We start from the raw sequence: 112,716 nt of genomic DNA, 5'->3' as shown, positions 1-112,716 counted from the left end.
ACGTCGTGTCCTGGTTCGTGGGGCCGGCGATGGTGCCGAGCCCGCAACCTGTCAGCAGCACTGCCGAGGCCAGCAGCCCGCCCGCGATCGCAATCGTCTTCATGCTTTGAATCCTGTCGCGGTGAGGCCGCCGATCCCATCAGGTATGCCCCCGAAGAACCCCCGAGGCATACCCCACCTTTGACCCGGGAAGCAGGAGGGGAGTAGCTTCACTTCCACATTCCAGAAGTGATTTTCCACAGAGCGGAAAAGAGGTCCCATGGAGATCACCGGCCCGATCCTCGACCGGTTCGACGAGATCCTCACGCCGGAGGCGCTCGATTTCGTGGCGGCTCTCCAGCGGGAGTTCGGCGCCACGCGGCTGGAGCTGCTGGAGGCACGGCAGACGCGGCAGGCGGAGCTGTCGAATGGCGGCATGCTCGACTTCCTCCCCGAGACCAAGGAGGTCAGGGAGGCCGACTGGCAGGTCACGCCACCGGCGCCCGGCCTGGAGGACCGCCGGGTCGAGATCACCGGGCCCGTCGACAAGAAGATGACCATCAACGCGCTCAACTCCGGCGCCAAGGTGTGGCTGGCCGACTTCGAGGACGCCAACTCCCCGCTCTGGGAGAACTGCGTGGCCGGCCATCTCAATCTGCGGGACGCACTCGACCGCACTATCGACTTCGAGACCGGCGGCAAGGCGTACGCGCTCAAGCCCGACGACGAGCTGGCCACGGTCGTGGTGCGGCCGCGGGGCTGGCACCTGGACGAGAAGCACGCCCAGGTGGACGGGCAACCGGTGTCGGGGTCACTGTTCGACTTCGGGCTCTACTTCTTCCACTGCGCCCAGCGGCAGATCGACAAGGGCAAGGGCCCGTACTTCTACCTGCCCAAGATCGAGTCGTACCTGGAGGCGCGGCTCTGGAACGACGTGTTCACCAGGGCGCAGGAGCTGCTCGGCATCCCGTACGGCACCATCAGGGCCACCGTGCTCATCGAGACCTATCCCGCGGCGTTCGAGATGGAGGAGATCCTCTACGAGCTGCGCGACCACTCGGCGGGGCTCAACGCGGGCCGCTGGGACTACCTGTTCAGCGTGATCAAGAAGTTCCGCACCAGGGGCCGCGAGTTCCTGCTGCCCGAGCGGAACGCGGTCACGATGACGGCCCCGTTCATGCGCGCGTACACCGAGTTGCTGGTGCGCACCTGTCACAAGCGCGGCGCGCACGCCATCGGCGGGATGGCCGCGTTCATCCCCTCGCGCAGGGACCCCGAGGTCAACGCCGTGGCGCTGGAGAAGGTGCGGGCGGACAAGACGCGCGAGTCGGGTGACGGGTTCGACGGGTCGTGGGTGGCGCACCCGGACCTGGTGCCGATCTGCCGCGAGGTGTTCGACGGGGTGCTGGGCTCGCGACCCAACCAGCTCGACCGGCTGCGCGAGGACGTCAGCGTGACGGCGGCCGACCTGCTGGCCGTCTCGGAGACGCCCGGCGAGATCACCGAGACGGGGCTGCGTAGCAACGTGGACGTGGCGCTGCGTTACCTGGCCGCCTGGATGGGCGGGCTGGGCGCGGTGGCGATCCACAACCTCATGGAGGACGCGGCCACGGCCGAGATCTCGCGTTCGCAGATCTGGCAGTGGATCCATAACGACATCACGCTCGCGGACACGGGCGCGCAGGTGACCAAGGAGCTGGTCGAGCAGATCATCTCCGATGAGCTCGCCAAGATCGCCGGTGAGCCGGGTTACGACGAGAAATTGTTCGACCAGGCCACCGCGTTGTTCAAGGAAGTGGCGCTGGACGACGACTTTGCCGAGTTCCTGACTCTTCCCGCATACGCCCGCATGCCGTGAATAATCGGAAACGGAGGTGATCGAGTGCTGGACACGCTGGTGGCGGCACTGCGTTCGCTGCTGCCCCCTGACTCCGTGATCACCGATCCGGTACGCCTGCGCACCTACGAGTGCGACGGCCTGACCTACCACCGGGCGACCCCGGCCGTGGTCGTGTTGCCGGACACGGCCGAGCAGGTCGCCCGCGTGGTACGCCTGTGCAACGACTTCGGCGTGCCGTTCGTGGCCAGGGGCTCGGGCACGGGTCTGTCGGGCGGCGCGCTCCCGCGGGAGGACGGCGTGCTCATCGTCACCTCCAAGATGCGCGCGATCCTGGAGATCGACCTGGACAATCGCCGGGCGGTCGTGGAGCCCGGCGTGACCAATCTGGCCATCACCGAAGCCGTGCGCGACCGGGGCTATTACTACGCCCCTGACCCCTCCAGCCAGCAGGTCTGCTCGATCGGCGGCAACGTGGCGGAGAACTCCGGCGGCGCCCACTGCCTCAAATACGGCTTCACCGTCAACCACGTCGAGGCCTGCGAGATCGTCACGCCGGACGGCGACCTGGTCACGCTCGACCGCATGGACCCCGGCTACGACCTGCTGGGCGCGTTCATCGGCTCAGAGGGCACGCTGGGCATCGCCACCAAGATCACGGTACGGCTCAGCCGCGCGCCGCAGGCCGTGACCACGGTGCTGGCCGCGTTCGAGAGCATCGAGCAGGGCGGCCAGGCGGTGTCGGCGATCATCGGGGCCGGCATCGTGCCGGCCGCGATCGAGATGATGGACGCGCTGGCCATCGAGGCGGCCGAGGCGGCGGTGGCCTGCCGCTACCCGGAGGGCGCGGGAGCCGTGCTGATCGTCGAGCTGGACGGGCCCGAGGCGGAGGTCGAGCGGCAGTTCGCGCAGCTCACCGAGATCTGCTCAGGGGCGTTCGAGCTGCGCGTGGCGGCCGATCCCGCCGAGCGGGCGGCGATCTGGAAGGGGCGCAAGTCCGCGTTCGCGGCGGTGGGCCGCATCAGCCCGGCGTACATCGTGCAGGACGGCGTGGTGCCGCGCACGTCCCTGCCCAGCGTGCTGGCCGCCATCGACCGGCTGTCGGCCGAGCACGGGATCAGGGTCGCCAACGTCTTCCACGCCGGCGACGGCAACCTGCACCCGCTGGTGTTGTTCGACGACGCCGAGCCGGGCGCGGGCGAGCGGGCCGAGGTCGTCTCCGGCGCGATCCTGGACCTGTGCATCGAGCACGGCGGCTCGATCACCGGCGAGCACGGGGTCGGCGTGGACAAGAGCCGTTACATGCCGCGGATGTTCAGCGAGGCCGACCTGGACACGATGCAGTTGGTCCGGTGCGCGTTCGACCCCCGCGGGCTGTCCAACCCGGGCAAGGTGTTCCCCACGCCGCGGCTGTGCGGGGAGGCGCCGGGCCTGCGCAAGGGTGTGCATCCGCTGGTGGAATCCGGGAAGGCGGAGCAGTTCTGATGCTTGGGTCTGACGCTGGGGTTTCTGACGCTGGGGTGGCGGTCAGGGAGGCGGGCGCGGACGACGCCGTCAGCGGGGTCAAGCCGCGCTGGGTGGCGTTGCCGGAGACGGTCGAGGAGATCGCGGCCGTGCTGCGTGCCTGCGCGGAACGGGACCTCGCGGTGGTCCCTGCCGGTGGCGGCACGAAGCTGCACTGGGGCCCGCCGCCGGAGCGGTGTGACGTCCTGCTCGACATGTGTTGCATGAACGAGATCCTGGAGCACGCGGCCGGCGACCTCGTGGTGCGGGCGCAGGCCGGGGTGACGACGGACGCCCTGGCCGCCGCGCTCGCGGACAAGGGGCAGGAGCTCGCGCTGGACGTGCCGTTCGCCGAGGACACGACGGTCGGCGGCACGCTGGCCACCGCGACCGCGGGGCCGCGCGCGTTCCGCTACGGCACCGCTCGCGACCTGCTCATCGGCATCACGGTCGTGCTGCCCGACGGGACGGTCGCGCGTTCCGGCGGCAAGGTGGTCAAGAACGTCGCGGGCTATGACCTCGGCAAACTCTTCACCGGCTCGTACGGCACGCTCGGCGTCATCGCGGAGGCCACGTTCCGCCTGCACCCGCTGCCCGCCGACCGCCGCTGGATCACGGCGGAGCTCGATCGCGACGAGCTGCCGCCGATCGCCGCCGCGCTGGCCGCCTCGCAGGCCGAGCCGAGCGCCGCCGAGGTGGACTGGCCGGATCCCGGCGGGCCGCTGACCTTGGCCGTGCTGGTCGAGGGCACGGCCGCCGAGTCCAGGGCCGAGGCGCTGCGCGCGCTGGTCGGCAAGGGCTCGGTGACCGGCGCGCCCCCGTCGTGGTGGGGGCTGATCTCGAACGACGACGTGCTGGTCGAGGTGCGGTTCCCGGGCACGGGCACGAAGGCCGTGCTGGAGGCGGTGGCCGGTGCCGGGCTGTCGCTGCGGGGCTCCGCGTTGTCCGGGCGGGTGTTGCTGGAGTCGTGGGGCTCGATCGGGGAGCCGGAGCTGGCCGCGGCCGTGTCCGGCCTGCGGGCGCGGGTGGAGGCGGCCGGCGGGCGGGTGACCGTGCTCGCCGCCCCATACGAGGGCATCGACCGGTGGGGGCAGGTGGCGGGGCTGCCGCTGATGCGGCGGGTCAAGGAGCAGTTCGATCCCGGGCGCAGGATGTCTCCTGGCCGGTTCGTGGGAGGGATCTAGAGGTGGACCCGAAACTGATCAACGATTGCGTGCACTGCGGGTTCTGCCTGCCGACGTGCCCCACCTACCTGCTCTGGGGCGAGGAGATGGACTCGCCGCGCGGGCGGATCCACCTGATGCTGCAGCACGTCGAAGGCACGCCGATCACCCCGGAGATGGCAGGACATTTCGACGCCTGTCTGGGGTGCATGGCGTGTGTGACCGCCTGCCCGTCCGGGGTCAAGTATGACCGGCTGATCGAGCTGACCAGGGCGGAGGTCGAGCGGGAGCACGAACGCGACCCGCAGGAGCGGGCCGTGCGCGGCATCGTGTTCTCCCTGTTCCCTTACCCGCGCAGGCTGCGGCTGCTGCGGCCCGGGATGTGGCTGGCCGAGCGGATGGCGCCGTTGCTCACGCGCGTCAACCCCAGCCTCGGGGCCATGGTAGCGCTCGCGCCGCGCGTGGAGCGGCGGCAACGGTTGCCGCGGGTGGTCCGGGCGAGGGGTGAGCGGCGGGCCGTGGTCGGCATGCTCACCGGCTGCGTGCAGGGCGAGTTCTTCCCCCAGGTGAACGCGGCCACCGCGCGGGTGCTCGCGCTGGAGGGCTGCGACGTGGTCATCCCGCCGGGGCAGGGCTGCTGCGGGGCGCTCAGCGTGCACTCCGGGCGCGAGGATCAGGCCAAGCGGCTGGCGCGGCGCATGGTCAGGACGTTCGAGCGGGCCGGGGTGGACACCGTCGTGGTGAACGCGGCCGGCTGCGGCTCCTCCATGAAGGAGTACGCCGTGCTGCTCGGCCGCGAGCCCGGCTTCAAGGTGCGTGACCTGTCGGAGTTCCTGACCGAGCTGGGGCCCGTGGCCAAGCGGCATCCGCTGCCGCTCACCGTCGCCTACCACGACGCCTGCCACCTGGCCCACGCCCAGGGCGTGCGCGCCCAGCCGCGCGAGTTGCTGAGCGGCATCCCCGACCTGGAGCTGCGCGAGATCCCCGAGTCGGCCATCTGCTGCGGCTCGGCGGGCACGTACAACATCTTCCAGCCGCAGGCCGCCCGCGACCTGGGCGACAGGAAGGCCAAGGCGGTCGGCTCGACCCGGGCCGAGCTGCTGGTCTCCGCCAACCCCGGATGCACCATGCAGATCGCCGCCGCCATGCGGCGGGCCGGCGCGGAGATCAGGGTGGCGCACACCGCCGAGGTGCTGGACGCCTCGCTCCGCGGGGTGAGCTTGTGAGCGAGCGGAGCGAAGGAACCATCAGACGTGGCAGTGCACTCACAGGGCCGACGAAGGAGGCCCTGTGAGTGTCCAATCGGTCGAGCGGGCGCTCGATGTGCTGGAGGCGCTGGCCGAGCACGGTGGCGAGGCCGGACTGTCGGAGATCGCGGCCAGGACCGGGCTGCCGTACGGCACCATCCACCGGCTGCTGCAGACCCTGCTCGCGCGCGGCTACGTGCGTCAGGAATCCGACAGAAGGTACGCCCTGGGCGGCGGCCTGGTGCGGCTCGGCGGCATCGCGGAGAGCATGGTCGGCGTGTGGGCGCAGCCGTACCTGACGAAGATGGTCGAGCTGTCCGGCGAGACCGCGAACTTGGCCGTGCTCGAAGGCGACTTCGTGGTCTACGTGGCGCAGGTGCCCTCGCCGCGCAGGCTGCGCATGTTCGCCGAGGTCGGCCGGCGGGTGCTGCCGCACAGCACCGCCGTGGGCAAGGTGCTGCTGGCGGGGCGGGCCAACGGCGACGCGGTCGCCGTGTTCGAGCGGACCGGCATGCCGCGCCGCACCCCCAACACGATCACCGACCTCACCGACATGCTGACCGAGCTCGACGTCGTGAGGGACCGCGGCTATGCCATGGACCTGGGCGAGGAGGAGCTGGGGGTGCACTGCCTGGCCGTGCCCGTGTGGGACGGCAACCGGGTGGTGGCCGCGATGTCGGTGTCGGGGCCCGCCGAACGCATCGACGCACGGGACCGCGACGAACTGGCCGAGGGCCTGCGCAAGATCGCCCTCGATTTCGGCAACGAGCTCAGCCCTCCGGCTTAGCACCGCGCCATAGCCGGCGGATCGGCCCATTACCTTTGAGGCATGTGTAGGAGCATCAAGACCCTGCGGCCCCCGTTCACCGAGAGCGTGACCGAGGAGGACGTGCGCGCGGCCGCGCTGCAGTACGTCAGAAAGATCTCCGGCTTCCGCGCGCCCGCGGCGCACAACGCCGAGGCGTTCGACCGGGCCGTCGAGACGATCACCCGGGCGTCGGAGGAGCTGCTGGGGGCGCTTCAAGTTCGCGGATCTCGTTGACAGGCTCATCTGGCGGGGGACGATGTAATCCCTGACGATTCCCCCGAGGAGCTGCCATGATCAGCGGGTTGTACGAGGGGCAGGACGGCGACTCGCGGCTGGCGCTCCGCGTCGACGTCGACGGGACCAGGCCCACCGGGCGGGTGAGCGGCGACCTGTTCGCCGTGTCAGGCGCGACGACCTCGTACGTCGGCTCGTTCGTGGTGAATTCCCCCGCTGTGCACGCCGAGGGCGCCGAGGCGAGGATCGACGGGCGCGGGGTGTTCACGTTCGACACGCCGGTCGTGGACGTGAGCGTGACGATCACGGACGGGTCGGGGACGGCGGCGCTGGCGGGGCGTACGTATCAGCTGTCGTTCGCCTCGCCGTTCTTCCGGCGGGTGCTGCTCGAGCAGGACTCGGTGACGGGCACGGTGCCGTTCGTGTCGTACCGCACCGGGTCGCTGCCGGGCCCGAGCGGGTCGCCGGTCAGGGAGCTGAGTGTGACCGCCGCGTACGCGGAGGCGGGCATCGAGCTGACGCTGGCGCAGCCGGGGGTGATCCCGGTGGACGGGTCGGGGGCGGACCTGGCGTGGAACGACGCCGAGCTGCACCACGCGATGACGCAGCAGTTCAGCACCTTTGGCGACGCGCCGGCGTGGCGGGTGTGGCTGCTGGTGGCCAGCAAGCATGTGGGCGGCTACCGGGGCATCATGTTCGACTACAACGACGCCCACCAACGGCAGGGGGCGGCCGTCTTCTACGACGCCATCAAAGGCGACTCGCCACAGGCCCAGCGTGCCCAGCTCCGGACCTATGTGCACGAGTTAGGGCACGCCTTCAACCTGCTCCACTCCTGGCAGAAAAACCTCGCCACCCCACCCCAGCCCCTCGGCCCGGACGGCGGCTTCGGTGATCTGTCGTGGATGAATTATGTGCAGAACTTCAGGCCCAACGGCGAGCAGGGCTACTGGGCAGCCTTCCCGTTCCAATTCACGGACCCGGAGCTGGTGCACCTACGTCACGGCTTCTTCCGCGACGTCGCCATGGGCGCGAGCGCGTTCGGCACCGGGGCGGCCGAGATCGAGCCGTTCGAGCAGCCGGTCGAGGACCATTCCGGGCTGCGGCTGGAGCTTCGTGCGAAGGAGTCGTTCGAGCTGGGCGAGCCCGTCGTGGTCGAGCTCAAGCTCGCCTGCGCCGGTGAGCCCCGCGTCACCCACGGCCACCTGCACCCGGACACGGAGTTCACGCAGGTGTCGATCACGCAGCCGGGCGGCAGGACCGTGTTGTACCGGCCGATGATCCGCCACTGCGTGGACACCTCGCCGGACATCCGGCTGGACGAGGGCAACCCGGCCATGTACCGCAGCGCGTACATCGGGCACGGCCGTGACGGGCACTACTTCCAGCAGCCCGGCGAATACCAGGTCCGCGCCCAGTACATCGCCGCCGACGGCTCCCGCATCGTCTCCCCCGCCTGCCTGGTCAGGGTGCGTTTCCCGGTCACCCGCGACGATCACCAGGTGGCGGAGCTGATGCTGGGCGAGGAGCAGGGCAAGCTGTTCTCGCTGCTCGGCTCCGACTCGCCGGCGCTGCGCTCGGGCAACCTGGCGCTGGACGAGGTGATCGACAGGTACGGCGACCACCGGCTGGCCACGTACGCGCGGATGGTGAAGGGCCTGAACGCCGAGAGCGAGTTCAAGGCGCTGACGGCGGGCAAGCGGCTGCGCGTGCGCCCGCCGGACCCCAAACAGGGCATCGAGCACCTGACTCGGGTCGCGCAGGAGGCCACCATCGACAACATCACCCTGAACCTGGTGATGCGCCGCCTCGCCAGGGCCCAGGCCAGGCAGGGGGATCTGGGGCGGGCCAACGCGGTCATGGACAAGATGGTCGCTAACTTCCAAGCCAAGGGGGTGAACCCCGTCGTCATGGGGCAGATCCGGCGGCAGGCCGAACTGACAAGGGCGGCGCTCAGCGCCGAGGCCTGATGCCGCAGCTACGTGCCCTGCTCGACGCGGGTCATGGCGTCGCTTGCCACAGCCGAGGCAGCCGGCTGAGCTGCGCCGTCATGACGTCAATGCGCGGCGGGGCTCCCGCTCACACAGACGATCTTCAGCTCGACGTCTTCGCCCTCGTCGGGCTCGAACTCCACCGTGGCCTCGTTCGCGGGACCCGGTTCCACGCCGTCCACAGAGTAGCCCTGGGCCGGGCTCCACGAGCGGAGTACGACCTGGTCGCCGGTGCATGAGGCGATCACGGTACCGCCCGCGCTGCGGATCAGCTTGCCCTGTTGCCACTGCGCGGGCGTGCCGGCCGAGGCGGTGGTGGCGGCGCGTGGGGTGGCGGTGGCCAGGGCCGCTCGGGCCTCTTCCTGGCTGAGCACGCGGCTGGCGGTCCCGGTGACCCCGGCGCCGACCAGGCCGAGAACTGCCAGGGACGCTCCGGTGACGGCCACGGCCGTGACGGCCCAGGCCAGTACGAGTCTCTTCATCGCCCCCAGCTTCCCCCATGTCACGCTAAGGCGGGGTTAAGGGGACGCTAAGGGCTCTCAAGGCAGGGTCAGCGACCGTCTACGTTCATGTATATGGCTGACATCCTGCTCATCGAGGACGACGTGGCGATCCGTACGGCGCTCGGCCGGGGGCTGCGGGAGCTGGGCCATGCCGTCTCCTCCTCGCCGACGGCGCTGGACGGACTGCGGCTGGCCGTACAGGACCGGCCCGACCTGATCGTGCTCGACCTGGGGCTGCCCGACCTGGACGGGGTGGAGCTGCTGCGGATGTTGCGGGCGGTCAGCCGCGTGCCCGTCATCGTCGCCACGGCACGCGACGGCGACGCCGAAATGGTGCCTGTGCTGGACGCGGGGGCCGACGACTATGTGGTCAAGCCGTACAGCGCGGCGCAGCTGGACGCGCGGGTCCGGGCCGTGCTGCGGCGGGCGGGCGGGTCGGCGCCCGAGCCGCTCGCGGTGGGGGCGCTGCGGGTGGACCCGCGGGCGCGTACCGCCACGCTGGACGGCACGCCGCTGGATCTGACGCCGCGCGAGTTCGACGTGCTGCACCATCTCGCCGCCCGGCCCGGCGAAGTGGTCACCAAGCGGGAGCTGCTGACGGAGGTGTGGCAGCTGCCGTACGGGGGCGCGGACAAAACCGTGGACGTGCACCTGTCGTGGCTGCGCAGGAAGCTCGGCGAGACCGCCGCCGAACCTCGCTATCTGCACACGGTCCGCGGCGTCGGAGTCAAACTGGTCGATCCGTCATGAGGCGGTGGCTGGCACTGCTGGTGGCGGCGACAACGTCCCTCGTCCTGATCGCGTTGCTGGTGCCGATGGCGCTGCTGATCCGGGCGGTGGCCGAGAACGGTGCGATGAGCCGGGCCACGACCGCCGCCGAGTCCGTGGCGGTCGCGGTCGGCACGCCCGATCTGGAGCTGGCGGTGGAGCAGGTGTCGCGTCCGGTGACGGTGTTCCTGCCCGACGGGCGGACGGTGGGTGCGGCGGCCCCCCGTTCTGACGCCGTACGCCTGGCCGCGACTGGGCGCAGCGTGACCGCCCACGTCGCAGGCGGCAGGGAGGTGCTGGTCTCGGGGCAGTCGCCCGAGGGCACGGCCGTGATCAGGGTCTTCGTGCCGGACGCCGAGCTGACGCGGGGCGTGCGCGAGGCGTGGACGGCGCTGCTGGTGCTCGGTCTCGCGCTGGTGGTGCTGGGTATCGTGCTGGCCGACCGGCTGGCGCTGGCCGTGACCCGGCCGGTGGACGGGCTGGCACGGGTCTCGCACCGGCTGGCCGGGGGCGACCTGACCGCCCGGGCCGAGCCGGGCGGGCCGCCCGAGGTGCGCTCGGTGGCGCTGGCGCTCAACCATCTGGCCGGGCGGATCGACGAGCTGCTGGCGGCCGAGCGGGAATCGGTGGCTGACCTGTCGCACCGGCTGCGTACTCCGCTGACGGCGCTCCGGCTGGACGCCGAGTCCTTGCGCGATCCCGAGGAGGCGGCGCGCGTGCAGGCGCGGGCGGACGCCTTGGAGCGGGCGGTGAGCGCGGTGATCACGGAGGCGCGCCGCCGCACGGCCGGGCACGCGTCGTGCGACGCGGCGGCCGTGGTGCGCGAGCGGGTGCGGTTCTGGTCGGTGCTGGCCGAGGACCAGGGGCGAGAGGTGTCGGTCTCGTTTCCGTCCGCCCCGCTGCCGGTCGCGGTGGGCGCCGAGGATCTGACGGCATGTGTGGACGCGTTGCTGGGCAATGTCTTCGCGCACACGCCCGAAGGCGCCGCGATGTCCGTTCGGCTGACGCCGCATCCGTCCGGGGCGTTGCTGGCGGTCGAGGACTCCGGGCCCGGGTTCGATCCGGCGCTGCTGGAGCGCGGCAACAGCGGGGGCGGCTCGACCGGGCTCGGGCTCGACATCGCCCGGCGCACGGCCGAGTCGTCCGGCGGCCGGCTGACCGTTTCCTCGCCGCCAAGGCGCGGGACGTGCGTAGAGGTGCTCTTAACCACTGGTTAGCGCGCGGTTACCCGGCATCCCGATGTCCTGGAGTCATGCGAATCACGAAGAAGCTCATCATTGTCGGTACCGGGATCGTCGCGCTCGTCGCCGGCGGGGGCGCGGCCTACGCAGCCACGGCGGCCGCGGCGCCGAAGGTCACGGCCGAGAAGGCCATGGAGATCGCGCACGAGCAGGTGCCCGGCGCCTGGGTCAGCGAACTCGACTACGACCGGCGCGGTACGCGGCCGGACGTGTGGGAAATCGAGCTGGCCAAGGGCTCGGTGCGGTACGAAGTGGACGTCGACGCGGCCACCGGCAAGGTCACCGAGCACGGCACGAAGCGGGCCGACGACGACGGCGATCGGGACGACGACTGATCCCGGCACTGTGACCGGCCCGCCACCGTCATCGGTGGCGGGCCGCTGACGTTATCCGGCGAGCCGGTTCAGGAAGCTGTAGCAAGGTTGCCGCCGGAAGTCATGGAAGGTGGCACAGGGGTCGGCGACTTCCCCCACGAAGATCGGTGGCCGCTTCGGCTCCGGCTCCGGCCGCTTTGACTCCGGTCGCTCGGAGGGAGGTGCCTGCGGGGTGGGTGAGCCTACTCGGCGGCTCGGCTTGGGAGGCTTGGGTACGGGTGTCCGGGGAGCCGCCGACCACTGGGGGCGGGCTGCCTGGGTGATCGGCGGCGCCGGGGTGGACGACGGGACCACCGCTCCAGGCGGGGGCACGGCCTGCAGCCACGGGGCCGGGACGGGGACCGTGATATGGAACGTTCCATGGACCCGCGTCGGCGATGCGATCAATGCCATATGGGAGACGGCGGAAGTAGCGGAGGGTGAATTCGATCTTACGGAAAGCCGCGTTTCCTCATCCATTTCCTGAGTTCTTTGTGAGGACCGTTCCGAGGAACCGGTGAATGCCAGGAATATTCCCAGGACCGCGGTGACGAGGACCCCGGCCGCTCCTGCCACCGATCGCAGGTGCCCGCGGCTACCTGCGGAAATGGATCTAAGCGGGGACAAGTCGTGATTCCTTTGTGATTGGTGTGCGAGCATTCCTCTCTTGCGGCTAGTGTGGTCCATCACCCTCGAAGCCGACGAGTTTTCCCCCGATACGACCGCAGGGAGATGTCACCGCAATGCAAGATCCGAGCGAGCCGGATCGTCCCGAGATCCTGTCCGGACCAGGGGATGTCCGCCTGGCCCAGAGAAGCGACGGCCGCGGCGCCGAACCCTCGAAGAACAACAAGAAGATCATCGCCATCGCCGCTTCGGCGCTCGTCGCCGTGCTCGCGGCGGGCGGCATCGGCTACATGCTGGCGGCGAACCCCACGCCCGCCACACAGCAGGGCACCGGTGGGCCGGCCCCGTCTCAGAGCGCCGGCCCGAACTTGCAGGACGACGACGCCACCATGGGCGACGTCGCCACCGACGCTCCCAAGGACGGCCTGCCCGACGACGGCAGCATGGGTGACGCCGACACCGACACGGGCACCGGCGGCGACCCCACCGGCTCGGACACCGGCTCGGACACCTCGACGGGCTCCGACCCCTCGCGCGGCACGACCCAGACCGGCACCGGCCAGAGGCCCTCGACGTCCTCCCCCACCAAGCCGCCGCAGGCGCCGGAGGCCGACACACCGGCGGACGGCCCGGCGGGCGAAGTCTCCGGCCAGTGCTCCGCGAGCGGCTGCTGACCGAGTCGGCCAGCGTTGCAGGGGCCGGTCCGTGCTCCAGGGTGCTGAGAGCCGGTCCATGTGAAGTGGCATGCCGTTAATGGACCGTATTGGACCTACGGTGGGAGCCACCCTCCTCCATAGGCTCGTCGCATGACGACTGACAAGGCGGACGTGCTGCGCGCGCTCCACGTGCCCGGAAGCCCCCTGGTCCTGCCCAACATCTGGGACGCCGCCTCCGCGCGCGCCGTACAGGAGGCCGGTTTCCCGGCGGTCGCCACCGGCAGCGCCGCCGTCGCGAGGGTGCTCGGGTTCGCGGACGGCGAAGGCGCGCCGGTCGAGGAGATGATGGCCGCCGTCTCCCGCATCACCAGGGCCGTGGACGTGCCGGTCACGGCGGATGTGGAACGCGGTTACGGGCTCAAGCCCGCCGAACTGGTGGAACGGCTTGCCGCCGCCGGCGCCGTGGGCTGCAACCTGGAGGACACCGACCCCCGCACCGGCGAGTTGGTCGACCCGGGCGCACAGGCGGAGTTCCTGGCCGAGCTCCGGGCGGCCGCCGGGCAGGCTCTGGTGATCAATGCGCGGATCGACACCTTCCTCCACGGCAGAACCTCCAGGCAGGAGGCCGTCGAACGCGGGCGCCTCTACCTGGAGGCGGGCGCCGACTGCGTGTACCCGATCACGCTGGCCGACGAGGACACGATCCGGGCGCTGGTCGCCGAGGTCGGCAGGCCGGTCAACATCCTCTTCCGGCCGGGCACGCCGTCGCTCGGACGGCTGGCCGAGCTGGGAGTGGCCAGGATCAGCTTCGGGGGCGGCCTGCACCAGGCGGCCCATGCCTACGCCACGAGCCTCTTCGCGAAGGTGCGGGACGGACACAACCCCTACTGACCAGGTGGCGGGCGGCACCGTACGCTTGCGCTCGTGCTTGCCGCCGCGGCCGTCTGCCCGCCCACTCCGCTGATCGTGACCCAGCTGCCCGACCTCCGCTCCGCCTGCGACACGGCGATCGCCGGCCTCCTCGCGACCCGCCCCGACACACTGATCGTTGTGGGCGGGGCCGACCACGCCGCCTCGTACGGCGGCCACGCGGCCGGCACCCTGCGCCCTTGGGGCCTGGACGTCGCGGCCGGCCCGGGCGAGCCGGTCCTGCCGCTGTCCCTGACCGTCGGCCGTTGCCTCCTGCCCGACCACACCCCTGACGCCTTCCATTCCGTGGCCTTCGACGCCACGACCGAGGAATGCCTGTCCCTGGGCGCCAAGCTGGCGGCGGCCGGGGATCGGGTGGCGCTGCTGGTCATGGCGGACGGCTCGGCCTGCCTCACCCCCAAGGCGCCCGGCAGGTACGACGACGCGGCGCAGCCGTACGACGACCTGATCGCGCACGCCGTCGCCACCGCCACCCCCGAACCACTCGCCGCGCTGGACCCCGTGGAGGCGAACCGGCTGTGGGTGAGCGGCCGGGCCGCCCTGCAGGTGCTGGCCGGAGCCGCGGAGACGGCAGGGCTGGACGGACGCCTGCTCATGCGGGCCGCCCCGTACGGCGTCGGCTACGTCGCCGGGCTCTGGACCTGACGGCGCGGCACCGGGATCGTCATCAGGTCGCGAGCGAGGACGACCTCCCCGTCGTAGTGGCGCCGCGCCTCGGCCACGAACGCCGGCTCGTCGCCGAACCCGTACCGCTCAGAGAAGTGCGTGAGCACCAGCCTGCGCGCCCCCGCGTCCGCCGCCACCAACCCTGCCTCGAACGCCGTCAGGTGCCCGTACTCCTTGGCCAGCGCGCTCTCCGACGACAGGAACGTGGACTCGATGACGAGCAGGTCCACGCCGGATGCCAGCTCGAAGACCGTGTCGCAGAGCCGGGTGTCCATGACGAACGCCACGCTCTGCCCCGGTTTGGGCACACTGCATTCCTCGAGGGTGACGCCGCGTACGGACCCGGTGCGCTGCAGCTCGCCGACCTCCGGGCCGCGGATCCCATGGGCTGCCAGCTTGTCGGGCAACATGCGGCGCCCGGCCGGCTCCTGGACGCGGTAGCCGTACGACTCGACGGGATGGGACAGGCGGCGGGCGATGATCGGCCCGACGCCGGCCAGGTCGCCGGAGATGGGATGCTCGCTGATGACCGGTGTGTCGGCGAAGGCGGCGGCGTGGCGCAACCGCCGCCAGTACGTCTCTCCGGAGGCCGGGAACACCGCCCGCACCGGATGCCTGACCTTGTCGCGGGCGATGCGCTGGATGACCCCGGGCACGCCCAGGCAGTGGTCGCCGTGGAAGTGCGTCACGCACACCCAGTGCACGTCGTGCGCGCTCAGCCCAGCGTGCACCATTTGCCGCTGTGTGCCCTCCCCCGGGTCGAAAAGGAAGCCCTGACCGTCCCAGCACAGAAGGTAGCCATTGTGGTTACGGTGTCGGGTAGGGACAGCACTGGAGGTGCCCAGCACCACGAGCTCACGTGAGGACACGATGGCCCCAAGAGGAGACAGCGTCGCCTTCGCTGACGTGGCAACGCCGGTGGGTCCGTTCGTGCTGGCCGTCACCGAGGCCGGTCTCGTCGCGTCGGGCTGGGGCTCCCGTGCGCGGCTGGCCGACCGGCTCGGGCTGGCGGAGGTCCATGATTCGGATCGTACGGCCTCCGTGGTCGCGGAGCTGAATGCTTATTTCGCCGGCGACCTCAAGGAGTTCGAGACGCCCGTGGACTGGCGGCTCATGTCCGGCACGCGGCTCCAGGTGCTCCAGGCCCTGCACAAGGTCCCGTACGGCACCGCCGTCACCTACGGCGAGCTGGCCCGGCTCAGCGGGTCGACGGTGCCGGCCCGCGGGATCGGCTCGATCATGGGCTCTAACCCGATCCCGATCGTCGTCCCGTGCCACCGGGTGATCGCGGCGGGCAACGGTCTGGGCGGGTTCAGCGGCGGCGAGGGCGTGGAGACCAAGCGCTGGCTGCTGACCCACGAGGGTTATCTGCAGCCCACACTCCTCGACCTCTAGCACACTTGTGGATGTGCGCCAGCAGCCTGTCATCGCCATCGTCGGCCCCACCGCGGCCGGCAAATCCGACCTCGCCGTGGACCTCGCGCTCCGCCTCGGGGGCGAGTGTGTCAACGCCGACTCCATGCAGCTCTACCGCGGGATGGACATCGGCACCGCCAAGCTGAGCCCGGCCGAGATGCGCGGTGTCCCGCACCACCTGCTGGACATCTGGGACGTCACGGTCACCGCTAGCGTGGCCGAGTACCAGCGGCTGGCCAGGAAGGTCATCGACGCCGTCGAGGTACCCGTGCTGGTGGGCGGCAGTGGCCTGTACGTCCGGGCGGCGCTCGACGACCTGGAGTTCCCTGGCACCGACCCGGACATCAGGGCGCGACTGGAGGCGGAGCTGGCCGAGCGCGGCCCGGCCCCGCTGTACGAGCGGCTGCGCGAGCGGGATCCGGCGGCCGCGGCGGCCATCCTGCCCAGCAACGGCCGCCGCATCGTGCGCGCGCTGGAGGTGATCGAGCATTCGGGCCGCCTGTTCTCGGCCACGATGCCGTCGTACGACGCCGTCTACCCGAGCGTGCAGATCGGCCTCGACGTGCCCAGACCGGAGCTGGACGAGCGGATCGCGCTCAGGGTCGAGCGGATGTGGCAGGCGGGCCTGGTCGAGGAAGTGCGGACGCTGCTCGGCCACGGGCTGGCGGAGGGCCGCACGGCGAGCCGCGCCCTCGGGTACGCCCAGGTCATCCGTTTCCTCGAGGGCGAGTGGAGCGAGGAGCAGGCGATCGCGGAGACGATCAGGGCCACCAGGCGCTTCGCCCGCCGCCAGGAGTCGTGGTTCCGTCGCGACCCGCGGGTGTGCTGGCTGCCGTACGACGCCCCGGACCTCCTCGAACGCTCCCTCGCGCGTGTCGCCGGCCATCCTTACGCATAAACTCCTACAATGCGCTTTCTGAAGGGGCACGGCACCGAGAACGACTTCGTCATCCTCCCCGATCCCGACGGTGAGGTCGACGTGTCGGCTGCGCTCGTCGCCAAGATCTGCGACAGGAGGGCCGGGATCGGCGCCGACGGCGTGCTCCGGGTGGTGCGCACGAAGCAGTGTCCCGAGGTGGCCGGACAGGCGGCCGCGGCCGAGTGGTTCATGGACTACCGCAACGCCGACGGCAGCACGCCCGAGATGTGCGGCAACGGCGTGCGTGTGTTCGCCCGCTACCTGATCGACGCCGGGCTGGCCGATCCGCAGGAGTTCGCGGTGGCCACGCGGGGCGGCGTACGCAGGATCCGCGTCGAGCCCAACGGCGACATCACGGTCGACATGGGCAAGCCCGTCGTGCGCGGCGAGAGCGTGGCCAACGTCGGCGGCCACGAATACACCGGCGTCTACGTCGACATGGGCAACCCGCACCTGGCCTGCCCCATCGGCGACCCGGTCGTCCAGCTCGACCTCACCCACCAGCCCGGCTTCGACACCGGCGTCTTCCCCACAGGGGTCAACATCGAGCTGTTCAACCCGGTCGGCGTCAGCCGCGCAGTCATGCGCGTCTTCGAGCGCGGCTGCGGCGAGACCCGCGCCTGTGGCACCGGCGCGGTGGCCACCGCGGTCGCGGCCGCGGCCCTGTCGGGCGACACCACCGGCACCTGGACCGTCGAGGTGCTGGGCGGCACGCTGACCGTCATCCTCGATGAGGACACGAGCTACCTTTCCGGTCCTGCCGTCCTCGTGGCGAGCGGGGACCTGATGCTTGCAGAATGATGTTCTCCTGAGGGATTCTGGGTCTACTTCGCGAACCGAGAGGTGGACATGGCAGACCCACGCACCACCGCAGCGCAGGCGAAAGGGCCCATCGGCCAGTTCGGCGGCGGATTCATGGTCTCCCGAGAGGCCAAGGCGATCTGCGACGAGCTCGGCCTCGGCGCCCGCGAGCTCTACTTCAGGGGCCGCTGCGGCGTGCTCGGCGAGTGCGACGCCGACGTGGTCAATTCGGTCGTCGTCTTCTTCCCGCCCGAGCACGTCGAGGAGAGCTGGAACGGCGGCCGCAAGCTCCCCGTCGACCGGGCCGTCGAGTTGTACGCCGAGGCGTGCCGTGCCTGGGGCAGGCGCAAGCTCGGCGGCTACGACGGCTGCGCCAGAATCGCCGAGCTGCTCGAACGCGTCGTCGAGCGGGCACCCTCCACCGGCGCCCCGCTGTTCGCGGGCTGGCGGAAGGTGCCGCTGGCCGACGACCCGCCCGCGCGGGCCGTCCAGCTCATGCACTGCGTACGCGAGCTGCGCGGTGGCCTGCACGCCAACGTCGTGATCGCGGCCGGGCTGCACCCGCTGGAAGCCACGCTGGCCGCCGCCCACGACGCGACCCCTTTCGGGCTCGCGGCGGGCGAGATGATCGCCAAGTTCTTCACCTGGCCCGAGCCCTACGCCACGCCGACGCCCGAGGTGGTGGCGCGCCGGGTGGAGGTCGAAGAGCGTACCGACGATCTCATGGCGCCCGTGTTTTCGGTCCTGAACGACGGAGAAACGGACGAGCTGATCGAGCTCTTGCGTTTTGGGCACGCTCGTTGACCTGGCAGACTGACTGCCCATGGACGTGGACATCTGGGCCTGGGTCGGCGACACCCAGCAGCAGCTTTCCGAGGCGGGCAACGTTGGCCTCGCCATGGCGCTGGGAGACCTCCCCGCACAGGCCTACGAGGGCCGATATCCGCAGCTGGACGTCATGGCCCCGGCCATCGCGCAGCAGGCAGAAGCCCTGGAGCTGCCGTGGCTCGAGTTCTACGCCCGCTACTGGCACCTGATCGGCCGCATCGGCGACCGGGCGCAGGGCGCGGTCGCCATCGACGACGCGCAGCAGCTGCTGGCGTTCGCCCAGCGCGAAGACGTGCGCGAGTGCCCGTCCGCCCCGGCGGCGGTCGAGGCGCTGGCCGTCACGTGGGCCAACACCGACGGCCCCGGTTACGCAAGCGAGCGTCTGGAGACGCTGGGGACCTACATCGAGGGCATGAGCCCGGAGAAGCCCGCCTTCACCGGGCTCGTGACCCACTACGTCGCCGCCCTGATCGACGCCGGCAAGCCGGGTGAGGCCGTGACCTACGCCGAGTCCGCCGTCGAGCGGCTGCGCGTGGCCGGGCGCGAGGCCAGCTGGGAGCTCGGCGCGGAGAGCGCCCGCGCGCTGCTGGCGGTCGGCCGCGCCGAGGACGCGCTCACCGCGCTGCAGGCGGCCGCCGGGTTCCAGCCGGACGACCCGGTGGCCAAGGAGCACCGCGACGGCGTGCGCCGGGCGCTGATCCTGGCCACGCTGGGCCGCATCGCCGAGTCCGTGGACGCGCTGCCCGACCTCGACGTGGTGGGCGAGCACCCGCGGGTGTTCGTCGAGTGGTCGCAGGCGGTCAGCATGCTGGCCGGCTCTTCGCAGATCACCAACACCTGGCAGCTCGGCCGCGTGCTGCGCCAGTGGATCGACTACTTCGGCATGATGGGCGGCTACCGCGCCCGCGTCGAGCTCGCGCTGATCGCGGGCGACCTGGCCGTCGCCCGGCAGGGCCTGTGGCAGGCCAGGCTGCTGGCCGACCTGGCCGAGTCCGGCACCGCCGAGCTGCATGACACCGAGGGCGTGGCCGAGCGCATCGCCGCACTGCGGGCCGCCGCCGACGCCGCCACCGAGCCCGAGGCCCCCGGGGCGCTCGAGGAGCGGGTGGGCCAGTTCGACGCGGCCGACGGCTTCAATGCCGACCCGGAGAAGTGGGTCGGCTGGCTGGCGCCGCTGTCCGGCGAGGACCTCGAGGCCACCCGCCGCCACACCACCACGCTCGGCTTCCTCGGCTACCCCGCCACTGGCGCCGACATCTACTGGAGCCTGCTCGTCGACTCCGGCAAGATCGGCGAGGCCGAGGAAGACGACGTGACCTTCCTCACCACGCTGCTCATCGAGGCCCGCCAGGACGAGCGGCTTGAGCAGATGGCCGCGCTGTTGCCGCACGCCGCTCAGCAGGTGGCGCTCGCCCGCCTGCACAGCGCGCGGGAGCGGTGGGAGGAGGCGCTCGACGCCGCCGAGCACGCCGTTGCGGCCGGGGCCGGCATCGAGGCCCGCCGCCTGCTGTCCAGCGCCGCCCAGCAGCTCGACCAGAACGCCAAGGCCGCCCAGTCACTGCTCGAGGTGATCGACGAGCTCGGCGACGAGGACGTCTGGCGCATGATCGTCATGGCCACGTCGGCGGAGGACTGGGACACCGTGCGCAGGGGCGCGGCCAAGATCGGCATGCCGATCAAGTCCAAGGAAGGGCCGATCGAGGAGGAGATGGGCCTCATCAGGGTCATCCTCCCCGCCCCCGACGGCGGCCAGCGCCAGGTGTTGTCGATCCGCACCGGCCCCGCCACCGCCAGGCTGGCCCTGCCGCAGCCGCGCGGCATGGACTACAACGCCGGCGACCTGGTGGTCTTCGACCCGCAGCTGCTGGAGCCCGTGCCGGAGGACCCGCAGGAGCAGCAGAACTTCGTGCCGCCCTTCGCCGCGGTGCGCATCCTGCGGCCCGGCGGCTACACCAGCTACTTCTTCGACGGCGCGGCGCCGAGCGAGGAGGACTGGGCAGAGTTCACCGAGGTCATGGCCGAGCGCGGCTGGCCGATGTGGGTTTACAGCGACGAGAACTACAAGGTCAACCACCCGACGAGCGGGGAGCCGCTGCCGGGCGTGTTCGGCTGGGTCGCGGTGCCGCCGGACGTCGCGCCCTCCGAGGTCGACGCGCTGCTCGACGACGCGACCGAGCGGTGGGTGCATCCGCTGGCCTGGCTGGACCTGGCGCGGGAGATCGACGTCGAGGTCGAGCGGCACGAGCGGATCGTCAAGGAATACGGCCTCTAAGGGCCTCCGAGGTGCTGGGCGCCCCGGTCCCGACAGCATGTCGGGGCCGGGGCGTTTCGGTCTGGACACCATGTCGGGGCCGGGGCGTTTCGGTCTGGACAGCATGCGGAGGCCGGAGCGTTCCGGCCTCGGCAGCACGTGCGCGTCGGGGCCGTTCCCGAAGGGAGGCACGCGGTGTGGCACTCTCGTCCTAACGAAACGCGCGTGCGAGATCGTTTCGGTCTCGACCGGGAGGGCGGGGGTTGACGTGCTGGAGCTGTTCCGGCTGGACGGGAAGGTGGCGATCGTCACCGGGGCTTCGTCGGGCTTGGGGGTGGCCTTCGCCCGCGGGCTGGCCGAGGCGGGCGCCGACATCGTGATCGGCGCCCGGCGCGCGGACCGGCTGGAGGAGACCCGGCGGCTGGTGGAGGAGACCGGCCGCCGGTGCGTCGCCGTGCCGACGGACGTCGCACGTCACGAGGACTGCACGGCGCTCGTCGCCGCCGCCGTCGAGACGCTGGGCAGCGTCGACGTGCTGATCAACAACGCCGGTATCGCCACGGCCGTGCCCGCGGTGCGCGAGACGCCCGAGGAGTTCCGACAGGTCATCGACGTCAACCTGCACGGGACGTACTGGATGGCGCAGGCGTGCGCGCGGGTCATGCCGCCGGGTTCATCGATCGTGAACATCGGCAGTGTGCTCGGCGAGACCACGGCCGGACTGCCCCAGGCCGCCTACAGCGCGTCCAAGGCGGCGGTGATCGGGCTCACCCGCGATCTGGCCCAGCAGTGGACCGGGCGGCGCGGGATCAGGGTCAACTGCCTGGAGCCGGGCTTCTTCGCATCGGAGATGACCGAGCAGTACAAACCCGGCTATCTGGAGCGGATGATGGAGGCGCGGGTGGTCATGGACCGGCCTGGCGACCCGGCCGAACTGGTGGCCGCCGCGATCTTTCTCGCGAGCGACGCGTCCTCGTACATCACCGGGGTGACGCTGCCGGTGGACGGCGGAATGCTCATCACCTAGAAGATTCGAAGCGCTTACAAGCACCCGACACAAGGAATGGTTCCATGCCTCGTCTCACCGACGCCGTAGTTTGGATCCTGGTCCTAGTGATCATGGGAACCGTCGCTGCCGGAGTATGTCACCTGACCTCGCCCGTGGTCTCGCCCGGCGCACCGCGAGATTTCTTCGACTCACCGTTCCTGCTCCTGGCTTTCCTCGGCCTAGCCGTTCTCTCCGGGACGGCTGCATGGTTCGTCCCGCAAGGCGGGCTCTGGTGGGGCCTGCTAGCAGCGAGTCCCTTCTACGTCCTCTTTCTTATCGGTGTCGTCCGGGAGGGCGGAGGCGGCCAGGGGCTTTGGCCGGTGGGCCTGCTGTTCCTGATCTTCTATACCGCGATTCCAGTGATCGCGGCGCTGGCAGTGTCATTCGCCGCGACACGGGTTCGTTCCTAGAAGAGCCGTGACGCTCGGCGAAACAGTCATCTAGCGCACATGGCGACAAGCGAAACGTCAGCAGCAGGATGTTCTGTGACCCTCTGATCGGCGAGGCCTACGGCAGTAACGAACTGTGGCGGAAGTTGGAGAATGACGATGAATGAGCGCAATGATCTGACTGAGATCTTCGACGTCCCTGGAGAGATGGAAGCCATCCGCGCTGAAGCCGCGCTGCTGCGGGCAGGACTGCGCTTGGGCGAGATCCGCAAGCGCCTGGGCTTGACTCAGCGGAAGGTCGCCGAGCGTATGGGTGTCACCCAGGCCCGTGTGTCCGCCATCGAAAGCGCGATGGCCATCGACCTGAAGGTGGATACCCTCCGCAGCTATGCCAGGGCATCGGACGACCAAGCGACCGTCACCCTGACCGTCTTCGGAGAAAGCGTCAACTTGGTCGCGTGACCTAACGTCGCATAAGAAGCTGATGTCGCCGTAATGGCAGGTCAGTTGATCAGGTCGAACGGCAGCCGTGGCTCGATCTTCGCGAGCCTCGTAGCACCGGCCCGGCTCGTCAGCACGGGGGCCGATCGGTTGAGAGCCAAATCCGCAGTCTGCGCATCCTCGACCGTGAGACCCAGCACGTTCATGAGGAAACCGGATCGGATCGCGCGTTCAGCGCTGCCGCCTCGGTCGACAAGGTGGTCGACGACGACGGAAGGGTTCGACAGTAGTGCCTCGACGCGGGCATTGAGCCGTGCGAAGTACAGCTCTGGATAGCCGCTGGTGGCCGTCGTAAGCACAGTGGAGGGCAGGATGAGGGTCACCATCTCGCGAGCCGCGGCCGAAAGCATGATGCGCAGGTCCTTGTCACCGCCGAGGTAGCCGACCACGGCCGGGGTGTGCAGGACGCGACCGCGAATCATGCGGCATCGTGCTTGTTGTCGTCGAGGACCTCGGCTGTGGAGCGACGCAGCCGAGCGGCCCAGTAGTCCTCACGATCCGGATCGTCGGGAAGCGGCTCACCGAAGGCTTCCGCGTCGCGGGCAAGCCAGGCTTCTCGTTGACGAGCGCCCGCGATCAGCGCGGCCACGCCCGCCGAAAAAGAAGCGACATCGCCTGACTGCACCTTCTGATCGAGCCATGCGGCGTCCTCGTCTGGCAGGCTGATCGCCCTCTTCTCGGTCATACCATCACGGTACCCCAGTAATACCTGGTTGATCTACGCAACCCAAAGAAAGGCGGGACGGTCCTGATCACCTGGACAGCAGGTCGTGCTGGGCGGCGAGGAAGCCGGCGTGGAAGCGGGTTCTGGCGCCCAGTCGCTCGCTCAGTACCTGGACGCGGCGTTGCACCGTACGCGGGCTCAGGCCCAGTTGCCTGGCGATGGCATCATCCTTCATGCCGGCTGCCAGCAGGGCCAGCACCTCGGCGTCCGGGGCCTCTCGCTCCTGTTCCAGGCCCTCCGTCGACAGGCGCAGCGGCACGGCGGCTCGCCACAGCGTCTCGAACAGGCCGACCAGGGCGTCGAGCAGCGCTGACGGGTGGACCACGAGGGCGCTCTCGACGGCTTGGTCCTCATCGGAGACCAGCGGCAGGATGGCGGTGCGGGCGTCGGCGACGGCCAGTTTGACCGGCACCTGGCCAAGCCTGGCCTGCTCGCCGTCGGCGATGGCGCGGCGCGTGTGGGCCAGCATGCCGGGGTGTTCGAAGGCCTGAGGGCTGTAGATGCCGCGGGTGACGGGAGCTCCCCTGCGGGCCGCTCGTTGCCGATTCTCCCGGTCGTCGCTGATGTCCACCGCGTACGGCGGATGCACCAGCACCAGCATCTCCCGCGTGGCGTTGCGTTCCAGTTGGAGGTAGCGGCGCGCCACGGCGTCGCGGCCGGTCACCACCTCCAGCACCTCCTCCGGCTGCGGCCCGCTGCGAGCGGCGACTTCCGTGGCCAGAAGCGCGGCGGCGGCGCGGCTGTGGGTCAGCTCCTCCTGGCGGCGGGCGACGAGGATGTCGATGGCGATGGTGGGTGGAGTGGCGATGAGGCGGAGGGGGCGGCCGGCCACGCGGGAGATCAGGCCGAGATCCTCCAGCCGGGGCAACATGCGGCGAATGGCGGCGGCGGACGAGCCGGTCTCGGCGGCCAGCTCGCTCAGCGTCGCGGGACCGTGTCTGAGCAAAGCCCGGTACGCCGTTTCCTCAGCGACCGTGACCCCAAGTCCTTCGAGTAAGCGCCGCTGCGCCATGCCGCCTCTTCCCGACGTGTCATGATCCCTAATTAGCGTACGACAAGGCGTGGTCCTACTACCTGTGGGACTAGAGCCCCGCCGCCGCCTTCGCCGCCCGCTTCGAAGCGGTGAGCGCGCTGTCCGCCCGTCTGCGCGAGGTCCCGTTCGCGCCAAGGTGGGAGGCTAGGGGCTCTTGAGGCGTTATAAGACCATTTACGGGCACTTGCTATACCTTGACTTTACGAAAGGCGAAGTCTGGGGGTAGGGGTGCGGGTTCGGACGTTCCTGGCCGGTCTGGCCACGATGGCGGTATTGACCGGCTGCGGCGGCTTAGACGCGCAGTCCACGCGCCCCGACACCCCGGACAAGCCCGACTCGGCCTCGGTCTCGGACGCCCGCAAGAAGCTCGCCAAGCTGGCCGTCAAAGGGCGGGCACCCAAGACCGGCTTCGACCGCGACGAGTTCGGCCCGGCGTGGACCGACGTGGACCGCAACGGCTGCGATACCCGTAACGACATCCTGAAGCGCGACCTGGAGGACGAGACCTTCAAGCGCGGCACCCACGACTGCATCGTCCTGACCGGCACGCTGAACGATCCCTACAGCGGCAAGACGATCGAGTTCAAACGCGGCCAGGACACGAGCATGGACGTCCAGATCGACCACGTGATCCCACTGTCGGACGCCTGGCAGAAGGGCGCCCAGCAGTGGTCGGCCACCGAGCGCAAGGAGTTCGCCAACGACCCCCTGAACCTCCTGGCCGTGGACGGTCCGCTGAACAGCCAGAAGAGCGACTCGGACGCGGCGACCTGGCTCCCGCCGCGCAAGTCCTACCGCTGCACGTACATCGCCCGCCAGATCGACGTGAAGGCGAAGTACGACGTCTGGGTCACGTCGGCGGAGAAGAACGCGATGGAGTCGATTCTCGAGAACTGCTGATCCCCTCGTTACTGACAGCAGCGACTGGTCGGCCACCGGCAGGAAGATGACCAAGAAGCAATTCAACGAATGGCTGGACTGGAACAAGGACAACTGATGGCGACGCTGGAGCGCGGCGAGGGCGACACCTACCGCTGGGAGCTGTCGGACAGAGAGCTGACGCTGCTCTTCAACAGCCTGATCGATTCGCTGTCGCGGAACTCTCCCAAGGAGATAGAGCTCTTCTTCGGCTGGCAAGCCGACGACATCATGACCTTCCTCCATGAGATCAACCGGCAGGTGGCGGCCTTGCGGGACGGCGGCGACTGATCCGCTCCAGGCCGGAGAGTCACAGGCGGCGGGCCGTGGGAACGCGATCCGCCGCCGACCGGGCCTGGCTGCCGATTCCACCTGCGACGCTGGGACATGCAGTGGAGACGGACAGGGCAATCGCTGCAACCGGGCCGATCGGCTCTGGCATCACGACGGGTCCGATTGAGTGAGTCGCTCGGCGAGGAGCCAGGTGCCGGGTCCCACGCGACCTCCCGGCCCAGGGTGGACCTTGACGTCGTCGGCGGTGACCTGCTCCCCGCAGTGCGGGCAGACGATCAGCGGGGTGAAGAGGTTTCCGCAGGGCCGGTGTTCGAGGAGGGCCGGTGGGCCGTCCGTCAGCCCGGCCCACCGGTTACCCCATGCCATCAGGGCCATCAGCACAGGCACGAGATCCCGGCCGGCTTCGGTGAGGCCGTACTCGTGGCGCGGGGGGCGCTCCTGGTAGGGGCGCCGTTCGAGGATCTGCTGGTCGACCAGGTAATCGAGCCGGGCGGTCAGCAGATTGCGGGAGATCCCGAGATCGGTGACCAGGTCGTCGAAGCGGCTGACGCCCAGATAGACGTCACGAATGATGAGGGGCGTCCACCAGTCCCCCACGATCTCCACGCTGCGGGCGATGGCGCAGCTCATGTCGGCGAAGCTGGTTCGGCGCATGTCGTTCAGCCTAGAGGGTTGCCTTATTGAATGCACCCGGGATAGCTTCCGCTTGGAAGTAAGTTCAATAAAGCAACCCTCAAGGGAGGACGACATGCCGTTCGTCGAAGTGTTCGCTCCCCGCGGTTCGCTCCGCGAGGACCAGCGCGCCCGCTTGTCCGAGGAGCTCGTCGCGGAGGTCATGCAGGTGGAGGGCGCCCCCGACACCGCGGCCGCGAGGTCCATATCCTGGCTGATCTTCCAGGACGTGGACGCCTGGTCTGTCGGCGGGCGCCCGGTGGCGGCGGACGAGCCGGCCAGATACGTGGTCCGGGTGAGCGTTCCGGCGGGGTCCTTGGACGATGACAAGCGCGCCGAGATGGTACGGCGGGTCACGGCCGTGCTGGCCAAGGCCGACGACGATCCCGACCGGTTCTCCACCGAGCCGTCCGCATGGGTGCACATCGTCGAGATCCCCGACGGCAACTGGGGAGCGTTCGGCCGCGTCGTCCGGCTCCCCGACATCATCAACTTCGTCTTCGAGCAGCCCGCCTGACTGCTGCGGTCCCGCCGGCCGGCCGGAGGTCGCGGGTGACTCTGCCGTCACGGCCGGCCATGACGTGACGGAAACGTCGCCTCAGTGCGCCGAGCAGGCACCCGTCGGCGCGGCAGGCAGCGGGTCGGGACGGCCGATCGTGGGCATGCCCAGCAGGACCCCGGGCCCGGTCGCCGGGCCGGCCTGGCGGGCCTCCCAGGCGTCGCCCGCCCGAGTGCGCCGGACCGACGGCACGGCCCCGTCCGCCACCAGGTGGTGCGGCGCCGCGTACGTCACCTCGACCGTCACCATGTCACCAGGCCGCGGCACCTCGGACCCCACCGAGAAATGCACGAGCCGGTTGTCCGCCGCCCGGCCCGACAACCGCCGGGTGGCGTCGTCCTTGCGTCCTTCGCCCTCGGCCACCAGCACCTCCAGCGTCCGGCCGACCTGCGTCTTGTTCTCCTCCCAGGAGATCTCCTCCTGCAGGGCGACCAGCCGCTCGTAGCGCTCCTGGACGACCTCCTTGGGCACCTGGTCGGGCATGGTGGCCGCCGGGGTGCCGGGGCGGATGGAGTATTGGAAGGTGAAGGCGTTGGCGAAGCGGCTCTGGCGGACGACGTCGAGCGTGCCCTGGAAGTCCTCCTCGGTCTCCCCCGGGAAGCCGACGATGATGTCCGTCGAAATGGCGGCGTCCGGCATGGCGGCGCGCACGCGCTCGATGATGCCGAGATAGCGCTCGGCGCGGTACGACCGCCGCATGGCCTTCAAAATGCGCGAAGAGCCCGACTGCAGCGGCATGTGCAGCTGGTGCATCACGTTGGGTGTCTCGGCCATGGCGGCGATCACGTCGTCGGTGAAGGCGGCCGGGTGCGGGGAGGTGAAGCGGACCCGCTCCAGGCCGTCGATGTCGCCGCACGCACGCAGCAACTTGCCGAAGGCCAAGCGGTCGCCGAACTCCACGCCGTAGGTGTTGACGTTCTGGCCGAGCAGGGTGACCTCGAGGACGCCCTGGTCCACCAAGGCCTGGACCTCGGCAAGGATGTCGCCGGGACGGCGGTCCTTCTCCTTGCCGCGCAGCGACGGCACGATGCAGAACGTGCACGTGTTGTTGCAGCCGACCGAGATGGACACCCAGGCCGCATAGGGAGACTCGCGCTTGGTGGGTAGCGTCGAGGGGAAGACCTCCAGGGACTCCTTCAGCTCGACCTGCGCCTCGCCCTCGATGCGGGCCCGCTCCAGCAGCACCGGCAGCGAGCCGATGTTGTGGGTGCCGAACACCACATCCACCCACGGCGCCTTGCGGACGATCTCGCCCTGGTCCTTCTGCGCTAGGCAGCCGCCCACGGCGATCTGCATGCGTGGGTTACGGGTCTTGGCCGGCCTGAGGTGGCCGAGGTTGCCGTAGAGGCGGTTGTCGGCGTTTTCCCGCACGGCACACGTGTTGAACACGACCACGTCGGCGGTCTCGCCGTCCGGCGCGGGCACGTAGCCGGCGTCCTCCAGCAGGCCCGACAGCCGCTCGGAGTCATGCACGTTCATCTGGCACCCGTATGTGCGCACTTGGTACGTGCGGGCGCCCTCCTGGGTCACAGTCATGGCATGTTCAAGGGTAATCGGTGTCGGGCTTGCAACGGCCCTCACCGATCTAAAAGACCAGCTTGACGGCCGGATGTGATCGGATCGGTACCACTCGGTTAGTGACCAGCGTCTTAATGCCCTCTACCGTTTCGTTCCATGACGGAGAACGGCGACGGCACTCCACTGGTGCAGTTGGAGAACGTCAACAAGCACTTCGGGGCCTTGCACGTCCTGAAGAACATCAACTTGACCGTCTCTCGTGGCGAGGTCCTGGTCGTCATCGGCCCATCGGGCGGGGGGAAGTCAACGCTCTGCCGCGCGATCAACCGGTTGGAGACGATCGACGACGGGAAGATCATATTTGACGGTCAGGTGCTGCCCGCCGAGGGCAAGGCGCTGGCCAGGCTACGCTCTGAAGTAGGCATGGTTTTCCAGTCGTTCAACTTGTTCGCCCACAAGACCATCCGGGAGAACGTCACCCTCGGCCCGACCAAGGTGCGCGGCGTCTCCAAGGACGCCGCCAGCAAGCGGGCGATGGAGCTTCTGGAGCGGGTGGGCATCGCGGCGCAGGCGGATAAATACCCGGCTCAGCTCTCCGGCGGCCAGCAGCAGAGGGTCGCGATCGCCAGAGCGCTGGCCATGGACCCGAAGATGATCCTGTTCGACGAGCCGACCTCGGCACTGGACCCCGAGATGGTGCAGGAGGTGCTCGATGTCATGATCGGGCTGGCCCGTGACGGGATGACCATGATGGTCGTCACGCACGAGATGGGCTTTGCCCGCCGGGCCGCCAACCGGGTGGTTTTCATGGCAGACGGCCAGATCGTGGAGGAGAACACTCCCGACGAGTTCTTCACGAACGCGCAGACCGACCGGGCGCGCGACTTTCTTTCGAAGATCCTCACGCACTGATTTATTACGAGGGCAGGTACACATGCACATGCGTCGAGCGGGAGCCATAGCGCTCTCGGTAGCGGCACTGGCCGCGGGCCTGACCGCTTGTGGCGGCGGGGGCCAGTCCTACGCCACTGTGGTGGAAAAGGTCCAGGGGGCGAGCAAGATCGTCGTCGGCACCAAATGGGACCAGCCGAGCTTGGGCCTGAAGAAGGGCGCCGAGCCCGAGGGTTTCGACGTCGACGTGGCCAAGGCCGTCGTCAAGGAGATGGCCGGCGGCAAGGACGTGGAGATCGAGTGGAAGGAGTCGGCCTCGTCCAACCGCGAGCCGTTCCTCCAGAACGGCACGGTCGACATCGTCTTCGCCACCTACTCCATCACCGAGGAGCGCAAGGCCAAGGTCACCTTCGGTGGCCCGTACGTCATCGCGCACCAGGACGTCATGGTCCGCAAGGACGACGCCTCGATCGCCTCCCCGCAGGACCTCAAGGGCAAGAAGATCTGCAAGGCCGCGGGCTCCAACTCCTACAAGCGGATCACCGACCCGCCGCCGGACGGCGAGCTCGACATCGACGCGACGACCGTCGACGCCGCCAACTACTCCGAGTGCGTGCAGAAGCTCAACGGCAGCAACCTCGACGCGGTCACCACCGACGACCTGATCCTGGCGGGCTTCGCCAAGCAGGCCGGTGGCAACTTCAAGGTGCTGGGCCAGGGCTTCACGGACGAGAAGTACGGCATCGGCCTCAAGAAGGGCGACACCAAGACCTGCGAGGCCGTCAACACCGCGGTGAAGAAGCTGTGGGACAACGGCACCATGAAGCAGCTGCTGGACAAGTGGTTCGGCGGCATTCAGGGTCTGCAGGTGTCCACGTCGGCCCCGCCGGCCGAGGGTTGCAGCTGATCACGCCAGAGGCGGCGGCCGGAAACCCGGTCGCCGCCGCTCTATGTGGTGGAGCACGATGGACGAACTAATCAAGTACGCCCCCAACCTCTCACTGGGTTTCCTGGAGAACGTCAAGCTCTCGCTCGTGGGCGCGGTGGCCTCCCTGATCCTCGGCACGATCCTGGTGGCGATGCGGGTCTCTCCGACGCCGGTGCTGCGCGCGGCCGGCACGGTCTACGTCAACGTGGTGCGCAACACCCCGCTGACCCTGGTGCTGGCCTTCTCGGCGCTGGGCCTGAGCGATCAGCTCGGCCTGGTCTTCTCCGAGACGCCGCTGACCAACTCCTTCTGGCTCGTCGCGATGGGACTGTCTGCCTACACCGCCGCGTTCGTGTGCGAGGCGCTGCGCGCCGGCATCAACACGGTGCCGCTCGGGCAGGCAGAGGCGGCCAGGGCGATCGGGCTGACGTTCATGCAGTCGCTGACGATGATCATCCTGCCGCAGGCGTTCCGCGCGGTCATCGCGCCGCTGGGCAGCGTGATGATCGCCATGATCAAGAACACCACGGTGGCCACCGCCGGCGGATTCCTCGCCGACGCGGCGGCCGAGATGAAGGAGACGTTCGACACGACGGGCGCGTCGATCCCGATCTTCTTGGGCATCGTCGTCGCGTTCATGGCGCTGACCATGCCCGTCGGTTTCTTCACCGGCTGGTTGGCACGACGCATGGCGGTGGCCCGATGAGCACCTCCATCCTGTTCGACGCCCCCGGCCCTCGCGCGCGAGTGCGCAACGGCCTCCTCACGGCGATCGGCGTCGCCCTAGTGGCAGGTGCGCTGTACGGCATCTGGGCCGGCTTCGACGCCAAGGGCCAGTGGGAAGGCAAGATCTGGCAGCCGTTCCTGCAGTGGTCCACGTGGGAGAACTACATCGTCCCCGGGCTGATCGGCACGCTGCGGGCCGCGGCGGTGGCCTCGGTGCTGGCGCTGGCCTTCGGCGCGATCTTCGGCCTGGCCAGGCTGTCCGACCACGCCTGGATCCGGATCCCGGCCGGTGTGGTGGTCGAGGTCTTCCGGGCCATCCCGCTGCTGCTGCTGATCTTCTTCATCTTCTACCTGGCGCCCACGCTGATGGGCGGCGGCGACTACTCGTTCATGGCCGTGGTCCTGGGCCTGACCCTCTACAACGGCTCGGTGCTGGCCGAGGTCGTGAAGGCCGGCGTCAACGCGGTGCCGAAGGGGCAGTCCGAGGCCGCGTACGCGGTGGGCATGCGCAAGAACCAGGTCATGCGGCTGGTGTTGCTGCCGCAGGGCGTCACGGCGATGATGCCGGCGATCGTCAGCCAGCTCGTGGTGCTGCTGAAGGACACGGCGCTCGGCTACATCATCGCCTACGTCGACCTGCTCAACACCGGCTTCAAGATCCTGCCTGCCGTCTTCTTCGGCTCGCTGATCCCGGCGGCGATCGTCATCGGGATCATCTACGTGCTGCTCAACATGGCGCTGAGCTACCTGGCCACCTGGCTGGAGCGGCGCAGCAGGCGCAGCCGCAAGACCGCCGCGGGGCCCATCGTGCCGCCCGGCGCGGGCTCCATCGCCCTGGCGGCCGGCATGGGCGGCGCCGTGACCGGCGTGGCTCTGTCCGACACAGGGGAATGACCGGGCGGCGGGCCGAGCGCCCGCCGCCCGTGTACCCGTAAAACGCCAAGAAACGTCCACATCTCGGGTAAGACCGGTTTCCGGGCGTTTCCCAGCGCACACACTCGAAGCATGCTGGGGGCGGCGTTCGCGGGGACGGCCATGGTGATGGTGGTGACCCTGGCCGCATGCCAAGGCGGGGGCGCGTACTCGACCGTCGTGGAGAAGATCAGGGGTGCCAAGCAGGTCGTCGTCGGCACGAAGTGGGATCAGCCGAGCCTGGGGCTGAAGGCCGGCCCCGGCGACCCTCAGGGGTTCGACGTGGACGTCGCCAGGTACGTCGTCAAGGCGCTGGCCGGCGGCGAGGACGTGCAGATCACGTGGCGGGAGTCGCCTTCGTCCACCCGTGAGGCGCTGCTCCAGAACGGCACCGTGGACATGATCTTCGCCACCTACGCCATCACCGAGGCCCGCAAGCGCCACGTGACCTTCGGCGGGCCATACGTGCTCGTCGAGCAGGACACGATGGTCCGCGCCGACAACACCAGCATCAGGAAGGTGACCGATCTTCGGAATAAGCGAATCTGCCTGGCGGAGGGGTCGAACTCGTACCGGCGGATCGTGGATCCGCCGCCGGACGGCATGCTGGATCTGCCGGCGGAGCTGGTGCCCGCGAGGAACTACTCCGAGTGCGTGAGCATGCTCGCCGCCGGCCAGCTCGACGCGATCAGCACCCAGAACTTGATCCTGGCCGGCTTCGCCGAGGCCGAGCCTGGCCGGTTCAGGCTGCTGAACGACCCGTTCCTCCGGGAGAAGTGGGGCGTGGGGCTGAAGATGGGTGACACCGCCACCTGCGAGGCCGTCAATCGGGCGATCATCGAGATGTGGCGGGACGGCACGGCCCCCCGGCTGCTGCACAAGTGGTTCGGCAGGACGGGGCTCAGGCTGCCCTCGTCCCTCCCGCGGGCCGAGGGATGCCCCTGATCTCGGGGGACCGCCCGCATGCTGGGCGATCTTCCGGCAGGATGCGGGTATGCCTTTCTGGCCCTCCCCCATTTCGACCAGAGACGTGGCGGGTTCGGGCGTGCGCCCCGCCTGGCCGGCGGCCCGGGACGGCCGGGTGTGGTGGACGGAGGACCGCCCGGGCGAGGGCGGGCGCACCACACTCATGTGCCGCGCCGCCGACGGCACCTGCCGTGAGCTGCTTCCTGCGCCGTGGAGCGCGCGCACCAGGGTCCACGAGGACGGCGGCCGTCCCTACGCCGTGACCCCTGCGGGCGAGGTGGTCTTCGCCAACTACGAGGATCAGCGCCTCTACATTCTGGGTGATAACGGCGAGCCGAAACCTCTCACGCCGGAGGGCTGCCGCTACGCCGATCTGCTAGTCCACGACGGCCAGGTGTGGTGCGTACGAGAGCGGCACGCCGAGGACGGCAAGGTCACCCGGGCAGTGGTGTCGGTCCCGCTGGACGGCGGCGACGTCCGCGAATGGGCCACCGGGTGCGACTTCTACGCCTCTCCCGCCATTTCACCCGATGGGCGGCATCTGGCCTACGTCTGCTGGAACCATCCACGCAGACCATGGGACGGCACGGAGCTACGCGTCACGTCCCTGTCGGGCGGCGGCGCGTGGACGGTGCGGGGCGGCGCATCGGAGTCCGTGCTGGCGCCGACGTGGAAGAACGACTCCCGCCTCTACCTCATCTCCGACTCCTCCGGCTGGTGGAACCTCTACGAGGTCGGCCTGCACGGCGACGGCGCGCAGGCGCTCTGCCCGGCCGAAGAGGAGTTCACCCCTCCGCCGCGGCTCCTGGGCGGCCGGCCGTACGCTGTGCTCGAGGATGGGCGGCTGGCCGTCCTGCACGGGCACGCGGACCTGCGTCTGGGCGTGCTCGACCCGGCGTCGGGCGCCCTCACCGACCTCGACATGCCCTACAGCGGGTGGGACGGGACACTGGCCGCCGACGGCACGACCGTGACCGGGATCGGATACGCCCCCGCCGTTCCCCGGTCCGTCGTCAGCGTGGACACTCCCACCGGCCGGAGCCGAGCGCTGCAGCAGGACCTTGAACGGTTGCCGGACCCAGCCTTACTGCCCGTGCCGCAGGCGGTGCGGGTGCCGCGCTCCGGCGAGGACATCCACGCCTTTCTCTACCCTCCGTACGGCCCGGCCACCGAGGGCGGAGCGCCGCCCTACGTGATCTTCGTGCACGGCGGGCCGATCGCGCACGCCGACACCGCACTCGACCTGGAGAAGGCGTTCCTGACCTCGCGCGGCATCGGCGTGCTCGACGTCAACTACAGCGGCTCGACGGGCTATGGAAGGGCCTACCGCGAGCGGCTGAAGGGGCAGTGGGGACTGCTGGACGTGGCGGACACGCTCGCCGCCGCCGCATGGCTGACCGCCGAGGGCCATGCCGACCCTGCCAGGATCGCGGCACGCGGTGGGAGCGCCGGCGGCTGGACCGTGATGGCCGCCTGCTGCCGGTCCGATGTGTTCGCCGGCGGCGTGGCGTACTACGGGATCAGCATGCTGGCCCCGCTTGCCGCGCACACCCACGACTTCGCCTCACGTTACGTGGAGTGGCTGGTCGGACCGGAAGATCCGCAGGTGTACACCACTCGCGAGCCGCTCGCCCTCGTCGACGGCGTCTCCTGCCCCATGCTGTTGTTGCAGGGGCTCGACGATCCCGTGGTACCGCCCGAGCAGTCCGCGGCCTTCGCCGACGCGCTGTCAGAGCGTGGGATCGCCTGCACGTACCTCGCCTTCGACGGCGAGTCGCACGGCTTCCGCCGCACCGAGACCCGCAGCGCCGCCCTGGCCGCCGAACTGGCCTTCTACCAGCAGATCTTCACATAACGGGCTTTGCTCAACAGGCTCTTGCTCAACAGGCTCTTGCTCAACGGGCCCTTGCTCACCGGGCGAACTCCGTGGCGCGCGACTCCCGTACGACCGTGATCCGGATCTGCCCGGGGTAGGTGAGCTCCTCCTCCACCTGCTTGGCCACGTCCCTGGCGATCACTTGGGCCTGGATGTCGTCGATCGCGTCCGGCTTGACCATGACCCTGATCTCCCGCCCGGCCTGCATGGCGAACACCTTCTCCACGCCCTCGTACGACTGCGCGATCTCCTCCAGCCGCTCCAGCCGCTTGACGTACGCCTCCAAGGACTCCCGGCGGGCGCCGGGCCGGCTGCCGCTGATCGCGTCGGCGGCCTGCGTGAGCACCGCTTCGACGGTGCGTACCTCGACCTCGTTGTGGTGCGCCTCGATGGCGTGCACCACGTCTTCCTCCTCGCCGTAGCGGCGGGCGATCTCCGCGCCGATCAGCGCATGGCTGCCCTCGACCTCGTGCGTGAGTGCCTTGCCGATGTCGTGCAGCAGGGCGCAGCGCTTCATCAGCGTCTGGTTCATCTTCAACTCGGCGGCCATGATCCCGGCGATGTGCGCGGACTCGATGAGGTGTTTCAGCACGTTCTGCCCGTACGAGGTGCGGTACCTCAGCTGCCCGAGCAGCAGCGTCAGCTCCGGATGCATGTCGGTGATGCCCAGCTCCACCAGGGCGTCCTCACCTGCCCGCGCGCACAGGTCCTGCACCTCCTGGCGGCTGCGATCGTGCGCCTCCTCGATGCGCTGCGGGTGGATGCGGCCGTCGAGCACGAGCTTCTCGAGTGTGAGCCGCGCTGTCTCCCGCCTGACCGGGTCGAAACAGGACAACAACACCGCCTCGGGGGTGTCGTCGATGATGAGATTCACGCCGGTGGTCGACTCGAAGGCCCGGATGTTGCGGCCCTCGCGGCCGATGATGCGGCCCTTCATCTCGTCCCCAGGCAGGTGCAGCACGCTGACGACCGACTCCGCGGTCTGCTCCGCCGCGACCCGCTGCACGGCCAGCGTCACGATCTTGGTCGCCCGCTTCTCGCCCTCCTTGCGGGCATCACCCTCGATCTCCCTGACGATCAGCGCGGCCTCGCGCTTGGCCTGGTTCTCGATCTCCTTGACCAGCTCGGCCTTGGCCTGGTCGGTGGTCAGCCCGGCGACCCGCTCCAAGACGACCCGACGCTCCTCCTCCACCTGGAGCAGCTCCTCGCGCCGGTCAGCGAGCTCGACCTCGGTCTCGGCCAGTTTCCTGTCCCGATCGGCCTGCCGCCTGGCCTCCTCATCCAGCCGCTGCTCCCGCTCGGCCAGTCTGGCTTCCCGGCGTTCGAGGTCGGCACGCAGCTCCTTGAGCTCGGACTTGAGTATCCGACTCTCCTGCTCGACCTCGCGGCGCATCTGCGCGGCGCTCTCGGCGGCCGCCTCTGACCTGCGCAGCATCTCATCGGCGTCGGTCTCCGCCTTGTGGCGGATCTCCCGCGCCTCCTCACGTGCCTGCTCGATCTCCTCGTGCGCGGCCTGCATCTGCTCGGGGCTCGGCTTGGCCCCCGCTTTCGGCACGCTGCCGGACGTGCGGCGTATGACGACGAGAAGCGCGACGATCATCCCGAACGCGAGCACGAGCACCGCCACCATCAGCACCACGACCAGCGGCCCCATGTGCGCCCCGCCCTCCTCGCGTTCGTCAACACCTCATAACGCGGACCCAGACATGGGAGGGGGTTACAAGCGCGCCACGCAGAGCCCGTTCGGCGCCAGGATCGATGTCAAGCCAAGGCTGACCGGGCGTCGACTGCGAAAGCCGACACCTCTCCCGCCTCGATCAACCAAGCTCGTTCGTCCGTCGTTCACCGGTATGGCAATCCGCGCTGCGCGGAGTAACTCCCTCACTGTCGTCGAGGTTATGCGTCGAACTGGTCACGAGCAAGCAAACGCGTTATCAAGCGTGTCTTACAGGCCTGCAGCTCCACATTCGGTCCAATATCCCCCATTAATGCCGGTATTGCCCCTACCCGAGCCCGTCGCCCCCGTCCGACCAGGCGTTCCGGGGACCACGACGATGACGCGTGACCTGGCCGGACGCAGCCACACCCGCAGTCCCAACCCATCCAAGGAGCGGAGAAAGGTGAACGAAACGCAAACTCCGCTCTTTGCTCTGGAGGGAGAGCGCGAAGCACCCGCGGCCCGCCGACGGCCGGCCGGGCCGAGCGAGCCGCCGGCCGAGCGGACCGCCGACGGCCTAGCGGACCGCCGACGGCCTAGCGGACCGCGGCGCGGAAGGGCGAGCGGCGGGGCGGACGAGCGACCGGACGAGCGGGCGCGCGAGCGGGCGGGCGGGCGAGCGGCCGGCGGGCGGGCGAGCGAGCAGGCGGGCGAGCGGGCGGCAGGCGAGCGAGTGGGCGGCCGGCGAGCGAGTGGGCAAACGGACGGCCGGGCAAGCGGACGGCCCAGGCGGGCCAGAGGGACCCCGTCGTGGCCGGCCAGCGGACGGCCTAGAAGGGCCCGAGCTGACGCCGTTCTCCGGCAAGCGGACCACCCAGCGTCGGACCCGAGCGGACCCCGTTCTGTCCGGCACGCGGGCTGCCGGTCCGGCGAGCATGGCGGGAGGGGCGTCGATGGGGCGGGTTGTCACAGCGCGGAGCGCCAAATGTGAGGGGAAGTCTAGGGAAAGTCGGTTTCGAGGTCGATGCCTTCCTCCTCCAGGGCTTCCCGGATGACGCGGTAGGCCAGGCCGGAGGAGTAGCCCTTGCGGGCGAGCATGCCCGCGAGGCGGCGGGTGCGCGTTTGCGGGTCCAGGGATCGGGTGGCGGCGAGCTTACGATCCACCAGCCGACGGGCCGTCTCCGCCTCCTGGTCGGGGTCCAGGCGCTCCACGGCTTCCTTCACCGTGTCGTTGTCCACGCCCCGGTGGCGCAACTCGGCTGCCAGGGCGCGTCGGGCCAGGCCGCGGCCGTGGTGCCGGGAGTCGACCCAGGCTTCCGCGAACGCCTCGTCGTTGATCAGGCCGAGCTCGGAGAACCGGCTGAGCACTGCCTCGGCGGCTTCCTCCGGCACGTCCCGCTTGCGGAGGGCGTCGGCGAGCTGGGCTCGCGTCTTGGGAGCCATCGTGAGGAGACGCAGGCAGATGGCCCGGGCCACCGACTCCGGGTCGGCATCGGGTCCTGCCCCGGCAGGGCTGTCAGGCCCGTCGGGCAGCCGGCCACGACCCCGTCGGCCTCTCTCACCTGACCCCCGCCCTCTCCGCCCGGGACGCTGGCCCTCCCGGTCAGCCTGTTGGCCCTCCCGGTCAGCCTGTTGGCCCTCCCAGCTCGCCCCGTGAGCATCCCCATCGGAACGCTGGGCCCCAAGGCCACCCCATCGCGCCTCCCGGTCAGCCTGCTGGCCCTCCCAGCTCGCCCCCTGAGCATCCCCATCGGAACGCTGGGCCTCCCAGGTGGCCCGTCGGGTCTGCTGGTCGGAACGTTGGCCCTTCCGGCCGGCTCGTGGTCTTTTCCCGGTCAGGCCGTTGGAGCGGTCGTCAAGGTGCTCATTGGAGTGATCGACGGGAAGATCGTCGGATCGGCGTCCTCTGGCCGGTCGTTCGTTGCCGCCGTCCGCCTGGACATTGGCGAACCAGCTGCTGCCGGCCAGCACCTCGGAGTGCCATCCCTCGCCTCCGTAGCCGCCGTCAGGGGTCTCGTCGCCGAGATCCCGTCCAGTGTCCGCCTGGTCGGCTGTAGGAGCGTTCTCTCCGGAGCGGGGTTCGGCGGAGTGGCCGCTGGTGTCGGCGGCTTGTCGGCCCTTGGGGCGCTCGCCGGTGGCTTCCTGCCACCCGGTGTCCGCCCGGCTGTGCATGGGGGCGGCGGGTGGGTCGTCCGCGGGCGGCGTGGTCGCGTCCCCCGTGTCGGCGGTTCCTGCTTCCGAGGCGCGAAGGCGGTTGTCGCGTTGCTCGCGCCACTCGTCGACCGACGGCCAGCCGTCCGACGCCGAACGAGCCAGGTCCCGTCCGCGCGATGGTGAGCTAGCCAAAGGCTCCTCCCCCTCCGGCGAAGGTGGCGGCGCGGGACCCGTGCAGGAACCCGCGAGGACATCCGGGCCAGGCGCCCCGAGTGCGGGGCACCTGTGGCCGGTTCAGGTCACTCATGGGACGGACGATCAGACGTCGCCCGGCTTGGGAGTGGACTTCGAGCCGCGGCCGGAAGGGGCGGCGGCCGGGGCCGGGGCGGTAGCGGCAGCGGCCTCGGCGGGGGCGTCGAGGCGCGGGCCCACGCCCAGCTTGTCCTTGATCTTCTTCTCGATCTCGTTGGCCATGTCGGGATGGTTCTTCAGGAAGTTGCGGGCGTTTTCCTTGCCCTGACCGAGCTGGTCGCCCTCGTACGTGTACCAAGCCCCGGACTTGCGGACGAAGCCGTGCTCGACACCCATGTCGATGAGACCGCCCTCGCGGGAGATGCCCACGCCGTAGAGGATGTCGAAGTCGGCGACGCGGAAGGGCGGGGCCATCTTGTTCTTCACGACCTTGACCCTGGTGCGGTTGCCCACCGCCTCCGTGCCGTCCTTGAGCGTCTCGATGCGGCGAATGTCCATGCGCACCGAGGCGTAGAACTTGAGCGCCTTGCCGCCGGTCGTCGTCTCGGGGCTGCCGAACATGACGCCGATCTTCTCGCGGAGCTGGTTGATGAAGATGGCGGTGGTGCCGGTGTTGCTGAGGGCGCCGGCGATCTTGCGCAGGGCCTGGGACATGAGGCGGGCCTGGAGGCCGACGTGGCTGTCGCCCATCTCGCCCTCGATCTCGGCCTTGGGCACGAGCGCGGCCACCGAGTCGATGACGATGATGTCCACGGCGCCGGACCTGATCAGCATGTCGGCGATCTCGAGCGCCTGCTCGCCCGTGTCGGGCTGGGAGACCAGCAGGGCGTCAGTGTCGACCCCCAGCTTCTTGGCGTATTCGGGGTCGAGGGCGTGCTCGGCGTCGATGAACGCCGCGATGCCGCCGGCCCGCTGGGCGTTGGCCACCGCGTGCAGGGCGACCGTGGTCTTACCCGACGACTCAGGGCCGTAGACCTCGACGATGCGGCCGCGCGGCAGGCCGCCGATGCCGAGCGCCACGTCAAGAGAGATCGACCCCGTAGGGACCACCTCGATGGGAGCTCGGGCGTCGTCGCCCAGGCGCATCACTGAGCCCTTGCCGAACTGCCGCTCGATCTGAGCGAGCGCGGTCTCGAGGGCCTTCTCGCGGTCGTTGATAGCCATGGGAGCTCCCCCTGGAGGGTCGTGGTCCGATCAGTCGAGTGAAAGCTACGACCTGCCACCGACATTTTCTGCGACTGCCGGGGAAGACGTGGCTCGGCGTTGTCCCATCTTAGCCGAACGACTGTTCGATCACATCAGGAACACGCAGGAATACACAGGGATACGCAGGTGCATATAGAAGCACGGGCCGCCGTCGATCGCCCGCCCTCCGGCCACCGTCGATCGCCCGTCTTCGGAGCGGTGAGGAGGCGCAGGGTCACAGGGAACGGCTTGGAGGGCATTGCTCGGGCCCGGCAAGGTGAGCTGGTGCATGCCGATGTCCAGGGGCTTAAGTATCGCGTCGGCCTGCTCGTACGGCAGCTCGGGCCACCCTGCTGCCGCTCGTACGGCAGCTCGGGCCATCCCGCTGCCGGCAGGCGCCAGAGGATGGCGCTCAGAGGCACCGCCACCGGTGGGGAACAGCGGCCCCGACTGGTTCGAGAGCTTCCCCTGACGATGTTGTCATGCGCGGTGAGCTGGGGAGACTCACTGCAGCGGCGACGGTTGGAGGCGGCGACGTGGCGAGCGGCTACACCGGGGAACGGCGCGCTCATCTCGAGGCGCTCGCCGAATTGCTGCCCAACCAGGGTCTGGTGAGCCGCATGGTCGGCGGCAACGATCCGGTGTTGTGGGTGTGGCACCCGCACACGGGCCGTCAGACGATCATTTTCGCCACTCCGACGAGCAGCGGATGGCAGTTCCTGTGGTCGGACGGCGGCCATGGCCGCGCGGACGACCTGGAGCGCACGGCCGGCGCGCTACGGGAGACCCTCGGCTCAGCGCAGCTTGGATGAGACGTCCTCCACCTGGCAGACGGCCCGCCAGACGGTCTTGGCGCTCTCCCCGTCGGCCAGCGCCTGCATGACCGTACGCCCGCCGAGCGGGGCGATCACGTAGTCGCGGGCCCACGACTCGGCGTACGTCTCGCCGAAATGAGCCTTCATCCGTCTCCAGAACTCCGTCAACCGCATGGAAACAAGTATGGAATCGCGCGGAGGGTGGGTAAGACAACCGCATGCCAAAGACCCCCAAGTCTTCACCCCCGAAGACCGCCAAGACGAAGGCCCACCGGGCCAGGCGCCGCCAGTTACTGCTCACGCTGCGCCTCGCCGTGCAGAAGGAGAAAGCCGAGCGATCAGAAAGGCATGCCGGTATCAGGCAGGAGCCCCGTGCGGGCAGGCCGCGTACGCGCAGGGCGTCGCGACGTTAGGTCACAACACCCGCGCGCCGTACATCTCACCGAGATGGTCGGCGAGCAGCTCCAGCCGGGCGCCATCGGGGTCCTTGAAGTAAATGGAGGCGCCGCTCTCGATCTGGTGCGGCACGCCGGCCATCTCCAGTTTCCCGCGCAACCGCTCCCACGTGGCGGGGTCGACCGAGATCGCGATGTGGTGCAGCCCGCCGAGCACTTCCTGGTACGGGCCCAGGTCGAGCCCAGGGAAGTCGAAGAACGCGAGCAGGTTGCCGTTGCCGATGTCGAAGAAGAAGTGGTTCGAGCCTTTGTAGTCGCGGTTCTCGATGATCTCCGTGAGCGGGAACTCCAGGAGGTCCTGGTAGAACTGGATGGTGCGCTCCACATTCGACGATAGCAGGGCGATGTGGTGCAGCCCGCGCGCGCTGCTCGATGGTCGGCGCGGTAAGACGTAGCGCTGCCTGATTTCCGCTCGGCGGGCTTCGATGGCCGCGTAATCAATGGTCACGGTCGCTGTATGTCCGCCAGAACCCCGCCTCAATCGCACGCTGCCGGGCCAATGCGATTTCTGTCGGTGGCGCGAGGCAGTATGTGCTGGTGAGCTCGCTAGACCAGTTCAGCCAGATGACCAGGCAATGGTTCACTGGAGCCTTCCAAGCTCCCACGACCGCCCAGGAGGGGGCGTGGGAGTCGATCTCGCGCGGCGACAACACCCTGGTCGTCGCGCCTACCGGGTCGGGCAAGACGCTGGCGGCGTTCCTGTGGTCGCTCGACCGGCTGGCGGCGGCGCCGCCCAAAGAGCCGCCCAAAGGGCCGCTCAAAGGGCCGCTCAAAGGGCCGGTCGGGAGCAAGGGGACGCGGGTGCTCTACGTGTCGCCGCTCAAGGCGCTAGCCGTGGACGTGGAGCGCAACCTTCGCGCGCCGCTGGCCGGTCTCAAGCAGACGGCGCGGCGACTCGGGCTGCCCGTCCCGGAGATCTCGGTGGCGATCCGCTCCGGCGACACGCCCGCCGAGGACCGCAGGAAGTTCGCGGCCAAACCGTCCGACATCCTGATCACGACGCCGGAGTCGCTGTTCCTGCTGCTCACCAGCCAGGCGAGGGAGGCACTGCGCGGGGTCGAGACGGTGATCGTGGACGAGGTGCACGCAGTCGCGGCCACCAAGCGCGGCGCGCATCTGGCGCTCAGCCTGGAGCGACTGGACGCGCTGCTCGAGCGGCCCGCCCAGCGGATCGGGCTGTCGGCGACGGTGCGGCCGGTGAGCGAGGTGGCGGCGTTCCTCGGCGGGACCCGGCCGGCCACCGTGGTGCAACCGCCGGCGGACAAGCGGATCGAGATCGAGGTCGTGGTCCCGGTCGAGGACATGACCGAGATGGAAGGCGGGCCGCGGGCGGAGGGCGACGACTTCGCCCCGGAGCCCGCCAACAGGTCGATCTGGCCCCATGTCGAAGACCGGCTGTTCGATCTCATCGACGCGCACAGCTCCACGATCGTGTTCGCCAACTCGCGGCGGCTGGCCGAGCGGCTGTGCACCAGGCTCAATGAGCTCGCCTACGAGCGGGAGCACGGCGCCGATGCCATCGACCTGTCGATCTGGGAGACAGGGCCGAGTGGCGAGGGGACACCCGGCGGCTCGATCCCGGAGCAGGGGCCCGGTGGCGAGGGGACACCCGGCGGCTCGATCCCGGAGCCGGGGCCCGGTGGCGAGGGGACACTTGACGGCTCGATCCGGGAGCAGGGGCCCGGTGGCAAGCGGGCCCCCGGCGGTTCTAGGTGGGAGCCGCCCAAGCGGATGCCGGCCGACATGATGGCGCAGGCCGGGGCGAGCAAGGGCGTCGTGACGGAGATCGTGCGCGCGCACCATGGCTCGGTCTCCAAGGAGGAGCGGGCACAGATCGAGGAGGCGCTCAAGTCGGGCCGGCTGCCTGCCGTGGTCGCCACCTCCAGCCTGGAGCTGGGCATCGACATGGGTGCGGTGGACCTGGTCGCGTGCGTGGAGGCGCCGCCCAGCGTGGCCAGCGGGCTGCAGCGCATCGGCCGCGCGGGTCACCAGGTCGGCGCGGTGTCCAAGGGCGTGATCTTCCCCAAATACCGGGGCGATCTGGTGCAGACCGCCGTGGTGGCCGAGCGCATGAAGAGCGGTCAGATCGAGGAGCTGCGCTATCCGCGTAATCCGCTCGACGTGCTGGCCCAGCAGATCGTCGCGATGACCGCGCTGGAGGAGTGGACGGTCGACGAGCTGGAGTCAGTGGTCAAGCGGGCCGCTCCCTACGCCACGCTGCCGCGCAGCGCGCTGGAGGCCACGCTCGACATGCTGGCCGGGCGCTACCCGAGCGAGGAGTTCGCCGATCTGCGGCCACGCGTCGTGTGGGACCGGGTCACCGGCACGCTCCAGGGGCGGCCCGGCGCCCAGCGGCTGGCGGTCACGAACGGCGGCACCATCCCCGACCGGGGCCTGTTCGGCGTGTTCCTGGTGGGCGAGCGGGCCTCCAGAGTGGGCGAGCTGGACGAGGAGATGGTCTACGAGTCGCGCGTGGGCGACGTGTTCGTGCTGGGCGCGACGTCGTGGCGGATCGAGGACATCACCGCCGACCGGGTCCTCGTCTCGCCCGCGCCCGGGCAGCCGGGCAAGCTGCCGTTCTGGCACGGCGATGCGCCAGGACGGCCGGCGGAGCTGGGCCGGGCGATCGGGCAGTTCCTGCGCGAGCAGGCCAAGGACGACTCGACGGAGCGGATGCGGGCGGCCGGCCTCGACGAATACGCATCGGGCAACCTGCTGGCCTACCTGCGGGAGCAGCGGGAGGCCACTGGCTACGTCCCCGACGACCGCACGCTGCTCGTCGAGCGTTTCCACGACGAGCTCGGCGACTGGCGGGTGGTGATCCACTCCCCCTACGGCGCGCGGGTGCACGCCCCGTGGGCGCTGGCGATCAACCGGCGGCTGCGCGAGCGTTACGGGGTCGACGTGCAGGCCGTGCACTCCGACGACGGCATCGTGCTGCGTATCCCGGACACGCTGGCCGAGCCGCCCACTGACGTGGCCGCGTTCGACGCCGAGGAGATCGAGCAGATCGTCACCGAGGAGCTGGGCGGTTCGGCCATGTTCGCCTCCCGGTTCAGGGAGTGCGCGGGGCGGGCGCTGCTGCTGCCGCGCCGCGTGCCCGGCCGGCGCAGCCCGCTGTGGCAGCAGCGGCAGCGGGCCGCCCACCTGCTGGGGGTGGCCTCGCAGTACGCGTCGTTCCCGATCGTGCTGGAGACGATGCGCGAGTGCCTGCAGGACGTCTTCGACGTCCCGGGGCTGGTGCGGCTCATGCGGGACATCGCGGCGCGCCAGGTGCGGCTCGTGGAGGTGGAGACCTCGCAGGCCTCGCCGTTCGCGGCGTCGCTGCTGTTCCACTACGTGGGCGCGTTCATGTACGAGGGGGACGCGCCCCTGGCCGAGCGCCGGGCGCAGGCGTTGGCGCTGGACACCACGCTGCTGGCCGAGCTGCTCGGCCAGGCCGACCTGCGCGAGCTGCTCGACCCCGACGTGATCTCCGACAGCGAGCGGGAGCTGGCCAGGCTCGACCGGCCGCTGCGCGACCTGGAGGACCTCGCGGACCTGCTGCGCTCGCACGGGCCGCTGCTGGCGCCCGACGTGAGCGTACGCGGCGGCGACCCGGCCTGGCTGGAGGAGCTCGTACGCGCGCGACGGGCCATCAAGGTGCGGATCGCGGGCGAGGAGCAGTGGGCGGCGATCGAGGACGCGGCGCGGATGCGTGACGCGCTGGGCGTGCCGCTGCCCGTGGGGGTGCCGCACGTGTTCCTGGAGCCGGTGCCCGATCCGCTGGCCGACCTGGTGGCGCGGCACGCCCGCACCCGCGGCCCCTTCCACTCCAGTACGGCCGCCGCCCGCTTCGGGCTCGGCGTGGCCGTGGTGACCGACGCCCTGCGGCGGCTGGCCGCGTCAGGGCGGGTCGTCAGCGGGGAGTTCCGGCCCGGCGGGCGGGGTGAGGAGTGGTGCGACTCCGGGGTGCTGCGGATGTTGCGGCGCAGGTCGCTGGCCCGGCTGCGGAAGGAGGTCGAGCCGGTCGCGCCGGAGACGCTGGCCCTGTTCCTGGCTGCCTGGCACGGCATCACCGGCACGGGTGGTCCGGCATCCTCGGGCCCCGGCTGGGCAGGACAGGGCGGACCCGGCGCCTCGGGGTCGGGCTGGGGCAGTGCGGGTGGCTTGGGGACGCGGGGCGGAGCCGGGGCGGCGCGGGCAATGGACGCGCTGGTCCGCTCCATCGAGCAGCTTCAGGGGGCCGCCGTGCCCGCGTCCGCACTGGAGACGCTCGTGCTGCCGTCGCGGGTGCCGGGCTACCATCCGGCGCTGCTCGACGAGCTGACCTCATCGGGCGAGGTCATGTGGGCGGGGCAAGGGACGCTGCCCGGCGGTGACGGGTGGGTGTCGCTCTACTTCGCCGACACGGCGCCGCTGCTGCTGCCCGACCCCGCCGAGATCACGATGACACCGGTTCACGAACGTGTGCTTGAGCTGCTGGGCGGCGGCGGTGCCCTGTTCTTCCGTGGCATCTCCGACCAGCTGGGGTCGCTGGACGACCAGACGCTGGTGTCCGCGCTGTGGGACCTGGTGTGGTCGGGGCGGGTGTCGGGGGACACGCTGGCGCCGCTGCGGGCCACGCTCGGCACCGGGCGTCCCGCGCACCGGCCCGCCACGACGCGGCGGCGCCGGGCGGTGCTGCCGACCAGGAGCGGGCCGCCGACCGTGGCCGGGCGGTGGTGGCTGCTGCCCGCACCGGGCGCGGACGCGACCCAGCGGGCCCAGGCCCAGGCCGAGGTCCTGCTGGAACGGCACGGGGTGGTGACCCGGGGTGCGGTGACGTCGGAACGGCTCCCCGGGGGATTTACGCCCATTTATCAGGTCTTGCGGACGTATGAGGAGAGCGGCCGGTGCCGCCGGGGTTACTTCGTGGAGGGGCTCGGTGGCGCGCAGTTCGCCCTGCCCGGAGCGGTGGACCGGATGCGCGCCATGGCCCCCGGCATCGCCCCGACGGGCGGCGACGACGCCTCGGCCTATGCGGCAGGACCTGGCACCCTGCCGCCGAGAAAGGGCGGTGGAACAGGGCCGCGGGCCGTGGTGCTGGCCGCGGCCGACCCGGCCAGCCCGTACGGTGCCGCGCTCCCCTGGCCGCAGCACCCGGGCGACGTCGGGCACAAGCCCGGCAGGAAGGCCGGGTCGCTGGTCGTGCTGGTCGACGGCCACCTGGTGCTCTACGTCGAGCGGGGCGGCAAGACGCTGCTGTCGTTCACCGACGACGAGCGGCTGCAGCCTGCCGTGGACGCGCTGGCCCTCGCCGTACGGGACGGGGCGCTGGGGAAGCTGACGGTCGAGCGCGCCGACGGCGCTTCCATCATCGAGTCGCCGCTGGCGGCGGCGCTGGAGGCGGCCGGGTTCCACCCGACGCCCCGGGGACTGCGCTTGCGCGCCTGACCTGAGGAGTGCCTGGGGTGGCGTCTGCCCCTGGCCGATCAGAGGGCGGTCAGCAGCCCGGAGTGGTGGGAAAGGTCGTGCAGAACGTCACGGGGTTGGCGTATTCGGCGCTCTTGACCATGCGACCGGCCCGTCACTCGAAGGCGTAGACGTACACGTTCCGGTACGAACGCCCCATCCGCGGTCGTGAAGTCGCCGAAAATATTGAGACTCAGTCTCGTATGATACTTAGTATCGCAGCGTCCCGGTCAATAGACTGATGCGTATGGAGCAGGGCTCGCTCAGGGAGCGCAAGCAGCAAAGGTCCCGAGAGGCGATCATCGAGGCGGCCCATGCGCTGTTCGAGGAGCACGGCTTCGACAAAGTCACGGTCGCCGACATCTCCGAGCGCGCTCAGGTCGGGCGGGCCACCTTCTTCCGCTACTTCGGCGACAAGCAGGAAGTCGTCTTCTCCGACGGGGGCGATCTCGAAGCGGTGCTGACCGAGGCGGGCCAGATCACCAGGGAGCAACCGATCGGAAACTCGCTTCCGGCCGCGCTGGAGGTGGCGCGTCGCATCGTCGTGTCCTACGTGCGGCGGATCATCGCCGAGCCCGCCGGCTACACCCGGCACGAGCGGCTGGTCGCCAGCCATCCGGAGTTGCTCGCCCGCAGCCTCACCAAACAGCGCCGATACGCCGAGCTCCTGCGCGACCTGCTCGCCGGCCAGGGCGCGAGCAGGGAGATCGCCGCCATCGCGGCGGAGATGGGATTGGCGGCCTACTACGCCGGGCGGGCGCTCGTGGGCGACGATCCGGCACGGCTGCCGGCCGCGGTGGAGTCCGTGTTCGACCGGCTCTCTCAGCCACGCGTTTGAAAGATCCGTGCAAATTCTGTACGTGCCGCCGGACAGTCGGACGTTCATGGATCGTGCGCCGCGCCAAGGCGGGAAACTGAGTGCATGGGGCCTCTGGAGCGCTTACGCGCGGACTTCAGCACCGGCAAGAACCTCGAGATCTACCTGACGGCGCTCATCGCGCTGGTCGTGGGCGTGCTCGGCGTCTTCAGCGTCGTCAACACGCAGGTCGTGAGCGCCGCGATCCTGGCCACACTGGCTCTGGTCGCGGTGAACGCGCTCGGCCCCCGGCACCAGGTCGCCGACCTCGAAGCGCGGGTGGCCGACCTCAACCGCCTGGTGGAGTCGAAGCTGGCCGGTGACGCTTTCCTGACCACCGAGAAGAAGGGGCTCGACGAGCGAGTCGCCCGCGCCGCCGACATCCGCTTCGCGGGGGTGACGCTGAGCCGCACGATCCGCGCTCACGTCGAGCAACTGCGCAAGAGCCTGGCCCGCGGGGCGTCGGTCCAGGTCCTGCTGATCGATCCCCAGGGCGCGGTCCCGGAGGAAGCGGCCAGGAGAAGCACGATTCCCGACCGATCCGACATGTTCGAGCACCGGGTCAAGTCCACGCTCTACCTGTTGCGCGATCTGGAGGGCGTGGAGGTGCGGTTCCTGCCGTTCGTGCCCGCGTTCGGGCTGGTGCTGCTGGATGCCCACGAGGACGACGGCGTCATCCACGTCGAACTGGGCACGCACAGCGCGGCCGGCCGGGACCCGTTCTTCACTCTCACCTCGCGTCGCGACCACTTCTGGTACGAGCACTTCAAGGCGGAGTTCGACCGCATGTGGGAGGTCAGCAGGGAGGCGACGAAGGACGACTGGCATCCCGAGCGGACGAAGTGACGGCGCTGTATACGATGGCTCCCGAGATGGCTGATGTGACGCTGGGCGCGGCCCACCGGACCTTGCGCGACGAGGTCACCGGGGAGCTGCGGCGCCGCATACTCTCCGGCGAGCTCGCCCAAGGCGAGCGGCTGGTCGAAGACCGGCTGGCCGCCCAGCTCGGCGTGTCGCGCAACCCGGTGCGGGAGTCCATCCGGGTGCTGGCCGCCGAGGGTTTCGTCGAGGTCGTCCCCCGCCTGGGCGCCACGGTGGCGTGCCTGTCCGCCGCGGAGGCCGAGGAGCTGTTCGACGTACGCATGGCGATCGAAGGGCTGGCGGCGCGGCTGGCGGCACGCAAGCGCACCCCGGCCACCGCCGAGCGGCTGCGCCGGATGCTCGAGCAGGCCAAGGAGGCCGTGGAGGCCGGCCGGCTCGAGGAGGTGGCCGACCTCAACACCGCCTTCCACCTGGCCGTCGGCGAGGCGACGGGCAACTCCTACCTGAGCCTCATGATGAAGCCGATGTTGCAGCGGGCGCAGTGGGTCTTCAGCCAGACGGCGTCCGTACGCGGGCCGCACTCCTGGTCGGAGCACCTCAGCCTGTGCGAGGCCATCGCGGCGGGCGACGAGGACGAGGCGCAGGCCAGAGCCGTCGCGCATGTGGCGGCGGCACGGCGGTCGTTCCTGGCGGCCATGGGCCGCTCATCGAAGCAGTCCGAAATACCGAGTTAACAACAGCCCGTAATCTGAACCCCTGTGAAATGTAAAGTCTTGTATACAGTCTCCTAAACCGGTTCCCACGGAGGCACATATGAGACCCAGGCTCCTCGCGGCGCTCGCCGTCCTCCCCCTCGGCCTGACGGCTTGCGGCGGAGGAAACGGCTCGAGCAGCACGCCCGCCGCCCCTCCCTCCATCGCCGCCGCCACGGCCGACAACCGGGCGGTCAAGGCAGGGGGCACTCTCAACGTGGCGCTCAACGCCGATCCCGACGCACTCGACCCGAGCATCTCGACCACGCTGGTGGGCCGCGAGGTGTTCGTGAACATGTGCGAGAAGCTCTACGACATCGACGCGCAGGCCACGCTGGTCCCCCAGCTGGCCGCCGCCCTGCCCGAGGTGTCCGGCGACGGCAAGGAGGTGACGATCAAGCTGCGCGAGGGTGTGACGTTCAACGACGGCACGGCGTTCGACGCCGAGGCGGTCAAGAAGTCGCTGGACCGGCATCGCACCTGGGAGAAGTCCGCGCGGCAGGCCGATCTGGCGGCGGTGTCCAAGGTCGCCGTGGTCGATCCCACGACGGTGAAGCTCACGCTGACGCAGGCGTTCACGCCGCTGACCGCCCAGCTCGCGGACCGCGCCGGCATGGTCATGTCGCCGAAGGCGCTGGACGCGGCGGGCGACAACTTCGGCGCGAGCCCGGTGTGCGTGGGGCCGTTCAAGTTCGCCGGCCGCACGTCGGGCAGCCAGATCGTGCTGGAGAAGTCCGCCGACTACTACGACGCCGCCAAGGTCAAACTCGACAAGATCGTATACAAGATCATCGTGGACCCGAACGTCCGGGCCGCGAACCTCAAGTCCGGCGACGTGGAGGTGGCCGACCAGCTCGCCACGACCACGGTCAAGGGCGTGCAGAGCGATCCGAACCTCGCAGTCGTGTCGGGCGGTGGCCTCGGCTACTACGGCATCACGATCAACACCGGCAATGCCGACGGTTCCACCGAGAAGCCCGGCACGGTGAACACGGCGCTGGCCAAGAGCCCGCAGCTACGCGAGGCCTTCGAGCTGGCGCTGGACCGCGACCTGATCAACAAGGCGGTATACAACGGCCTGCACGAACCCGACTGCTTCCCCGTGCCGATGGACAGCCGGTACCGGGCCGGGGGTCTGACCTGCCTCAAGCGCGACCTGGCCAAGGCCAAGCAACTCGTGCAGGCCAGCGGCGTGGCGACGCCGATCCCGGTCACGCTCACCAGCCCCAACGACGCGACCAACGTACGCCTGGCGCAGGTCATCCAGCAGATGACCAAGGAGGCGGGCTTCAACGTGAGCGTGCAGACCGCCGAGTTCGTCAGCACGCTGGAGCAGGGCAAGTCCGGCAAGTTCGACGTCCTGCTGAACGGCTGGTCGGGCCGTGTGGACCCGGACGGCAACCTGACGAACCTCATCACCAGCCGCGGCAGCAACAACTACAGCGGCATGTCCGACCCGGGCATCGACGACCCGATCAAGCAGGCCGCCGCCGAGTCCGACGTCGCCAAGCGCGCCGAGCTGTATGCGTCCGCCATGAAGAAGGCCGCTGAGATCAGGGGCGTCCTGTACCTGTACCACAGCAAGTACTACCTGGGCATGAGCAAGACCGTCGCGGGCGTCCAGTACTTCAAGGACGGCCTGCCGCGCTTCGTCACCGCCGGGTTCGCCGCGTAATGCTCTGGTTCATTCTGCGGCGCTGCGGGTCGGCGGTGATCGTGTTGTTCCTGGCCAGCATCCTGATCTTCCTGGGGGTCAGGGCGCTGCCTGGCGACCCGGCCACGGTCATGGCGGGCGAGGAGGCCTCGCCCGCCGTGGTCGAGGCCATCCGCAAGGAGTTCGGCCTGGACAAGCCCCTGCCCGCCCAGTACCTGGACTACGTCGCCCAGACCATCACCGGCAACTTCGGCCGCTCGACGCAGGACCAGCTGCCGGTGATCGACATCATCGCCGAGCGGCTGCCGGTGACATTGGAGCTGTCTGCGCTGGCCATGCTGGTCGCGATCGTCGTCGGCGTGGGCGCCGGCATCGTGGCCGCCGTCCGGCGCGGCAAGCCGGCCGACTACGTGGCCACCGGGTTCGGCCTGGCGGGGCTGTCGGTGCCGCACTTCTGGCTCGGCCTGCTCGGCATCCTGCTGTTCGCGGTCACCTGGCGGGTGCTGCCCGCTTCCGGGTATGTCCCCTTCTTCCAGGATCCGCCCGCGAACCTGCAGCGCATGATCCTGCCCGCCCTCGTGCTCGGCACCGGCTTCGCGGCGATCCTGATGCGGCAGACCCGCTCCGCCATGCTGGGCGCGCTGTCGGCCGACTACGTCAGGACCGCCAGGTCGAAGGGCCTGTCCGAGGTGAAGGTCGTGGGCGCGCACGCGCTGCGCAACAGCCTGACGACCGTCGTGACCGTGCTCGGCCTGCAGCTCGGCGCGCTCATCAGCGGCGCGGTCGTGACCGAGCAGATCTTCGTGATCCCCGGGTTCGGCAAGCTGACCGTGGACGCGGTGCTGACCAGGAACTACCCGGTCATCCAGGCCGTCGTGTTGATCACTGTCGTCGGGTACGTCCTGGTCAACCTGCTGGTCGACCTCACCTACGCGGCGCTCAACCCGCGGATCAGGCTGTCGGGGGCCCGCCATGATTGACCGGTTGTGGCGGCGTTTCCGCCGGCGGCCGATGCCGATGGCCGGGCTGATGCTGGTGACCGCGTTCCTGCTACTGGCGTTGGCCGGGCCGCTGGTGACGGGCGATCCGGCCGCGCAGGACTACGTGGCGACGCTGGCCCCGCCGTCGGCCGCGCACCCGATGGGCACCGACGACCTGGGCAGGGACGCCTTCGCCAGGATCGCGCACGGTGCGCAGGTGTCGTTGCAGGCCGGCGTGTTGTCCACGCTGCTGGCGATGGCCGTGGGCATCCCGATCGGGCTGGTCGCCGGTTTCTACCGGCGCTGGCTGGACCCCGTCGTGATGCGGCTGGTGGACGTCACGCTGGCGTTCCCTTTCCTGGTGTTCGCGGTGGGACTGGCGGCGATCATCGGGCCCTCGCTGAGAGGCGTGGTGCTGGCGCTGGGCTTCGCCCAGCTGCCGGCCGTCATCCGGATCACCCGCGGCGAGGTGCTGGCGGTCAGGGAGATGGACTACGTGGCCGCGGCCGTCGCCGACGGCGCGAGCGATCCCTACCTGATCTTCAGGTACGTGCTCCCGAACTGCGCCAACCCACTCATCGTGCAGGCCACGGTGGCCATCCCTGCGGCCATCATCGGCGAGTCCACACTGTCGTTCCTGGGACTGGGCGTGCAGCCGCCGACCCCGTCGTGGGGCGTGATGCTGACCACCGCGCAGCAGTACCTGGGCGACGCGCCCTGGCTGGCCATCTGGCCCGGCGTGATGATCGCCCTGGCCACGCTGGGCTTCAACCTGCTCGGCGACGGGCTGCGTGACGTCCTGGACCCGAGGAGCTTCCGATGAGCCTCTTGGAGATCGCCGACCTGGCGGTCGGTTTCGACACCGAGGACGGCCTGGTGCAGGCCGTCAGGGACATCTCGCTGACCCTGGAGGAGGGCGAGATCCTGGCGTTGTGCGGCGAGTCCGGCTGCGGCAAGTCGGTCACCGCGATGTCGGTGCCCCGGCTCCTGCCACCGGATACGACCAGGTTGTCGGGGTCGGTGAAGCTGGGCGGGCGCGAGCTCACGACGCTGCCCGAGGCCGAGATGCGGCACGTCCGCGGCAAGGAGGTGTCGGTGGTCTTCCAGGAGCCGATGACCTCTCTCAACCCATCGTTCACCGTCGGATACCAGATCACCGAGGTGCTGCGCAGGCACGAGCGGCTCTCCCGCCGGGCGGCCGGGAGCCGGGCCCTCGAGCTGCTGGAGCTGGTCGGCATCCCGGCGCCGCAGCGCAGGATGCGGGAGTACCCGCACCAGCTGTCCGGCGGCATGCGGCAGCGGGTGATGATCGCGATCGCGGTGGCCTGCTCGCCTCGCGTGCTGATCGCCGACGAGCCCACGACGGCGCTCGACGTGACGATCCAGGCGGGGGTGCTGGATGTGTTCCGCGACCTGCGTGACCGGCTCGGCACGGCGATCATCCTCATCACGCACGACCTGGGCGTGGTCGCCGACATCGCCGACCGGGCCGTGGTCATGTACGCCGGCCGCGCCGTCGAGCAGGCCACGGTCACCGAGCTGTTCGCCAACCCGCGGCACCCGTACACGCTGGGCCTGATGAAGGCCCTGCCGTCCGCCGCCGTCAACGGGCGGCTGGCCGAGATCCCCGGCATGGTGCCGTCACCGCTGTCCGACCCGGACGAGTGCGCGTTCCAGGCCCGGTGCCCGCGCGCGCAGGCCGACTGCCGCATGGAGCGGCCCTCGCTCGACCAGCACGCGCCCGGCCATCTGGCGGCCTGTTTCCACCCCGGAGGCAAGCAGTGATCCTGCGGATCGACAACCTGGTCAAGCACTACGGCCCGGTACGCGCGGTGGACGGCCTGTCGCTGGAGATCGGCCAGGGTGAGGTGCTCGGCCTGGTCGGCGAGTCCGGCAGCGGCAAGTCCACGGTCGGCAAGTGCGTGTTGCGGCTGACCGAGCCCACGTCCGGCCGGATCGAGCTGGACGGGCGCGACATCACGCACATGTCGCGCCGGGCCATGCGCCCGTTGCGCAGGGACGTCCACATGGTCTTCCAGGACCCCTACTCGTCGCTCAACCCGCGCTTCACCATCGAGCGGATCGTCGGCGAGCCACTGCTCAGGCACAAGACCGCCGACCGGCGGGAGACCTCCAGGCGCGTGTCGGCCATGCTGGAGAAAGTGGGGCTGCGTGCGGAGATGCGCGCGCGGTTCCCGCACGAGTTGTCCGGCGGGCAGCGGCAGCGGGTGGGGCTGGCCAGGGCGTTGATTCTGGAGCCAAAGCTGGTCGTGGCGGACGAGCCGGTGTCGGCGCTGGACGTGTCGGTGCAGGCATCGGTGCTCAACCTGATCACCGATCTGCAGCGGGATATGGGCTTTTCATGCCTGTTCATCACGCATGATTTGTCCGTGGTGGAATTCCTGGCCGATCGCGTGGCCGTCATGTACCTGGGCAAGATCGTGGAGTCGGGGCCGACGGCCGAGATCTTCGCGGAGCCAAGGCATCCGTACACGCAGGCTCTGCTGTCGGCGGCGCCGGTGCCAGACCCGGTCAGGCAGCGAGAGCGGCGCAGGATCGTGCTGAGCGGTGACGTGCCGAGCCCGGTGGATCCGCCCTCGGGGTGCCGGTTCCATACGCGGTGCCCGCTGGCGTACGACACCTGCCGGACCGACGAACCCCCGTTGAGTGGCACAGACCATCCGGCCGCGTGCCATCTTGTTACAGCAAGTCGATAAGGGAGAAAGCTTGTTCACCACTAGGCCCGAGCTGTCGGGCGACTTCGGCATGGTCGCCAGCACCCACTGGCTGGCCTCGGCCACCGGCATGAGTGTGCTTGAACGCGGCGGGAACGCCTTCGACGCGGCGGTGGCCGCCGGGTTCGTGCTGCAGATCGCCGAGCCACACCTGAACGGCCCCGGCGGCGAGGTGCCGATCCTGCTGTGGAGCGAGGCCGAGCAGAAGGTGTCCGTGGTGTGCGGGCAGGGCGTGGCGCCCGCCGCGGCCACCATCGAGCGTTTCACGGAGCTTGGCCTGGACATCGTGCCCGGCACCGGCCTGCTGGCGGCCACCGTGCCGGGGGCGTTCGGCGGGTGGATGCTGATGCTGGAGCGCTGGGGCACCTGGCGGCTGGCCGATGTGCTCGCACCCGCGATCCACTACGCCGAGCACGGCATTCCGGTGCTGGAGCGCATCGCGGCCACGATCGAGTCGGTCGAAGGATTGTTCAACACTGACTGGCCGACGTCGGCGGCGACGTGGCTGCCCGGCGGGCGCGTGCCCGCGCCCGGGTCGAAGCTGGCCAACCCGGTGCTGGCCGCCACGTACCGACGGCTGGTGGCTGAGGCGGAGTCCGCGGCGAGCAGCCGAGAGGGGCAACTCGCCGCTGCCCGCACGGCCTGGTACGAGGGGTTCGTCGCGGAGGCGATCGCCGAGTTCAGCGCCAAGACGGCCTGGCGGGACAGCTCCGGCGAGGTGCACGGCGGGCTGCTCACCGGCGACGACCTGGCGCGCTGGTCGGCATCGGTCGAGGAGCCGCTGACCTTCGACTATCGCGGGCACACCGTGTGCAAGACCGGGCCGTGGGGGCAGGGGCCGGTGTTCCTGCAGCAGCTGGCGTTGCTCGACGGGTTCGACCTGGACGCGATGGGCTACCTCAGCGCCGACTACGTGCACACCGTGACCGAGGCCGCAAAGCTGGCCTTCGCCGACCGCGAGGCCTGGTACGGCGACGCCCACGTGACCTTGTCCGACGCGCCCGAGTCCGGCACCATGTCCGACGCCGAGTCCGGCACCTTGTCCGACGTGCCCGAGTCCGGCACCATGTCCGACCTGCTGAGCGCGGCGTACAACGCCGAGCGCCGACGGCTGGTCGGCGTGGAGGCCAGTCTCGACCTGCGGCCAGGCGCTCCGGGCGGGCGCGCGCCGAGATTGCCGGCGTTCCCCGCGCCCGGCACGGCCAGCAGCGCGCCCGGCATCTCCGGGGCGGGCGCGCCGCAGGGCGTCGGCGAGCCGACGGTCGCGCGCGACGGGACCGTCCGGGGCGACACCTGCCACGTGGACGTCGTCGACCGCTGGGGCAACATGGTCTCCGCCACACCCAGCGGGGGCTGGCTGCAGAGCTCGCCCACCATTCCCGAGCTGGGCTTCTGCCTGGGGACGCGGGCCCAGATGTTCTGGCTCCAGGAAGGGTTGCCGGCGTCGCTGCGGCCCGGGACGCGGCCGCGTACCACGCTGTCGCCGTCGTTCGCGCTCAGGGACGGGCGGCCGTGGCTGGCGTTCGGCACGCCGGGCGGCGACCAGCAGGACCAGTGGAGCGTGAACTTCTTCCTCGCCGTCGTCCACGGCCGCCTCAACCTGCAGGAGGCCATCGACGCGCCGATGTTCCACTCCGAGCACTTCCCCAGCTCGTTCTTCCCGCGCGGCTCCCGCCCCGGCGTCCTGCACGCCGAGGATCGCCTGGACCCGGACGTGGTGGCGGAGCTGCGGCGGCGCGGGCACGAGGTCGAGCTCCAGGGCTCGTGGACGCTGGGCAGGCTCAGCGCGGTGGCCCGTGACGGCGCCTTCCTCAAGGCCGCAGCCAACCCGCGGGGTGCTCAGGGCTACGCCGTCGGCCGATGACAGATCTGCTCTTCCTGATGGTGGCCGGCCTGCTGGCCGGGATGGTGAACGCCCTGGCCGGCGGCGGCACCCTCATCTCTTTCCCCGCCCTCGTGGCGTTCGGCTATCCGAGCCTGACCGCGTCCGTGACGAACGCGGTGGCGTTGTGGCCGGGATACCTGGGCGGCGTGCTCGGTTACCGGGCCGAGCTGCGCGGGCAGCGGCGCAGGGCGGCGGCGCTCGGGGCCACGGCCGTGCTGGGCGCGGCCGCCGGCAGCGCGTTGTTGCTGCTGACGCCGGGCCGGTTGTTCGAGTCGATCGTCCCGTGGCTGGTCGGGTTCGCCAGCCTCGCGCTGCTGGCGCAGCCGTGGCTGCGCAGGCACTTCGTCGGCGACGGGCCGCCGAGCCGGCTCGTCTACGCCGGGGTGCTACTGGGCGGGTGCTACGGGGCGTACTTCAACGGCGGCATGGGCGTGCTGCTGCTGACCGTGCTCGGCATGTTCCTGCACGACGGGCTGCACCGGGTGAACGCCGTGCGCGCAGTGCTCGCGCTGGTGATCAGCACGGTGTCGGTGGTGGCGTTCTCGTTGTTCGGTGCCGTGCAGTGGCAGGCGGTGGTGGTGATCGCGCCGGCCAGCCTGGTGGGAGGTCTGCTCGGCACGCGGGTGGCCCGGCTCATGTCCGCCAAGGTCCTGAGAGGGGTGGTCGTCGCCTTCGGGCTGGGGGTGGCCGTCGCGCTCGCCCTACGGTGACCTCCCGGCCGCCGGCCGCGCACCAGTAGGCGGGGCGAGCGCTCAGGCCGGACCGTAGAGGGCGTGGGGTGAGCCGGTCATCAGCGCCCAGTAGCGGTCGCCGTAGGACCAGTGCCACCACTCCGTGGGGTAGTTGACCAGGCCCGCCGATTCCAGAGCCGAGGCGAGGATCTTGCGGTTCCCGCGGGCGTCCCCCGAGATCCCGGAGGCGGCGGTGTAACACCCGCCGGCACTCTGCTCAGGGGTTTCGTTGATCGCGGTGCCCATGTCGTATTCGGTGCCGTCGGCGGCGCAGAGCGTGAGATCCACGGCCGCCCCCGCGGTGTGCGGGGCGACCTCGACCGGCGAGACGTACCGGCTGGCGGCCGCATCCAGCTCGCCGGGCGTCATGCTGGGAAACCGCTGGGCGAGCTCGGCGCGGTAGTCGTCGTAGGTCTGGCGCTGGTTCGCGATGGACCGGTGGCCTTCGACGATCAGGAGGTGGTATCCGGCGGGCAGTTCCTTCTCCGCCCGTTCGAGCCGGTCGAGCAGGCCGTCGCGCAGGCGGCCGTACGCGCCCTCCTCATCGGCCATCCGGTCGTCGAGTCGCAACCGTCCCCGCACCTCGACCAGCGGCTCCCCGTTGTCGTGCACGGGGATGGCGGTCACGCGCGGGTCCGAGATCAGGACGATGCCGTCTGGGGGATGCCACATGGGCAGAAATTCTCACACAGTGTCGGAGAAAACCTGCTCTCGGGCCTGCTCCAGCGCAGCGACCAGGGCGCCGCGCAGCACGGGGTTCCCGGCGACTCCCGTGGTGACCACGCTGGGCCGCGTCGGGCAGACCTTTGCCACCGCCTCCTCGACTCTGGCGGCCAGCTCAGGACCCCCGGCCCGCCCGATGTCGCCGGCGAGCACGATGAGCCCGGGGTCCAGCACGACGGTGACGGCCGCGACGCCGACGGCCAGCCGATCCGCGACGGCGTCGAGGAAGCCGGAACGCCCGTCGGCGACGGCCGCACGGACCAGGTCGGCGCTCGGCCGCACGCTCATGCCGTGCCCCCTGGCCAGTCCGTCCAGCGCCGCCTGACCCACCAGCCGCTGATAGGAGCCCGACTGCGGCTTGGTGACGTCGGCCGGCAGCGGCTCGCCGGGCACAGGCAGCCAGCCGATCTCGCCCGCGCCGCCGGTGTTGCCGCGGTGCAGGCGGCCGCCGAGCATGACCCCCAGGCCCTGGCCGACTCCGGCCCAGAGGACCACGAAGTCGTCGACGCCGACGGCGGCGCCGTAACGGTGCTCGGCCAGGGCGACGAGGTTGACGTCGTTCTCGATGGTCACCGAAGCGCCGAGGGCCCCGCGCAGGCTGGCCAGCACGCCGGCGTGCCAGGCCGGCAGGTCGTAGGAGAAACGCACGTCGCCGGTGCCCGGATCGACCACGCCGCGAGTGCCGATGACGAACGAGCGCAACTGCGGCAGCGTGATCCTGGCCGCCTCGCAGGCCCGCCGTACGGCCTGGTGCACGGTGGCGACCGGGTCGCCGTCGGTCGGATTGACCACGACCTCGACAACGGTCCTGCCGGTGATGTCGGCCACACCGACGGTGATGGCGTCGGGCAGCACCTCGAGGCCGGCGACGTGCGCGCTGGAGGGCACCACGCCGTAGAGAGCGGCGTTGGGCCCGCGCCCGCCGGCCCGCTCGCCGGCGACCTCCACCAGCCCTCTCTCCTCCAGCCTGGCGAGCAGCTGTCCCGCGGTCACCTTGGAAAGCCCGGTGCGTTCGCCCAGCTCAGCACGGGTGAGCGGCCCCTCGGAGAGAAGGAGCTCCAGGGCCGCCCGGTCGTTCAGGCGGCGCAACAGCCGTGGCACACCAGGATTCCGTGTCACGGGACCTCTCCCCTCTGGCAACGAAACGCTAACGGCAGTTTCTTTTAAGAAAGTTTCTTGTTAGTTTAGCACCAATTCGACAACTGACGATCAGCCAGGTGCGGACCACAGGCTCAGCACCCGATGAGCGCAGACCCGACGCGATTAGCCGGGAAGGGAGAACGCTAGTGAGGATCGCGAAGATCACGGCCACTACGGTCACCACGGCCGCCCTGGCCCTGGGCCTGGCCGCATGTGGCTCCGGCGAGACGACCACGCCCCAACCACAGGCCTCAGCCTCCGCCTCCGCCTCTGGCCCCAAGTACGCGGGCCAGAGCATCACGGTCTGGCGCCTTGGCAGCCCGAACGAGCCGTCCCAGAAGTACATGGACGACCTCGTCGCCGAGTTCAAGACCCAGACCGGCGCGGATGCCAACGTGCAGTGGATCCCGTGGCCACAGGTCAACGACAAGTTCACGAGCGCCGCAGCAGGCGGCGAGGGCCCCGACGTGACGGAGATCGGCAACGACCAGGTTCCGCTCTGGCAGAGCCAGGACGCGCTGGCCCCGGTCACCTCGATCACCACCGGCGGCGAGCACACGCAGATCCCGAAGAACCTCTTCGGCCTGGAGACCATCGACGGCGAGGTCTACGCCATGCCGTGGGGCGCCGGCACCCGCGCCGTCATGTACCGCAAGGACTGGTTCGAAGACCTCAAGATCGAGGTCCCGAAGTCCTGGGACGAGCTGCTCGCGGCGGCCAAGAAGATCCAGGACGAGAAGGGCAAGGACGTCGACGGCTTCGCCTTCAACGGCGGCTCCGACGCCAACCACCTTCTCGGCGCGCTGGCCTGGTCCGAAGGCGGCGAGTACGCCCTCAAGGAGGGCGACAAGTGGGTCGGCAAGCTCACCGACCCGGCCTTCAAGACCGGCTTCGAGGCATACACGGGCATCGTGACCTCGGGGGCCTCCAGCAAGTCCCGCCTCACGCTGAACACCACGGACATCCGCACTCGCTTCTCCAACGGCAAGGTCGGCATGTACCTGACCGCGTCGTGGGACATCGCCACCATCAAGGAGGAGAGCAAGGGCAAGGTGAAGGAGGACCAGATGGCCTTCTTCCCGCTCCCGTCCAAGGCGGGCGGCGAGACCCCCGCGTTCTTCGGCGGCAACGACATCACCGTGTGGAACGACGCCAAGAACAAGGAGCTCGCGACCGAGTTCGTGAAGCTCGCCACCAGCAAGAAGTGGGCCGACCGCTACGCGCTGGACGGCGGCCTGCTGCCGGTCTACCCGGACACACTCGCCGAGCTGGCCAAGGACCCGGTGCAGGCGCCGTTCGCCGCCGCGTTCGCCAAGGCCAAGGCATTCCCCGCCGACCCGCAGTGGACGGAGGCCAACGAGACCAAGGCGGTCCTGCAGAACGCGGCCCGCTCGGTCATCGAGGGCAAGGCCACGGCCGATGAGGCGCTCGCCAAGGCCAACAAGGAACTCGAAGACATCCTCAACCAGTCGTGACCATGGCGAACACGTCAACGCTCGCGTCCAGGGGCGGAGGGAACACCTCCGCCCCTGGGCGGCGCCGCCACAGTTCACGCAAGCCCGCTCGAGGCAGCGGGCTGCCCGGGTGGTCCATCCCGTATGTCCTGCTCGTCCCTGGGATTCTGGTCATCGCCGGGCTGCTGCTCTACCCGATGATCCAGATGGTGATCATGTCGTTCCAGAGCATCAGCCTCCGGGTGATCCGCGGCGTCGCGGAGCCGGAGTGGGTGGGGCTGGAGAACTACACCAAGCTCTTCGACAACGACATCTTCTGGTCCTCGCTGCGGAACACGGTCGTCTTCGCGGCCGTCACCGTCGCCCTCACCCTGATCCTGGGCACCGCCGTCGGCGCGCTGCTCAACCGGCTGAGCAAGCGGATGTCCACCTTCGTGATCATCGGCATCATGTCCGCGTGGGCGGTCCCACCGGTCGCTCAGGGAACGATCTGGCGCTGGCTCTTCGACGCCGAGGCCGGCATCATCAACTGGGCGCTCAATCTGCTCCCCGACGGGTTGTCCACCTTGATCTTCGGCCGGGCCGACTGGACCGGCCAGCCGTGGCTCAACGACGCGTGGTCCGTCTACGTCGTGCTGGTCCTCACAGTGGTCTGGGCGTCCTTCCCGTTCGTCGCCGTGTCGGTGCTGGCCGGACTGCGCGGCATCCCCGCCGAGTTGTACGAGGCGGCCAGGGTGGACGGCGCCACCCCGTGGCGCACGTTCAGAAAGATCACCTTCCCGCTGCTGAAGCCGGTCTTCGCCGTCCTGACGATCCTCTCGATCATCTGGGACTTCAAGGTGCTCAGCCAGCTCTACGTGCTGCTGAACGGGCCGACCAACCGCGAGGCGTTCAACCTGTCGCTCTTCTCCTTCGCCGAGGCCTTCAAGGCGCCGCCCAAGATGGGCACGGGAGCGGCGATCGCGGTGGTGCTGACGATCATCCTGCTCATCGTCACCGCGTTCTACACCCGGCAGATGGTCAAGCAGGAGGACCTGACATGACCCCCCTGGCCCGCAAGCGGCTCAACAAGATCGCGCTGAACACGGCCGCGGTCCTGGTCTTCCTCTTCGCGGTCTTCCCCGTCTACTGGATGGTCTCGACCTCGTTCAAGGCCAACGACCAGATCTTCACCACCGACTTCATCCCGTTCCCCACGCACTTCACCTTCGAGCACGTCAACACGGTTCTCACCGACGGCGTGGCGGGCAACTCGATCTGGGTCTACATGCGCAACAGCGCGATCGTGGCGGTCGGCACAGTGCTCATCGGGTCGGCGTTCGCGTTGCTCGCGGCCACCGCGGTGGCGCGTTTCCGGTTCAAGGGGCGTACGAGCTTCCTGATCACCCTGCTCATCGTGCAGATGATCCCGACCGAGGCGCTCTTGATCCCGTTGTTCCTGAACGTCCGGCGCCTCGGGCTCTACGACAATCTGCTCGGGCTGATCGTCATCCAGGTCGGTCTCACGCTGCCGTTCGGCATCTGGATGTTGCGTACGTTCGTCGCCGCGGTGCCCAAGTCACTGGAGGAGGCGGCGTGGATCGACGGCGCGAGCCGGTTCACCACCTTCTGGAAGGTGCTGTTCCCGCTGGTGGCGCCGGGGCTGGTGGCGACGAGCATCTTCTCGTTCATCACCGCGTGGAACGACCTGATCTTCGCGCTGGTCCTGATGAAGGACACGACCGGCTACACCATGCCAGTGGCCCTGCAGTTCTTCTTCGGGCAGCGGGGCACCGACTGGGGAGCCATCATGGCGACCTCGACGCTGATGACCTTGCCGGTCATCGCCTTCTTCCTGCTGGTGCAGCGCCGCATGGTCTCCGGCCTGGTGGCCGGCGCGGTTAAAGGTTGATTTTTCCATTTTTCCGCAGGACGGGTACGGCTTCGCGCGGGCCGTACCCTGACCCTGCCCTGAACATGATGAGGAGCCATGAGTCAGAGTGATCGGGGGCTGCGCCGTCTCGCGGCCGGCACGCTGCTCGTCGCCTTCGACGGCACGACCGCGCCCGACTGGGTCCTGAGGGAGCTGGAGCGGGGTCTGGGCGGCGTCACGCTGTTCGGCTTCAACGTGGCCTCGCCGCACCAGGTGGCCGGGCTCACCACGGCACTGCGGGCGGCCGGTGACCCGTTCATCTCCCTGGACGAGGAGGGCGGCGACGTCACCAGGCTCGCCTACCACGTCGGCAGCCCCTACCCGGGCAACGCCGCGCTCGGCGCCGTGGACGACGTCGAGCTCACCCGCCGGGTCTACCGGGCCATCGGCGCCGAACTGGTCGCCGCCGGGGTCAACCTGGACATGGCGCCCGCGGCCGACGTCAACACCGCCGAGGACAACCCGGTGATCGGCACCAGGGCGTTCGGCGACGACGCCGAGCTGGTCGCCAGGCACACGGTGGCCGCGGTCCAAGGCCTGCAGTCGGCTGGGGTCGCCGCGTGCGTCAAGCACTTCCCCGGCCACGGCGCCACCACAGTCGACTCGCACCTGGCCATCCCGGTCGTGGACGTCACCCTGGACGTGTTGCGTGCCAGAGAGCTGGTGCCGTTCCTCGCCGCCATCGAGGCAGGCACGCGGTCCATCATGACCGCGCACGTCGCGGTCCCCGCGCTGACCGGCGACCAGCCCGCCACGCTCTCCCCCGCCGCGATCACCGGGCTGCTCAGGGGCGAGCTCGGCTACGACGGCGTGGTCGTCAGCGACGCGCTCGACATGCAGGCGATCAGCGACGGCGTCGGGCTCGCCGGGGGCGCCGTCCAGTCGCTCGCGGCCGGGGCCGACCTGCTCTGCCTCGGGCCGAAGCCGGGCTACGACGAGATCCTGCGGATCATCGCCGAGATCGTGGCCGCCGTCGGCGACGGGCGGCTGCCGGGAGACCGGCTGGAGGAGGCCGCGGCCCGGGCGGACCGGCTGCGGGCCTGGTTCGGATCGGGAGCGGACGCGCAGGACGAGCCGGCGGACGTCGGCCTGGACGCCGCCAGGCGGGCGGTCAGGCTCGACGGATCGGCAGGCCCGCTGACGGATCCGCTGGTCGTGGAGATCGACACGCCTCCGACGATCGCGGTGGGCGACGTCCCGTGGGGCGTCTCACCGTGGCTGCCCGAAGGAGAGGTCATCCGGGTGACACCCGCCGAGGCCGTCGCCGACCGGCTTCTGGAGCGTGCCAGGGATCGTTCGCTGGTGGTGGTGGTCAAGGACGCGCACCGGTACGCAGACAGCCGCGCGCTCGTCTCCACCCTGGTGGCCGCCCGGCCCGACACGATCGTCATCGAGATGGGATTGCCCATCTGGCGGCCGGGCAGCGCGGCCTACCTGGCCACGTACGGCGCGGCCCGGGCCAACACCAGGGCCGCGATGGAGCTCCTCACGAACGGTCAGCGTCCCCGCGCGGCGGCGATCGCCTCCCTCGAGCCGAAGCGATCCGCGTAGGCGGCCGCCTGCGGATCATCCCACGCGGTCAGGAGCTGAAGATCTCCTCGCGCGCCTGCTGGAGCGCCGCCAGCACCGCCCCCCGCAGCACCGGATTGCCCTCCACGGTGCTGGTGGCCACATGAGGCCGCACGGGGCAGATCTTGGCGACCGCCTCCTCCACGCGGGACGTGAGCGCCCGCCCGCCCGCGTGCCCCACCTCACCTCCGAGCACCACCAGACCGGGGTCGAGGATCACACAGACCGCCGCGACCCCGAGAGCCAGCCGGTGCGCGACCTCATCCAGCAACGGCTCGCCCTCGGCTCCCGCGGCCACCGCGACCTGGACGCACTCGCCCGCGCTCCCGGCAGCGAAGCCGTACTCGCGCGCCAGCTCGCTGACCGCCTCGGCGCTGACCAGCGACTGCAGGCCGCCCGCCAGCGAGGGCAGCCGCCCCGGCAGGGTGCGGATGTCCTCGGGCAGCGGCACACCGGGCACCGGCAGGTAGCCGATCTCACCCGCGCTGCCCGAACGTCCCCGGTGCAGCTTGCCCCCGAGCATGACGGCCATGCCCAGGCCGCGGCTCGACCACAGGAGCACGAAGTCGTCGAGGCCCTCGGCCGCCCCGTCGGCGCGCTCGGCGATGGCGGCGAGGTTGACGTCGTTCTCGATCGTCACTTCCCGCCGCAGGTCGCCGGCCAGGGCCTCGTGAATGCCCTCGTGCCAGCCGGGCAGGTCGAAGGAGAAACGTACGTCGCCGCTGCGGGGATCGACCACACCCGGGGTGCCGATCACGATCCCGCGGAGCTTGCCGAGACCCACCTTGGCGCCGCGGCACGCCTTCACGATCGCGTCGTGCACGGCCGAGACCGGGTCGTCATGGGCATGCGGGTCGACCGTGACGTCGGCGATCGTGTGGCCGTTGATGTCGGCGATCGCGCTCGAGATCAGGTCGGGCCCGACCTCGAGCCCCGCCACGTACGCGCTGGAGGCGATCACGGAGTAAAGCGCCGCGTTGGGTCCGCGGCCGCCGGCCTGCGTGCCGACCACCTCGACCAGGCCGCGCTCCTCCAGCCTGGCCAGCGTCTGCGATGCCGTGACCTTGGACAGGCCGGTCAGATCGCCGATCTGACCACGTGTCATGGGTCCAGTTGCCAGTAACAGCTCCAGTGCGGCCCGGTCGTTGATCTCCCTGAGTAGTCTGGGCACACCAGGGCGTCGCTCCACGCTGAATCCCACCGTCACATCGGAAAAGGTTGTTGGAAGTTTAGCGCTCCCATCCATGCGTGACGTCGCAGGTGAACACGAGATTTCCCCATGATCACCCAGTCATCGCCCCCCGGTGCTCGGCATCGTAACTTGCCGATCAGCCTCGGGTGGAAGGCCCTGCCGGATTCGACTCTCGTGCCCGTTCTGACGACCTTGCGCCTAACCAGTGTTGACCAGGAGGGATAATCGAAAACATGCGCCTCTCCGCTCGTGTCGACTACGCCCTCCGAGCCGCCGCCGAACTCGCCGCAGCTGGTGCGGGCCCGACCACTGTGGGCGAGCTCGCCAAGGAACAGGACATGCCGCCCAAATACCTGGAAAACATCCTGCTCCAGATGCGCCGCGCCGGCCTGGTACGGGGACAGCGGGGGCCCGAGGGTGGATACGTGCTGGCCAGGCCCGCCTCCGACATCTCGCTGGCGGACGTGATCAGGGCCGTGGACGGCCCGTTGGCCAACGTACGCGGCGAGCGGCCCGAGCACGTCGGGTACCGGGGACCGGCGGAGTCGTTGCAGCAGGTGTGGATCGCGTTGAGGGCGACCGAGCGCGCCATCCTGGAGGAGGTCACGCTCGAACAGGTCGCCTCCGGGGCACTGCCCGAGCGTGTACGCCAGCTTGCCGCCGACCCAGCCGCCTGGGACTGAGCCGGCACGCCGCAAAAGGCCTCGCCAGTGGCGGCCCACCCGGCCCCGCCGTAAAAAGGGGGTTTGGGTTTTAGTCTGAAGAGATGCCGGAGGGAGACGCCGTCTATCGGACGGCCGCACACCTGCGGGACGCTCTGGACGGCCGCATCCTCATCAGGTCCGACTTCCGTGTCCCTCGATATGCCACCACCGACCTGACGGGCCGCGCGGTGCTCACCACGCTCTCACGGGGCAAGCACCTGCTCACCCGCGTCGAAGGCGACCTGACCATCCACACCCACCTCCGCATGGACGGCAGCTGGCGAATCAAGCCGGCCACAGGCTCCATGAAACCGCCCCCCGGCGACCAGGTCAGGCTGATCCTGGCCAACCAGCAGTGGACGGCGATAGGCGTCAAGCTCGGCATGGTGGACCTCGTCAGGACCGGCGACGAGGCGCGCGTGGTGGGCCATCTGGGGCCGGATCTGCTCGGCCCGGACTGGGACCCGGATGAGGCCGTGCAGAGGCTGCGAGGGGCACCAGGCAGGACCATCGGGGAGGCGCTGCTCGATCAGCGCAACCTAGCGGGGATCGGCACGATCTATCGCGCCGAGACCTTGTTCCTGCGGGGGATCTGGCCGTGGCGAAAAGTCGGGGAGATCGAGGATCTCAACGGGCTTGTGTCTTTGGCGCAGCGCCTGCTGGACGCCAACAAGGGGCATACGGGCACAGTGACCACAGGTGATCGCCGCCCGGCGAATCAGACCTGGGTCTATGGCAGGGCGGGGAGGCCCTGTCGCCGTTGCGGCACCCGCATCAGCCGCGGGGAGATGGGGGCGCAGCCACAGGAGCGGCTGATCCTGTGGTGTGCCGGCTGCCAGCCGCGCTAGGCAGCCACCATGTCCTTGACTTCGGGGAACACGGAGTCGGAGATCGACCCGGGAACCGTCTCGGCAAGGGGCAGGCGCTCGTGCTCCGGCGCATCGGCAAGCACAGGAGCGGCCTGGAGCTCCGCCAGTGCGAACTGGTCGGACACTTCACGCAACACCTGCGAAAGCGGCACCCCGAGCGCGCCGCAAATGGACGCGAGCAGCTCGGACGAGGCCTCCTTCTGGCCGCGCTCCACCTCGGACAAGTAGCCGAGCGAAACACGGGCAAGCGTGGACACCTCGCGTAGCGTGCGTCCCTGCCGCACCCGCAACCGCCTCAGCACGTCGCCGAGCAGCTGACGCAGCAGAATCATCTGTCGCTCCCTCCCCGGCGCGGAAGTTTTCACCACGCCTCGCGCGATCGGATCGTGCCGCACTTTGGTCTTCTTAGCTTCGTACATACTCCTCGCCGTCATCACTGGGCGTTGCCGCCCCTGGGCCGCCGCTCGTGCCTCATTGCGCGACTGATCAGGCCCGCCTGCCGGGCGCTCGGTGCTTGCAGTTGGCTCACGGACCTCACTCACAGCTCCACCGTACCCGTATCCACCGACACCGCGTCAGACCGCGCAAGGCATGTTCGCTGGGGACGTAACACGGTAATCATCCGGAATGTTCCCCTATGTTCGTCTTCAGCACACCTGCGAGGAGATCAACGGCCTCGTCCACCGTCTCTACCCTGATACGTTCGCGCGACCCATTCAGTCTCAATTCCCGGGCCCAAATCTGCCCGCCCGGCCCGCAAACGGCCACGTGCACGGTCCCGACGGGCTTGCCGTCCTGTGGTTCAGGCCCAGCCACCCCGGTCACGGCCAGCCCGTACGTGGCCCCGCACAGCCGCGCGACCCCCGCCGCCATGGCCGCCGCCACCTCCGGGTGCACGGCCCCCTCGCGCCGCAGCAACTCCTCAGGGACGCCGAGCAGCTCGCGTTTGAGATCGGTGGCGTAGGAGATCACCCCGCCGCGGAACGCCTTCGACGATCCGGACACCGACGTGAACGCGGCTCCGATGAGCCCGCCGGTGAGCGACTCGGCCACCGCCAGCGTGGCGGAGCGCCGCACCAGCATGGACAGGACCCCCGCCACATCCACCGTCGATCACTCCCCGCGCGCCTGCCTGGCCACCTTACGCAGCCTCACGGCCCTGATCACGTAGTCGACTCCGGTGCCGATCGTGACGACCAGCGCCGCCCCCATCGCCACCCACCGCACCACGTCCGGCACCCAGGGCAGGAGGTAGAGGACGATCGCGGCGATCTGCAGCACGGTTTTGACCTTGCCGCCGTAGCTGGCCGGGATGACCGCGTGCCGCAGCAACATGAACCTCAGCGCCGTGATGCCCAGCTCCCTGCCGAGGATCAGCAGCGTGACCCACCACGGCAGCTCGCCCAGGATCGACAGGCACACCAGCGCGGCGCCGGTGAGCGCCTTGTCGGCGATCGGATCGGCGATCTTGCCGAAGTCCGTGACCAGGCCGTAGCGGCGGGCCAGCTCGCCGTCGAGGTGGTCGGTGAGCGAGGCCACTGCGAACACCGCCAGCGCGGTCACGCGCCAGCCCGTGCCCGGCAGGAGGAGGCAGACAACGAAGAAAGGGACGAGCGCCAACCGGAGGACCGTGAGGACGTTGGCGATGTTCCACGGGCTCACCACCCGGCGCTCGTCCTTCTTCATGGACCGGCCTTGATCCGCGCGATCAGATCGACCCCCTCGGCGTCGACCACCACCGCGCGCACGATCTGCCCCCTGACCAGCCCGATGCCCTGCACCGTGACCGAGCCGTCGACCTCGGGCCCCTGGTGGGCGGCCCGGCCCTCGTAGCCGCCGTCGCCCAGGTCGTCGTCGATCAGAATGTCGACCTCGGTGCCGATGCGCTCCTCCGCCCGCTGGGCGGTCAGCTCCTCGGCCAGTGCGGTGAGCACCCGCACGCGCTCGTCCACGACGTCCTGGTCGAGCTTGCCCGGCAGGGTCGCCGCCTCGGTGCCGTCCTCGTCGGAGTAGCCGAACACGCCGATGACGTCGAGCCTGGCCTCCTCCAGGAAGCTCACCAGCTCGCCGAACTCCTCCTCGGTCTCTCCGGGGAAGCCCACGATGAAGTTGGAGCGCACGCCGGCCTCAGGGGCGCGCTCGCGCACGCTCTCCAGCAGCCCCAGGAATCGCTCGGGGTCTCCGAAGCGGCGCATCCTGCGCAGCACGCTGTTGCTGGCGTGCTGGAAGGACAGGTCGAAGTAGGGGGCCACACCGTCGGTGCCGGTGATGACGTCGATCAGACCGGGGCGCAGCTCGGCCGGCTGCAGGTAGCTGACCCGCACCCGCTCGAGGCCGTCCACGGCGGCGAGTTGCGGCAGCAGCTTCTCCAGAGCCCGCAGGTCGCCGAGATCCTTGCCGTAGGACGTGGAGTTCTCGCTGACGAGGACCAGCTCGCGTACGCCCCGGTGGGCCAGCCAGTCGGCCTCCGCCAGCAGCTCGTCCGGCGTGCGCGAGACGTAGGAACCACGGAAGGCCGGGATGGCGCAGAACGTGCAGCGCCGGTCGCAGCCGGAGGCCAGCTTGAGCGAGGCCACCGGGCTCTCGTCGAGCCGCTTGCGCAGCACTCGCGGCCCGCTGGCGGGTGCCACGCCGTTAGGCAGGTCTCCGTGGCCGGGGATGTGGGTCTTGGGCGCACTGGCACGCTCCACCGGCGAGATGGGCAGCAGGGTGCGGCGGTCACGTGGCGTGTGGGGCTTGAGCGGCCGGTCCGCGAGCACGTCGTCGAGCCGGTCGCCGATCTCGGCGTAGTCGTCGAAGGAGATGACCGCGCTGGCCTCGGGCAGCGCCTCGGCCAGCTCGTTGCCGTAGCGCTCGGCCATGCAGCCCGCGGCGACCACCTTCGCGCCGGAGTCGGCGGCGGCCAGGAGCGTGTCGATGGAGTCCTTCTTGGCCGAGTCGATGAAGCCACACGTGTTGACGACGACGACATCGGGGTCGTCGTCGCCCAGCTGCCAGCCGGCAGCCTCGAGTCGCGCGGCCAGCTCCTCGGAGTCGACCTCGTTGCGCGCGCAGCCCAGGGTGATCAGCGATGCGGTTCGGCGGGATGACATGGTGAACCCTACGGTAGCGGGAGTTGGCCACTACCTGATGCACGGGTCCACCCACCCCGCTACCTCGCGCGCTGTCGCGTCTGCTGTTTCGGCGCCTCAAACGAGCGCCGCACCACTTCCCCGCGCCCCCCGAGCCCCCTCACTCTCTTGCCGTTGACCAGCACCGACACCGCACCGGCGTCACTCAGGACCAGGCCGACTTTCTCGGGCGTCCGCCAGGTGGAGGTCTTGCCGGCCTCCAACGTCCCGGCGAACAACCGGCGACCTTCCGCGTCGTGCACGTTCACGTACGACGACCGCTTGGCCTTGATCTGCACGGTCACCATGCGCTTGCTGCTCACACTGCGTGACGGCTTGGGCGTCTCCGTGATGGGTGTATTGGGGGGAACGCTCGGCCGGGCCGAGACCTGCCGGACGCCGGCGGTCTGCACGTGGTCGCCGGCCCCGCCCAGCACCCGCATCATGCCGAAGACCACCACGATCGCCAGCGCCACCCCGAGCGCCATCGTCCAGTTGGGCCCCCGCCGCTCCGGCACGTTGATCTTCCTGTCAGCCTGGAACACCGCCGCCGCCCGCACCGGCTCGGGCGCCCCGCCCTCCTGCTGGTCGTACAAGTGCAGGATGGCCTCAGGATCCAACCCCACGGCCTGAGCCACGGCCTTGACGTGCCCCCTGGCGTAGAACTGGCCACCACACTGATCAAAGTCGTCCTGCTCAATACTGTGGATGATCGCCTCGCGGATCCGGGTGGCCGCGCTCACCTGCGCGACCGTCAGCCCCGCCGATTGCCTGGCTGCCGCCAGCATGGCTCCGATGCTCTGCTCCTGCACGGCGAAACGCCTCCCCGATGGCGCCTGGTCTGAACCACCACGACATTGCGTAGTGGTTCATATTCAACCAGTAACAGTCCGGCAGGCATGCATTGGGGTCATTCGCCACGCAGGTCGGCCAGCAAACCCGCCAGATCGTCCGGCTTCACGAGCACCTCGCGGGCCTTGGACCCCTCGCTGGGGCCGACCACGTTGCGGCTCTCCAGCAGGTCCATGAGCCGACCGGCCTTGGCGAAGCCGACCCGCAGCTTGCGCTGCAACATCGAGGTCGAGCCGAACTGGGTGGTCACGATCAGCTCGGCCGCCTGGATCAGCAGCTCGAGGTCGTCGCCGATGTCCTCGTCGATCTCCCGCTTGACCGGCGCAGCGGCGACGTCATCGCGGTATTCGGCCTGCATCTGCTCCTTGCAGTACGCGACGATCTCGGCGATCTCCTTCTCCGAGACGAACGCGTTCTGGATGCGGATGGGCTTGCTCGCGCCCATCGGCAGGAACAACGCGTCACCCTGGCCGACCAGCTTGTCGGCGCCCGGCTGGTCCAGGATGACCCGCGAGTCGGTGAGCGACGAGACCGCGAACGCCAGCCGGGACGGCACGTTCGCCTTGATCAGGCCGGTGACCACGTCCACGCTGGGCCGCTGGGTGGCGATGACCAGGTGGATGCCGGCCGCGCGGGCCAGCTGCGTGATCCGCACGATCGAGTCCTCGACGTCGCGCGGCGCCACCATCATGAGGTCCGACAGCTCGTCCACGATCACCAGCAGGTACGGGTACGGCTGGTAGACCCGCTCGCTGCCGGGCGGCGGCTGCAGCTTGCCCGCCCGCACGGCCTTGTTGAACTCGTCCACGTGCCGGAACCCCGACGCGGCCAGGTCGTCGTAGCGCCGGTCCATCTCGCCCACCACCCATTCGAGGGCCTCGGCGGCCTTCTTCGGGTTGGTGATGATCGGGGTGATGAGGTGTGGGATGCCCTCGTACACGCTCAGCTCGACCCGCTTGGGGTCCACCAGCACCATGCGCACCTCGTCCGGCGTAGCCCGCATCAGGATGCTGGTGATCAGCCCGTTGACGCAGACCGACTTGCCGGCGCCGGTTGCGCCCGCGATGAGCAGGTGGGGCATCTTGGCGAGGTTCGCGACGATGGTGCGGCCCTCGACGTCCTTGCCCAGCCCGACGATCATCGGGTGGTGGTCGGCCTGCGCCACCTGGGAACGCAGCACGTCACCGAGCGACACCAGGTCCTTGTCGGCGTTCGGGATCTCCACCCCGATCGCCGACTTACCTGGGATAGGCGACAAAATCCTGACATCTGCGGATTTAACGGCGTATGCGATGTTCTTGGTGAGAGCCGTCACCTTCTCGACCTTGACCGCGGGGCCCAGCTCGATCTCGTACCGGGTCACGGTCGGCCCCCGGGTGAACCCGATCACCTGCGCGTCGATGGTGAACTGCTCGAGCACGCTGGTCAGCGCGTTCACCACGGTGGTGTTGGCCTTGGTCTGCGGCTTGGGCGCGCTGCCCTGCTTGAGGAACTGCAGGTCAGGCAGGCTGTACGGCCCCGCCTGCGGCGACAGCACCAACTGCTCGACCTTGCGCGGCGCGGGCGTCGGCTGCGGCGGCTCGGGCTTGCGCTCCGCCTCGGGAGCGGACGGCTCCTCCTCGTCGGTCAGTCCAGGCACGATCTCCGGGGAGTGATCGGCCCGCTTGTCCGGCTTCTCGGCCAGGACGGGGGTGTCGTAGGGCTTGACCGTGTCGCCGCCCTCGCCGGTGTCGGACTTCTTGACCCGGGTCCGCTTCCTGCCCGGCTCGCGCGGATGCGGCTCGGCGTGCCGCTCGAACAACAGGTGCTTGAGCTCGCCCAGCCGCTCGGGGATCCGGTGCACGGGGGTGGCGGTGATCACCAGCACACCGAACCCGGACAGGATCAGCAGCAGCGGGATCGTGATCCACGGCGGCAGGATGCTCATCGGCGGCGCCGACACGATGAACCCGATCATGCCGCCGGCCGCCGACACCTTGTCCATGCCCTGGCCCTCGCCGGCCGGGTACGGCGTGCCGTTGGCCACGTGGATCACGCCGAGCACTCCGACCATCAGCGCCGCCCAGCCGATCACCATCCGGCCGGTGTCGGCGTTCTGGTCGGGGTGGCGCAAGTAGCGCCAGGCCAGCAGGCCGAGCAGCAGCGGCAGCGCCCAGGCCAGCGACCCGAACACGCCGCGCACGGTGGTGTTGACCACGCCGGAGATCGCCCCGTCGGCGTTGCGCCAGGTCATGGCCGCCAGCACGATCGCGCCCGCGAGCACCGTCAGCCCGATCCCGTCGCGTCGGTGCGCCGGATCCAGCTCGCGGGCGTTCTTGCCGAGCGCGCGGGCCATACTGCCGACACCGTTCGCGAACAACATCCACAGCCCGACGATCAGCTTGCCGATCATCGTGAAGACCCAGCTGATCGGATCCTGGTGGGTCATCGAGGGCTTGCGGCCAGAGGCGGCTCCCCTCGCCCTGGACCCCGCCGACGTTCCTGTCCGCTTCGCGGGGGTCGAGCGGGCCGAGGTCGACCGCTTCGCCGGCCCCTTGGATGCGCTTTTCGGCGTACGGGTGGCCATGATGCCAAAGGTACGTCGGAGACACCGCGACGCGCGCGGAGGCTCGCCGAACGGCCCTCACATCAGCCCCGGCAAAGGTGACGAGAGATTCACTTCATGTCCACGCAACGGCCGCGTGGCCGCAGGCAAGGCCTTCCTTAATGGGATACATGCCTCTCCTCAACTTCAGGGACGTGGCCGTGGAGACGGCGCTGCGCCCGGGCGTGCTCTACCGCTCCGCCCAGCCGCACATGCTCACCCTCGCGGACGCGCAGCTGGTTGCGGGGCTGCAGCTCATCGCCGACCTACGAGGCGACGACGAGCGCACGCCGTCGGACTGGGCACCCGTCCTGGGCGGCGCCGTCAGGCACGTCCCGCTCGGCGCCGGCTCCGTCGCCTCGCCCGCCCATCTGGCGACGCTCCCGCCGGACCTGGACCTGGGCGACATGTACGTGGCCCTGCTCGAGCACAGGAAGACCTGGTTCGCCGGGGTCGTCGCCGAGATCGCCGACGGGCTGCCCGCGCTCGTGCACTGCGCCGCAGGCAAGGACCGCACGGGCATCGTGATCGCACTGATCCTGGACCTGGTCGGTGTGGACCACGAGGCCATCGTGCGCGACTACGCGCTCACCGCCAAGGCGCTGCCGGACCTGCTGCTCACCCTCGGCATCGCGCTGCCGCCAGGCGCGCCCCCAGCGCTGCTGGAGGCCCCGGAGAGCGCGATGCGCACATTCCTGGCCGCGCTGAGCGCTCAAGGCGGCGCCGAGCGGGTCCTGCTCGCCTGCGGCCTCACCCCCGCCCACGCCGGCCGCCTGCGGGCCGCTCTCATTCCCTGACCCGGCCCGCCACGGAGGAGATCACGTCGAAGGCGGCCTGCACGCCTGGGGGCGCGGTAGCGCAGGTTCGCGCTCCGGCGGCGTCTCCGGTAGCAGGCTCGTCGCGCGAGTCTGTCGCGGATGCGCGCGCCGCGGTGGTCAAGTTGGAGCGCGAAGAGCCCGGTACGGATCCCGCCGCCGGTGCAGAAAACGGCGATGCCGGTGTGCTGGGAGCCGGGGTCGATGCTGGTTTCGACGCCAGGGACCCGGCAGGTGGACGCGTCCCTGTCTTTGAGCCGGATCACCAGCGGCGTGTGGTGGTGCACCACCGCACGGCCCGAGGCCAGCAGCTTGCGGGCCATGGCCGGGCGTGTGGGTTGCAGCGGTTGCCCGTTCCGATCGAGGACGAACACATATGCGGCGGGAATGCCGCGGCCTCCCTCAGACGCCTCAGCGCCATCGGGGTGACGCCCGCCACCCGGTGCGGTGAGGCGGGTCTCCCCTCGCCCATCTTCGACGCCAGATGCCGCACGTACGCGGCGTCGGTGGGCCGTTTCGTCCCGACCCAGGTTGTCTGCTCCCACCGATTCCAGAGTCCGGGGCTGAGGAAGCACCCCGGAGTGGGTCCGCTGTCTTACGTCAAAGGTAGCCACCTGGACACACCTCCCTAAATGGTGGCTCGGGCTGGTCAACACGGGCCTGAGATGTCAGCGGCGCCGCACCTCAGACCCCCTCCTTCAGGGGAGGGGGCGTTGACTGACTCAATGTGGCAGTTCGATCACTCTCAGTGTGCCAGACTGACGGTCGGCGATACCTCTAATTGGTGATGTTCTAGGACGCAGAGTGAACACGACCCGGGTGTCGAGCACGGCCTTCGACGGCACTCCGCATGCCCCAGCACACGCGCGCAAGTTCGTACGCCAGGTGCTCGGCGAATGGCGGCTGGGCCATCTCGCGGAGGACGCCGTGCTGCTGACCAGCGAACTCGTCACCAACGCCGTGGTGCACGCGGGCACCGGCATCGAGCTGACCTGCCGGCTGGACGTGGAGGCCACTCCGGCCAAGCTGGAGATCGAGGTCGACGACCACCATCCGACGAGGACCATCGAGGAGGCCGAGGCGGGGCAGGCCGACACGATGCGCACCTCGGGGCGCGGGCTGGCGCTCGCGGGCATGCTGGCCGACGCCTGGGGCGTCACGTACACCAGGACCGCCAAACGGGTCTGGGTGCGCATGGAGCTCGGCGACGGCTTCGACCGCCAGGAGGCCCTGCCTGCCGCGCTCCCCCTGGCCCCGCCCGTCAAGTCCCTGCATGTCGGCGTCATCGTCTGCGACCGCGACGGGATCGTCGAATCGTGGAACTCGGAGGCGGAGAAGCTGCTCGGCTGGCAGGCCGAGGAGATCGTCGGCGGGTCGCTGGAGAAGCTGGTCGCCTGGCGCGGCCACGGCCCGTACACGCTGACCCTCGCAGACACGCTCGGCCTGGGCCGCTGGCGAGGCGAGGCCCACATGCGGCACCTCGACGGCACGCTGGTGCCCGTCTACGTCTCGCACCTGCGGGCACGGGGTCAGCGGTCGGCGATCTGGATGGTGGTGGGCGCCGACCACCGCTACGTCCTGACGCCGCCGCCCGTGCCGATGCGCAGGGAGGCGGGACGGCGGATCAAGGACCTGCTCGACCAGGACATGCCGTTCGCGGAGCTGCTCGACACGATCGCGCAGATCGTCCAGGTCTCCAGCGGCGGCGACGCCGCGTACGTGCTGCTCTCGGCCGACGGCGGCGACAGGTTCGGCGTGGCGGCGGGCGCCGGCACGACGGCGGGGCTGGTGGGGGTGCTGGCCACCGGCGTGTTCAGCGCCGACAGCAAGACTCCCACGCTGCTCGACGACCTGCTGGCCGAGGACGTCGAGCTGGCCGAGCAGCTGCGGGCCAGGTCGCTGGCGTGCGCGCCGCTGCTGGTGTCCGGGGAGGTGACGGGCTACATCGTGGTGACGGCCGCGCAGCCGGGACGCTTCGATCAGGAGCTGACGGTCAGCCTGCAGCACATCGCCGGCCAGGTGGCCGTGCCGGTGCAGCGCGAGCGGCTGGCCGAGCAGGACCGGGCCCACCGGGGGCGGCTGTCGTTCCTGGCCGAGGCGGGCGAGCTGCTCGCAGGGGTGCACGACGAGGAGCTGATCGCGGCGTTGACGGCGCAGCTCGTCGTCCCCAAGATCGCCACGTGGGCGGCGGTCTATCTGACCGATCTGGCGGGGATGACCAGGCTCGCCCATGTCTGGCACAGCGAGGAGCGGCACAACGCCGAACTGCGCACGTTGTTGCCGGCCATCCCGCGTACCGCGCTCGACGAGGTGAGCTGGCCGGTCGGCCCGGAGACGGTGCTGTCGTTCCCGCTGCTCACCCAGGGCAGGTCGCACGGCGCGCTGGTCATCGGCCGCGCCGAGCCGACCCTGCCGCTGGAGCTGGCCGACCTGCTGGCGGACCTGTGCCGGCTGGTGGCGCTCAACCTGCACACGGCCATGCTGTACGCCAGGCAGGCCACCACGTCGCGGGTGCTGCAGCGCAGCCTGCTGCCCATGCGCGTGGCCCCCATGCCGGGTCTGGAGTCGGCGGTCGTCTACGAGCCGGCCGAGGAGGGCGCCGACGTGGGCGGCGACTTCTACGACCTGTTCACGGTGGCCGACCACTGGTGCTTCGCGCTCGGCGACGTGTGCGGCAGCGGTCCCGAGGCGGCCGCGGTCACCGGGCTGGCCAGGCACGCCGTACGCCTGCTCGCCAAGGAGCACTACACCGTGGCCGACATCCTCGACCGGCTCAATCAGGCGCTGCTGGAGGAGGGCGAGGACGGCAGGTTCCTCAGCCTGCTGTGCGGTGAGCTGACCCCGCTCCCCCAGGGCGGCGCCCTGTGCACGATCGCCTCGGCCGGCCATCCGCCGCCCCTGCTGCTGCGGGCGGACGGCACGGTCCAGGCGGTCGCGACGCCGCAGCTGCTGCTTGGCATCGAGGCGGACGCCAGGTTCTACGTCGAGACGTTCGAGCTGGCGCCCGACGAGGTGCTGCTGTGCGTCACCGACGGCGTGACCGAGCGGCGCGACGGCGACCGCCTGCTCGACGACGGCGACGGGCTGACGGCGCTGCTGTCCGGCTGCATGGGGCTGAGCGCCCACGCGGTGGCTGAACGGGTGCGGCACGCGGTCGAGACGTTCGCCGCCGAGCCGTCGCAGGACGACGTGGCCCTGTTGGTGATCAAGGCCGCCGCCCTGCGGCAGGTCAGGACGTGAACCGGTAGGTGGTGGTGGAGGTGCGGCGCTCGCCCGGCCGCAGCACGGTCGAGGGGAAGTGCGCCTGGTTGGGCGAGTCGGGGTAGTGCTGCGTCTCCAGGCACAACCCGGCGAACGGCCCGTACGGCGTCGCCACCCCGTCGAGCATGCTGCCCGTGTAGAACTGCACGCCCGGCTCGGTGGTCGTGACCTCCATGGTCAGACCGCCGGCCGTGACCTGCATGCCGCCGCCGAGGACGAAGCAGTGGTCGTAGCCGCCGTCGTAGCGCTCGGCCACGGCGTGCGGCTCGGTGAAGTCGAACGGCGTGCCCTTGACCGGCGCGAGCTCCCCGGTGGGGATCTTGTGCTCGTCCACCGGCAGGTAGTGCTCGGCCTCGATCCGCACCACGTGGTCGCGTACGTCGCCGGCGCCGGCCAGGTTGAAGTAGGAGTGGTTGGTCAGGTTGACCACGGTCGGCGCGTCGGTCTCTATCGCGTAGTCGATGCGCAGCGCGTCGTCCGCCAGCGTGTACGTGACTTGCGCGGTCAGCGTGCCCGGGTAACCCTGGTCGCCGTCGGGGCTGGTCAGCGTGAGCGTCACCGAGTCGACGGAGCGGTCCTGAACGGTCCACACCTTGCGGTCGAAGCCCTCGGTGCCGCCGTGCAGGCTGTTGACGCCGTTGTTGATCGGGAGCCGGTACTCGACGCCGTCGAGGGTGAAGCGGCCGTTCGCGATGCGGTTGCCGTACCTGCCGACGACCGCGCCGAAGTACCGGCTGCGGGTCAGGTAGTCCTCGACCGAGTCAAGCCCGAGCACGACGTTGCGGCCCGACACCTCCAGCGAGCGCACGATGGCGCCGAGCGTGAGCACCTCGGCACGCAGCCGTCCCGATGACAGCTCCACCTGCTCGATCTGCTCCCCCGACGGCAGCGTTCCGAAGATCATTGTTGGGCCCTTCCCGTGGACTCGCGGACGATGAGGGCGGTGTCGAGGGTCACGGTCGCGCCCTCGCCCCCCGACTGCAGCAGCAGGTCGACGGCCATCCTGCCGGCCGCCACGGCGGGCATGGCCACCGTGGTCAGCTTGGGCCGGTTGAGCCGGCCGGGCAGGATGTCGTCGAACCCGATGACACTTATCTGGTCTGGTACCCCTATCTCCATCGCCGCCAGCCCCTCGATCAGGCCAAGCGCGACGAGATCGTTGTACGCCAGCACGGCGGTCGCCCCACAGGCCGCCACGTCCGCGGCCACGGACAGGCCGCCGGCCTCCGTGGGCTGGTTGGGGCCGAAGAAGACGAGGTCGAGGCCCGGCGCCTCGGCGGCGACGCCCTGCATCTCGTTGCTGGTCCACGAGCCGATCGGGCCCGAGACGAGAGCGATCCTGCGGTGGCCGAGCCCGGTCAGATGCTCCAAGGCGAGCTTGGCGCCCTGTGCGACGTTCATCAGCACCGCGGGCATGCCCTTGATCCGGCGGTTGACCACCACGAACGGCACGTCCTCGGCCAGGCGCTCGATCATCCGGTTCGACAGGCGGGGGCTGCACAGCAGGACGCCGTCCACCTGCTTGGTGAAGGTCCTGATCAGCTCCTCCTCCACCCGCGGGTCCTCGTCGGTGTCGGCCACGAACACGTGGTAGTCACGGCCTCTGGCCTGTGCCTGGGCGGCCTTGATGAGCGGCGGGAAGAAAGGGTTGGCGATGTCCGCCACGATGAGGCCTATGTTGAAGGTGCGTCCCGTCGTGAGCGCCCTGGCCGCCCGGTTGGGGCGGTAGCCGAGGTCGTCCGCGACGGCCATCACCCGGCTCCTGGTGGCAGGATTGACGAGATGCGGTGCGGAGAAGGTGCGGGACACGGTGGACACGTGGACGCCGCAGGCGCGCGCCACGTCCTTGATTGTCGCCGCCATCGCCGTCCTCCCTTGCAAACGGTTGCCAGACTAAACCTTGACCTTCGCCGGTCCAGTCGTCAAGGTTCTTGCAACCGGTTGCTACGCAACCTTCGGGGAACCACCGCCCGGGTGCTCCCGGGAGCGGGAACGGCGCTCGAGGTTACCAGGAGCCGCCCAGTTCGTTGAGCGTGAAGACGCCGCCGGCGCGATCGTGGATCGGTGCCGTGAGATCGGGTTCGCCGTGCTCGGCGATCAGCGCCGCCGCGTACGCCTCGGAGTCGTCCTGGGAGACGTACCCGAGGGATTTGGCCTCCTCCAGCGACCACCACCGCCGCGCATTGTCCGAAACCCCCCAGACGACGTGATACCCGGGCGCCACCAGCGCGGCCTCCACGAGACGGGCCAGGTCGTCAGGTGAGATCCAGGTCGCCAGCCCGCGCGTGTCCAGGGACCCTTCGTTGCAGGTGCCGAGCCGGACGATGGTGATGTCCATGCCGAACCGGTCGTGGTAGAGGCTGCCCAGAGCCTCCATGACGACCTTGCTGACCCCGTAGTAGGTGTCGGGCCGCGGGAAGGCGTAGTCCGGCAGGTCCGCGCCCCCCGCGGGCCGGGTGTGGAAGCCGGCCGCGTGGTGGCTGCCCATGAGCACGAGGTGCTGGACGCCCTCCTGGCGTGCCGCCTCCAGCAGCACCTGCATGCCGTTGATGTTGGCGTGCACGATGTCGGCCCAGGGACGCTCCCGGCTCTGGCCGCCCAGGTGGAGCACCGCGTCCACGCCCTTCATCGCCTCCGCCATGGCGGCCGGGTCGGCGAGGTCGGCCGTCACCCATTCCTCCCCAGGGCCGGTCTCGACCGCGTGGAGGTCGGAAAGCCGCAGGACGCGGCCCTCGCGGGCGAGCCGCGGGCGGAGCAGGGTGCCGACTTTCCCCGCGGCACCGGTCATGAGAATGCGCATGCATCCATGGTGTACACGATTCTGACCGAAATTCACATCCTTGAATATTGACCGTGATGCATGCGTGTAGTTACGTTCACACCCACGAGTTCAAAAACCGGACTCATGTCCACGTATGTGAACGGGAGGCGGTCTGATGTCACGTCGTTTGCTCGGGGCCGCGATCATCGCGTCCCTGGCCGTAACGCTGACAGGCTGCGGTTCCGGGGGATCATCAGGTTCAGACGACACATTGGAGATCTGGATCAGGCAGGCGCCCGATTCGGACTCCGCCAAGACGGCGAAGAAGCTCGCTGACGCATTTACCCAGGCCAGCGGTGTCAAGACGAAAGTCGTGGCCCTCTTCGACGATTTCGAGACCAAACTCAACCAGCAGGCCGCACAGAAGCAACTTCCCGACATCGTCATCAACGACACGGCCCAGCTCGGCAACATGCAGTCGCAGGGTTGGTTAAGAGAGGTCGACAAGGCCTCGCTGGCCGGCGGCGACAAGCTGTCGGACCGGGCGTGGTCGGCTGCCACCGGCAGCGACGGCAAGATCTACGCCGCCCCCTTCTCGGCACAGGCGTTCGCGCTGATCGTCCGCAAGGACTGGCGTGAGAAGGTGGGCATGGAGCCGCCGGCGAGCTGGGAGGACCTTGCCAAGCTCGCCACCGCGTTCACCCAGAAGGACCCCGACGGCAACGGCCAGGCCGACACCGCCGGCTTCGTCATCCCGGCCGGCACCAAGCGCGGCTACGCCTCTTGGTACACCTCTTCGATGATCTACGCCAACGGCGCCGACTTCCTCAAGGCCGCCGGCCCCGGCAAGTACACGGCCACCGCCAACGACCCCAAGTTCGTGGAGGCCGTTCAGTACCTGCAGGACCAGTTCTGCAAGTCCAAGACCGTCAACCCCGGCGCGGTCAGCAACGACACGACCGTCACGCACGAGGTGTTCGAGAAGGGCCAGGGCGGCATCTACCTGGTCGGCCCGTACGTGCTGGCCCGTTTCGTCAAGAGCATCGGCACCGACAAGATCGAAGTCCTGCCCGTGCCCAAGGGGCCGGCCGGCGGCCCCGGCACCCTCGGCGAGGGCGAGAACGTCTACATGATGGTCGGCTCGTCAATGGAGGACGCCCAGAAGAAGTTCGCCGAGTACGCGATCTCCCCCGAAGGCCAGAAGATCGGCATGAACAAGGACGCCAACGGCGCCATCGTTCGCCTGCCGGTCAACACCACCGTGGACATGGCCGCCGAGCGCCAGGACCCGCGCTGGAAGGTGTTCCAGGAGTCGTACGAGTTCGCCGTGTACGCCCCGCCGGTGCCTAACTGGGCACCGATCCGCCAGACCTCCGCTGACGCCATCAACACGGTCTGGGCCGACTGCACGGCCGACGTCAAGACGGCGATGGACGGGCTGAACACCAAGCTCACCCAGGAACTGCAGAGCCAGAAAGCGTCATGACGTCGACCCTCACCCGGGCCGGAGCACGGACGGCGCCCCCGCACCGCCGCACCAAATCGGTGCGGTGGCGGGGGCCGCTGATCGCGTGGCTGTTCCTGGCACCGGCGTTGCTGCTGTTCCTGTACTTCAAGTTCATCCCCATGGCCCTGGGGCTGTGGAAGAGCTTCCACGAGGTCCACTACATCACTGACACGTGGGTGGGCCTGGACAACTACAAGACGATCCTCACCGACGACGCGTTCGGCGCCGCCATCTGGCACAGCATCCTGCTGGCGCTCGGCACCACGGTCGGCTCGATCGTCCTCGGTCTCGGGTTCGCGCTGCTCATCGAAGGCCCCGCCAGGTATCTGTGGTTCGTCAGGACCGCGGCCTTCCTGCCCGTGGTGACCACGATGGCGGCCGTGGCCGAGGTGTGGCGGATCATGTTCCATCCGGCCGACAGCGGCATGCTCAACACGATCATCGGCTGGGTGGGCGTCGACCCGCAGCCGTGGCTGGCCAGCGAGAACTCCTCGCTCTGGTCGATCATGCTGATGAGCATCTGGCGCGGCACCCCGTACGACATGATGATCTTCCTGGCCGGGCTGGTCGGCGTGGACCGCACGCTCTACGAGGCGGCGGCCGTGGACGGAGCCTCCACGTGGCGCCGGCTGCGGCACATCACGCTACCGGCGCTGCGGCCGGTGTTCTGGATCCTGTTCACGCTGGCCGCCATCCGCGGGCTGCGGGTGTTCGTCGAGGTCTACGTGCTCACGAACGGCGGCCCGAACGGGTCGTCCGAAGTACTGATGACCTTGATCTACAAACTCGGGTTCCAGTCGAACGAGCTGGGCGTCGCCTCGGCGGGCGGGATCGTGTTGTTCCTGGCCACGCTGGCGCTCACCGTGGTCGTGCAGTTGTTGCGCAGGAGGCAGGCGGCATGAGGTTCGACAGCGCTCTGGGGCTGGAGTCGCGCAGGGGACCTCTGGCCATCACCGGAAAAGTCATCATTTATGGCCTCATGGTGATCGTTTTCACCGGGCCTCTGGTGGGGTTGCTGATCAGCGCGTTCAGCAAGACCCTCGACCCGACGTCGTTCACGCTGTGGCCGGACGAGTTCACGCTGGAGAACTTCGTCCAGGCTCAGGACAAGAACGTCTACCTCTACCTGCTCAACTCGTTCATCGTCGTGGGCTTCGGGCTGCTGCTGCAGATGCTGGTGAGCGTCTTCGCGGCGTACTCGCTGGCCCGCAAGAAGTTCCGCGGCATGACGTTCGTGATGTTGCTGATGCTCGCCACGATGATGCTCCCCGAGGAGATCATCGCGATCCCGCTGTCCCTCGTCCTGGCCGACATGCCGGTGTTCCACGCCAACCTCATCGGCACGTACGCCGGGATGATCCTTCCGGTCGGGGCGTGGGGCTTCTCGATCCTGGTCATGACCGAGTTCATGAAGGAGGTGCCGGTCGAGCTGGAGGAGGCCGCGCGCATCGACGGCGCCGGCGAGCTGCGGATCTTCGCCACGATCATCGTGCCGCTGTGCCGGCCCGCGCTCGGCGTGATCGGCGTCTTCGGGTTCACGATGATCTGGGACCAGTACCTGCTGCCGTTGATCGTCGCGCCCCAGTCGGACATGTGGACATTGCCCATCGCGCTGCGCTCGCTCCGCTCCGACGAGGAGGTCGGGATCGGCGTGCTGCTCGCGGCCTCACTGCTGGCCCTGCTGCCGTCGATCATCGCGTTCCTGGCGTTCCAGCGGCAGTTCATGCGCGGTCTGACAAGCGGCGCGGTCAAGGGTTAAGCGTCCATGTATCTGGACGTTATCCCATATCCTGGATCTTTGAAGCCGCAGGGCACGAGATGGGATGAGCATGGAGCCCCAGCTGGTCAAGTCCGCCGAGCGGACGGTACGCATCCTGGAAGTCCTGGCCGAGTCGCACGACACCTTGACGCTGTCGGAGCTCCAGCAGCGCACCGGGTTCCCGCGCAGCAGCCTGCACGCCCTCATGCGCACGCTGGTCGAGCTCAACTGGGTCGAGACCGACTCAGGCAGGTCCGCGTTCGGGATCGGGCCGCACGCGCTGCTGACCGGCACCGCGTACCTGGACAAGGATCCCGCGCTGCCGTTCGCCCAGGAGATGCTGGAGGACTTGCGGGACGAGATCGGGCGTACCGTGCACTTCGCCCGCAGGGACGGCGGGCACGTGCTCTACCTGGCGACCAGGGAGTCGCGCGAGGCCGCGCACGTGATCCCCAGGGTGGGCCGGCGACTGCCCGCCCACGTCACGGCGCTCGGCCAGGTGCTGCTCGCCCAGCTCACCGACGACGAGGTCGTGGCGCTGCTGCCCGAGCCGCTGACCGCACTCACCCAGCACACGATCACCGACCTGGCCAAGCTCACCGGCGAGCTGGACCAGGTCCGCACCCGGGGCTGGTCCTACGAACGCGAGCAGGGCACGCCTGGCGTGGCCTGCGTGGCCGTGGCGGTCGACTACCGCATCCCGGCCACGGACGCGATCAGCTGCTCGATGCCCGCCGGTCTCCCGCCCGCCGACGTCGAGCGGATCACCGAAGCGGTGATCAAACACACCCGCAAGCTGGCTGCCACTCTGCGCAGGGAGGGCATCCGCTAGAAAGGACTGTTGATGCGGCTAGATGGTGTTCTCTTCTTTCCGGTGACCCCCTTCGGGGCCGATGGGGAGCTGGCCGAACCGGTGCTCGCCCGGCACGTCGCCGACGGGGTCGCGGCGGGGGCCGGAGGAGTGTTCACCGCGTGCGGCACCGGTGAGTTCAACGCCCTCGATCTCGGCGAATACAGCCGGGTGGTGGCCACGTCCGTCGCCGCCACCGAGGGGCGCGCCCCCGTCTTCGCCGGGGCCGGTGGCACACTGCCGGCCGCCAAGGCGATCGCCGGCGCCGCCGCCGCCCAGGGCGCCGACGGGCTCCTGCTGCTGCCTCCCTACCTGGTCACCGGCCCCGCCCAGGGGCTGGTGCGGTGGGTGCGGGAGGTGGCCGAGTCCGTCGGGCTGCCGATCATCATCTATCAGCGGGGCACGGCGCGTTTCACACCCGAGGCCGTGGCGTCGCTGGCGCAGCTGCCCAACGTCGTGGGCTTCAAGGACGGGCTCGGGGACTTCGACCTGCTGCAGCGCATCATCCTGACCGTACGGCAGGCCACCGACAAGGAGTTCACGTTCTTCAATGGGCTGCCGACCGCCGAGTTCACCGTGCCCGCGTACCGGGGTATCGGCGTGAACCTGTATTCGAGCGCGGTGTTCGCCTTCGCGCCCGAGATCGCGCTGGCCTTCTACAAGGCGGTGACGGGCGGGGACGAGGTGCTGGTGCAGCGCCTGCTCACCAGGTTCTACCTGCCGCTGGTGGAGCTGCGGGACCTCGTGCCCGGTTATGCGGTCTCCCTGGTGAAGGCGGGGGTGCGGCTGCGCGGGCTGGACGTAGGGGGTGTCCGGGCGCCGCTGGTGGATCCGGCGCCGGAACACGTGGCGGCATTGGAGCAGATCATCGCCACCGGACTGGAGATCGCCGGAGCGTGACCTCTGCCGGAGGCGGCCTCTGCACCACCTCCGGCCTTGCGGTCTAGTGCTCGGAGGTGACCCCCTTGAGCCACCTCCGAGCTCTCATACCTGCAGACGCCCATCCACCCGTCGCGGAATGGAGAGCGGATTGTCGTCCTTCAGCTCGTCCGGCAGCAACTCCGCCGGCCAGTCCTGGTACGCGGTCGGGGCCACCCAGCGGTCGATGGCCGTGGCCCCGACGGAGGTGTGCGTCGTGGTGGCGGCAGGCCAGGGGCCGCCGTGCTGCATCGCCCAGCACACGGCCACCCCGGTCGGCCACCCGTTCCAGATGAGCCGTCCGGCCCTTCGCCCGAGCACCTCCACGACCTCGCCGGCCTCGTCGGCGTCGGTGCCGTGGACGGTGGCGGTCAGCGAGCCGTCCAGCCGCTCGAGCACGGGCCGCAGATCGGAAATTTCGCGATATGTCACCACGATCGAGGCGGGCCCGAAGCACTCCTCGCCGATCTCCGGCAACTTCCCCGCGAACGTGTCCAGATCCGTGGTGAACACCTTCGGCGTGACCGCCCAGCCGCCCTCGCCCGGCTTGCCCTCGGCCAGCAGCTGCAGCTGCCCCAGCCGTTCGACACCGCCCAGGTATCCGTCCCTGATCCGCTCGGCCAGCATGGGCCCGCCGCTGGTCCCCTCGACGGCCTGCACCAAGGCCTTGCGCAGCTCGTCGTTCTCCGGGACGAACATGAGCCCGGGATTCGTGCAGAACTGCCCGACCCCCAGCGTCAGCGAACCCGCGAACCCGGTGGCCACCCCCTCCGCCGGCGCGGACGGCAGCACGACCACGGGGTTGACGCTGCCCAGCTCGCCGAAGAACGGGATCGGCACCTCCCGCTCGTCGATCAGCTTCTGGATGGCCTTCCCGCCCGCCACGGACCCGGTGAACCCGGCCGCGACCACCGACGGGTGCTTCACGAGGTCGATCCCCGCCTGCATGCCCTGCACGAGACCCAGCAGGTCCGGGTACGGGAGCGCGTTCCGCACGATCTTCGCCACCCGCTCGGAGGTGTTCGGATGACCGGGATGCGCCTTGACGACCACCGGGCAGCCGGCGGCCAGCGCGGAGGCGGTGTCGCCGCCGGCCACGGAGAACGCGAACGGGAAGTTGCTGGCAGAGAACACGGCGACGACGCCGGGCAGCGGGTGCTTCATCCGCCGCACGTCGGGCCGGGGCGGCGTCAGCGACGGGTCGGCGTGGTCGATGATGGCCTCGACGTACGCGCCGTCCCTGAGGACCTGGGCGAAGAGCCTGAACTGCCCGGCCGTGCGGGCGACCTCGCCGCGCAAGCGCACCTCGCCGAGCGCGGTCTCCTCGTCGGCGAGCTGCCACAGCTCGTCCACGTGCGCGGCCAGGGCGTCGGCGACCGCCTCGAGCGCGAGCGCCCGCTCGGCCGCCGGCGTCGACCGCCAGGCCTGGCCGGCCGCGGCCGCGGCAGAAACGATCATATCGACCCCGGCGCTGTCGGTCTCTGGCAGGGCGGCGCCCACGGTCTCGCCGGTCCTGGGGTCGTGTCCGTAGATCATCGAATGGCCCTTCGGAGTCTTGACACTTCTTCAGCCTGATTCTTACAGTTTTGGCAACTTGTCCACAAATCTGGCTATTGTTCACATATATGGACGGCGGTTGTATGATCATCAGGGAGATCCGCGTCACACCCGTTGCCTTCCGGGATCCACCCCTTCTGAACGCCGCCGGGGTCCACGAACCATGGGCCCTCCGTACCATTGTCGAGGTCGTCACGGACGAGGGCCTGACCGGGCTCGGTGAGACGTACGGCGATCTCGAGCACCTCGGCAAGATACGCGAGTGCGCGCAGTCCCTGATCGGACTCGACGTACACGCCGTGAACACGATGTACGAGCGGATCAACGCGCTCGTCGGCGACGTGGTGACCGACCTGCACGGCCTGACCGGCGTCGCCACCAAGGAGAAGAGCGTCGACCGGGTTTTCGCCGCCTTCGAGGTGGCCTGCCTGGACATTCGCGGCAAGGCGGCCGGCGTGCCGGTCGTCGACCTGCTCGGCGGCCGGGTCAGGGACGCGGTGCCGTACAGCGCGTACCTCTTCTACAAATGGGCCGGCCACCCGGGCGAGGAGCCGGACAGGTTCGGCGCGGCGCTGGACGAGGCGGGCGTCGTCGAGCAGGCCGCGCTGCTGATCAAGGAGTACGGCTTCACATCGATCAAGCTCAAGGGCGGTGTCTTCCCACCCGACCAGGAGATCGCCGCGATCAAGGCCCTGTACGAGGCCTTTCCCGGCGTGCCGCTCCGTCTGGACCCCAACGCCGCCTGGACCGTCGAGACCTCGATCCGCGTCGGCCGCGAACTCGAAGGCACCCTCCAATACCTGGAGGACCCCACGCCCGGCATTTCCGGCATGGCGGAGGTCGCCGCCGCCGTCCCCATGCCCCTCGCCACGAACATGTGCGTAGTCACCCCGGAGCATCTGCCGCCCGCCATCGCCTCCAGCGCGATCGGCGTTCTCCTCCTGGACCACCACTACTGGGGCGGCCTCGTACGTTCCGCGCACATCGCCGCCCTCTGCGACACGTTCGGACTGTCGCTGTCCATGCACTCCAACTCCCACCTCGGCATCAGTCTCGCCGCCATGACCCACCTGGCCGCCGCCACCCCGAACCTCACCTTCGCCTGCGACACCCACACCCCGTGGCAGGACGGTCAGGACGTGATCGTGCCGGGCGGCCTCCGCTTCGTCGGCGGCGCCGTCCCCGTTCCCACCGGCCCCGGCCTCGGTGTGGAGCTGGACCGGGATGCGCTGGCCCGCATGCACGAGCAGTACGAGAAGTGCGGGGTCGTGGCGCGGGACGACACGACGTACATGCAGCGCTTCGAACCCGGCTTCACGGCGCAGAGACCCCGCTGGTGACCGCGCCCCACGCCCTCGGCGGCCCGCGGCCTCATCGGCCGACGGCCACGCGCCCGGCTGCCCCTTGCCATCAGCCCTCCGCCGAACATCGCCGGCAGCCCACCACCCCTGCTCCTCCCACCGAGCCCCTTCGATGAAGGCCACGCGGCACTTCACGCCCGGCCCTTCCACCAGGAGACCCCGCCGATGAACCTCGCCTACGTCTACCCCTGGGACGTCGTCGGCGACCCCTCCGCCCCCGAGCGCCTGGCCGCGCTGGGCGTGGACGCGGTCGCTCTGGCGGCCAGCTACCACTCCACGCGTGCCGCCACGCCGTACCATCCGTCACACCGTGTCCTGGACGTGCCCTATCCGGCCTTCTACCTCCCGATCCGCCCATCCTCCTGGGCCCGACTGGTCCCCGCCGGCCCGGTCTGGACCCCTGCCGACGCGTACCTCCAGGCCAGGGACGCCCTGAAAGCCGTCGGCCTCCAAGTCCACGCCTGGACCGTCCTCACCCACAACTCTCACCTGGGCGCCGCCAACCCCGACCTGGTCGTCCGCAATGCCTTCGGCGATCCGTACCCGTACGCGCTCTGCCCGGCCCACGAGGACGTCATCGAGTACTGCGAACGTCTCGTCCAGGAAATCCTGTCCGTCGGCGAACCGGACGGCCTGATCCTGGAAGCCTGTGGACCGCTGGGCTTCGGCCACCAGAGCGTCCACGAGAAGACCTCCGGCGCGGACTGGACCTCCGTGGACGCGGACCTGCTGTCCCTGTGCTTCTGCGCTGCCTGCGCCCCCCGCTACCCCGAGCCCACCCGAACCCGAGTCCGCGCCACCGTAGACCGCACCCCGCCACCTCCCACAGGGAGCACGTCGGCCCCCCACCCCGCCAGCGCCAGGAGCACGTCGGCCCCGCATCCCACCACCGTCGAGGAGGCCCTCGGCCCCTTGGCCGACGAGGTCCGCACCATCCGCGTCGGCCTGTCCACCTCCCTCCGGGAACGCCTGATCGCCGTATCCAAGAGGACCGCCCCGAACACCCCCATCACCCTGCACGCCAACCCGGACCCGTGGGCCGCGGGCGCATTCGCCCCACTCCCCGCGGGCGAACCGGGCGCGGACGTGCTGGTGGCCAACTGCTGGGGCGACCCCGCCACGGACGCCGCCCGCCTGACCCGCCTGACGGAACTGTCCACTCCTGACCAGCGCGTGGGCGCTTACGTCCTGGCGCTCCCACCCCGCCCCGCCGACCCCGCCGTCCTGGCCGACCACCTCAGGACGTACGCCAAGGCAGGCGCGACGGAGTTCCACCTGTACCACGCCGGTCTCGCCTCCCGAGAACGCCTGACCGCTCTCACGAAGGCCCTTCGCCAAACTACGTAGCGGAGTCGTACTGGGGAAACCGCCCGCCTTGAGCCCCGGCACTGGCACGGGTCCGGGGCTCAAACCAGTCACGCGCGCGGGCTTCCCTCCCGCAGCAGGCGATCGACCTCGAGTTGTAGGTCGTGCCCTCTGCGCCGCTGGGCCTCCAACCTCTCCACCGTCAAGCTGAGCCGACTTGACGCACTCTTACGCATCGCCGAGTTGACGCGCTCGCTAGCGCGGGGGCGAAGACCGCAATCTCGTCACCGAACACCAGCGACACCGATGGTCCCGGTGTGATTTTCTCCCCCGCCCCGCGAGCGCCAAAGGCCAGAACATCCCCACAAGCCCCGATCGGCACCGTCTTGTCCGGGGGAGGAAAACCACCCTCGGTGGGATACGGCTCGCCTCAGCGTTCTCTCATGCCAACGCCCTAGGTCACCATCGCGAGCCACCCCAGATGGGCACCTCCGAACGGCCCCTTCCGCTCCCCAACCGCGTCAACCAACCACCGCGCACAGCCCTCCGCGTGCGCGATCACTTCAGGCGGATAGCCGAGCAACACCTGATGCTCGGCGAACTCGTCCTCGTCATCGACAAAGATCCGCCCGTCCTCCGTCCGAATGACATCGAGATCGAGGTCGACCATGGTCACCTCGCCGTCCCTCCACTCCGGAACGGTGGTGACATCGACGTAGATCTCACTCCAATGCGGCGGCGAGTAGAACGCCGCCGTCCACCAGGCGTCTCTGGGGAACAACATGATCGCGGCCCGCTCCCAAGTGACCGGCGGCTCTTCCCCTCTGCGAGCCAGGGTCCCACTGGGCACCACGACCCACACGCCATGCTCGTCCTGACCAAGAACCCGACCTGGATGATTCCAGTGCAACGCCCCGCCGTACTTCCGATACACGATCCGTACGTCACTCACACAAGGAACGTATCCATCGCGAACTCCTCGCAAGCCCTCCAGTCATCCACGGCGGCAGCAGCAGCACCGTAGATCCAAGGACCGCCTCAACCCGCAGCGGAAACCAGCCCGCTCTCATATGCGGCGATGACCAGTTGCGCCCGATCCCGCGCCTCCAGCTTGGCCAGCAACCGGGTGATATGCGTCTTCACCGTCGCCATGCCGACCTGAAGACGATCGGCGATCTCATGATTCGACAGCCCCCGCGCGATCAAGGTCAACACCTCCCGCTCCCGCTCGGTCACCCCGTCCAGCCCCTTGACCCGCGGCACGGCAGGAGTACGCGCGAACTGCTCGATCAGCCTGCGCGTCACCGTAGGCGCCAGCAACGCCTCCCCACCCGCGACCACCCGAATGGCAGCCAGCAGATCGGCCGGCGGAGTGTCCTTCAGCAAGAACCCGCTGGCACCGGCGCGCAACGCATCGTAGACATACGCATCCAGGTCGAACATGGTCACCACGAGAACCCGAGAGACGTCCTTGATCCGCCGAGTAGCCTCGATCCCATCCATCTCCGGCATACGCACGTCCATCAGCACCACATCGGGACGCTGCTCCATCGCAACGGACACAGCCTCCACCCCAGTAGCGGCTTCACCCACCACGGCCAGATCGGGTTCGGAGTCCACCAGCACCCTGAAACTCCCTCGGAGCAACGCCTGATCGTCGGCGATGACGACCCGGATCACGCACCCTCCCCGTAGGGCAACCGGGCAAAGACCCGAAAACCGCGCCCAGGGAGCCTCCCGGCCTCGAATGTCCCGCCGTACACCATGACCCGCTCCCGCATCCCGATCAGCCCATGCCCGTCCGCTCCCGCAGGCAACATACGCCGTCCTGGCCCGTCATCGATCACCTCGATCCGCACATCGCTCCCATCAGCGACAACGGACACCCGGCATCGAGCAGGTGCGGCGTGCTTGACGACATTGGTCAGCGCCTCCTGCACGATCCGATAAACCGCCAGCTCCACCCCCTCAGGCAACCGCACTCTCCCAGAAACCCCACACCCTGAGGAACCGCCACCGTCGTGGCCCGACACGCCACCACCGTCGTAGACATCGCCCACATGGGCTTCACCGTCTCCCTCCTCCGTTCCACGTCCGGCCTGATCGCCGTCTCTCTCCCCCCTGCCACGTCCGGCCTGATCGCCGTCTCTCTCCCCCCTGCCACCGCCGGCTCGAACGCCGTCCCGCTCTCCCACCTGAAGCTCGAACTGCACGTCCACCCCTGCCGACCGAGTCCGCTGCACCAAGCCTTCCAACCCGCCGAGTCCCGGCGCGGGCCCCAGCTGGGGCACCTCAGCAGACCTGAGCACACCCAGCAGATGCCGCATCTCAACCAACGCGCTCCTGCTGACGGTCTCGATCACACGCAGAGCGTCATGCGCCTCCTCCGGCCTGGTCGCCATCACATGATTGGCCACACCGGCCTTGACCGCGATCAGCCCGACGCTGTGGGTGACGACGTCGTGAAGCTCCCGGGCGATGCGTAACCGCTCCCCTGTCACCGCCTGGGCCGCCAGCCGCTCGGCGTCGCGCGCCGCATACAGCCTCCGCTCGTACACAGCCCGCCCGATCGTCCAGGCGCTGCCCAACGCCGCGATCCCCAAGAGCGGCTGGTCGAGGTGCAAGACCCACTCTGGAGCGCCCTGTCTAGGCGTGCCCGCCACAGCCAGCCCGCCCACGGTGACAAGGCTCAGCACTCCTATGGCCGACGCCGGAACCAGGCTGCCGGCCTTGTCGCTCAAGGCGACGACATAGAGCACGTACGCGGGCGCGAAATAGGGAAACCCCACGGCGCCGATCACTCCTGCGACGATCGCGAGCACCAGCGTGAAAAGGAAGACAGGCAGCGGCCACACCCTCCGCAGCGCCAGCGGCAGCCCCAACGCGGCAGGAAGCATGATCCTCGCCCAAGGCGGCAGCGCCGTCGCACCGGCCGCCGAGGTGAAGAACACGAAGCCGACGGCCAACCCCGCCATCAGATCAAGCAAGATCAGCTGGCCGCGGCTCAGCCGCCTCGCGAAGAACGGGTGGGTGTCGTCCACGCGTTGAACCGTAGCCGCTACGGCCGGCTCGCCACGTCAACCCACGGTCTGACCTTGAAGTTCGAACCCTGGTCCGACGCGCCGACGACCCTCCGCCCCGCATGATTTTCGCGTGATCGAACTCCACCACCTCACCAAGCGCTATCGCGACACACTCGCCGTGGACGACCTGTCCTTTAGGGTCGAGCCCGGCCACGTGACCGGCTTCCTCGGCCCCAACGGCGCAGGCAAGTCCACCACGATGCGCCTGATCCTCGGCCTCGACGCCCCGACGTCCGGCCAGGCACTGGTCAACGGGCGCCGTTACACAACGCTCAGCAAACCCATGCACGAGGTCGGCGCGCTCCTGGACGCCGGCGCCGTCCACGGCGGCCGCAGTGCCTACAACCACCTGCTCTGCCTGGCCCGTACCAACGACATCAGCGCCACACGCGTCGCCGAGGTGCTGGAGCAGGTCGGCCTCGCCGGCGTGGCACGCAAGCGCGTGGGCGGATTCTCTCTCGGCATGCAACAACGACTCGGCATCGCCGCCGCATTACTGGGCGACCCCGGCGTGCTCATGTTCGACGAGCCAGTCAACGGCCTCGACCCCGACGGGGTGCGCTGGATCCGCGGCCTTCTGCGCTCCCTGGCCGCCGAGGGCCGGACGATCCTGCTCTCCAGCCATCTGATGAGCGAGATGGCCCTCACCGCCGAGCGCATCGTCATCGTCGGCCGCGGCAAGCTGATCGCCGAGTCCACTGTCGCCGAGCTGACCGCCCGCTACCCATCCCTGGAAGACGCCTACATCGCCCTCACCGCAGACAGCGTGCAATACGGAGCTGCCCGGTCAACGACCCCGGCGTAAACGCCGGGGCTTGAGGTGCGGCACCGCTGACATCTCAAGCCCGCATTGACCAGCCCTAGTCATCATCACCTATGGGAGGTGCGATCCAGATGGCTACGTTCAACGCAAGACAGCAGACCCACCAGCGAATGCTTCCTCAGTTCGCTGCTCTGGAATCCGTGGGAGCAGACAACCCGGGTCGGGACGAAACGGCCCACGGACACGACGGCGCCGCCGTCGTACCTGGCGTTGGACATGGGAGAGGGGAGACCGTACGACAGGCACCGGCCGTGCGGCGTCACCCCGACCCGGAGCAGTCCGGGAAGGGCGGCAGGGTCCTTACAGACCCATACGTTTTCGTGCTCGATCGCGATGGGAAACCGTTGCAGCCCTGCCGGCCCAGCCGGGCCCGGCAGCTCCTCAAAGCGGGTCGGGCGCTGGTGGTCCGGCACACCCCATTCGTCATCCGCCTCACCGACCGCACGGTGGCCGATTCCACGCTCCACGGCGTCGAACTCGGTATCGATCCCGGTTCCCGGCACACCGGGATCAGCGTGTTCACCACCGCCCCGGATGGCGCAAGCCGCGGCGGGAAGTACAGCGTCCAGCTCGACCACCGGGGCGGCACGATCCGCGACAGGCTCAGCGCCCGGGCCGCCTACCGGCGCGGCAGGAGGTCGCGGAACCTGCGCTACCGCGCCCCCCGCTTCAACAACCGCACCAAGCCGAAGGGCCGGCTCGCGCCGTCCCTGCGGCACCGGGTGGACACCACCATGTCGTGGGTGGCCCGGCTGAGGCGGTGGGCTCCGGTCACCGCAGTCCACATGGAAGGCGTGTCGTTCGACACCCACGCCATGTCGGCGGGCAGGCCACTCCAAAGCGCCGAGTACCAACAGAGCACGCTGGCCGGCTACGAGGTCCGCCAATACCTGCTGGACAAGTGGGGCCGCGCCTGCGCCTACTGCGGCAAGGGCGGCGTTCCCCTCCAGATCGAGCACATCCACCCCAAGGCGCGGGGCGGCTCCGACCGGATCTCGAACCTGACGCTGGCGTGCCAGCGGTGCAACCAGGCCAAGAACACCACACCGATCGAGACGTTCCTGAAGAGCAAGCCCACGCTCCTGGCGCGCATCCTCAAGCAGGCCAAGGCCCCGCTGCGAGACGCGACGGCGGTCAACACCACCAGGTGGGCGCTGTGGCGGGCGCTTACGGCGACGGGTCTGCCCGTGGCCACCGCATCCGGCGGGCGTACCAAGTGGAACCGCTCCCGCACCAACGCGCCGAAGTCCCACACCCTGGACGCCCTGCACGTCGGAACCCTCGACACGGTGACCGGGTGGCCGTCCCGGCTCCTGGTGGTGGCCTGCACCGGGCGCGGCACCTACGCCCGCACCCGCACCGACAAGTACGGCTTTCCCAGGCTACGACTTCCCCGCCTCAAGCAGGTCCACGGGTTCGCGACCGGCGACCTGGTCCGAGCCGTCGTACCGAGCGGCAAGCACACCGGAACCCACACCGGACGGGTCGCGGTCCGCTCCACCAGCAGCTTCAACATCACCACCGCGACCGGAACCCGCCAAGGCATCAACCATAAGCACGTCCGTCTGCTCCAGAGAGCGGACGGTTACGGCTACACCACCACCAAGGAGAGCACCGTTGAACCCGACCCGTCAGGGCACGCTCAGGCCCTTGGGGGCCTTCCCGCTCCCGTTTCCTCTCCGGCCTGAAGGCCGGAGTATCCACGGGAGATCCTGATGAAGGCAGTGCTATCGGCGGAGTGGTTGAAGCTGCGCTCGGTGACCTCGACGTATCACGCGATCGGCACAGCGGCTCTCACGGTGGTCATCGGCGTGGCGTGGACGCTGTATGTAGGCAGCCTCGCCGACGAACGCGGATCACTACGGGCGGCGGCGCCGGAAGAGGGTTTCCTCCCACTCGTCCAGATCAGCCTCGCGGTTCTCGGAGTGCTCGCGATCACGAACGAATACGCGACCGGCATGATCCGCACCAGCCTCATCACCGTCCCGAAGCGCGGCACATTACTTCTGGCCAAGGCCGGCATCGTGGGCCTGACCACGTTCGCGGCCGCGAACGCCATCCTTCTGGTCACGTATTCGGCGAGCCGCCTGATCGCGAACGGCCGCCACCTGGGTTTCAACGACACCTCTTTCGCCGACGACCTGCCCAAACTGCTGGCGTCGGGCTTGTCGGTGACTGCGCTGGCATTGGTGGGCCTCGGCCTCGGCGCCGCCATCCGATCAACGGCAGGAGCGATCGTGTCGGTCGTGGCCCTGCTGTTCGTCTTACCTGGCGCCGTCAACTACCTCCCCCCGCCGTGGAACACTCGCGTGGCCGCGCTCCTTCTGCCCAACCTCGTTCCGCAGATAGCGGACGAACGCCTGTCCACTCGCCTCGGCGAGGGATTCCTGCCTCCATGGGCGGCACTCACCGTGCTGGTCGCGTACCCGATCGTCGCTCTCGCCACCGGCTACTACCTCCTCACTCGGAGAGACGCTTGACCATGCCCGTCAACGACAAGCCCCGCTCCCGTCCCCACCACAAGGCCCACAAGGCCCCCCACGCCAATGCGATCGACAAGGCCGCATCCGGCCTCCCTGCGGCAGGACACACGGCCTTTGCTACCGCGGAACGGACACCCGCATGAGCGTCCTCGCTGCGGAATGGCTGAAGGTACGCTCGATCCGCTCAACGTACTTGATCATTGGGCTCAGCCTCGGCGCCATCCTCCTAGGCCTTGCACTCGCGGTGATGGCCGCCGGCATGTATGACAGCGCTCCCCCGGAGAAACGGCCCAGCGCCCGGATCGCCGACCTGGAGGAAGTCGTGGTGATCGTGCCCCAGTTGTGCATGGGCATCCTCGGCACGCTCACCATGACGTCGGAATACGTCACCGGCTTGATCAGAACGAGCCTGACCGTCGTGCCCCGGCGCTGGCCCGTGCTCACCGCCAAAGCCACGATTGTCGGCACCCTGGGACTGATCGTCGGTACGACTACGGTCTTCGGGACGTACGCCGTCTCGCGATGGACCCTGGGCGACCGTTTCTCGGGAGCCTACGCCACCGCGTTCCTGGACAGACTCCCACTCCTGGCCACCACCAGCCTCACGGTCCCGGTGTTCGCGCTGCTCGGCCTGGGCCTGGGTGCCCTGCTGCGCTCCACTGCCGCCGCCATCGCGATCACGGCGGGGCTCGTCTATGTGATCCCCATCATCGTCGGCAACGTCCCGGAGCCCTGGAGCGAGCGCCTCGGCTCGGTCATGATCGGAGCGCTCGCCCGCCAGATCACCGGCGACGGCAACGCCTCCTCGGTGTACGGCTCGCTCCTGTCGCCGGCCGCGGCCGCCGCGGTGCTGATCGCCTACGCGGCACTCCCACTGTTGGCCGCCATCTGGCTGCTACGCCGGAGAGATGCCTGAAATGCACCGCGGACCCTCCATTGGTACGGCAGACAGGATCCGCCTGCCGCACCATCAGGAAGTCAGAAGCTTCAGACCTCGACCACCACGGGAATGATCATCGGCCGACGGCGATAGGTGTCGCTAACCCAACGCCCGACCGTGCGCCGGACCACCCGGCGGATCTCCTGAATGTCGATCACACCGTCAGCGGCCTTCTCCTCGAGGGCCCGCTGGATCTGCGGAATGAACTGCTCGAACTGCATGGGGTCGATGCCGGACCCACGCGCGTGAATCTCGGGCCCCGCAGTGAGCTTGCCCGTGTTCGAGTCCACCACGACGACTACGGATATAAATCCTTCGTCGCCTAGGATCCTGCGGTCTTTCAGCGATGTGTCCGTGATCTCCCCTACGGAGGTGCCGTCCACGTAGACGTACCCCGCGTGTACCGCACCGACGATCTTCGCCCTGCCATCGACCAGGTCCACCACGACTCCGTCCTCGGCGATCACAATGTGATCGTCGGGGACGCCGGTGAGGGCGGCGAGCTTGGCGTGGGCACGCAGGTGCCGCCACTCGCCGTGCACAGGCATGAAGTTCGAGGGGCGGGTCAGGTTGAGGACGTAGAGGAGCTCGCCCGCGGCCGCGTGGCCGGAGACGTGCACCTTGGCGTTGCCCTTGTGGACCACGCGGGCGCCCCACCTGGTCAAACCGTTGATCACCTTGTTGACCGCGGTCTCGTTCCCGGGCACCAGCGACGAGGCCAGCAGCACGGTGTCGCCCTTGGCGATGCGGATCGGATGATCGCGGTTGGCCATCCTGGACAGCGCCGCCATCGGCTCGCCCTGCGACCCGGTGCAGATCAGCACCACGTCCTGCGGCGGCCACTCCTCGATGTCGCGCGAGTCGACGATCAGCTCCGGCGGCACTTTGAGATAGCCGAGGTCGCGGGCCACGCCCATGTTGCGCACCATGGATCGGCCGACCAGCGCGACCTTGCGGCGGTGCTTGGCGGCGGCGTCCATGACCTGCTGGATGCGGTGCACGTGCGAGGCGAAGCTGGCCACGATGACCCGCTGCTCGGAGGTGCGGATCACCTCGTCGATGACCGGCGCGATCTCCCGCTCGCTGGTGACGAAGCCCGGCACCTCGGAGTTGGTGGAGTCGGACATCAGCAGGTCGACGCCCTCGGTGCCGAGCCTGGCGAAGCCGCCGAGGTCGGTGAGACGCCCGTCGCTCGGCAACTGGTCCATGCGGAAGTCGCCGGTGTGCAGGACGATGCCGGCCGGAGTTCTGATCGCCACGGCCAGGGCATCGGGGATCGAGTGGTTGACCGCGAGGAACTCGCAGTCGAAAGGCCCGAAGACGTGCCGTTCGCCCTCGACGACCTCGTGCTTGGTCGGCTGGATCCGGTGCTCGGTGAGCTTGGCCTCGATCAGGGCCAGCGTGAGCCTGGATCCGATGAGCGGGATGTCGCGCCGCTCGCGCAGCAGATACGGCACCGCCCCGATGTGGTCCTCATGGGCGTGCGTCAGCACCACGGCCTCGACGTCGTCGAGCCGGTCCCTGATGTATTCGAAGTCGGGCAGGATGAGGTCGACGCCCGGCTGCTCGGGGTCGGGGAACAACACCCCACAGTCGACGATCAGCAGGCGGCCGTCGTATTCGAAGACGGCCATGTTTCTGCCGATCTCCCCCAGCCCGCCGAGCGCGACGATGCGCAGGCCGCCTTCAGGCAGTGTCGGCGGGGGGCCAAGCTCAGGATGCGGATGGCTCATGCCTCGCCCCCACAGTGAAATCGTGTGCTCAAAACTCCCGGTTCCTCCCCGTTCTCATGCGTCTGTCAACTTCACCCCGCCGGCTACCAGGCAAGCACGCAGCTCGGCGATTTGCTTCTCTGTGGCGTCCACGAGCGGCAGCCGTACCGGACCGACCGGCACGCCGACCATGCTCAGCGCCGCCTTTGCCATGATCGCGCCCCCGGCGCGCAGCATGATCCCGTCCACCACGGGGGCCACCTGGCTGTGTATCGCGAGGGCCTGGGCGACGTCGCCGTTCTTGTGCAGGCGGATCATACGCGACAACTGGGCACCCACCACGTGCCCGACGACGCTGACGAACCCGGCCGCGCCGAGCGAGAGCCAGGCGAGGTTGAGCAGGTCGTCGCCGGAGTAGAAGGCGAGGTTTGTGGCCGTCATCACCTGACTGCCGGCGAACAGGTCGCCCTTGGCATCCTTCACGGCCACGATGCGCTCGTGCTGTGCGAGCCTGATCAGGGTCTCCGTCTTGATCGGTACACCGCTCCGCCCCGGAATGTCGTACAGCATCACGGGGAGGTCGGTCGCGTCGGCGACGGCGGAGAAGTGCCTGTACAACCCCTCCTGCGGGGGCTTGTTGTAGTACGGCGTCACCACGAGCAGCCCGTGTGCGCCGGCACGCGCCGCCTGCTTCGCGAGCTCGACACTATGGCGGGTGTCGTTGGTGCCCGCGCCGGCCACCACGGTCGCGCGATCGCCGACCGCGTCGAGGACGGCGCTGACGATGCGCTGCTTCTCCTCGTCCGAGGTGGTGGGCGACTCACCGGTCGTCCCATTCACGATCAAACCGTCGTTGCCCTGCTCATCCACCAGATAGGTGGCAAGACTGCGCACAGCGACGTAATCGACCTCGCCGTCGGGGGTGAACGGCGTGACCATCGCGGTCAGCATGCGGCCGAAAGGTGCGTCCGTGGTTCCAGTTGGCGATGCCATAGTGCGAACGCTACCTGGATTCGGAAATCCATTGGACGCCGCCACCCCGCTTTGCCTGCCTGGAGCCGCTCATTGGCCCCCTTCTCCGGCATTTCGCCGCCCGCTTCGCCAACGACGTACCCTCAGCCCACCCCTCAACCATCGACCCTCGTGGCCGCGCGCCGCCACGCACACTTCCAAGATCAAGTAACGGCAGCGTTCGGCCAACCATACGTACGTAATGGACCCCATCCGCGGACGGAGCCCTACCTGAGCAGTTCGATCTGATATCTGATGAAGCCCCGGTTCTCGCCCACTTTGTCGTACAGACGGCGAGCCGTGCTGTTCGACTCATGGGTGTTCCAGTACACGCGTGAGCAGCCGCGCTCCCGCGCCCACCCGCTCACGGTTTCGATCAACGCCCCCGCCACACCCCTGCCGCGCACGTCCGGCGCAGTGAACAAGTCCTGCAGGTAGCAGACGTCGACGTCAGGCGCCGATGTGTTGCCATGAGTGAGGAAATGCGTGATCCCGACAAGCCTCCCATCCAGCCTCGCCCCGAGGGCATGCAGCCGAGCGTCCGCCTGGAACTCCGCCCATGCCCGGTCGTACATCTCGTCCGGCTCGCTCCGCTCGTAGAAGTCGATGTACGCGCGGAACAGGCCTTCCCAGGCGTTCCGATCGGATGGAAGGAGTTTGCCGATAGTGATCACTAGGCCTCCCCAGGCAGGGCGCAAGGTTGAATAAGACCGCCACAACGTAGGAGAGAACGGCCCTCCGCACTACGGCCACTCTGCGGCGATCCGGGCTGACCACTTGCCCACCGCGCCTCCGGGCGAATCCCGCCACCGTGACGGGCCGCCGCATGCCCCACAACCGATCACCCAAGACCTCCGGCCCCGGGACCCCATCGCCAGCCGAAGGGCGGACATTGGAAGAGGTCGCCGATATGTGCTCGGGGGTACACACATCGACGACCTCTACCGGAGAATCGGCACCCCTTACATCTGCGTTACAGGGTTTCTCGGATAATTTTCCACCATGGCAAAGTTGGGGCTCCAACTACCATCGATGACGGTCGGTTACCTGCCGAATACGGCAACATAGGGCAACGCCTCACACGAACCCCCAGGGATGGACTAGTGGCCACCTCAGATCCGGTCTACCTGCGTGTCGTCGAAGACATCCGGCGACAGATAACCGACGGCAGCCTTCCCCCGGGCGCGCCCATTCCCTCGCGCGCGCAGCTGACCCGCAAGTATCAGGTCGGCGAGACCGCTGCCCGTCATGCTCTACGCGTGCTGGCGGGCGAGGGCCTCATCATCGGCCGCGTCGGCTCCGGCCATTACGTCAGGGAACGCCCCGACCTGACAACGTTGCACCGATGGCGTTACCTCGATCACCCCACCCCGTTCGCGGCCGACCTGCAGTCACAGGGCAGACGCGTGACCTGGGATTGGCACAGCGAGCCGATCGACGCGGGACCCGACATCGCCAGACGGCTCCGTCTCAAAGAGACGACCCCGCTCACGAAAACCCGGTACGTCTACCGGGCCGACGGCAGACCCCTCCAGCTCGCCACTTCCTATGAGCCGCTGGAGTTCGCCGCTCACTCCGAGGAACGGCGGAGCCTGGTCGCGAGAATGTACGCGCACGGCATCAAGATCACCGAGGTCGTGGAGAGCGTGCACACCCGCGTGCCGCGGCCCGCCGAGAGCGACGCGCTGGACCTCGCGGCGGGCGTACATGTGCTGCATGTCGAACGCACCCATTGGGCGGGTGATCGCCCCGTAGAGACGAGCGACATCGTCATCCCGGGCGACCGATTCCGGGTCACGTACAGCATGCCCGTCTAAAACGGAAGGCTCCGGGTAGGCCCGCCTCCCCGCCCGGAGCCTCCGCCCCGTCCACCCGAGTCCGCTTCCCCGCCCATCCGACGAGAACCACCCAGCGGCCTGTCACCCGTCCGGCCAGAACCCGCATCCCACCGAAGCGGATCTCCGCGACAGCGGGATAACGCTGGAGCCGCCCACCCGTACGAGCGCCTCTCCATCGACTGCACGCAGCGTCATCGGTCGGGCTACTCCGCCATCGAAAAGATGATCTTGCTGCGACTGTGGCCATCCGCGAAGTCCTGGTAGGCCTGCGCCGCGTCGGGGAGCGGATATCGGCAACTGACCGCGTCGGGCAGCGTCCCGTCGATCGCCCGGAGGCAAGGGCCGGCAATGTGTCGCCACCTGTAGTCGCTCCCCGCCTCAGGCGGACTGGTATCGACCCTGCTGGAAGGCATGCTCGTCCAGGCGCTCACGTGATGGCCGGACTACGGACGCCCGATGCCGCCCGCGGAAATCGCCAACCAGACAGGCCGTCTGGCCACCGCCCTCATCACCGAGGCCGGCAACTTTCCCTCGCGACCAGGACGGCTACCCCATTTGCACCGAATGCGCAGGTCAGAGATTGTCGGAGCGCGTTGATACAACGGTCGCGGAGGTTGCCGATGCGACTCAAGGACCTGTCCAAACACGACCGACCCCGCGAACGGCTCATGTCCAACGGCGCGACCGCCCTGGCAGACAGGGAGCTGCTGGCCGTGCTGCTCGGCTCGGGATTCCGCGGCTCGAGCGCCCTCGACCTGGCCACCCAAGTGATCGACCACTGCGGAGACTTGGACGGGCTCGGCCGCGCCGACCCGCATCGGCTGCTGACCGTGCCGGGCGTCGGCCCGGCCAAGGCCGCGAGGGTCACCGCGGCCTTCCATCTCGCGCGGCGGGCGAAGGCCTGGCCCGAGCGGGAGCGCATCACCAACACGACCGACCTGGCCAACCAATGCGCCGCGCTCCTGCACGGCCATAGCCAGGAGCGCCTCGTCATGGTGGTGTGCGACACCGGCGGCCGCGTATTGAAACGCTCGGTCGTGACCGAGGGCGGCGCCGACCACACGGCGATGCCGATCCGAGAGATGATCACGGAGGTTCTCACCGCGGGCGGCGCGATCTTCGGCCTCGCCCACAACCACCCGAGCGGCTCCCTCGATCCGAGCGCCGCCGATGTAGAGGCGACGTCACGCCTCATCGAGGCCGCGGAAACAGTCGGCCTGCGACTCCTCGACCACCTGATCATCACAGACGCCGCTTGGAGACGTATCCCCATCTAAACCCATTCCACCCACCCACCGAACATCAAAGGGAATGATCCGTGCATAGCGCCGAACAGCAGTTTTCCAAGCACAGCCCATGAGAACCTAATGGCGCGGGTAGGCCGATACGGACGTCAGCCGGCCATTACTCGTCGTGGCGTGGTCCTGTGCCTCCTGGCAGGCTCGGGGCCAGGTCCACGCTTCCGCGCCAACCCCAGGCGGGGCGTATTTCGGTCGCGTCGGCGGTTCCCTTTGGCCGGGGCGCTTCGCCTGGGGTTGCGCGAAAGCACACAGTGCGTGAAGAACAGCGGCTTCACGCGCTTTGGCAGGGGTGCCCGCATGCGGCAAATCTGTGCAGTTGCCCCAATCCGGCCCCCTGCCACTCCTCATCCCCCTAATCGAGATAAACGGCGCTTGGCCGAATTCACGGTCAATCGACACACCTTATCTACCTTTGCCTGAAATTTGGATGAGGCTCCGAGATGGTGACTGGCCAAGAATAAGCCATCGGTCAGATTTTATTGCGAGAAAACTCTGGCGACGTCACGATTCCTACGGCCATCACAGATCACCTTCGACCTTGAATCGTTGCTATTCGAAGAGTTCATGCGATGGCCAGTCTGGCTCTGGTCTTCCAAAACCGGCGCCACCAGCACGGACGTGGACCGCTGCTGGCAGGCATTCCTGCGCAGATTCGACCTGGAGCACACCTACCGATTCTGGAAACAAACCCTCGGCTGGACCCGGCCCAAGGTCCGCGCCGCCCAAGCCGCCGACCGCTGGACCTGGCTGCTCATCATCGCCCACACCCAGCTGCGTCTGGGGCGCCAGCTGACCGAGGACCTGCGTCATCCGTGGGAGAAACCGGCCTCGTTAGGTCAGCTCACTCCCGCCCGGGTCCGGCGCGGGTTTCGGAACCTGCTTCCGGCACTCGCCCAGCCGGCCAGTGCACCCAAACCCTCCATGGCCGGCCCCGGACGCCCATCCGGCATCCCCAACCGTCGGCTCGCCACCCGCTACGACGTCGGCAAAACCGTCAAACGTGGCCGCACCCTCGCAGCACTACAACAACCCGGAGGATAAAGAACAAGCTGAGGTCGGGTCGCCCGAGGGGATCTCACCCTTGGGCGACCCGACCTCAGGCTTGAGCGCCCCAGCCCGTACGCCGCCCTCGCGAACGATCTCGTCGAGTGTGGCCAGGGTGACGAAGAGGAGGTCATAGAAGATCCGTAGGCCGTGGGGAGAGGTGCACCGGCAGGCGCGGCGCTCTGAGACACCCCTGCCGGGAACAGACAGGCGCAGCCTGGAGAACCTGTCCAAGTGAACGGGCACGGCATGGAGGCCGCGAACCCGTGAAACATGGCTTTGTGCAGCGCCCTCAGATCCCTTGATCACAAAGCCACGCATCCCGGCTCGGCGGCAGCAAGAGAGCCGGGGGACAGCGATCAGCAGGCCAAGCCCTCCACCAAGCTGGTCCACACGATCAAACACTTGGCGTACCGGGTCGGCGCGTTCTCGTCGATCACGGTCTTATCGCCGATTCGGCGGACTCTACGGATGAAGAAGAGGCCGCCGGCCTGGCACAGCTCATAGAACGTTGGCTGACAGTCGCACGTGTAGTCCCGAACCCGTACGCGCTCGTGACGCGGCGCCACGGGATACCACTTCACCACTGTGCTGGGGGCACGCAACACCGGCACGTGAACTCCGAGACACCGGTCCTCTGGGATCGAAGAACGTTGAGGCATGCGCTGATGCTACGTCTGGTTGTCTTCTTCTGTCTACTCATAAAGAGCGCTCTGTCTAAGTGGACAGCATGATATGAGCCTCGTTGTACCTCTTGGCCTATGTTGCCTATGTGCTCGACTACGACGGGGACACCCACATCTACATCCAGATCGCCGACATCCTCCGGCACCGGGTCTCTGGACTCTCGTCCGGCCACCCCGTGCCCAGCGAGGCCGACATCCAGCAGGAGTTCGGGGTCGCCAGGACCACCGCCAGACGAGCTATTCACGTACTGCGCGAGGAAGGGCTCGTCTACACCGTTCAGGGCGAAGGGGCTTTCGTCGGCACACCCGAGGAAGCCCCGCGTAAGAAGCGGAAAGTCCCGTTCTACCAGCAAATCGCGACAGACATCGCCGAACAGATCAAGGCCGGAGAATTCCAGGTGCGACGCCCCATACCGGGCGAGTCGGCGCTGGTGGAGCAGTACGGCGTCGCCCGCGAAACCGTGCGGCGGGCCATGGCGCTGTTGCGGGAGCAGGGCTGGATCTACACCGTCGCCCAGCGAGGCAGTTACGTCGCCCCACGGGAGTCGTGGCCCCAGGTCTAAGTTTACTCATCTGCTTGTATCGACACGTCTAGGATATGAGCATGCTCGACCGTGGTGGGCCCATACCGCTCTACATCCAGGTCGCCGAGCTGATCCAGGAACAGATCACCAGCGGCGAGTTGCGACCCGGCGAAGCCGTGCTGAGCGAGGCGGCCATGGAAGCGGAGTTCGACATCGCACGCACCACCGCGCGAAACGTGGCGCGAGAGCTCCGCAGGCGTCAACTCGTTCATACCGTGCAAGGCGAGGGCACGTTTGTCGGACCGCCCGGTGTGCCGCGTGTGAACCTGGCGAGAGCCATGTATGTGACCATCGCCGACGACATCGCCGCTCGGATCAGACGCGGCGAGTTCCGGCCGAACCGGGCCATCCCGAGCGAGAAGGTGTTGATGCGGTGGCACGGGGTTGCCAAGGTCACCGCCCGTCAGGCGGTCGCTCGTCTGCGGGAGCAGGGGTGGGTTTTCACCGTCCCGTACCGCGGCACCTACGTGTCAGATCCAGAGAAGTGGCCCGACGAATAACCCCAATCATCGACAACGCGGAACCACAGGCAGACCACCCTGGAGGAGTCGTCCACCGTATGGCTCTGGCGGGCCCAGTAGCGGCTGTGGCCTTCTCGCCAGTCTTCGACCGAGCGGTTCCCTCCGTCCGCCGCCCTCCGTCCGCCGCCCTCCGCCCTCCGCCTGGGCGAACTCCCACGTGACCCGAGGGCGAGCTGCCCGGCGGTGGCGGTTTTCTAGCCCGCCAGGACCAGGTGGGCCAGGCGGGTGCGGAGGCGCCGGGCGTACCGAATTCGAGGACTCTGAGCCCGTCGATGCGAGGCCGCATGGCGGCCAATCCTAGAAGACCGGGATGATCTCTTCCGGATCGATGAACTCGACCGGTACGCCTTCCAGGTCCAGTTCGGGAATGGCAGGGAAGGCGATACCCCAGCGTTCCACGATGGCGCGGATCTTGGCCATGGCAACGCGCCAGTTCTCGGCCTGTTCCTCGTACGACAAGACGCCCAGTCCCGCGTCCCTGGCGTGGTTCATAAGGACGCGGTGGTTGGGGAGGAAGTAGGGCGGCAGTTCCCAGAAGCCCCCGGGAGGCTCCCAGAGGATCATGCTGAGGAAGACGAAGCCGGCTCTGAGCTGGCGGGTGATGAGGGTCCGGGTCTCGTCCGTCAGCCCCGGCCACTCATTTTCCAGAATGGTCATGCAAATCTGGAGATGGCGGGACTCGTCGCGGCCGATGCGCTGGAACATCTCGCTGAAGACCGGATGCTGGGTGCCTGACGCCATGCCCCTGAACAGCGTCGAGGCGGCCATCTCGCCCATCATGAAACTGGTGAAGAGCACCGGGAGCGAGTATTTGCCCACGGCCGACGTATAGCCGTTCCAGTAGCGGCCGCCGTTGTGGTAGAGCCAGCCGATGTTGTTGTGTGCGGCCGATTCGAGGTCGTCCGACGGGGTCCAGTTGAGTGGGCCGCCCGGCCAGAGTTTGGCTATGGTGCGCTGGCAGCACTCCTCGTGGTTCATCTCGTCGCGAGTGATGGAGAAGAAGCACTTCCTGACCGGGTCCTCTTCGTGTTTCTCGAAGGCCTGGATCGTGGCGCGGGCGAAAACGGCCGGTCCCGAGGCGTCGAAGTTGGCCAGGACGGCGAACCAGTACATGATCCCGAGGCGCTGCTCCCGGGTGAAGTCCTCCGCGTTGAGGCCATCCCAGGAGAGGTCGGCCGGGTTCCAGACCATGCGCTTGGACTTCTCGTAGATCGCGGCGAGCTTCTCCGTCTCGACGCGCCATTCCATGGGATAGATGTTGGGCTGCGGGATTTCCGGCGCAGGCCAGAAGCCGCCCTCTGGGATCGTGAGGTCCGCCATTGTTGTGACACCTCCTCCCCCAATCCTGCGGGGCGGCGTCACGGCTTTCAAGTACGGGCGCGCTGGGTGATGGCCACGCAGACGAGCACGGCCAGTGCCGCGGCCACGGTGACCAGGCCGAATCTCTCGCCCATGAGGAACCAGGCCAAGAGGAGGGTCAGGAGGGGCTGGGTGAGCTGGGTCTGGCCGGCTCTGGCGATGCCGCCCTTGGCCAGGCCCGCGTACCAAGGGAAGAAGCCCAGGAACATGGAGATGACCGCTACGTACGCGAAGCCCGCTATCGCGTGGGGTGTAAAGGTGGTGGGAGTGGTCACGGCGAGAAAGGCCGTTATCGGGGCCGTCAGGGGGAGGGAGAGGACAAGGGTGTGGGAGATCACCTGCCAGCCCGGACGGTCGCGGGACAGGCGGCCGCCTTCCGTGTAGCCGATCGCGGCTGAGATCAGGGCGGCGAGGAGGAGCAGATCAGGCCAGGATGCGCTGCCCTGGTGCTGGGTGAGGGTGAACGTGGTGATGGCGACGGCGCCGGCCGCGCACGCTGCCCAGAAGAGAGGGCGGGGGCGTTCGCCTGCTCTGAGTACCGCGCAGACCGCTGTGGCGGCGGGGAGGAGTGCGATGACCACGGCGGCGTGGGCGGTGCTCGCCCCCAGGGCCAAGGCCAGGCCACTGAACACGGGGAAGCCGAACACCACGCCGAGGGAGATCAGAGCGTACGCGGGCCAGAGGGGTCTTGGCGGGAGGAGTGGGGTGTTGGTGGCTTTCAGGCAGATCAGGGCCAGCACGCCGGCGATGGCGGCTCGGCCGATCGCGACCAGCCAGGGGTCGAAGCCCTCCATGGCGTAGACGGTCGCCGGGAACGAGCCGGAGAAGGCCAAGACGCCAAGGAACGCCAGGGCCGTGCCTCGACGACGGTGACGGCGGCTGTCGTGGGTGGGTTCGCTGCGGGGCTGAGCGTCGTCGAGACTGTCGCGCGACTCCGCCTCATCGTGGCCGCTGCGGACCTGCGCCTCGTCGTACGTGTCGCGGGGCTGCGCGCCATGGGGGCTGGTGCGGGGTTGCGCGTCATCAGGGCCGGTGCGGGGTTGCGCGTCGCGGGGTAGCCGGACTGTGCGGTGGCGCGGGAAAGCGTCGCGTCGCTGGCGGCCGTCGTGGAGTGAGACAGCGAAGACGGGGGCGGGGAGAGCGTGGCCGGCCGCTGAAGCAGGGCCCGCGGCCTGGGCTGCGCCGGCATTCGCGGCGGGCCCGGCGGTCGGAGCGGCGGGGCTATGGCGCGAGACCGCTACTCCATCGGAGACGGTAGCGCTATTCTCATCCTTCATGAACAACGATAGCAGTATCGCTCAGATCGCCGCGATGCTGCGCGAGGAGGCCGCCCGCCTCGGCCCCGGCGCGCGACTCCCGTCCAGCCGGCAGATCATGCGCAGACACAACGTCAGCCCCGTCACCGTGTCCCGCGCCATCGGCCAGCTGGCGGCCGAGGGCAGGGTCGTCACCAAGCCGGGCAGCGGCGCGTTCGTGGCGCAGCAGCATCAGGTCACGGCGGGGCAGGACACCGCCGACCTGTCCTGGCAGACGGTCGCGCTCGGGGACCGGGTGGTCGACGACGGGCCCGTCGTCGAGTTGCTGGCGTCGGCCCCCGAGGGAGTGGTGCCGCTGACCGGTGGCTATCTGCACCCCGGCCTGCGGCCGGACAAGCAGCTGGGGGCCGCGGCGGCGCGGGCGGTACGGCGGCCGGACGCCTGGGCCAAGCCGCCCCTGACGGGACTCCCCGAGCTGCGACGGTGGTTCGCGGCCCAGACGGGCGGCGACGTGACCGCGGCCGACGCGTTGATCGTCAGCGGCGGCCAGGCGGCGCTCACGCACGCGTTCAGGGCCCTGGCGGCCCCTGATACGCCAGTGCTGGTCGAGACCCCCACCTACCCCGGGGCGCTGGCGGCGGCCAAGGCGGCCGGGCTGCGCGCGACGGCCGTGCCCATGGACAGGGATGGCGTACGGCCGGAGCTGCTGGCCGAGGCGTTCGCCGTCACCGGCGCGCGGGTGTTCTTCTGCCAGCCCACGTTGCACAACCCGACCGGCGCTACCCTGCTCGTCGAACGCAGGGAGCAAGTGCTGCAGGTGGCAAGGGCGGCGGGGGCGTTCGTGGTCGAGGACGACTATGCCCGTTACCTGACCGAGCACGCTCCTGCGTCGCTGGCGTCCATGGATCAGCACGGGACCGTCGTCAATGTGGGCTCGCTGACGAAGATCCTTTCGCCGAGCATGCGGGTGGCCGCGGTGATCGCTCGCGGACCGGCCGCGCATCGGCTGCGGGCCAGCCAGCTCGTGGAGTCGTTCTTCGTGGCGCGACCCTTGCAGGAGACGGCGCTGGAGTTCGTCGGGTCGCCGGCCTGGCGGCGGCATCTGACGGCGGTGCACGCCGAGCTCAGGACACGGCGCGACGCGCTCGCGGCAGCGCTCGCCGCACGCATGCCCGAGGCGGAGCTCCACCTGCTGCCCATCGGCGGGATGCACCTGTGGGTGCGTCTGCCGGCCGAGGTCGACGAGAACGCCTTCGTCGAGGCCGCCCGGCGGAACGGCGTGCTGGTGAGCCCGGGGAGGATGTACTACCCGTCGGAACCGCCCGGCCCGCGGATCAGGGTGACGCACATGGCGGCCACTCATCTGCCGGAGCTGCACGAAGGGGTACGCCGCCTCGCCGAGGCCCTGACGCAGGTCCGGTGAACGCCGCGACTGCGATCAACCTCCGCCGACTCGACGTCTGGCTCACCGGCACACCCCTGGGAACCACCCGGAGCTCCCATTTCACACGACTCGACCTGCAGCTCACCGCGTGATCAGCCATTGGGCAACGGAGTCGTGAAGGCCGAGGCCTTCTGCGGACCTTCGGTAAAGTGGCGGGCATGTCGTTCTCCGCGGGGCTCATCCGAGACTTCGTGAACACCTACGACGTCGAATCCGACACCGACGACCTCTCCTCCCCCGCCGATCTCTTCGTCTGGCTGCGCGAACGCGACCTCATAGCCCCCCGAGACCGCGCCACCGACGACGACCTCCACACCGCCCATACCCTCCGCGAGGCCCTCAGGGCGGCTCTCAGGCGCGAGCGAGCCCACTTCCCCGACCTCCCGCTTCAGGTGAGCGCCCAGGCGGACGGCGGCCCGGATCTGGTGCCGGCGGGCAGCGGCGTACGAGGCGGTCTGGCCAGGATCGCGGCCGCGGCGGTGGGGGCGGGGTGGGACCGGCTCAAGGTGTGCGCGGAGGGGACCTGTCAGTGGGCGTTCATCGACTCTTCGAAGAATCGTTCCCGCTCGTGGTGTTCTATGCGGGTATGCGGCAACCGCACCAAGACACGCGCTTACCGGGCGAGGAAGCGGGGTTCGCGTCGTCTCCAAGTGTCAAACACCGATACGGTGTAACTCGTGCCTTGTGGCACGTACGGCAGGCGAAGGAGCGGGCCGAGATGGCAGACGTAGGCGTCCGGGCGGCCCGGCGCGAGGATGTGCTCCAGGTTGCGAATTGCCAGATTCGCGCCTGGCGCTACGGCTATCGGGAGTTCCTCCCCGAGGGGCCGCTTGAGCAGATGACCGGCCCGGCAGCGGAGAAGATGTGGCTGCGGCAGTGGGACGAGGCGATCGTCGCCCCGCCCACCCCCATGCATCGCGTGCTGGTGGCGGTGGAGACCATCCTCGACACTGAGGGTTTCCCGGCGCTCGGCGCGGGCGGCAGCGCCGCCCTCGTCACCCCTCGCGGCGGCGAGCGCGTGGTGGGCCTGGCGTCCCACGCCCCCGCCGAGGACCCCGACCTCGACCCCAGCGTGGTGGCCGAGATGCTGACCCTGCTGGTCGATCCCGACTTCGTCCGCAGGGGCCACGGCAGCCGCCTGCTCAACGCCACCGTCGACTACCTGCGCGACGACGGTTTCCGGCAGATCGTCACCTGGGTGTTCGCCGACAACCACGCGGTGCTCGGCTTCCTCGAGTCGGCCGGCTGGGGCGAGGACATGGCCGAACGCGTCCTGGACATGGGCCGCCCGATCAGGATGGTCCGCCTCACGACGGACATCAGTTAATGGCCACTCCCGCACAGTGGATTGCCGGCGCACGGCCGCGCACGCTTCCCAACGCCATCGTGCCCGTCATGGTCGGCACCGGCGTGGCGATCGGCGAGGGTGGCTTCGTGTGGTGGCGGGCGCTCCTGGCGCTGTTCGTGGCCCTTTCTCTGCAGATCGGCGTCAACTACGCCAACGACTACAGCGACGGCATCCGGGGCACCGACGACCAGCGGGTCGGCCCGATGCGGCTCGTAGGCTCACGCGCGGCCACGCCCCGGGAGGTGCTGATCGCCGCCTTGGGCAGTTTCGCCGTCGCGGCGATGCTGGGGCTGGTCCTGGTGCTGGTCACGCAGGCATGGTGGGTGTTGCTGGTGGGAGCGGCGGCGATCGCGGCCGCCTGGTTCTACACCGGTGGCAATCGCCCGTACGGCTACCGCGGGCTGGGCGAACTGGCCGTGTTCGTGTTCTTCGGCATCGTGCCCGTGGTCGGGACCGCGTATGTCCAGACAGAATCGCTGAGCTGGGCCGCGTTCCTCGCCTCGATCCCGGTGGGGCTGCTGTCGTGCTCCATGCTCGTCGTGAACAACCTGCGTGACGTGGGGACCGACGGGCAGGCCGGCAAACGCACGCTGGCGGTCGTGCTGGGGGCCGAGCGCACCCGGGCGCTGTACGTGGTGTGCCAGGTGGTGCCGTTCGTGGTGGCGCTGGCGATGGTGCCGATCACACCGTGGGCGGCGCTCGTGCTGCTGGCGGTGCCGCTGGCGATCACTCCGATCAAGACAGTGCTGAGCAAGGCCGTGGGTCCTGCCCTGATTGCGGTGCTGCAGCAGACGGGCAAGCTGCAGATGGCGTACGGTCTGCTGTTCGCCGTGGGTCTCGCAATCATCTTCTGACGAACGCCCGTCCTTCGACGAGCGCCGATCCCCTGACGACCGTCGCGGACGGCGGCACGAGACGCTAGCGTATGAATCCCTTACTAGGGCAGTTTTTAGTCAAGTGGTCCGGAGAAGTGGCCCGCCGTCGCACCTAGCGCGAGGGATCTAATTGAACCGGCCAAGCGCGCCCACGGACATCGAGGAGTTCGAACACGCACTCGCTGAGTGCGTCAGCATCGCCACCCGCGCGATGCCCGATTCCCCGATGGTCAGTATCGCGCTGCCCGCCGAGCACGGCCTGCGTACCGTCGCCTGCTCGCACGAGCGTGCCGAGTTGCTCGATGGGCTGCAGTCGACCGCCGGTCAAGGGCCTTGCCTCGACGCGCTGGACACCGGAGAGCCGGTGACGGCCACGGACCTGGGCGCGGACTCCCGCTGGCGCCGCTTCGCGGCCGAGTCCGGCCTGCTCAGCCTGCACTCGGAGCCGCTGAAATCCGAGGGCAGGATGCTGGGCGTCCTCACGCTCTACTCGGGCCAGTGCGGCGGCTTCAGCGAGGCGACCCGGGTCGCCGTCCGCGTGACCGCCGGCCATATCGGCGTGTTGTTCCGTACGGCGGTCGACGCGGCCCGCATGCGGGAGGTCGCCGCGCAGCTCAAGGAGGCGCTCACCACGCGCGCGATCATCGACCAGGCCCTCGGCATCGTCATGGCGCAGCGCCGGTGCACCTCCCACCAGGCGTTCGAGGTGCTCCGGCACGTCTCCCAGGACAGGAACGTCAAGCTGCACCAGGTCGCGGCCACGATCGTGGAGAAGGTGACCGGAGAGGCCCCGCAGCGCTCCCGTTTCGAGGACCCGCCACCGCGCAAGGTGGGCCAGGCGTAATCAGCCCGGCAAGACGATCGGCGTTTTCGGCGCCTGGGGATCCGGAAAATCCACCCTGCTGAAAATGGTGGACGAGCGGCTCCTGGACCGGCACGGCGACGAGTTCGTCCGCGTGCATTTCAACCCCTGGGTGCACCGCCGCGAGCCGCAGATGCTGCTCCCCCTCTTGAACGCCCTGCACACCGAGAGGACGCTCATCATGCGCTACCCACCTAGTGCCCGTTTAGGACCGTCGCTATCCCGGTGGGTAGTGCTTGGCGCGGCCCGCCTCGGCTAGCAGGCGCGGCTCATCACCACACGCGGCGCGACCTCGATGCCC

General features: G+C 69.3%; 107 protein-coding genes and 2 pseudogenes (2 of these 109 running past the window's edge). 73 read left to right on the top strand and 36 right to left on the bottom strand.

Annotated features, from left to right (window positions below):
- Positions 1-103, bottom strand: partial view of a DUF4097 family beta strand repeat-containing protein gene (locus ACTWPT_RS14915; RefSeq protein ID WP_443177940.1) — the 5' end (the start) only. Its footprint begins 590 nt before the window's first position; 103 of the gene's 693 nt are visible here — the first part of the coding sequence; its start codon is at positions 101-103; the stop codon falls past the left edge of the window.
- Positions 104-259: 156 nt separating this feature from the next.
- Here ACTWPT_RS14915 and aceB point away from each other — a divergent pair, with 156 nt between their 5' ends.
- The 7 genes from aceB to ACTWPT_RS14880 all read left to right on the top strand — a co-directional run bounded on the left by aceB (position 260) and on the right by ACTWPT_RS14880 (position 8,741).
- Complete coding sequence (aceB, locus tag ACTWPT_RS14910) at positions 260-1,837, top strand: malate synthase A (RefSeq protein WP_443177939.1); 1,578 nt, start codon at positions 260-262, stop codon at positions 1,835-1,837.
- A gap of 27 nt (positions 1,838-1,864) precedes the next feature.
- Positions 1,865-3,301 (top strand): FAD-linked oxidase C-terminal domain-containing protein, encoded by a 1,437-nt coding sequence (locus tag ACTWPT_RS14905; protein WP_443178000.1) that lies wholly within the window; start codon positions 1,865-1,867, stop codon positions 3,299-3,301.
- Positions 3,301-4,503 (top strand): FAD-binding oxidoreductase, encoded by a 1,203-nt coding sequence (locus tag ACTWPT_RS14900; protein ID WP_443177938.1) that lies wholly within the window; start codon positions 3,301-3,303, stop codon positions 4,501-4,503. Before ACTWPT_RS14905 ends, ACTWPT_RS14900 begins: the two co-directional genes overlap by 1 nt.
- A gap of 2 nt (positions 4,504-4,505) precedes the next feature.
- The gene (locus ACTWPT_RS14895) at positions 4,506-5,708 is read left to right on the top strand and encodes a (Fe-S)-binding protein (protein ID WP_443177937.1); all 1,203 of its coding nucleotides are present in this window, start codon (positions 4,506-4,508) and stop codon (positions 5,706-5,708) included.
- A 64-nt stretch (positions 5,709-5,772) separates the two neighbouring features.
- The gene (locus ACTWPT_RS14890; RefSeq protein WP_443177936.1) at positions 5,773-6,516 is read left to right on the top strand and encodes an IclR family transcriptional regulator; all 744 of its coding nucleotides are present in this window, start codon (positions 5,773-5,775) and stop codon (positions 6,514-6,516) included.
- A 42-nt stretch (positions 6,517-6,558) separates the two neighbouring features.
- Entirely contained in the window at positions 6,559-6,771 is a 213-nt protein-coding gene (locus ACTWPT_RS14885) for a DUF2277 domain-containing protein (protein ID WP_192791071.1), read from the top strand.
- 56 nt (positions 6,772-6,827) lie between these two features.
- On the top strand, positions 6,828-8,741 hold the full coding sequence (locus ACTWPT_RS14880; protein ID WP_443177935.1) for a hypothetical protein: 1,914 nt from the start codon (positions 6,828-6,830) through the stop codon (positions 8,739-8,741).
- An 86-nt stretch (positions 8,742-8,827) separates the two neighbouring features.
- Here the strand turns inward: ACTWPT_RS14880 and ACTWPT_RS14875 are convergent, their stop codons facing one another.
- Complete coding sequence (locus tag ACTWPT_RS14875; protein ID WP_443177934.1) at positions 8,828-9,244, bottom strand: hypothetical protein; 417 nt, start codon at positions 9,242-9,244, stop codon at positions 8,828-8,830.
- A 93-nt stretch (positions 9,245-9,337) separates the two neighbouring features.
- Here ACTWPT_RS14875 and ACTWPT_RS14870 point away from each other — a divergent pair, with 93 nt between their 5' ends.
- The 6 genes from ACTWPT_RS14870 to ACTWPT_RS14845 all read left to right on the top strand — a co-directional run bounded on the left by ACTWPT_RS14870 (position 9,338) and on the right by ACTWPT_RS14845 (position 14,485).
- Entirely contained in the window at positions 9,338-10,015 is a 678-nt protein-coding gene (locus ACTWPT_RS14870) for a response regulator transcription factor (RefSeq protein WP_443177933.1), read from the top strand.
- Positions 10,012-11,250, top strand: a complete 1,239-nt coding sequence (locus ACTWPT_RS14865; RefSeq protein ID WP_443177932.1) for a sensor histidine kinase — start codon at positions 10,012-10,014, stop codon at positions 11,248-11,250. Before ACTWPT_RS14870 ends, ACTWPT_RS14865 begins: the two co-directional genes overlap by 4 nt.
- Positions 11,251-11,285: 35 nt before the next feature.
- Positions 11,286-11,609, top strand: coding sequence for a PepSY domain-containing protein (locus ACTWPT_RS14860; protein WP_443177931.1), 324 nt, complete (start codon positions 11,286-11,288; stop codon positions 11,607-11,609).
- A gap of 761 nt (positions 11,610-12,370) precedes the next feature.
- Entirely contained in the window at positions 12,371-12,928 is a 558-nt protein-coding gene (locus tag ACTWPT_RS14855; protein ID WP_443177930.1) for a hypothetical protein, read from the top strand.
- 132 nt (positions 12,929-13,060) lie between these two features.
- Positions 13,061-13,801: an isocitrate lyase/PEP mutase family protein gene (locus tag ACTWPT_RS14850; RefSeq protein ID WP_443177929.1), complete on the top strand. Its 741-nt coding sequence runs from the start codon at positions 13,061-13,063 to the stop codon at positions 13,799-13,801.
- Between the two features lie 33 nt (positions 13,802-13,834).
- Entirely contained in the window at positions 13,835-14,485 is a 651-nt protein-coding gene (locus tag ACTWPT_RS14845) for a hypothetical protein (RefSeq protein ID WP_443177928.1), read from the top strand.
- Here ACTWPT_RS14845 and ACTWPT_RS14840 read toward each other — a convergent pair.
- Entirely contained in the window at positions 14,461-15,375 is a 915-nt protein-coding gene (locus tag ACTWPT_RS14840) for a ribonuclease Z (protein WP_443177927.1), read from the bottom strand. The two genes, ACTWPT_RS14845 and ACTWPT_RS14840, sit on opposite strands and share 25 nt — an antisense overlap.
- 37 nt (positions 15,376-15,412) lie before the next feature.
- Between ACTWPT_RS14840 and ACTWPT_RS14835 the strand changes: the two genes are divergently transcribed.
- The 8 genes from ACTWPT_RS14835 to ACTWPT_RS14800 all read left to right on the top strand — a co-directional run bounded on the left by ACTWPT_RS14835 (position 15,413) and on the right by ACTWPT_RS14800 (position 22,620).
- Entirely contained in the window at positions 15,413-15,901 is a 489-nt protein-coding gene (locus ACTWPT_RS14835) for a methylated-DNA--[protein]-cysteine S-methyltransferase (protein WP_443177926.1), read from the top strand.
- Between the two features lie 13 nt (positions 15,902-15,914).
- Positions 15,915-16,820, top strand: coding sequence for a tRNA (adenosine(37)-N6)-dimethylallyltransferase MiaA (gene miaA / locus ACTWPT_RS14830; RefSeq protein ID WP_443177925.1), 906 nt, complete (start codon positions 15,915-15,917; stop codon positions 16,818-16,820).
- Positions 16,821-16,829: 9 nt separating this feature from the next.
- Positions 16,830-17,642: a diaminopimelate epimerase gene (gene dapF, locus ACTWPT_RS14825; RefSeq protein ID WP_443177924.1), complete on the top strand. Its 813-nt coding sequence runs from the start codon at positions 16,830-16,832 to the stop codon at positions 17,640-17,642.
- A 48-nt stretch (positions 17,643-17,690) separates the two neighbouring features.
- On the top strand, positions 17,691-18,446 hold the full coding sequence (locus tag ACTWPT_RS14820) for an SCO6745 family protein (RefSeq protein WP_443177923.1): 756 nt from the start codon (positions 17,691-17,693) through the stop codon (positions 18,444-18,446).
- A 19-nt stretch (positions 18,447-18,465) separates the two neighbouring features.
- Positions 18,466-20,742: a tetratricopeptide repeat protein gene (locus ACTWPT_RS14815; RefSeq protein WP_443177922.1), complete on the top strand. Its 2,277-nt coding sequence runs from the start codon at positions 18,466-18,468 to the stop codon at positions 20,740-20,742.
- A gap of 247 nt (positions 20,743-20,989) precedes the next feature.
- Positions 20,990-21,748 carry an SDR family NAD(P)-dependent oxidoreductase gene (locus ACTWPT_RS14810; protein WP_443177921.1) on the top strand — a complete coding sequence of 253 codons (759 nt, stop codon included), beginning with the start codon at positions 20,990-20,992 and terminating at the stop codon, positions 21,746-21,748.
- A gap of 86 nt (positions 21,749-21,834) precedes the next feature.
- Complete coding sequence (locus ACTWPT_RS14805; RefSeq protein WP_443177920.1) at positions 21,835-22,179, top strand: hypothetical protein; 345 nt, start codon at positions 21,835-21,837, stop codon at positions 22,177-22,179.
- A 138-nt stretch (positions 22,180-22,317) separates the two neighbouring features.
- Positions 22,318-22,620 (top strand): helix-turn-helix domain-containing protein, encoded by a 303-nt coding sequence (locus tag ACTWPT_RS14800; RefSeq protein ID WP_443177919.1) that lies wholly within the window; start codon positions 22,318-22,320, stop codon positions 22,618-22,620.
- 41 nt (positions 22,621-22,661) lie between these two features.
- On the opposite strand, the gene ACTWPT_RS14795 is transcribed toward ACTWPT_RS14800, so the two are convergent.
- The 3 genes from ACTWPT_RS14795 to ACTWPT_RS14785 form a co-directional block, all read right to left on the bottom strand.
- Entirely contained in the window at positions 22,662-23,048 is a 387-nt protein-coding gene (locus tag ACTWPT_RS14795; protein ID WP_443177918.1) for a hypothetical protein, read from the bottom strand.
- 29 nt (positions 23,049-23,077) lie between these two features.
- Positions 23,078-23,344, bottom strand: coding sequence for a ribbon-helix-helix domain-containing protein (locus ACTWPT_RS14790; RefSeq protein WP_327584463.1), 267 nt, complete (start codon positions 23,342-23,344; stop codon positions 23,078-23,080).
- A gap of 67 nt (positions 23,345-23,411) precedes the next feature.
- The gene (locus tag ACTWPT_RS14785) at positions 23,412-24,395 is read right to left on the bottom strand and encodes a helix-turn-helix domain-containing protein (RefSeq protein ID WP_443177917.1); all 984 of its coding nucleotides are present in this window, start codon (positions 24,393-24,395) and stop codon (positions 23,412-23,414) included.
- A gap of 249 nt (positions 24,396-24,644) precedes the next feature.
- Between ACTWPT_RS14785 and ACTWPT_RS14780 the strand changes: the two genes are divergently transcribed.
- The gene (locus ACTWPT_RS14780) at positions 24,645-25,316 is read left to right on the top strand and encodes an HNH endonuclease family protein (protein WP_443177916.1); all 672 of its coding nucleotides are present in this window, start codon (positions 24,645-24,647) and stop codon (positions 25,314-25,316) included.
- A gap of 96 nt (positions 25,317-25,412) precedes the next feature.
- The gene (locus tag ACTWPT_RS14775; protein ID WP_443177915.1) at positions 25,413-25,625 is read left to right on the top strand and encodes a hypothetical protein; all 213 of its coding nucleotides are present in this window, start codon (positions 25,413-25,415) and stop codon (positions 25,623-25,625) included.
- Positions 25,626-25,775: 150 nt separating this feature from the next.
- On the opposite strand, the gene ACTWPT_RS14770 is transcribed toward ACTWPT_RS14775, so the two are convergent.
- Entirely contained in the window at positions 25,776-26,282 is a 507-nt protein-coding gene (locus ACTWPT_RS14770; protein WP_443177914.1) for a winged helix-turn-helix transcriptional regulator, read from the bottom strand.
- Between the two features lie 94 nt (positions 26,283-26,376).
- Between ACTWPT_RS14770 and ACTWPT_RS14765 the strand changes: the two genes are divergently transcribed.
- Positions 26,377-26,817, top strand: coding sequence for a tautomerase family protein (locus ACTWPT_RS14765; RefSeq protein WP_443177913.1), 441 nt, complete (start codon positions 26,377-26,379; stop codon positions 26,815-26,817).
- 81 nt (positions 26,818-26,898) lie between these two features.
- Here the strand turns inward: ACTWPT_RS14765 and miaB are convergent, their stop codons facing one another.
- A complete protein-coding gene (gene miaB / locus ACTWPT_RS14760; protein WP_443177912.1) occupies positions 26,899-28,395 on the bottom strand; it encodes a tRNA (N6-isopentenyl adenosine(37)-C2)-methylthiotransferase MiaB in 1,497 nt (498 codons plus the stop codon).
- 138 nt (positions 28,396-28,533) lie between these two features.
- On the opposite strand from miaB, the gene ACTWPT_RS14755 reads away from it, so the two are divergent.
- From ACTWPT_RS14755 to ACTWPT_RS14730, 6 genes are all read left to right on the top strand, one after another.
- Positions 28,534-29,289, top strand: a complete 756-nt coding sequence (locus ACTWPT_RS14755) for an amino acid ABC transporter ATP-binding protein (protein ID WP_443177911.1) — start codon at positions 28,534-28,536, stop codon at positions 29,287-29,289.
- A gap of 22 nt (positions 29,290-29,311) precedes the next feature.
- Positions 29,312-30,175, top strand: a complete 864-nt coding sequence (locus ACTWPT_RS14750) for a glutamate ABC transporter substrate-binding protein (protein WP_443177910.1) — start codon at positions 29,312-29,314, stop codon at positions 30,173-30,175.
- 58 nt (positions 30,176-30,233) lie between these two features.
- Positions 30,234-30,902, top strand: a complete 669-nt coding sequence (locus ACTWPT_RS14745) for an amino acid ABC transporter permease (protein ID WP_443177909.1) — start codon at positions 30,234-30,236, stop codon at positions 30,900-30,902.
- Positions 30,899-31,816, top strand: a complete 918-nt coding sequence (locus tag ACTWPT_RS14740) for an amino acid ABC transporter permease (protein ID WP_443177908.1) — start codon at positions 30,899-30,901, stop codon at positions 31,814-31,816. The genes ACTWPT_RS14745 and ACTWPT_RS14740 overlap by 4 nt, the downstream gene beginning before the upstream one ends.
- A gap of 111 nt (positions 31,817-31,927) precedes the next feature.
- A complete protein-coding gene (locus tag ACTWPT_RS14735) occupies positions 31,928-32,779 on the top strand; it encodes a glutamate ABC transporter substrate-binding protein (RefSeq protein ID WP_443177907.1) in 852 nt (283 codons plus the stop codon).
- Between the two features lie 49 nt (positions 32,780-32,828).
- Positions 32,829-34,655, top strand: coding sequence for a S9 family peptidase (locus tag ACTWPT_RS14730; protein WP_443177906.1), 1,827 nt, complete (start codon positions 32,829-32,831; stop codon positions 34,653-34,655).
- Between the two features lie 55 nt (positions 34,656-34,710).
- On the opposite strand, the gene rny is transcribed toward ACTWPT_RS14730, so the two are convergent.
- The 3 genes from rny to recA form a co-directional block, all read right to left on the bottom strand.
- Complete coding sequence (gene rny / locus ACTWPT_RS14725) at positions 34,711-36,330, bottom strand: ribonuclease Y (RefSeq protein ID WP_443177905.1); 1,620 nt, start codon at positions 36,328-36,330, stop codon at positions 34,711-34,713.
- A gap of 1,002 nt (positions 36,331-37,332) precedes the next feature.
- Complete coding sequence (gene recX / locus ACTWPT_RS14720) at positions 37,333-37,866, bottom strand: recombination regulator RecX (protein WP_443177999.1); 534 nt, start codon at positions 37,864-37,866, stop codon at positions 37,333-37,335.
- 939 nt (positions 37,867-38,805) lie between these two features.
- Positions 38,806-39,903 (bottom strand): recombinase RecA, encoded by a 1,098-nt coding sequence (gene recA, locus ACTWPT_RS14715; RefSeq protein WP_443177904.1) that lies wholly within the window; start codon positions 39,901-39,903, stop codon positions 38,806-38,808.
- Between the two features lie 503 nt (positions 39,904-40,406).
- Here recA and ACTWPT_RS14710 point away from each other — a divergent pair.
- Positions 40,407-40,736: a hypothetical protein gene (locus ACTWPT_RS14710; protein ID WP_443177903.1), complete on the top strand. Its 330-nt coding sequence runs from the start codon at positions 40,407-40,409 to the stop codon at positions 40,734-40,736.
- On the opposite strand, the gene ACTWPT_RS14705 is transcribed toward ACTWPT_RS14710, so the two are convergent.
- Both ACTWPT_RS14705 and ACTWPT_RS14700 read right to left on the bottom strand, forming a co-directional pair.
- Positions 40,719-40,913: a DUF3046 domain-containing protein gene (locus tag ACTWPT_RS14705; protein WP_443177902.1), complete on the bottom strand. Its 195-nt coding sequence runs from the start codon at positions 40,911-40,913 to the stop codon at positions 40,719-40,721. The two genes, ACTWPT_RS14710 and ACTWPT_RS14705, sit on opposite strands and share 18 nt — an antisense overlap.
- 240 nt (positions 40,914-41,153) lie before the next feature.
- A complete protein-coding gene (locus ACTWPT_RS14700) occupies positions 41,154-41,642 on the bottom strand; it encodes a VOC family protein (protein ID WP_305923405.1) in 489 nt (162 codons plus the stop codon).
- A 116-nt stretch (positions 41,643-41,758) separates the two neighbouring features.
- Between ACTWPT_RS14700 and ACTWPT_RS14695 the strand changes: the two genes are divergently transcribed.
- The 11 genes from ACTWPT_RS14695 (at position 41,759) to ACTWPT_RS14645 (ending at position 57,021) form a co-directional block, all read left to right on the top strand.
- Positions 41,759-46,609, top strand: a complete 4,851-nt coding sequence (locus tag ACTWPT_RS14695) for an Lhr family helicase (protein ID WP_443177998.1) — start codon at positions 41,759-41,761, stop codon at positions 46,607-46,609.
- A 265-nt stretch (positions 46,610-46,874) separates the two neighbouring features.
- Positions 46,875-47,465, top strand: coding sequence for a TetR/AcrR family transcriptional regulator (locus tag ACTWPT_RS14690; protein ID WP_443177901.1), 591 nt, complete (start codon positions 46,875-46,877; stop codon positions 47,463-47,465).
- A gap of 84 nt (positions 47,466-47,549) precedes the next feature.
- Entirely contained in the window at positions 47,550-48,329 is a 780-nt protein-coding gene (locus ACTWPT_RS14685) for a hypothetical protein (protein ID WP_443177900.1), read from the top strand.
- Between the two features lie 26 nt (positions 48,330-48,355).
- Positions 48,356-49,039: a GntR family transcriptional regulator gene (locus ACTWPT_RS14680; RefSeq protein ID WP_443177899.1), complete on the top strand. Its 684-nt coding sequence runs from the start codon at positions 48,356-48,358 to the stop codon at positions 49,037-49,039.
- Between the two features lie 79 nt (positions 49,040-49,118).
- On the top strand, positions 49,119-50,732 hold the full coding sequence (locus ACTWPT_RS14675; protein WP_443177898.1) for an ABC transporter substrate-binding protein: 1,614 nt from the start codon (positions 49,119-49,121) through the stop codon (positions 50,730-50,732).
- Positions 50,732-51,691 (top strand): ABC transporter permease, encoded by a 960-nt coding sequence (locus tag ACTWPT_RS14670; RefSeq protein WP_443177897.1) that lies wholly within the window; start codon positions 50,732-50,734, stop codon positions 51,689-51,691. The genes ACTWPT_RS14675 and ACTWPT_RS14670 overlap by 1 nt, the downstream gene beginning before the upstream one ends.
- The gene (locus ACTWPT_RS14665; protein ID WP_443177896.1) at positions 51,684-52,514 is read left to right on the top strand and encodes an ABC transporter permease; all 831 of its coding nucleotides are present in this window, start codon (positions 51,684-51,686) and stop codon (positions 52,512-52,514) included. Before ACTWPT_RS14670 ends, ACTWPT_RS14665 begins: the two co-directional genes overlap by 8 nt.
- On the top strand, positions 52,511-53,476 hold the full coding sequence (locus tag ACTWPT_RS14660; RefSeq protein ID WP_443177895.1) for an ABC transporter ATP-binding protein: 966 nt from the start codon (positions 52,511-52,513) through the stop codon (positions 53,474-53,476). The genes ACTWPT_RS14665 and ACTWPT_RS14660 overlap by 4 nt, the downstream gene beginning before the upstream one ends.
- Positions 53,473-54,408, top strand: a complete 936-nt coding sequence (locus ACTWPT_RS14655) for an ABC transporter ATP-binding protein (RefSeq protein ID WP_443177894.1) — start codon at positions 53,473-53,475, stop codon at positions 54,406-54,408. The genes ACTWPT_RS14660 and ACTWPT_RS14655 overlap by 4 nt, the downstream gene beginning before the upstream one ends.
- A gap of 49 nt (positions 54,409-54,457) precedes the next feature.
- Complete coding sequence (locus ACTWPT_RS14650; protein WP_443177997.1) at positions 54,458-56,290, top strand: gamma-glutamyltransferase family protein; 1,833 nt, start codon at positions 54,458-54,460, stop codon at positions 56,288-56,290.
- Complete coding sequence (locus ACTWPT_RS14645) at positions 56,287-57,021, top strand: sulfite exporter TauE/SafE family protein (protein ID WP_443177893.1); 735 nt, start codon at positions 56,287-56,289, stop codon at positions 57,019-57,021. The genes ACTWPT_RS14650 and ACTWPT_RS14645 overlap by 4 nt, the downstream gene beginning before the upstream one ends.
- A 42-nt stretch (positions 57,022-57,063) precedes the next feature.
- Here the strand turns inward: ACTWPT_RS14645 and ACTWPT_RS14640 are convergent, their stop codons facing one another.
- Both ACTWPT_RS14640 and ACTWPT_RS14635 read right to left on the bottom strand, forming a co-directional pair.
- Entirely contained in the window at positions 57,064-57,714 is a 651-nt protein-coding gene (locus ACTWPT_RS14640; protein WP_443177892.1) for a M15 family metallopeptidase, read from the bottom strand.
- A 12-nt stretch (positions 57,715-57,726) separates the two neighbouring features.
- A complete protein-coding gene (locus ACTWPT_RS14635) occupies positions 57,727-58,884 on the bottom strand; it encodes an ROK family protein (RefSeq protein ID WP_443177891.1) in 1,158 nt (385 codons plus the stop codon).
- A 167-nt stretch (positions 58,885-59,051) separates the two neighbouring features.
- On the opposite strand from ACTWPT_RS14635, the gene ACTWPT_RS14630 reads away from it, so the two are divergent.
- From ACTWPT_RS14630 to ACTWPT_RS14615, 4 genes are all read left to right on the top strand, one after another.
- Positions 59,052-60,380, top strand: coding sequence for an extracellular solute-binding protein (locus ACTWPT_RS14630; protein WP_443177890.1), 1,329 nt, complete (start codon positions 59,052-59,054; stop codon positions 60,378-60,380).
- A 2-nt stretch (positions 60,381-60,382) separates the two neighbouring features.
- The gene (locus ACTWPT_RS14625) at positions 60,383-61,402 is read left to right on the top strand and encodes a carbohydrate ABC transporter permease (protein ID WP_443177889.1); all 1,020 of its coding nucleotides are present in this window, start codon (positions 60,383-60,385) and stop codon (positions 61,400-61,402) included.
- On the top strand, positions 61,399-62,250 hold the full coding sequence (locus ACTWPT_RS14620) for a carbohydrate ABC transporter permease (RefSeq protein WP_443177888.1): 852 nt from the start codon (positions 61,399-61,401) through the stop codon (positions 62,248-62,250). The genes ACTWPT_RS14625 and ACTWPT_RS14620 overlap by 4 nt, the downstream gene beginning before the upstream one ends.
- A 78-nt stretch (positions 62,251-62,328) precedes the next feature.
- Positions 62,329-63,822 (top strand): glycoside hydrolase family 3 protein, encoded by a 1,494-nt coding sequence (locus ACTWPT_RS14615; RefSeq protein ID WP_443177887.1) that lies wholly within the window; start codon positions 62,329-62,331, stop codon positions 63,820-63,822.
- Positions 63,823-63,850: 28 nt separating this feature from the next.
- On the opposite strand, the gene ACTWPT_RS14610 is transcribed toward ACTWPT_RS14615, so the two are convergent.
- Positions 63,851-65,029: an ROK family transcriptional regulator gene (locus ACTWPT_RS14610; protein ID WP_443177886.1), complete on the bottom strand. Its 1,179-nt coding sequence runs from the start codon at positions 65,027-65,029 to the stop codon at positions 63,851-63,853.
- A gap of 236 nt (positions 65,030-65,265) precedes the next feature.
- Between ACTWPT_RS14610 and ACTWPT_RS14605 the strand changes: the two genes are divergently transcribed.
- Both ACTWPT_RS14605 and ACTWPT_RS14600 read left to right on the top strand, forming a co-directional pair.
- Positions 65,266-65,715, top strand: coding sequence for an RrF2 family transcriptional regulator (locus ACTWPT_RS14605; protein WP_138715085.1), 450 nt, complete (start codon positions 65,266-65,268; stop codon positions 65,713-65,715).
- A gap of 83 nt (positions 65,716-65,798) precedes the next feature.
- A complete protein-coding gene (locus ACTWPT_RS14600) occupies positions 65,799-66,584 on the top strand; it encodes a DNA-formamidopyrimidine glycosylase family protein (RefSeq protein WP_443177885.1) in 786 nt (261 codons plus the stop codon).
- On the opposite strand, the gene ACTWPT_RS14595 is transcribed toward ACTWPT_RS14600, so the two are convergent.
- The 6 genes from ACTWPT_RS14595 to ACTWPT_RS14570 form a co-directional block, all read right to left on the bottom strand.
- The gene (locus ACTWPT_RS14595; protein ID WP_138715105.1) at positions 66,581-66,937 is read right to left on the bottom strand and encodes a helix-turn-helix domain-containing protein; all 357 of its coding nucleotides are present in this window, start codon (positions 66,935-66,937) and stop codon (positions 66,581-66,583) included. The genes ACTWPT_RS14600 and ACTWPT_RS14595 overlap by 4 nt on opposite strands.
- A 286-nt stretch (positions 66,938-67,223) precedes the next feature.
- Positions 67,224-67,712 carry a CinA family protein gene (locus tag ACTWPT_RS14590; protein WP_443177884.1) on the bottom strand — a complete coding sequence of 163 codons (489 nt, stop codon included), beginning with the start codon at positions 67,710-67,712 and terminating at the stop codon, positions 67,224-67,226.
- Positions 67,713-67,718: 6 nt separating this feature from the next.
- Complete coding sequence (gene pgsA / locus ACTWPT_RS14585; protein ID WP_443177883.1) at positions 67,719-68,291, bottom strand: CDP-diacylglycerol--glycerol-3-phosphate 3-phosphatidyltransferase; 573 nt, start codon at positions 68,289-68,291, stop codon at positions 67,719-67,721.
- Positions 68,288-69,697 carry a 30S ribosomal protein S12 methylthiotransferase RimO gene (gene rimO, locus ACTWPT_RS14580; protein ID WP_443177882.1) on the bottom strand — a complete coding sequence of 470 codons (1,410 nt, stop codon included), beginning with the start codon at positions 69,695-69,697 and terminating at the stop codon, positions 68,288-68,290. The genes pgsA and rimO overlap by 4 nt, the downstream gene beginning before the upstream one ends.
- Before the next feature lie 59 nt (positions 69,698-69,756).
- Positions 69,757-70,527 (bottom strand): helix-turn-helix domain-containing protein, encoded by a 771-nt coding sequence (locus ACTWPT_RS14575; RefSeq protein WP_443177881.1) that lies wholly within the window; start codon positions 70,525-70,527, stop codon positions 69,757-69,759.
- Between the two features lie 98 nt (positions 70,528-70,625).
- The gene (locus ACTWPT_RS14570) at positions 70,626-72,995 is read right to left on the bottom strand and encodes a DNA translocase FtsK (RefSeq protein WP_443177880.1); all 2,370 of its coding nucleotides are present in this window, start codon (positions 72,993-72,995) and stop codon (positions 70,626-70,628) included.
- Positions 72,996-73,282: 287 nt separating this feature from the next.
- Between ACTWPT_RS14570 and ACTWPT_RS14565 the strand changes: the two genes are divergently transcribed.
- Complete coding sequence (locus tag ACTWPT_RS14565; protein ID WP_443177879.1) at positions 73,283-73,948, top strand: tyrosine-protein phosphatase; 666 nt, start codon at positions 73,283-73,285, stop codon at positions 73,946-73,948.
- Here the strand turns inward: ACTWPT_RS14565 and ACTWPT_RS14560 are convergent.
- The gene (locus ACTWPT_RS14560) at positions 73,864-74,340 is read right to left on the bottom strand and encodes an RRXRR domain-containing protein (protein WP_443177878.1); all 477 of its coding nucleotides are present in this window, start codon (positions 74,338-74,340) and stop codon (positions 73,864-73,866) included. The two genes, ACTWPT_RS14565 and ACTWPT_RS14560, sit on opposite strands and share 85 nt — an antisense overlap.
- Positions 74,341-74,770: 430 nt before the next feature.
- On the opposite strand from ACTWPT_RS14560, the gene ACTWPT_RS14555 reads away from it, so the two are divergent.
- Positions 74,771-77,206, top strand: a complete 2,436-nt coding sequence (locus tag ACTWPT_RS14555; protein WP_443177877.1) for a SpoIIE family protein phosphatase — start codon at positions 74,771-74,773, stop codon at positions 77,204-77,206.
- Here ACTWPT_RS14555 and ACTWPT_RS14550 read toward each other — a convergent pair.
- The 3 genes from ACTWPT_RS14550 to ACTWPT_RS14540 form a co-directional block, all read right to left on the bottom strand.
- On the bottom strand, positions 77,196-78,131 hold the full coding sequence (locus ACTWPT_RS14550; protein ID WP_443177876.1) for an aldose epimerase family protein: 936 nt from the start codon (positions 78,129-78,131) through the stop codon (positions 77,196-77,198). The two genes, ACTWPT_RS14555 and ACTWPT_RS14550, sit on opposite strands and share 11 nt — an antisense overlap.
- Positions 78,128-79,090 carry a LacI family DNA-binding transcriptional regulator gene (locus ACTWPT_RS14545; RefSeq protein WP_443177875.1) on the bottom strand — a complete coding sequence of 321 codons (963 nt, stop codon included), beginning with the start codon at positions 79,088-79,090 and terminating at the stop codon, positions 78,128-78,130. Before ACTWPT_RS14545 ends, ACTWPT_RS14550 begins: the two co-directional genes overlap by 4 nt.
- A 142-nt stretch (positions 79,091-79,232) precedes the next feature.
- Positions 79,233-80,027 (bottom strand): NAD-dependent epimerase/dehydratase family protein, encoded by a 795-nt coding sequence (locus ACTWPT_RS14540; RefSeq protein ID WP_443177874.1) that lies wholly within the window; start codon positions 80,025-80,027, stop codon positions 79,233-79,235.
- Positions 80,028-80,163: 136 nt separating this feature from the next.
- On the opposite strand from ACTWPT_RS14540, the gene ACTWPT_RS14535 reads away from it, so the two are divergent.
- From ACTWPT_RS14535 to ACTWPT_RS14515, 5 genes are all read left to right on the top strand, one after another.
- The gene (locus ACTWPT_RS14535) at positions 80,164-81,474 is read left to right on the top strand and encodes a sugar ABC transporter substrate-binding protein (protein WP_443177873.1); all 1,311 of its coding nucleotides are present in this window, start codon (positions 80,164-80,166) and stop codon (positions 81,472-81,474) included.
- Positions 81,471-82,397, top strand: coding sequence for a carbohydrate ABC transporter permease (locus tag ACTWPT_RS14530; RefSeq protein ID WP_443177872.1), 927 nt, complete (start codon positions 81,471-81,473; stop codon positions 82,395-82,397). The genes ACTWPT_RS14535 and ACTWPT_RS14530 overlap by 4 nt, the downstream gene beginning before the upstream one ends.
- Positions 82,394-83,254 carry a carbohydrate ABC transporter permease gene (locus ACTWPT_RS14525; RefSeq protein ID WP_443177871.1) on the top strand — a complete coding sequence of 287 codons (861 nt, stop codon included), beginning with the start codon at positions 82,394-82,396 and terminating at the stop codon, positions 83,252-83,254. Before ACTWPT_RS14530 ends, ACTWPT_RS14525 begins: the two co-directional genes overlap by 4 nt.
- A 64-nt stretch (positions 83,255-83,318) precedes the next feature.
- The gene (locus ACTWPT_RS14520; RefSeq protein WP_443177870.1) at positions 83,319-84,086 is read left to right on the top strand and encodes an IclR family transcriptional regulator; all 768 of its coding nucleotides are present in this window, start codon (positions 83,319-83,321) and stop codon (positions 84,084-84,086) included.
- A 12-nt stretch (positions 84,087-84,098) separates the two neighbouring features.
- Positions 84,099-85,004, top strand: coding sequence for a 5-dehydro-4-deoxyglucarate dehydratase (locus ACTWPT_RS14515; protein WP_443177869.1), 906 nt, complete (start codon positions 84,099-84,101; stop codon positions 85,002-85,004).
- 84 nt (positions 85,005-85,088) lie between these two features.
- On the opposite strand, the gene ACTWPT_RS14510 is transcribed toward ACTWPT_RS14515, so the two are convergent.
- On the bottom strand, positions 85,089-86,558 hold the full coding sequence (locus ACTWPT_RS14510; protein WP_443177868.1) for an aldehyde dehydrogenase (NADP(+)): 1,470 nt from the start codon (positions 86,556-86,558) through the stop codon (positions 85,089-85,091).
- 104 nt (positions 86,559-86,662) lie between these two features.
- Between ACTWPT_RS14510 and ACTWPT_RS14505 the strand changes: the two genes are divergently transcribed.
- Together ACTWPT_RS14505 and ACTWPT_RS14500 are read left to right on the top strand one after the other, a co-directional pair.
- The gene (locus ACTWPT_RS14505) at positions 86,663-87,919 is read left to right on the top strand and encodes a glucarate dehydratase family protein (RefSeq protein WP_443177867.1); all 1,257 of its coding nucleotides are present in this window, start codon (positions 86,663-86,665) and stop codon (positions 87,917-87,919) included.
- 186 nt (positions 87,920-88,105) lie between these two features.
- The gene (locus ACTWPT_RS14500; RefSeq protein WP_443177866.1) at positions 88,106-89,287 is read left to right on the top strand and encodes a hypothetical protein; all 1,182 of its coding nucleotides are present in this window, start codon (positions 88,106-88,108) and stop codon (positions 89,285-89,287) included.
- Positions 89,288-89,699: 412 nt separating this feature from the next.
- On the opposite strand, the gene ACTWPT_RS14495 is transcribed toward ACTWPT_RS14500, so the two are convergent.
- The 3 genes from ACTWPT_RS14495 to ACTWPT_RS14485 form a co-directional block, all read right to left on the bottom strand.
- Positions 89,700-90,197 carry a DUF402 domain-containing protein gene (locus ACTWPT_RS14495; RefSeq protein ID WP_443177865.1) on the bottom strand — a complete coding sequence of 166 codons (498 nt, stop codon included), beginning with the start codon at positions 90,195-90,197 and terminating at the stop codon, positions 89,700-89,702.
- A gap of 86 nt (positions 90,198-90,283) precedes the next feature.
- Complete coding sequence (locus ACTWPT_RS14490; RefSeq protein WP_443177864.1) at positions 90,284-90,925, bottom strand: response regulator; 642 nt, start codon at positions 90,923-90,925, stop codon at positions 90,284-90,286.
- Complete coding sequence (locus tag ACTWPT_RS14485; RefSeq protein ID WP_443177863.1) at positions 90,922-92,286, bottom strand: sensor histidine kinase; 1,365 nt, start codon at positions 92,284-92,286, stop codon at positions 90,922-90,924. Before ACTWPT_RS14485 ends, ACTWPT_RS14490 begins: the two co-directional genes overlap by 4 nt.
- A gap of 112 nt (positions 92,287-92,398) precedes the next feature.
- Between ACTWPT_RS14485 and ACTWPT_RS14480 the strand changes: the two are divergent.
- From ACTWPT_RS14480 to ACTWPT_RS14465, 4 genes and pseudogenes are all read left to right on the top strand, one after another.
- Positions 92,399-93,052 (top strand): annotated as a pseudogene (locus tag ACTWPT_RS14480) (ABC transporter ATP-binding protein); the annotation flags it as partial.
- Between the two features lie 419 nt (positions 93,053-93,471).
- Positions 93,472-94,839, top strand: coding sequence for an RNA-guided endonuclease IscB (gene iscB, locus ACTWPT_RS14475; RefSeq protein ID WP_443177862.1), 1,368 nt, complete (start codon positions 93,472-93,474; stop codon positions 94,837-94,839).
- A 27-nt stretch (positions 94,840-94,866) separates the two neighbouring features.
- Positions 94,867-95,631 carry an ABC transporter permease gene (locus tag ACTWPT_RS14470; RefSeq protein WP_443177861.1) on the top strand — a complete coding sequence of 255 codons (765 nt, stop codon included), beginning with the start codon at positions 94,867-94,869 and terminating at the stop codon, positions 95,629-95,631.
- Positions 95,632-95,773: 142 nt separating this feature from the next.
- Positions 95,774-96,550: an ABC transporter permease subunit gene (locus ACTWPT_RS14465; protein ID WP_443177860.1), complete on the top strand. Its 777-nt coding sequence runs from the start codon at positions 95,774-95,776 to the stop codon at positions 96,548-96,550.
- A 71-nt stretch (positions 96,551-96,621) separates the two neighbouring features.
- On the opposite strand, the gene ACTWPT_RS14460 is transcribed toward ACTWPT_RS14465, so the two are convergent.
- From ACTWPT_RS14460 to ACTWPT_RS14450, 3 genes are all read right to left on the bottom strand, one after another.
- The gene (locus tag ACTWPT_RS14460; protein WP_443177859.1) at positions 96,622-98,307 is read right to left on the bottom strand and encodes a ribonuclease J; all 1,686 of its coding nucleotides are present in this window, start codon (positions 98,305-98,307) and stop codon (positions 96,622-96,624) included.
- Positions 98,308-98,361: 54 nt separating this feature from the next.
- On the bottom strand, positions 98,362-99,279 hold the full coding sequence (gene dapA / locus ACTWPT_RS14455; RefSeq protein ID WP_443177858.1) for a 4-hydroxy-tetrahydrodipicolinate synthase: 918 nt from the start codon (positions 99,277-99,279) through the stop codon (positions 98,362-98,364).
- Positions 99,280-99,524: 245 nt separating this feature from the next.
- A complete protein-coding gene (locus ACTWPT_RS14450; protein ID WP_443177857.1) occupies positions 99,525-99,971 on the bottom strand; it encodes a GNAT family N-acetyltransferase in 447 nt (148 codons plus the stop codon).
- A gap of 429 nt (positions 99,972-100,400) precedes the next feature.
- On the opposite strand from ACTWPT_RS14450, the gene ACTWPT_RS14445 reads away from it, so the two are divergent.
- The 5 genes from ACTWPT_RS14445 (at position 100,401) to ACTWPT_RS14425 (ending at position 105,250) form a co-directional block, all read left to right on the top strand.
- Positions 100,401-101,114 (top strand): GntR family transcriptional regulator, encoded by a 714-nt coding sequence (locus ACTWPT_RS14445; RefSeq protein ID WP_443177856.1) that lies wholly within the window; start codon positions 100,401-100,403, stop codon positions 101,112-101,114.
- Positions 101,115-101,755: 641 nt separating this feature from the next.
- On the top strand, positions 101,756-102,412 hold the full coding sequence (locus tag ACTWPT_RS14440; RefSeq protein WP_443177855.1) for a JAB domain-containing protein: 657 nt from the start codon (positions 101,756-101,758) through the stop codon (positions 102,410-102,412).
- A gap of 588 nt (positions 102,413-103,000) precedes the next feature.
- The gene (locus ACTWPT_RS14435; protein ID WP_443177854.1) at positions 103,001-103,477 is read left to right on the top strand and encodes a hypothetical protein; all 477 of its coding nucleotides are present in this window, start codon (positions 103,001-103,003) and stop codon (positions 103,475-103,477) included.
- 775 nt (positions 103,478-104,252) lie between these two features.
- The gene (locus tag ACTWPT_RS14430; RefSeq protein ID WP_443177853.1) at positions 104,253-104,729 is read left to right on the top strand and encodes a GntR family transcriptional regulator; all 477 of its coding nucleotides are present in this window, start codon (positions 104,253-104,255) and stop codon (positions 104,727-104,729) included.
- Between the two features lie 41 nt (positions 104,730-104,770).
- On the top strand, positions 104,771-105,250 hold the full coding sequence (locus ACTWPT_RS14425) for a GntR family transcriptional regulator (protein WP_443177852.1): 480 nt from the start codon (positions 104,771-104,773) through the stop codon (positions 105,248-105,250).
- Positions 105,251-105,568: 318 nt separating this feature from the next.
- Here the strand turns inward: ACTWPT_RS14425 and ACTWPT_RS14420 are convergent, their stop codons facing one another.
- Both ACTWPT_RS14420 and ACTWPT_RS14415 read right to left on the bottom strand, forming a co-directional pair.
- Positions 105,569-106,591, bottom strand: coding sequence for a hypothetical protein (locus ACTWPT_RS14420; protein WP_443177851.1), 1,023 nt, complete (start codon positions 106,589-106,591; stop codon positions 105,569-105,571).
- Positions 106,592-106,638: 47 nt separating this feature from the next.
- Positions 106,639-107,481: a DMT family transporter gene (locus ACTWPT_RS14415; RefSeq protein ID WP_443177996.1), complete on the bottom strand. Its 843-nt coding sequence runs from the start codon at positions 107,479-107,481 to the stop codon at positions 106,639-106,641.
- Between the two features lie 33 nt (positions 107,482-107,514).
- Between ACTWPT_RS14415 and ACTWPT_RS14410 the strand changes: the two genes are divergently transcribed.
- The 7 genes and pseudogenes from ACTWPT_RS14410 to ACTWPT_RS14380 all read left to right on the top strand — a co-directional run.
- Positions 107,515-107,688, top strand: a complete 174-nt coding sequence (locus ACTWPT_RS14410) for a hypothetical protein (protein ID WP_443178004.1) — start codon at positions 107,515-107,517, stop codon at positions 107,686-107,688.
- A 217-nt stretch (positions 107,689-107,905) separates the two neighbouring features.
- On the top strand, positions 107,906-109,309 hold the full coding sequence (locus tag ACTWPT_RS14405) for an aminotransferase-like domain-containing protein (RefSeq protein ID WP_443177850.1): 1,404 nt from the start codon (positions 107,906-107,908) through the stop codon (positions 109,307-109,309).
- A 179-nt stretch (positions 109,310-109,488) separates the two neighbouring features.
- Positions 109,489-110,004 (top strand): CGNR zinc finger domain-containing protein, encoded by a 516-nt coding sequence (locus ACTWPT_RS14400; protein ID WP_443177849.1) that lies wholly within the window; start codon positions 109,489-109,491, stop codon positions 110,002-110,004.
- Positions 110,005-110,048: 44 nt separating this feature from the next.
- Entirely contained in the window at positions 110,049-110,657 is a 609-nt protein-coding gene (locus ACTWPT_RS14395) for a GNAT family N-acetyltransferase (RefSeq protein WP_188194419.1), read from the top strand.
- Positions 110,657-111,532: a 1,4-dihydroxy-2-naphthoate polyprenyltransferase gene (locus ACTWPT_RS14390; RefSeq protein WP_443177848.1), complete on the top strand. Its 876-nt coding sequence runs from the start codon at positions 110,657-110,659 to the stop codon at positions 111,530-111,532. Before ACTWPT_RS14395 ends, ACTWPT_RS14390 begins: the two co-directional genes overlap by 1 nt.
- Positions 111,533-111,683: 151 nt before the next feature.
- Positions 111,684-112,397, top strand: coding sequence for a GAF and ANTAR domain-containing protein (locus ACTWPT_RS14385; protein WP_443177847.1), 714 nt, complete (start codon positions 111,684-111,686; stop codon positions 112,395-112,397).
- Positions 112,398-112,410: 13 nt separating this feature from the next.
- Positions 112,411-112,674, top strand: a pseudogene (locus tag ACTWPT_RS14380) (P-loop NTPase fold protein); the annotation flags it as partial.
- On the opposite strand, the gene ACTWPT_RS14375 reads toward ACTWPT_RS14380, so the two are convergent.
- Positions 112,671-112,716: the end of a GNAT family N-acetyltransferase gene (locus tag ACTWPT_RS14375; RefSeq protein ID WP_443177846.1), read on the bottom strand. It continues 434 nt past the right edge of the window; the window shows 46 of its 480 coding nt (coding positions 435-480); its start codon lies beyond the right edge, outside the window — the gene reads right to left on this strand; the stop codon is at positions 112,671-112,673. The pseudogene ACTWPT_RS14380 and the gene ACTWPT_RS14375 overlap by 4 nt on opposite strands.

The sequence above is a fragment of the Nonomuraea sp. 3N208 genome (assembly GCF_052245935.1).
GTDB lineage: Bacteria > Actinomycetota > Actinomycetes > Streptosporangiales > Streptosporangiaceae > Nonomuraea.
The sequence above is the reverse complement of the archived record's forward strand: the minus strand, read 5'-3'. Positions and strand labels throughout refer to the sequence as shown.

Bases quoted from the DNA above. Each gene is read 5' to 3' on its own strand.
- aceB (WP_443177939.1), top strand. From the start codon at position 260: ATGGAGATCACCGGCCCGATCCTCGACCGGTTCGACGAGATCCTCACG.
- ACTWPT_RS14900 (WP_443177938.1), top strand. From the start codon at position 3,301: ATGCTTGGGTCTGACGCTGGGGTTTCTGACGCTGGGGTGGCGGTCAGG.
- ACTWPT_RS14885 (WP_192791071.1), top strand. From the start codon at position 6,559: ATGTGTAGGAGCATCAAGACCCTGCGGCCCCCGTTCACCGAGAGCGTG.
- ACTWPT_RS14880 (WP_443177935.1), top strand. From the start codon at position 6,828: ATGATCAGCGGGTTGTACGAGGGGCAGGACGGCGACTCGCGGCTGGCG.
- ACTWPT_RS14875 (WP_443177934.1), bottom strand. From the start codon at position 9,244: ATGAAGAGACTCGTACTGGCCTGGGCCGTCACGGCCGTGGCCGTCACC.
- ACTWPT_RS14870 (WP_443177933.1), top strand. From the start codon at position 9,338: ATGGCTGACATCCTGCTCATCGAGGACGACGTGGCGATCCGTACGGCG.
- ACTWPT_RS14865 (WP_443177932.1), top strand. From the start codon at position 10,012: ATGAGGCGGTGGCTGGCACTGCTGGTGGCGGCGACAACGTCCCTCGTC.
- ACTWPT_RS14860 (WP_443177931.1), top strand. From the start codon at position 11,286: ATGCGAATCACGAAGAAGCTCATCATTGTCGGTACCGGGATCGTCGCG.
- ACTWPT_RS14855 (WP_443177930.1), top strand. From the start codon at position 12,371: ATGCAAGATCCGAGCGAGCCGGATCGTCCCGAGATCCTGTCCGGACCA.
- ACTWPT_RS14850 (WP_443177929.1), top strand. From the start codon at position 13,061: ATGACGACTGACAAGGCGGACGTGCTGCGCGCGCTCCACGTGCCCGGA.
- dapF (WP_443177924.1), top strand. From the start codon at position 16,830: ATGCGCTTTCTGAAGGGGCACGGCACCGAGAACGACTTCGTCATCCTC.
- ACTWPT_RS14820 (WP_443177923.1), top strand. From the start codon at position 17,691: ATGGCAGACCCACGCACCACCGCAGCGCAGGCGAAAGGGCCCATCGGC.
- ACTWPT_RS14815 (WP_443177922.1), top strand. From the start codon at position 18,466: ATGGACGTGGACATCTGGGCCTGGGTCGGCGACACCCAGCAGCAGCTT.
- ACTWPT_RS14800 (WP_443177919.1), top strand. From the start codon at position 22,318: ATGAATGAGCGCAATGATCTGACTGAGATCTTCGACGTCCCTGGAGAG.
- ACTWPT_RS14790 (WP_327584463.1), bottom strand. From the start codon at position 23,344: ATGACCGAGAAGAGGGCGATCAGCCTGCCAGACGAGGACGCCGCATGG.
- ACTWPT_RS14785 (WP_443177917.1), bottom strand. From the start codon at position 24,395: ATGGCGCAGCGGCGCTTACTCGAAGGACTTGGGGTCACGGTCGCTGAG.
- ACTWPT_RS14775 (WP_443177915.1), top strand. From the start codon at position 25,413: ATGGCGACGCTGGAGCGCGGCGAGGGCGACACCTACCGCTGGGAGCTG.
- ACTWPT_RS14770 (WP_443177914.1), bottom strand. From the start codon at position 26,282: ATGCGCCGAACCAGCTTCGCCGACATGAGCTGCGCCATCGCCCGCAGC.
- ACTWPT_RS14765 (WP_443177913.1), top strand. From the start codon at position 26,377: ATGCCGTTCGTCGAAGTGTTCGCTCCCCGCGGTTCGCTCCGCGAGGAC.
- miaB (WP_443177912.1), bottom strand. From the start codon at position 28,395: ATGACTGTGACCCAGGAGGGCGCCCGCACGTACCAAGTGCGCACATAC.
- ACTWPT_RS14755 (WP_443177911.1), top strand. From the start codon at position 28,534: ATGACGGAGAACGGCGACGGCACTCCACTGGTGCAGTTGGAGAACGTC.
- ACTWPT_RS14750 (WP_443177910.1), top strand. From the start codon at position 29,312: ATGCACATGCGTCGAGCGGGAGCCATAGCGCTCTCGGTAGCGGCACTG.
- ACTWPT_RS14745 (WP_443177909.1), top strand. From the start codon at position 30,234: ATGGACGAACTAATCAAGTACGCCCCCAACCTCTCACTGGGTTTCCTG.
- ACTWPT_RS14740 (WP_443177908.1), top strand. From the start codon at position 30,899: ATGAGCACCTCCATCCTGTTCGACGCCCCCGGCCCTCGCGCGCGAGTG.
- ACTWPT_RS14735 (WP_443177907.1), top strand. From the start codon at position 31,928: ATGCTGGGGGCGGCGTTCGCGGGGACGGCCATGGTGATGGTGGTGACC.
- ACTWPT_RS14730 (WP_443177906.1), top strand. From the start codon at position 32,829: ATGCCTTTCTGGCCCTCCCCCATTTCGACCAGAGACGTGGCGGGTTCG.
- rny (WP_443177905.1), bottom strand. From the start codon at position 36,330: ATGGGGCCGCTGGTCGTGGTGCTGATGGTGGCGGTGCTCGTGCTCGCG.
- recA (WP_443177904.1), bottom strand. From the start codon at position 39,903: ATGGCTATCAACGACCGCGAGAAGGCCCTCGAGACCGCGCTCGCTCAG.
- ACTWPT_RS14710 (WP_443177903.1), top strand. From the start codon at position 40,407: ATGCGCGGTGAGCTGGGGAGACTCACTGCAGCGGCGACGGTTGGAGGC.
- ACTWPT_RS14705 (WP_443177902.1), bottom strand. From the start codon at position 40,913: ATGCGGTTGACGGAGTTCTGGAGACGGATGAAGGCTCATTTCGGCGAG.
- ACTWPT_RS14695 (WP_443177998.1), top strand. From the start codon at position 41,759: ATGACCAGGCAATGGTTCACTGGAGCCTTCCAAGCTCCCACGACCGCC.
- ACTWPT_RS14690 (WP_443177901.1), top strand. From the start codon at position 46,875: ATGGAGCAGGGCTCGCTCAGGGAGCGCAAGCAGCAAAGGTCCCGAGAG.
- ACTWPT_RS14685 (WP_443177900.1), top strand. From the start codon at position 47,550: ATGGGGCCTCTGGAGCGCTTACGCGCGGACTTCAGCACCGGCAAGAAC.
- ACTWPT_RS14680 (WP_443177899.1), top strand. From the start codon at position 48,356: ATGGCTGATGTGACGCTGGGCGCGGCCCACCGGACCTTGCGCGACGAG.
- ACTWPT_RS14675 (WP_443177898.1), top strand. From the start codon at position 49,119: ATGAGACCCAGGCTCCTCGCGGCGCTCGCCGTCCTCCCCCTCGGCCTG.
- ACTWPT_RS14670 (WP_443177897.1), top strand. From the start codon at position 50,732: ATGCTCTGGTTCATTCTGCGGCGCTGCGGGTCGGCGGTGATCGTGTTG.
- ACTWPT_RS14665 (WP_443177896.1), top strand. From the start codon at position 51,684: ATGATTGACCGGTTGTGGCGGCGTTTCCGCCGGCGGCCGATGCCGATG.
- ACTWPT_RS14660 (WP_443177895.1), top strand. From the start codon at position 52,511: ATGAGCCTCTTGGAGATCGCCGACCTGGCGGTCGGTTTCGACACCGAG.
- ACTWPT_RS14650 (WP_443177997.1), top strand. From the start codon at position 54,458: ATGGTCGCCAGCACCCACTGGCTGGCCTCGGCCACCGGCATGAGTGTG.
- ACTWPT_RS14645 (WP_443177893.1), top strand. From the start codon at position 56,287: ATGACAGATCTGCTCTTCCTGATGGTGGCCGGCCTGCTGGCCGGGATG.
- ACTWPT_RS14640 (WP_443177892.1), bottom strand. From the start codon at position 57,714: ATGTGGCATCCCCCAGACGGCATCGTCCTGATCTCGGACCCGCGCGTG.
- ACTWPT_RS14625 (WP_443177889.1), top strand. From the start codon at position 60,383: ATGGCGAACACGTCAACGCTCGCGTCCAGGGGCGGAGGGAACACCTCC.
- ACTWPT_RS14620 (WP_443177888.1), top strand. From the start codon at position 61,399: ATGACCCCCCTGGCCCGCAAGCGGCTCAACAAGATCGCGCTGAACACG.
- ACTWPT_RS14615 (WP_443177887.1), top strand. From the start codon at position 62,329: ATGAGTCAGAGTGATCGGGGGCTGCGCCGTCTCGCGGCCGGCACGCTG.
- ACTWPT_RS14605 (WP_138715085.1), top strand. From the start codon at position 65,266: ATGCGCCTCTCCGCTCGTGTCGACTACGCCCTCCGAGCCGCCGCCGAA.
- ACTWPT_RS14600 (WP_443177885.1), top strand. From the start codon at position 65,799: ATGCCGGAGGGAGACGCCGTCTATCGGACGGCCGCACACCTGCGGGAC.
- ACTWPT_RS14595 (WP_138715105.1), bottom strand. From the start codon at position 66,937: ATGATTCTGCTGCGTCAGCTGCTCGGCGACGTGCTGAGGCGGTTGCGG.
- pgsA (WP_443177883.1), bottom strand. From the start codon at position 68,291: ATGAAGAAGGACGAGCGCCGGGTGGTGAGCCCGTGGAACATCGCCAAC.
- rimO (WP_443177882.1), bottom strand. From the start codon at position 69,697: ATGTCATCCCGCCGAACCGCATCGCTGATCACCCTGGGCTGCGCGCGC.
- ACTWPT_RS14570 (WP_443177880.1), bottom strand. From the start codon at position 72,995: ATGACCCACCAGGATCCGATCAGCTGGGTCTTCACGATGATCGGCAAG.
- ACTWPT_RS14565 (WP_443177879.1), top strand. From the start codon at position 73,283: ATGCCTCTCCTCAACTTCAGGGACGTGGCCGTGGAGACGGCGCTGCGC.
- ACTWPT_RS14550 (WP_443177876.1), bottom strand. From the start codon at position 78,131: ATGATCTTCGGAACGCTGCCGTCGGGGGAGCAGATCGAGCAGGTGGAG.
- ACTWPT_RS14545 (WP_443177875.1), bottom strand. From the start codon at position 79,090: ATGGCGGCGACAATCAAGGACGTGGCGCGCGCCTGCGGCGTCCACGTG.
- ACTWPT_RS14540 (WP_443177874.1), bottom strand. From the start codon at position 80,027: ATGCGCATTCTCATGACCGGTGCCGCGGGGAAAGTCGGCACCCTGCTC.
- ACTWPT_RS14535 (WP_443177873.1), top strand. From the start codon at position 80,164: ATGTCACGTCGTTTGCTCGGGGCCGCGATCATCGCGTCCCTGGCCGTA.
- ACTWPT_RS14530 (WP_443177872.1), top strand. From the start codon at position 81,471: ATGACGTCGACCCTCACCCGGGCCGGAGCACGGACGGCGCCCCCGCAC.
- ACTWPT_RS14525 (WP_443177871.1), top strand. From the start codon at position 82,394: ATGAGGTTCGACAGCGCTCTGGGGCTGGAGTCGCGCAGGGGACCTCTG.
- ACTWPT_RS14520 (WP_443177870.1), top strand. From the start codon at position 83,319: ATGAGCATGGAGCCCCAGCTGGTCAAGTCCGCCGAGCGGACGGTACGC.
- ACTWPT_RS14515 (WP_443177869.1), top strand. From the start codon at position 84,099: ATGCGGCTAGATGGTGTTCTCTTCTTTCCGGTGACCCCCTTCGGGGCC.
- ACTWPT_RS14510 (WP_443177868.1), bottom strand. From the start codon at position 86,558: ATGATCTACGGACACGACCCCAGGACCGGCGAGACCGTGGGCGCCGCC.
- ACTWPT_RS14505 (WP_443177867.1), top strand. From the start codon at position 86,663: ATGATCATCAGGGAGATCCGCGTCACACCCGTTGCCTTCCGGGATCCA.
- ACTWPT_RS14500 (WP_443177866.1), top strand. From the start codon at position 88,106: ATGAACCTCGCCTACGTCTACCCCTGGGACGTCGTCGGCGACCCCTCC.
- ACTWPT_RS14470 (WP_443177861.1), top strand. From the start codon at position 94,867: ATGAAGGCAGTGCTATCGGCGGAGTGGTTGAAGCTGCGCTCGGTGACC.
- ACTWPT_RS14465 (WP_443177860.1), top strand. From the start codon at position 95,774: ATGAGCGTCCTCGCTGCGGAATGGCTGAAGGTACGCTCGATCCGCTCA.
- ACTWPT_RS14460 (WP_443177859.1), bottom strand. From the start codon at position 98,307: ATGAGCCATCCGCATCCTGAGCTTGGCCCCCCGCCGACACTGCCTGAA.
- dapA (WP_443177858.1), bottom strand. From the start codon at position 99,279: ATGGCATCGCCAACTGGAACCACGGACGCACCTTTCGGCCGCATGCTG.
- ACTWPT_RS14440 (WP_443177855.1), top strand. From the start codon at position 101,756: ATGCGACTCAAGGACCTGTCCAAACACGACCGACCCCGCGAACGGCTC.
- ACTWPT_RS14435 (WP_443177854.1), top strand. From the start codon at position 103,001: ATGCGATGGCCAGTCTGGCTCTGGTCTTCCAAAACCGGCGCCACCAGC.
- ACTWPT_RS14425 (WP_443177852.1), top strand. From the start codon at position 104,771: ATGCTCGACCGTGGTGGGCCCATACCGCTCTACATCCAGGTCGCCGAG.
- ACTWPT_RS14420 (WP_443177851.1), bottom strand. From the start codon at position 106,591: ATGGCGGACCTCACGATCCCAGAGGGCGGCTTCTGGCCTGCGCCGGAA.
- ACTWPT_RS14405 (WP_443177850.1), top strand. From the start codon at position 107,906: ATGAACAACGATAGCAGTATCGCTCAGATCGCCGCGATGCTGCGCGAG.
- ACTWPT_RS14400 (WP_443177849.1), top strand. From the start codon at position 109,489: ATGTCGTTCTCCGCGGGGCTCATCCGAGACTTCGTGAACACCTACGAC.
- ACTWPT_RS14395 (WP_188194419.1), top strand. From the start codon at position 110,049: ATGGCAGACGTAGGCGTCCGGGCGGCCCGGCGCGAGGATGTGCTCCAG.
- ACTWPT_RS14390 (WP_443177848.1), top strand. From the start codon at position 110,657: ATGGCCACTCCCGCACAGTGGATTGCCGGCGCACGGCCGCGCACGCTT.